We start from the raw sequence: 114,190 nt of genomic DNA, 5'->3' as shown, positions 1-114,190 counted from the left end.
GCGGAGCTGCAGGGCCAGGGCATCGCGCTGCCGGACTACCCCGAGTCCCCGCAGACCGAGGAGGAGAAGGACGTGCGGGCCCGCTACGACTCCGTGAAGGGGTCGGCGGTGAACCCGGTGCTGCGCGAGGGCAACTCGGATCGGCGTGCCCCCGCGGCGGTGAAGAACTTCGCGAAGGCCCACCCGCATCGCATGGGCGAGTGGGCGAAGGATTCGAAGTCCTCTGTCGCAACGATGCAGGCCGATGACTTCCGCGCCAATGAGCAGTCCGTGGTGATGGATGGCGAGGACACCCTCGCGATCGTGCACGTGGGCGAGGACGGCAGCGAGACGGTCCTCAAGGAGACCGTGCCGGTGCTGGCCGGTGAGGTGGTGGACTCCACGATCATGCGCGCTGCGGCACTGCAGGAGTTCCTGCGCGCCCAGGTCGCGGCGGCAAAGGAGAAGGGGGTACTGCTGTCGGTGCACCTCAAGGCCACGATGATGAAGGTCTCGGACCCGATCATCTTCGGGCACGCCGTGCGGGCCTACTTCCCCACCGTGTTCGCACAGTACGGCGAGCAGCTCGAGGCTGCGGGGCTGTCCCCCAACAACGGTCTGGGCGGCATCCTCGCCGGCCTGGAGACCCTGGATCCGCAGGTCCGCGCCGGGGTGGAGGCCGCGATCGAGCAGGACATGGCCGACGGCCCGGACCTGGCGATGGTGAACTCCCACAAGGGCATCACGAACCTGCATGTGCCCAGCGACGTCATCATCGACGCGTCGATGCCGGCGATGATCCGCACCTCCGGGCACATGTGGAACAAGGACGATCAGGAGCAGGACACCCTCGCGGTGATCCCGGACTCCTCCTACGCCGGGGTGTACCAGGCCACGATCGAGGACTGCCAGGAGCACGGCGCCTTCGATCCGACGACGATGGGCACCGTCCCGAACGTGGGGCTCATGGCGCAGAAGGCCGAGGAGTACGGCTCCCACGACAAGACCTTCGAGATCGCCGCGCCGGGCCGCGTGGAGGTCCGCGATGCCTCAGGTCAGGTGCTCATGAGCCATGACGTGGCCGCCGGGGACATCTTCCGCGCCTGCCAGGCCAAGGATGCGCCGATCCGTGACTGGGTGCAGCTGGCGGTGCGCCGCTCGCGCATCTCCGGGATGCCGGCCGTGTTCTGGCTGGATGACTCCCGCGCCCATGACCGCAACCTCATCGCGAAGGTGAAGCAGTACCTGGCGGAGGATGTGGACGGCGAGAGCACCGAGGGCCTGGACATCCGGATCCTCTCCCCCGTGGAGGCCACGAAGCACACACTCGCCCGGGTGCGCCGCGGCGAGGACACCATTTCGGTGACGGGCAATGTGCTGCGCGACTACCTCACCGACCTGTTCCCCATCATGGAGCTGGGCACGAGCGCGAAGATGCTCTCGGTGGTGCCGCTGATGAACGGCGGCGGGCTGTTCGAGACCGGGGCCGGTGGTTCGGCCCCCAAGCACGTGCAGCAGCTGCTGGAGGAGGACTACCTGCGCTGGGATTCGCTCGGCGAGTTCCTGGCGCTCGCGGAGTCTCTGCGGCATCTGGCTCGCACCGCGGACAATGCTCGCGCCGGCGTGCTCGCCGCGGCGCTCGATCGCGCCACGGAGACGCTGCTGAACGAGGGTAAGTCCCCGCAGCGCAAGCTCGGCTCGATCGACAACCGCGGCAGTCACTTCTACCTGGCCCTGTACTGGGCGCAGGAGCTTGCGGCGCAGTCCGAGGATGCTGAGCTCGCGGAGGCCTTCGGGCCGATCGCGGCCAAGCTCGCGGACAGCGAGCAGGTGATCGCCGAGGAGCTGCTGTCCGTGCAGGGCAAGAGCGCGGACATCGGCGGCTACTACCGTCCGGACCCGGAGAAGACGGCGGCGGTCATGCGCCCGTCGGCCACCTTCAACCGGATCCTGGAGGAGATCTCCGCCGCCCTGTGAGGCGGCGACCGCACGGCGGGTCGGGGCGTGGGCCCCGGCCCGCCGTCGTCTATGACAACGCTGACGAGGACAATGGGGTCATGTCTCACCGCGTGTCGTCCCGTGCCGATGGCACCGTGCTGGTCTACGACCGCGCGAGCGCCGGCCCCGCTGCGTCCCCTGATGCCACCCCAGTGCTCCTGCTGCACGGCTCCGTGCTCTCCCGGGCGCTCTGGCGGGGCCTGGGCTATGTGGAGGCGCTGCGGGCCGAGCGCGAGGTGCTGCGGATGGATCTGCGGGGGCACGGCACCTCCGGCAAGCCCGTCGACCCGGCCGCGTATGCGACGGGCGTGCAGGTCGAGGACGTGCTGAGCGTGCTCGATGATGCGGGATTCTCGCGGGCGCATCTGCTGGGCTATTCCCTGGGAGCACGCGTGGCGCTGGCCACGGCGGTCGAGCATCCCGCGCGGGTGGAGCGCCTGGTGCTGCTGGGCGGGAGCGCTGCCGCCCAGCAGGGCGCGCTCGAGCAGCTGTTCTTTCCCGGCGTGATCGAGACGCTGGCCCGGGAGGGGATAGAGGCGTTCGCCGATCGGCAGGGCCTGACCGCGGATCGCACGGATCCTCTGGCGCAGTCCACCCGCTTCGCGTTCCTGCGGGCCGATCCGCAGGCGATGGCGGCGCTGTTCACCGCAACCGATGCTGCCGACGAGATCCCGCCCGAGGTGCTTGCCCAGGTGGCCGCGCCGGCCCTCTGGATGGCCGGGACCGAGGATCACCCCCGCTACGAGCAGTCACAGCAGGCAGCTCAGGCGATGCCGCAGGCCCGGTTCGTCCCGCTCGTGGGCCGCGATCACGGCATCACCCTGGCCCCGGCAGGCCCGGTGCTCGAGCAGGTACTGCCGTTCCTGCGCTGACCCGGTCCACCCAGGAGCGCCGTGCAGCAGACACCGCCGTACAGCCGACACAGCAACGCAGCGCCCGACGCCGTCGGGGATATCTGCTCAACCTATTGGTAGGCAGATAAACCGCGGGCGACTGGAGCGTAAACGGGGCGCGACCCCCTTCCCTGCCGAGCGGTCAGTCTCCCTTGTGACACCCAGACAGCTGTCGCGTACCGCAGAAGACGCCTCGACGCAAGAGCTGGGCGGCGGAACGAGCAATCGTTCCCGTCTCGTGACCGTCGTCAATAGGGTCGGGGCTGTGGCGCGAGCCAGCCGCGGCCCTCGCTGCGGTTTCAGACCCTGGAAGCAGGAAGGACACAGTCATGACCGCTGACAACCTCTCCCCCGCTGATCTGCAGAACGCCAAGGTGGTCGACTCCACCGGTGCGTCGGTGGGCGACGTCAAGCAGCTGTTCGTCACCCAGGACGGCCATGCCCCCTCGTGGGTCACCGTGAACACCGGCCTGTTCGGCACCAAGGAGACCTTCATCCCGCTGGCGGAGGCGAGGGTCGAGTCCGGCACGATCAGCGTCCCCTACGAGAAGTCCTTCATCAAGGACGCTCCGAACGTGGATGAGGATGGCGAGATCACCCCCGAGCAGGAGGATGAGCTCTACCGCTACTACGGCGTGTCCGACTCCGACATCCCGGGTCAGGCGCACGGCAACCACCGCCGCGATGGCGACCTGCACGATGATCGCCGTGACCAGGAGGGCCTGCACGACGATCGTCGCGATGGCACCCTGCGCGACGACCACCGCGACCAGGAGGGCCTGCGCGACGACCGCCGCAATGACGAGCTGGATGATCGCGACCGTGCAACCGCCGGTGCCGCAGGTGCTGCGGGAGCGGCCGGCGCTGGCGCGGGAGCGGGCATGGACCGCGACCGCGACGGTGTGCGCGATGGTGTGCGCGACGGGGACGGCGCCTCCACCACCCTCCACGAGGAGCGCGTGAACGTGGGCACCGAGCGTCGCGAGACCGGCCGTGTGCGCCTGCGCAAGTACGTCGTGACCGACACCGAGCAGGTGGAAGTCCCGGTGGAGCGCGAGGAGGTCGTCCTTGAGCGCACTCCCGCCTCCGGCGAGGCCGACGGCGCCGAGCTCTCCGAGGGCGAGATCGAGGTGGCCCTCCACGAGGAGCGCCCGGTCGTCGACAAGGAGACCGTGGCCACGGAGAACGTCTCGCTGGGCAAGCAGTCGGTCCAGGACACCGAGACCGTCCGCACCGACGTCGCGCGCGAGGAGGTCGAGGTCGACCGCGATGGAGACCGCACCGGCCGCGACGGCCTGCGCGACCAGGATCGCCCCGATACCCAGCGTCACTGACGCTGTGAAGACCACCCCGGGGGCGGGGTGAGCGCAGGGCCCGGATCCGCACGGATCCGGGCCCTGCCATCTGCTGCGAGCCGCTGTGCCAGCCCTCCAGCTGTGCTCAACCCGCCACCGGGCCCGATGGGGTCGATGGGGCTTATAGGGCCGATGGGGCTGATGAGCCCGACGGGCCCGATGGAGTCTGCCGCCGACCAGCTCTCACATCACCTGCCGCACGAGCGCCACCAGCGCGACGAGCACGATGACACCGCGCAGCAGCCACTCAGGCATTCGTTTGGCCAGGTGGGCGCCGAAGTAGCCGCCCAGCAGAGATCCCACCGCGATCGCTGCGGTCGCGCTCCACAGCACAGCAGCTCCCCACCACAGGTGCGCCACGAGGTAGACGAGCGCCGCGGCGACATTGACCACGAGGCTCAGCAGGTTCTTCACGGCATTGACGGACCCCATGGTGCGGCCGGTGAAGATGCCGAGCACCCCCAGATACAGCACCCCCTGCGCAGCGGTGAAGTAGCCGCCGTACACGCTCGCCGCCCCCATCGCGGCCACGAGTCCGCGCTGCCGGTAGGGGGAGAGGTCATGTGAGACGGCCGACGGGACCGTCTTCGCGTCCTCAGCGCCGTCGGCGGCCTCCCCGCCGCGGGCAGCGATCCACGGCCGGTCCTGCCGTCCGCGCAGGGCACGGGTGAGCGGTTTCTGAAACACCACCATCGCCAGCGCCACGACGATCAGCACCGGGACCACCACGTCCAGGGCCCCCGAGGGGGAGACGAGCAGCAGCATCGCTCCTGCGGTGGCGCACAGCGAGGTCGTGATCACCAGCGGCGCCAGCTGCTCCTTCTCCGCTGCGATCTCCCGGCGATAGCCAAAGGAGGAGCCGAGGGTGGAGAACACCATGCCGATGGTGTTGGTCCGCACCGCAGCTCCCGGCGGCACGCCGATCGCCAACAGGACGGGCAGGGTCAGCAGCGATCCTGAGCCGACGGCGGCATTGATCGCCCCTGCCATCACCGCCATGGTGAACAGGACGAGCAGGGAGAGGGGTTCCACAGGGGTCGAGACTATCTGTCCCCCGAGCGGGGTTGAGCGCCGCCGCCCTGTCGCGGCCGTGATCCCGGCTCAGGCCCTGGAGGTGAGGTGGGTGGCGAGCACCCGGGCATGGTTGCGCTCGGGATCACGTGCCGCGTAGACGAGAACCAGGTGATCAGCACCTGCGTTGCGGGCTCGCTCGGCGAGCGCCTCAGCCTCCCCGGAGGCGGTGAGCTCTTCGCGATACTGCGCGGAGAACTGCTCAAAGCTCAGCTCATCGTGGTGGAAGGCTCGACGCAGCTCCGTGCTGGGCGCGACGTCTTTCGTCCACTCGGTCAGGGCCAGGCGGTCCTTGCGCACTCCCCGCGGCCACAAGCGATCCACCAGGGCGCGATGCTCGCCCGGGGCGGGACCGCCGTCGTCCAGCAGATCCCGCACCCGGGCGCAGGAGATGTCCAGGATGCTCATCGAGCACGCACCGCGCAGATGCAGCCGTTCAGGACAGAGCCGCCTTCGCCGCGTCGTAGTCGGGCTCGTCGGCGATCTCCGGGACCTGCTGGGTGTAGATGACCTTGCCGTTCTCATCGGCGATGACCACCGCGCGGGAGAGCAGCCCGGCGAGCGGACCATCGGTCATGGTCACGCCGAAGTCCTCACCGAAGGAGGAGCGGAAGGCGCTCGCGGTGGTGACGTTCTCGATGCCCTCGGCGCCGCAGAAGCGGTCCTGCGCGAACGGCAGATCCTTGGACACGCACACCACGCGGGTGTTCGGCAGCTCCTCGGCGAGCTTGTTGAAGGCTCGCACGGACATGGCGCAGGTGCCGGTGTCCACCGACGGGAAGATGTTCAGCACGAGGCGCTGACCAGCGAGGTCCTCGCTCCGCACGGCGCTGAGGTCAGTGCCCACAAGCTCGAAGGCAGGCAGGCTGCTGCCGGTGGCCGGCAGCTCGCCGATGGTGGTCACGGGGTTGTTCTGAAAGGTGATGGAAGCCATGGCCCCATCCTCACGCGGACTCGCCGCGGGCACAAGGTCCCCCCTGAACCGGCAGGTCCGCGGAAGGATGGCAGCTTCTCGCTCAGGCCATGGTGGCGCGCAGGCGCTCCATCTGCTCGGCCACGTCGAATTCCGCCACGGGCCACTGCGGGTCGATCTCCTCGAGTGCATCCAGCAGCAGCTGCTGGACCGCCAGACGCGCGAACCACTTGCGATCCGCCGGGATCACGTGCCACGGGGTGCCGACGGTGGAGGTGGCCCGCAGCGCGCGGGTGTACGCCTCCATGTAGTCCTCCCAGTGGCTGCGCTCATCGACGTCCCCGGGATTGAACTTCCAGTGCTTGTCCGCCCGCTCGAGGCGTTCCATGAGGCGCTGACCCTGCTCGGCGTGGGAGATGTGCAGCATGACCTTGATAACGGCGATGCCGTCCTTGGCGAGCTCACGCTCGAAGGCGTTGATCGCGGTGTAGCGCTCGCGGATCTCACCGGCGTCGGCCCAGCCGTGGACCCGGTGGATGAGCACGTCCTCGTAGTAGGAGCGGTCGAAGACACCGATGAGGCCGGGCTGCGGCAGACGCTTGCGGATCCGCCACAGGAAGTCGTGCTTCTTCTCCTCCGCGGTGGGGGCCTTGAACGCGGCGATCTCGACGCCCTGCGGATCCACCTGCCCCACCACATGACGCATGATGCCGCCCTTGCCGGAGGTATCCATGCCCTGCACCACGAGCAGCACGGACCGCCCGCCGTCCGCGCCGTGGTGCGCGGCGTACAGGCGCTCCTGCAGCCCGGAGAGCTTCTCGGAGCGCTCGGCGAGCAGCTGCTTGCCCTGCTTCTTGCCGCCGTCGAACCCGGGGGTGGCCCGAGGATCGAATTCGGTGACGTCCCCGGTCCAGCCCGAGGGGATCTCGTAGCCGTGCGGGCGGGCCTTCGCACCGGACTTCTTCGCCTTCGTCTGCTTCGACATCCCCGCAGGGTACCGCGCACCGGGGCCGACGGGCAGAGCATCCGTCGGCCCTGTGGCCCCGCACCCCACCCGTCAGTGCCACCGCATCCGGTGCCTCGCTCAGAAACGCAGCTGCGCGGCGACCAGGTTGTACTGCACACCCAGCAGCACCATCGCCGCAACCGCGAACACCACGAGCACCATCCCGGCCAGACGCCACCAGGAGTGATCCCGCGCCAGGACCGGACTTGACGTCCTGCCCGCCGCCGCACAGGGTCATGCCATGAGCACCCCTGACACCTTTGCCATCACCAACGCCCACGTCGTCCCTATCGAGTCCGAGCCCTTCGACGGCGCCGTCGTGGTCACCGGCGACCGCATCACTGCGCTAGGCCCCGACGCCCCGATCCCCGACGGCGCTGCGGTGATCGATGCAGGCGGGGCGTGGCTGCTGCCCGGGTTCGTCGACGCCCATGTCCACCTGGGGGTCCATGAGGAGGGTGAGGGCTGGGCCGGTGATGACACCAATGAGATGACCGACCCGGTGATGGCCGCGGCCCGCGCGATCGATGCGATCAACCCGATGGAGATCGGGTTCGATGATGCGATTGAGGGCGGGATCACCGCGGTGAACGTCAACCCCGGCTCCGGCAACCCCATCGGCGGTCTGGCCGTGGCGCTGCACACCCACGGCCGGGTGGTCGACGAGATGGTGCTGCGCGAACCCTCGGGCATCAAGGCGGCGCTCGGCGAGAATCCGAAGCGGGTCTACGGCGAGCAGAAGCGCACTCCCGCCACGCGCCTGGGCGTGGCTCTGACGATCCGGCAAGCGTTCGCGAAAGCCCGCGCCTGGGCGGCGAAGCCGGAGGATGAGCGGGATCCGGATCTGGTCTCCGATGCACTCGCGAAGGTGCTGGCGCGGGAGATCCCCTGGCGGCAGCACTCACACCGGGCCGATGACATCGCCACCGCGCTGCGCATCGCGGAGGAGTTCGGCTACGAGCTGGTGCTGGACCATGGCACCGAGTCCTACCTGATCGCCGACCGCATCGCCGCCGCGGGAGTTCCGGTGCTGTACGGGCCGCTGATCGTCTCCCGCTCGAAGGTGGAGGTGCGTGAGCGCACCCCGAAGGCACCGGGGATCCTCACCGCGGCTGGGGTGAAGGTCTCGATCATCACCGACCACCCGGTGGTGCCCATCGAGTTCCTGGTCCATCAGGCGGCGCTCGCGGTCAAGCACGGCATGGATCCGGCCGCTGCGCTGCGGGCGATCACCCTGAATCCCGCCGAGGTGCTGGGGCTCGCGGACCGCATCGGCTCGATCGCTGAGGGCAAGGAGGCGGACCTCGTGCTGTGGGAGGGCGACCCCTTGGACGTGCGCCACCGCACCGAACGGGTGTGGCAGGCGGGCAAGGAGGTCATGCACCGGGACGCCGACGGGAACGCGGTCTTCGCCCCGCGCTGATCACCCGGCAGGCAGCTCCGCGGCCCCGTGTGGGGCTGGCCGCCGCAGGTAGCGCAGCGCCAGCGCGACAGCGGCAGCCAGCAGCACCACGGAGGTGAGCACCATCGGCTCCATCCCGGCGGCATCCAGCACGAGGCCGCCGATGAGGGCGCCCACCGCGATCGACACGTTGAACATGGCGCTGTTCAGCGCGGTGCCTTCCTCGAGGACCTCCGGGGCTTCGGCGGTGATGAACGCCTGCACGCTGACGGACACCGCCCCGACGCACAGCCCCCACAGCGGCATGACGATCATCGCGGCCCCCGGTGAGTGCACCAGCACGAGCACGGCGAGCAACGCTGCGAGGGTCCCGCCGATCACCACCAGCACCGCTCCCGGTGCGCTGCGGCGGATCAGCGGGCCGACGGCGAAGTTTCCGATCAGCCCGGCGATGCCGAACAGCAGCAGAAGCAACCCGAGATCGCGCAGCGGCACCTGGGCGCGCTGGACCAGCAGCGGGCTGACATAGCTGTAGGTGGCGAACTGGCCCACCACGCCGAGGCCCGTGAAGGCCAGCACGTAGCGCACGGCCCGGGTGGTCAGAGCGGTGCGCATCATGGAGAGGGTGACGGCCTGCCGGGAGTGGACCGGCCGGACCAGCAGCAGGATAGCCACGGCGACGAGGGCTGCGACGGCTCCCACCACCGCGAAGGAGGCGCGCCAGCCCACGTGGGAGCCGATCCACGCGGCGGCGGGCACGCCCAGCACGAGCGCACCGCCGGTGCCGCTGAAGGCGAGCGTCAGCGCGGCAGAAACCCGGTGGGGCTCCACCTGGCCCATCGCCACGATCGGGAGGACCGCCCAGTACAGGCCGATGGACACCCCGGCGAACAGTCGTGCCAGCAGCAGCCATCCGAAGCTCGGGGCGACAATGCTGAGAGCGCAGGAGATCACCACGCTGAGCAGAGCGATGATGAGCACCAGGCGCCGGTCCAGCCCCCGGACCAGCAGGGGTGTGGACATCGCCACGAGGGCGGCGAGCACGCCGGGGACGGTCACCGCGAGCCCCGCGACGCCCTCGCTGACCCCCAGATCCGGGGCCATCACCGAGAGCACCCCGATGGGCAGCTCCTCGACGGTGATGAGCACGAAGATCCCCACGGCCAGGGCTGTCACCCCCAGCCACGTGCGCATGCCGTCCACTGCCGCTCCTTGCTGTGCGGCCCGAGCGCCTCCCGAGCCCGGGCCACTGTAGGGCAGGATCCTGTGCCCCGAGCCGCTATTCTGTGCCGAGCCGCGACCGCGGTGCTGCCCGAGGGGAAGAAGGATCCGATGGCCGGTGGACTCGCCGCCCTGCTCGATGATGTCGCTGCGCTCGCGCGCCTGGCCGCGGCGAGCGCTGATGATGTCGCGGCGGCCTCCAGCCGCGCCGGGACGAAGGCGCTCGGTGTGGTGATCGATGACGCGGCGGTCACGCCGCAGTATGTGCAGGGCATCAAGCCCAAGCGGGAGCTGCCGATCATCTGGCGGATCACCAAGGGGTCGCTGCGCAACAAGCTGCTGATCATCCTGCCGATCCTGCTGCTGCTGAGCGTGTTCGCCCCCTGGCTGCTGACACCGCTGCTGATGCTGGGCGGCCTGTACCTCTCCTTCGAGGGCGCGGAAAAGATCATCGAGCTGGTCCGGGGTGTCGAGAAGAAGGCGCCCGCAGCTGCGACGGGCACTGATGCGGAGGACACGGTGGTCAAGGGCGCGGTGCGCACCGACCTGATCCTCTCCGCGGAGATCATGGTGATCTCCATGAACTCGGTGGACACCGACAGCGTGTGGATGCGCGCTGCGGTGCTCGTGGTCATCGCGATCGGCATCACCGCCCTGGTGTACGGGGCGGTGGCGATCCTGGTGAAGATGGACGACATCGGCCTGGCGATGGCCCGTGATGAGGACGCTTCCGCGGCGAAGCGCAGGTTCGGCACCGGCCTGGTGCAGGCGATGCCGACCGTCATGAAGGTCATCAGCTACGTGGGCATGGTCGCGATGCTGTGGGTGGGTGGTCACATCCTGCTGGTGGGCACCCACGATCTGGGGCTCGCTCAGCCCTACGGATTCGTGCACCACCTCGAGGAGCAGGTCCACGGCGTCGCCGGTGTCGGCGCGGCACTCGCGTGGCTGGTCAACACGTTCTTCTCGTTCCTGTTCGGCCTGGTGATCGGCCTGCTCGCGGCCGGGGTCATGCACCTGCTGCCCTTCGGCCACCACGGCGCAGAGGGCGGGCATGACAGCGCCGCTCACACTGAGGGGCACGATGCCGACACCGCTCCCGGCGCCGACAGCGCCCCCGGCGTCGGCTCATCCCCCGCGACGGGTTCGCGCGCGGTCAGCCCGCAGCGCCCCCACCAGGAGTGACCGGCGGCTGCGCCGACCACGGGAAGACGATCCACTCATCGGTGCGGTGCCACACGAAGTCCGGATCCACCACGGAAGCGGACTTCGCGTACAGCACGGCGCTGCGCGCATCCGCGCCCATGTCCCGCAGCAGATCGAGCACCAGCGCGAGGGTGCGCCCGGAGTCCGCGACATCGTCGACCACCAGCAGGCGCTTGCCCTTGATGGATTCGGTGTCCAGCATCGGGGCCAGCAGCACCGGGTCCGGCAGCGTCTCATGGACGTCGGTGTAGAACTCGACGTTGATCGCATCGGAGAGCTTCACACCGAGCGCATAGGAGAGCCCGCCGGCTGGCAGCAGCCCGCCGCGCGCCACCGCGATGATGATCTCCGGGCTGAAGTCGGAGTCCGCGACGGCCTGCGCGAGCTCCCTCGTGGCGGTGCCGAACCGGTCCCAGGTCAGCACCTCCTTGTCCACCAGGTCAGAGGAATCGGCGTGGTAGGCGGGCTGGGCCTCGGTCATCGGGTCGCGTCTCCTGGGGTGCTGGATCCATCGGGTGAGGTGATCGTAGTCGGATCAGCTGAGGAGCGGTGAGCCATGGCCGCCCTCGGCCGACCACCGCGACCGTGCAACCCCAATGGATATAGTTCGAGAGGTGATCCGCACTCCTGCCAGGCACCCTGCACGGGCGCCACTGCCGACGATCTGGCTAGTCCTCACCGTGATCGTCATCCTGGTGATCACCGCGGTGATCGTGCGGGCCGATCCGCCGGAGCGCTCCCGGCCGCTGCAGATCTCGACATCGGAGTGGCTCCCCTACATCTCCCCCGATCTACCCGGAAACGGTCCGGTGGCGGAGCTGCTCACCGAGGTGCTCGGCCGCGCCGGATACACGCCCGTCTTCGTGTTCAGCACCTGGCCGCTGGCCGAGCGAGATGTCATCAACGGTGCGAGCGTCGGGATGGCACCGGTGATCATCTCTGACAGCCGTGCCGAGTTCGCGCTGTATTCGGACCCCCTGCTCGACTTCCGGTACACGCTGTTCGGCAAGTCCGACGACCTCGTCAAATCCCTCCCCGATCGCACCGACCTCACGGGCGTGCGGGTGGCGCGGATATCCGGATACCAGTACTGGGATGAGCTCGACGAATCTGGGGCGACGTTCTCGGATCACCCGTCAGCGCTCGCAGCATTCGACGCCGTTGCCGACGGCGACGCCGACCTCGTGGCCGAGGGATCGCTGGCCGGGTGGACCACGCTCGCGGGGCCCGACTTCTCCGGGGACGTCCGCGATTTCTCCGTGGCCAGCCCCGCCTCACCGCTGACCTCCTCGACCAAGGGACTGCACTTGCTGGTCAAGGACAGCACGGAGGGCAAGCGCCTGCTCAAGGAGTTCAACGAGGCCCTCGCCGATTTCCAGGCCACCGAAGATTATGACCGGCTGCTGGGCCAGCTGAGCCCGTCCACCACGCCGGTGGTCCTGCGCTCCCCCGACGGCTCTTCTGTCGCCGTGCAGAACCCCGACGACGACAGCGTGAGCAGCACCCCCTCCGGAACGTCGGCGGTCGTCCTGTCGTGGCCCGAGGGGGAGCTGACCGCACAGTCCCCGATCGAGGTGAAGATCATCGAGGGCCCGCTGCGCGGTCAGGTGCGCCTCGTCCGCCTCGGCGACGTGGAGATCTCTCATGCATGAATTCCGTTTCCTGGCACCGATCCGGGTGGGTTTCACCACGCTCCCGGGCGCCCTCGATCGAGACGCCGAACGCTGCCAGAGCCTCTGGGAGCAGATCGAGACCGACATCGCCCGGCGCAAAGGGTGGACATTGCACCGCACGTCTCGTCGGACCCCGGTGCTCGGCTGGTCCCGGTCCTCTGGTGATGTCCTGCGCCGTCCGCTCGAGGTCGCCTCTGCGCAGGTTCCGGTGGAGAGCATTCCGGCGGTCGGCACGCGCCTCGAGGTCGACGAGCTCGGCTGGACGCTGTACGACCACAACGTGCTCCTCGTCCACGGCGTCCTGCGGACCACGGAACATGTGAGCACCGATGAGTTCGATGACGTCGATCTGTGGGAAGCGGAGGTGCAGCGGGTCGGTGAGCAACTTGCGCGCCGTTGCGTCGACACGGATATCACCCATCTACTGCAGCGGATCCGACGGATCCCCGAGGCATCGGACCTGGTCCGCATCGAGGAGCTGCCGACCTCGCAGCCGCTGTGGGTCACGCGCGCTCTCGTCCATGATCCGCAGCGCGGGGATGAGGGGTTCGCCCGCCGCTGGGTGGCCCGGATCGACGCCGAGCATCAGCGCATGATTGAGCAGCTCCTGGACGGGGAGAGACCATTCGTCGCCCAGTGGCTCAATCACGTGCATCTGTCCACCGAGACCGAGGCAGTCTCCTGGCACTGGCACGCTCTGCGGATCGCCCAGTTCCTCTGGGCCGCGATGCACTACATCGATGACGAGCTGCGGCAGATCCTGGCCTGGTCCATGGCAGATCTGCACACTGTGTCCGTGAGCGATCTGCGCCGCGAGCTGCGAGCCATGGTGAATCAGGCGCAGGATCTGCTGATGCTGCGCGCCGAGGTGTTTCAGCACCTCTCGCGCTCGAGCCTGGCCGAGGTGCAACGGGTGCTCAACGTCTGGGGGTACACGCAGCTGCTCGAGGACCCGGTCCGTGCGAAGCTCAGCATCTGCGGCGACCGCCTGACCGCCCTTGCCGAGGACCGGGCGGCACGGTCGGCGATGTTCACGGACATCATCCTGATGAGCATCGGTGTGACCTCCGTTCTGGCCACCGCGATCGCCCTGGTGCAGTTCGGTCGCGATGCCGGGCAGGATCCCTCCCAGTCCGTGTTCGACCTCGGCGGCGGCTCGATCACCTCCTGGCTCTCCTCGCAATCCATGGACGCGATCTTGATCCTCAGCCTGCTCGCCTCGGTGATACTCGTCGTGATCTTCATCTGGAAACGTCGCCAGAGCATCTCGTGACCCGCGCACGCTCGAGGCCGTGGGGCCCCTTGACCCGGCTGCTCGGCGTCCGGGTCCTGCTCGATGTCCAGTTCTGGTTCCCGACGTGGATGATCTTCCTGCTGGAACGGGGATTCACCCCGTTGCAGGCAGCACTCATCGACGCCATCTTCAACGGCGCGGTGGTCCTCGCGGAAGTGCCGATGGGGGCCGTGGTGGATCGGATAGGTCGCAAGCGAGCTCTGCTCATCAGCTGCGCTCTGACCACCGTCGTGTTCCTCGGGATCGGCGTCGTCTCCTCGTTCTGGCTCATGGCGCTGGTGTGGGTGCTGTGGGGCCTGCTCTGGGCGCTGAGCTCCGGGCTGGATTCCACCTACTCCTGGGAACTCGCCGAGGAGCACCCGCAGGCCCCATCCCCGTCCCGGTATCTCGGGCGCTCTCGGCTCGCGAGCGGCGTGGCAGGCGTCCTGTCCCTTCTGAGCGCCGGCTTCCTGCTGGAGATCTGGGCACCGCTGCCCTACCTGCTCACCGCTGTGCTCGGCCTGCTGGCCCTGCTGCTGGCTGCCACCCTTCCTGATGTGCACGGGCACGCACGGCTCGCATCGGCCACGACTTTCACCGACGCGATGCAGCGGCCCCGTGTGCGGACAGGCATCCTGCTGGCCGCCATCGTGCTTACCGTTGGGGTCTCCATCAGGATTCAGTTCCAGCCGCTGGGAACCGAGGTAGGGCTCACACCGTCCATGATCGGTGTGGTCTACAGCATCATCGCGGTGACGGTAGCGCTGGGTGGCTGGCTGGCCACCCGGGTGCCGCACCGCGGCCACGGGATGTGGATCGTCGGCTCCATCGCCGTGATGGCCCTCAGCTACCTCGCGGTCGCCCTCGGCGCCCAGCATCAGCTGACCTGGGTGACGATGCTGCTGCTGATCCCGGCGGGCACGGCCGCGTTCGGCGTCGCGAAGACTCTGACGGATGTCTGGCTGCTGGAGGCGGTCGGCAGTCGCTGGCGCCAGACGGTGCTCGCCCTGGCCTCAGCGACCAATGGTCTCGTGATGATCGGATTCCGGCCGTTCCTGGTGCAGATCGGGGACACGCAGGGGAACGCGACGGCCTTCCTCATCTGGGCTGCGATCAGCGGTGTCGCCGCCTGCGGAGCCCTGTTCCTCGTCCGTGGGCCCGGTCGGAAGGTCTTAGACGCACGCTGAGCGGCCCACTGCGGAACCCGGCATACTCACCCCATGGACTCTCCCCCGCTGGGCCGCATGACCCCCTATGGCCTCGAGCACTGGTGCATGCTGACGCTCATCGTGGTGGCCTCGGTGGCGCTGGTGCTGTGGGCGCGGCGGACGCCCGGCGAGCGCGTGGATCGGGCACTGCGCATTTCCGGCTGGCTGCTGCTGGGAAACTCTGTGTTCTGGACGGCGTGGGGCTTCATGCCGTGGGCGTGGAACATCGATGAGTCCCTGCCGCTGCATTACTCCGACGCGCTGCGGTTCGTGCTGCCGGTGGCGATGATCACGCAGGCGCGCTGGGCGATCGTGGTCGCCTACTACTGGGGGCTCACGCTGAACCTGCAGTCGGTGCTGACCCCGGATGTGAACTACTTCGTGTGGGTGCCGCTGGAGTTCTTCCAGTACTGGATCGCGCACGGGGCCGGGATCGTGGTGCCCGTGGTGCTGGTGTGGGGGCTGGGGTATCGGCCGACGTGGCGCGGTTTCGCGGTGGCCTACGTGATCACCCTGGGCTGGGCGGTGATGGCATTCACCGGCAACCTGCTCACGGGAGCCAACTACGGGTACCTGAACCGGGCGCCGGCGGGCCCGTCGATCCTGGATCTGCTGGGCCCCTGGCCGCAGTACCTCCTGGTGGAGGCCCTGCTGATCGCCGCCGTGTGGGCGCTGGTGATGACCTGGCCGTGGGTGCTGCGCGACCGTCGGTATGGCACGGCGCTCGATGGGAAGCATGGCCTCGTGCGGCGAGCGCACCCGCCGCACGAGGGCCCCGGCCGATCAGCGGCAGTGGAGTCTCAGGCCAGCAGCTCCACCTGAGCCAGCCGCAACGGCCCCTGCGCGGTGGTGACCACCAGGCGGTGGCGGGTGCACTCGCGCGGCGTGGCGATCTCGAAGGGCCGGGTCTGCCGCCGCCAGGGGAAGGTCTGCCCGGAGCGTTCATCGAGCACCTCCCACGTCTGGCCGTCGGCGCTGCCCTCGAGCCGCCAGGCGATCGGGTCCCCGCCCTCTTCCGTCCCGGAGGTGAGGGTGAGGAAACGGGCGCGTCCTGGCTGCGCCAGCTCCGGCAGGTCGATGGTCACCGCTGCGGTCTCGAAGGTGCGCTCGGTGGTGGAGTCATCATCGAGCAGGGGGTTTGTCGCATCGCGCTCGAGCAGGTCCACGAGCGGTGCGGGCCGTTCCCCGGGGGCGATGGGCGAGGGCGGCACCTCGCCCCATGCCCCTGCCTCCCTGCCCAGGCGCAGGTGGATCTGCCCCTGCAGGTCCTCATGGTCGATCCAGGCCCCTGAATGCTCCGCCCCGCGGATGCTCGCACCGGTGATGCACACCGCGTCGGTTCCCGGGTCCCCGTCGGTGGTGATCGTGAAGGCGGGGCCGCCCAGCGGCGTGACGTCGACGCGGTCGAACAGCGGCGCCACCAGGTGGTAGCGCGGCGTGCCCAGCTGCAGCGGGTAGATACCCAGCGCCGTCAGCAGCCACCAGGCGCTCATCTCCCCGTTGTCCTCATCGCCCGGGTAGCCCTGCCCGATCTGCTCGCCGACGAACAGACGGCGCTGCACCTCGCGGACCACGCGCGATGCCTGCTCGGGGGCCGCGGCGTGGTGGTAGAGGAAGGGGATGTGGTGACTGGGCTGGTTGGAGACCCCGAACTGGCCCATTCGCACCGCGCGGGCCTCGTCCATCTCGTGGATGACATGCCCGTAGCTGCCCTTCTTCTGCGCCCGCTCAGGGGTGGTGAAGAAGGCGTCGAGCTTCGCCCGCAGCCCCTCGCGTCCGCCGTAGAGGGCCGCCAGACCCTCTCCATCGTGCGGGACGTGGAAGGCGAAGTTCCAACCATCGGTCTCCGTGAAGTCTCCGCCCCAGCTCTCCGGATCGAACTCCTCGGGGGTCGTGGCGAACTGGCCGTCACGGCGGCGGCCCTGGAAGAAATCGATCGCCTCATCGAACAGCAGCGGATAGTTCTGGGCGCGGGCAGCGAGGTAGCGCGACTCCTCCCCGAGGCGCTCGGCGAGCTCCGTCTGACCGTCCGCGGCGGCGCGGGCAGCGAGCAGACGCGCCTGCTCCGCGAGCCCCACATCATTGATGTGCGCCTCGAGCGCCCAAGAGACGGACTCATCGGTGTCGGTGTCCACGTAGCCGGTGAAGACGGCGCGCTCATTGCCCTTGCGACCCACCCGCGGATGCTCCGGCGCCACCGTGGCATTGCGCAGGCCCGAGGTGTACGCAGCCATCGCATCGGGCAGCGGCACCCCCTTGACCTGGAGATCGGCGAAGGAGATATCGCTCGAGGTGCCGGTCATGCAGTCGGCGTAGCCGGGAGAGGACCAGCGGGCGATCCAGCCGCCCTCGCGGTGCTGCTGGATGAAGCCGTCCGCGAGCTCCGCGGCGAGCTCCGGGTACAGCAGCGCGTAGGCCGGCCAGGCGGTGCGGTAGGTGTCCCAGAATCCGTGGTTGACGTACATCCGCCCCGGGACCACCTGGGCATCGGTCCGACTGTCGGTGGCCTCGCCCTTCGGCGGCAGCACGGGGCTGGCATGGACCGGTTCGCGGCGCTCCCCACTGCCGGCATCCTCCCAGTGGGAGTTCGGGTACAGGTTCAGTCGGTAGAGGTTCCCCAGCAGGGTGCGGCGCTGCGGCGGCGTGGCCGATGGCGCATCGATCACGCCCAGGCGCTCGGCCCAGGCGGCATGGGCGGCCTCGCGCACCTGCTCGACGCTGCGGCCGTCGAGCTCCCGGGCAAAGGTGCGCCGCGCCTGCTCCTGGGAGATGAAGCTCGTGACCAGGCGCACGGTGACCGTGGTGGTGCCGGGAGCGAAGGTCAGCACACTGCCGTCGCTGTCCCCGCGCGCTGCGGTGGCCGCGATCGGGGCGGGATCCAGCTGGGCATGGATGAACATGCGGGTGGCGCCGTCGGCGCGCTCATCCGCGGGCGCATCCACCCAGGCCTGCACCTGCCCGTCGAACACCGCACCAGCCGCATCCACGCGAGAGGCGCCGTCGTGGCCCTCGAGCAGCAAGTGCACGCCGTCGGCCGTCTCGGGCAGCGTGATCTCGGTGATCGCGCCATGGTCGGTGGGCGCCAGACGCAGGCCGATGCCACCGTCGAGCGTCACCGCGTACAGGTCGGGGCGCGCGGTCTCCCCGGCGTGGTCGAAGCCGCGGGCGCGCGCCGCGGGGCTCGCGTCGGGGCTCTGTCCCAGCAGCGGCATGAGGAAGAACTGCAGGCGGTCACCCATCCACGGGCTCGGGGCGTGGGAGATCGCGAGGGCCTGCAAGCGCGGCCGGTTGTCCTCCCCGTTGCGGCGGTGGTACTCGTACACCCAGCGGCGGCTGCGCGCATCGGTGGCCGGGGTGAACATCGCAAAGCCGTTGGGCCAGGCCGTCAGCGGCAGGGTGTTGCCGCGCGAGAAGTCCCCGGAGGCATAGGTGCCGCGTCGGGTGTCCACCCATGCGACCGGGTCGTCGACATCCGGGTCCGCGGGGAGCGCCCCCACGTAGGGACCGTCGATCCAGCCGCCCAACTCCTCGTCCGCGTCCCCGTCGGCGGGATCGCTCTCGCGCGCGGGAACGTCGACGCTGATCAGCACGTCCTGGATGCTGCGGCCGACGACCGCGCTGAGGTCCACCTGCACGTCGTTCCACTGATCGGCGTACAGGATCTTCCCATCGCCGAGCCCGGCGGCGGTGGCGACGGTGCCGTACTGATCCTTCGGCGCGTGGTCGCTGAGGTGGGTGCCGTCATCGAGCAGCAGATCGATGCTCACATAGGTGGCGCCCCAGGTCTGCGCGTCCTCATCAAGCACGGGAAAGACGTAATAGCGCAGCGAGTCCCCCGCGGCGATGGTACGTCCGCGCACATCCTCCACCCCGTCCACGACCGGCAGCGCAGACTGCTCGCGCTCGCCCGCCCGGGTGGTGTAGCGCACGGCTGCAGGGCCCAGGAACCCCGCTGCGTCCTTGCTGGTGGGAGATCCGATGGGCCCTGAATCCGCAGTGACGATCATGTGCTTCAGCGTATCGAGTCGGTGACGGGCCGTGCACGAGTGCTCACCGTGCGCGATACTCGAGCCGGAACCACGAGCAGCAGGGGGAGTCATGATCTACGCACAGCCGCAGCCGGCCGGCCCGAGCGGGCCCCCTCCGGGCGGAAAGAAGATCGGCGGGCGGCCGATGTGGCACTGGCTCGTGCTGGGCGGCATCGCCCTGGTGGGCCTGCTGCTGGTCAGCGTCGTGGGCCTGATCCTCCTGCTGAACATCCTGGGCCGAGGCAACCCGCAGGACACTCTTGAGGACTTCTACAGCTCGATGGAGAACAGCGACTGCGAGCTGTACATGGACTCCACCACGGAGGAGTTCCGCCGGGCCCTCGAGACCACCTCCTGCACGGCCTTCGACCAGACGCTGGGCACCGTCTCGGCGGTCGACTACACGGTCAACGACCGGGTGAATCGCCAGGGGTACGCGATCTTCGAGGTCACCGAGAACATCGTCAATGCGGATGGCGGGACGGAAGAGGTGCACCTGCGGTACTTCATCCTCCGCACCGACGGGCAGTGGGACCTCGATGGCATCCAGCTCGTGGATGAGGACACCGAGCCGATCGGGTGAGCACCCCAGCACACCGTCGGCCCTCTCCGCTCGGTGGGCGTCGCCCCACCCGGGCCGATCTCGAGGCCGTCTCCACCACGGACCCCGACAGCATCGATGATGTGCTGCCGGCCGATGGGGCGCCTCTGAAACTGCTCATCGTGGGGATCAACCCGGGGCTGTGGACCGCCGCGGTCAACGCCCCGTTCGCTCGTCCCGGCAACCGCTTCTGGCCCTCTCTGCACCGCGCCGGGCTCACCTCGCGGGCGGTCGATGCCGCGGCCGGGCTCGCGCAGGTCGATGCTCAGGACCTGATCGATCACGGGATCGGCCTGACGAACCTGGTGGGTCGCGCGACCGCGCGCGCCGACCAGCTCTCAGCCCGTGAACTGCGCGAGGGCGGGGCCCACATGGTGCAGCGGATCCGCCAGCTGCGCCCGCGCGTGGTCGCGATCGCCGGGATCACCGCCTTTCGCACGGCCTATCATCTGCCGCGCGCCCAGCTGGGCAGGCAGGATCCTGCGACCGTGGAGGACTGGCCCGAGGACGTCGTGCTGTGGGTGGTCCCGCAGCCCAGTGGCCTGAACGCCCACGCCACCATCGACTCCCTTGCCGCGACGTGGCGCGAAGTCGCGACTGAGGCGGAGATCCCCACCGCAAACGACGGCTGACCTCCGCGTGAACACGACGGGTCCAGGTGCCGTACACGGCCCGTCGACCCGCGCACAGCGCATCCTCTCGCATACCGTGCACCTAGCGGACCTTTGGGAGGAGAATGTCCATGGATAGTGAACGTCGGCCGGATCACCCCGACGACCACCGCCGCTTCTCGCTCGGCGAGGACTGGATCGCCACGATCGTGGGGCTGGCCCTGTTCGGGCTGTGCATGGCCGGTGCGATCTCCCCGGCGCTGATCCCGTGAGCGCGACAGATCGCGCGGCGCCTCGCACGTCGCCTGCAGCACGCAGCGCCGAGAAGAGCTCGCCCGCGGGGCCGGGCCACGGCTGGACGGCGCTGGGGCTGGTCATCGTGGTAGGGCTGGCCGCTGCGGGGCGGCAGCTGAGCGAGTCGATGCCTGCCCTCGCCGCGGGCACGCCACTGAGCGGCGTCGTCGCGGCGATCGAATACCCGGTGTACGCCATTGCCCTGGGCTTTGCGGGCAACGCGGTGCTGAGCCTCGCCCGGGTGCGCGAGCGGATGGCCGCGGCGTTCCGCACCGAATTCTTCATCAAGATCGGTCTGGTGCTGCTGGGCGCCACCGTGAGCTTCGCCGTGCTCGTGCGCGCGGCGGGTCCCGCCGTGGTCCAGGCGATCGTGCTCATCACCGTCGTCTTCGGCGCCACCTGGTGGTTCGCCGGAGCGCTGGGGCTGGATGATCGGCTGCGCGCACTGCTGGCCTCCGCCCTGGCGATCTGCGGGGTCTCCGCGGCGGTCGCGGCAGCGGGGGCGGTGCAGGCCCGCAAAGAGCAGCTGGCGTACACCGCGGCACTGGTCATCACCTTCGCTGTGCCCTCAATCTTCCTGCTGCCATGGCTCGCTGATCTGATGGAGCTCTCACCGGCGGTCACCGGAGCGTGGATCGGCGGCAACATCGACACCACGGCCGCGGTGACGGCGGCCGGGGAGGTCGCAGGCGAGCAGCCGCTGCAGATCGCCTCGATCGTCAAGGTGACGCAGAACGCCCTGTTGGGGGTGGTGGCAGTGCTGCTGACGATCTGGTTCTCACTGCGCACCGCTCAGGATGGGGGCAGCGCGGCAGAGGGACAGCGCGGCGGCAGGGCATCACTCGCTCTGATCTGGGATCGGTTCCCGAAGTTCGTGCTGGGCTTTCTGATCACCTCGGCGATCGCGACTGTCTCCGTGGAGACGATTCCTGCCGAAGTGCTCGAGCCGCGGCTCGATGCGGCGAAGGAGCTTCAAACCTGGGCGCTCACCCTCGCGTTCGTCTCCATCGGCCTGGAGTTCAACGCGAGCTCCATCCGTGAGGCCGGTGTCCGGCCGATCCTCGTCTTCTTCGTCGCAACCGTCGTCAACCTCGTGGTGGGCCTGCTGCTGGCGCTCGTGCTGTTCCAGGGATTCACGTTCTGATCCCTGGACTCCGTCGCGGCGGCCGGCGGTCTGGCGCTGGGCTTCCTCGCCGCGATGATCGTGGTGCCCTTCATGCTCTGACCCTGCTCGGGGCGCCTCCTTTCGTGGAGCGCACCACGGCCGCTTCGCCGCCCAGCGCCTGCTGTGTACAGTGGGCGCTGGCAACGGGGGAGTATCCGTCACCCTGCGCACGTCATCACGAGGGCCGCCGTCGGCTCTCCGGGCGCAGAGGCCGGCCGCAGCAGCAGCCGGTGGAGAGACCCGGGTCCATGACGCGACCCTGGAAAGCGAGCTCCCGTGACTGTCTCCCCTCTGGTCTGGATCCTGACGATCGTCGGGGTCGCCGCACTGCTGGCCTTCGACTACATCTTCCACGTGCGCAAGGCTCACATCCCCACCATGCGCGAGGCCGCCGTCTGGTCGGCCATCTACGTGGGCATCGCTGTGCTGTTCGGCGTGGGGGTGCTGGTCTTCGGCGGCATAGACATGGGCGGGGAATACTTCGCCGGGTACATCACCGAAAAAGCCCTCTCGGTGGACAACCTGTTCGTGTTCCTCGTGATCATCGGCGCGTTCTCCGTGCCCCGCGAGGACCAGCAGAAGGTCCTGCTGTTCGGCATCACCTTCGCGATCATCGCCCGCTCCGGCATGATTGCGATCGGCGCCGCCGCGATCGAGCACCTGTCCTTCGCCTTCTACATCTTCGGCGCGATCCTGCTGTACACCGCCATCAAGATGGTGATCGAGGAGGTCAAGGGCGAAGACGACGAGGATGAGCAGGCCGACGGGATCTTCGTGCGCCTGGTGAAGAAGGTGCTGCCGGCCACCGATGAGTACGACGGCGACAAGCTGTTCACCATCGAGAACGGCAAGCGGGTGCTGACCCCGATGCTGCTGGTGATGATCGCGATCGGCGCGACCGATCTGCTGTTCGCCCTGGACTCGATCCCCGCGATCTTCGGCCTGACCCAGAACACCTACATCGTGTTCACCGCCACGGTGTTCTCCCTGCTGGGCCTGCGTCAGCTGTACTTCCTCATCGACGGGTTGCTGGATCGCCTGGTCTACCTCGGCTGGGGACTGTCCCTCATCCTCGCCTTCATCGGCGTGAAGCTGATCGTCCACGCGCTGCACGAGAACGAGCTCGGCTTCATCAACGGCGGCCAGCCGGTGCACGCTATCCCTGAGGTCACCACCGGCTTCTCCCTCACGGTCATCATCAGCGTGCTGACCATCACGATCCTCACCTCCCTGCTGTCCCCCAAGGGCCGGGCACAGGCCGCGGTGAACAATGCCCACCGCGAGGCGAAGACCTACATCGAGATGACCTACGAGGCCTTCGAGACTCACCGCGATGCGCTCTACCAGAAGATGCTCGAGCATGAGCAGATCGTGGAGAACCTGCCGGAGAAGTACCACGACATGATCGTGGCCGAGCGCAATGTGCGCGAGCTGCTGGCCGATGCGCACCGCATCCACGACCGGCGCCAGGCCTACAACGACCGTGGCGAGCGCAGCGATGAGCAGCCTGAGGGCCTCGTCGTGACCCGGGAGGACGGGACCGTCGCGACCGATTCGAGCGGCAATGTCATCACCGTCGCCGAAGAGCAGGCGCTCGAGGAGAAGAAGGCGGCCAAGCGGGCCGAGCGCGAGCGGCACCGCGAGGAGCACGCCGCGGCCAAGCGCCGCTGATCCGGCACGGCACGCACCACCAAGGGCCGACGGGGACTGCCCCGTCGGCCCTTTCGTGATCCAAGGAACAGCGCTGCACAAGAGATCACAAAATCGTCACGGCCTACGCGCTACACCACGTTCTACCTGGTCAGGGCGCCGCAGGATGGTTTTCTCCCCTTCACGCCCGGTTCTTGATCGGGTCAAGACTCCGCCGGAACGGCGCTGCGGCCTTGCAGCCCCTCCCCCGTCGGCCCCTATGTTCGTCGCCGTCCGTCACCGCGGAACATCTCCGATCCAAGCGAAAGGACGGTAACCATGCCCGCTCATTCCACTCACGCCCTGCGTCCCGCCTCCGCCGGCCGACTGCGCCGCGGACTGGGTCGCACCGCCGCGAGCCTCGCCGGAGGCGCGATCGTCGCCGCCGGCATGCTGGCCACCGGAACCTCCGCGCAGGCCGCCAGCGGCTGGGACGAGGTCGCCGCCTGCGAGTCCGGCGGCGACTGGTCGATCAACACCGGCAACGGCTACTACGGCGGCCTGCAGTTCTCGCAGTCCTCCTGGGAGGCCGCGGGAGGCCTGCAGTATGCGCCCCGTGCGGACCTCGCCTCGAAGTCTCAGCAGATCGCCACCGCTGAGGTGCTGCTGTCGATGCAGGGCCCGGGCGCCTGGCCGGTGTGCGGTGTGGCCCTCTCCGGCGGCGCTGACACCTCCGGCGGCGGGGCACAGGACGATTCCGCTCCCGCCGAGCAGGCCCCCGCCCAGGAGCAGGAGCCGCAGGAGCAGCAGGCTCCTCAGCAGCAGGAGTCCTCCGAGCCGCAGGGCGACTGGAGCTGCGATGGCGATGGCATTCCGAACAACTGCGATGAGAACGGCTTCACCAAGCCCACCGAGGAGGCTCCGCAGCAGGAGCAGGAGGAGCAGGCTCCGGCGCAGGAGAGCTCCGCGCCTGAGCCCGGACCGAAGGCCACCGGTGATCTCAGCGTGGCCGGCACCCTCGAGGTGGACGGGAAGATGGGCCCCAAGACCATCACCGCCCTGCAGGATTGGCTGAACGTCGAGCAGACCGGCGAGATGGACGAGCAGACCACCCTCGCCCTGCAGGCCTGGGCCAAGACCGAGCAGGACGGCGAGATCGGCCCGAAGACGGTGGCCGGCCTGCAGCATGAGGTCGGCGCCCAGCAGAACGGTGCCGACGAGATCGATGAGGACACGGTGAAGGTCCTGCAGACCTTCCTGAACCTCTACTGAGACCTGTCGCCGTTCCCCTGCGGCGACAGCGCACGGCAGCCGCCGTGCCCCTCCAGGACGGCCGGGCCCCGCACGGGCCCGGCCGTTCCCTTTGCTGTGGGGGCTCCGTGTGCTCACGGGCGGCACGTGCGCAGGGGGCTGCGGGTCACCCCGCCGCCATGAAACGGCGGGACCGGGAGGCGCGCGGCCCCCTGATTCCAGGACCTTTGTCCCGCGGCAACCAACGGCAATTCCAAGGGTGTGGAAGTGTCGTTTAAGACGCGGCCGACATCCGCTGCACCGCCGACCATCCGTATAACCGCAGGACATCTAGCCCTTTTCCCCTCACGCTCACTTCTTGGCAGTGTCCATAGATCTGCAACCGGCGGCAACCCAGGCTGGACGGACAGGGTGCTCAGCAGAATTCTCGACATCCCCTCCGCCCACCATCGGACCGTTCTCGAAACTCCCGCGGACCCGGGGATCGAGCCGCCGCCGCCTCGTGCGTGCCGCCGCTCCGCCACTCGAAGACGAGCCTGAAGGAGCCCGACGATGAGCACCACCGCAGCACCCGCCCCCGCCCTGGCTAGGCCGACGAAACGGCCCTTCAGCTGGCGCGACAAGATCGGCTACATGTTCGGCGACTGGGGGAACGACTTCACGTTCATCCTGCAGTCGGCGTTCTTCTTGATCTTCTACACCAACGTCATGGGCATCAACGCCGCGCATGTCGGCACCCTCCTGTTCGGCGCGCGCATCCTCGACGCCTTCACCGACGTCAGCGCCGGCCGTCTGGTGGACACCCTCTCGCCGTCCCGCTCCGGCCGCTTCAAGCCGTGGCTGCTGCGGATCTGCATCCCTGTCTCCGTGGCCTGCGTGCTCATGTTCACCCCGCTGCTGGCCGATGCCGACTACGGGGCGCGTCTGGCCTGGATGATCGTCACGTACATCCTGTGGGGCTCTGTGTTCTACACCCTCATCAACATCCCCTACGGCTCCATGGCCTCCGTGATCTCCTCGGATCCCGACCACCGCGCCTCCCTATCGGTGTTCCGCTCCCTTGGCGCGACGCTTGCCAACCTCGGCATCTCCGTGGTCGTCCCGCTCTTCGTCTACATCCAGGTGGATGGGGATTCGCAGCTCTCCGGCAACCGCATGTTCTTCGCGGCGGTGATCTGTGCCGTGCTCGCGGTCATGTGCTACCTCCTGTGCTTCGTGAACGTCGAGGAGCGCGTGCAGACCTCGCCCAAGCCCAAGGACGAGCGCATGGGCTTCGGCGCAATGTTCGGTTCCCTGCTCAAGAACCGGGCGCTGACCGGGCTGATCTTCTCCTCGCTGTTCATGCTCATCGGCATGATGCTGCTGGCCTCGGTCCTGCCATACGTGTTCAACGAGTACTTCAACAACGGCCAGATGCTCTCGACCGCGAACCTGGTGGGCCTGCTGCCCACGCTCGCCTTCGTGCCGATCGGCGCCTGGCTCACCCGGACCGTGGGCAAGCGCGAGGTGGGCATCGCGGGGCTGAGCATCGGAGCGCTGTCCGGCCTGGCGCTGTTCATCCTGCGCACCGACAGCGCGGTCACCTACATCATCGGCTACACGATCCTCATGACGGGTCTGGCCGCGCTGAACGTGCTGATCTGGGCCTTCATCACCGATGCAATCGACTACCAAGAGATCCGCACCGGCGAGCGCAATGACGCCACCGTCTACTCCCTGTACTCCTGGGCACGGAAGCTGGGCCAGGCCGTCGCCGGCGGGCTGTCCGGATGGGCGCTGGGCTGGATCGGCTACCAGTCCGGTGGCGTGACCCAGAGCGATGCGGTGCTCAATGGCATCTACACCCTCTCCACCCTCGTCCCCGCGGTGCTGCTGGCGATCTCCGCGGCTGGCCTGATCTTCTGGTACCCGCTGTCCAAGGAACGCGTGGAGCAGAACGTCGCGATCCTCGATGAGCGCCGCGCCGAGCGCGGAGAGCTCACCAGCGAGGACGTGCAGAGCTGATCTGGTTGCCTCGGTCTGCCCCGCCGCGGGCGGGCCGAGGCGTCCTCGCCCTCGCCCAGCACCCCGGAATGGGCATAGGGTCGTGAGGACGGCCACATGCTGTCGGCGGCACCATCCCCACTCCCCCACGGCAGTCGTCGGACAACGTCGGCCCCACGACTCCCGATCTCGACCATCTTGACCACCTTGATCACCTTGATCACCTTGATCGCCTCGACGAAGGAGACACCATGAGCGAGAAGACCGTCCGCCTCGGCATCATCGGCCTGGGAGCCCAGGGCGGCATGTACGCCGGCCTCATCAGCGAGGGCCGTGTGCCCGGGATGAGCCTCGGCGCGATCGCCGACATCGACCCGGCCAAGCGTGAGCAGGCCGCCGCCGACTATGCGGATGTCCCGTTCTACGACGATTACGTGGCGATGCTCGATTCCGGGGATGTGGACGCCGTGGTCACCACAGTCCCTCATTACCTGCATCCCGAGATGACGATCGCCGCGATCGGCAAGGGAATCCACACCCTCACCGAGAAGCCGGCCGGGGTGTACGTGAAGCAGGTCGAGGAGATGAACGCCTTCGCGAAGGAGCACCCCGAGACCACCTTCGCGATCATGTTCAACCAGCGCACCAACCCCGTGTACACGGACCTCAAGCAGCTCATCACCTCCGGGGAGCTGGGGAAGCTGCGCCACACCTCCTGGATCATCACCACCTGGTGGCGCCCGCAGGCCTACTACGACCAGTCCGACTGGCGAGCCACCTGGGGCGGCGAGGGCGGCGGCGTGCTCGTCAACCAGGCACCCCACCAGCTGGACCTGTGGCAGTGGCTGGCCGGGACCCCACAGAAGGTGTTCGCCAAGCTCGCCTTCGGCTTCCAACGCGACATCGCCACCGAAGATGAGGTCAATGCCCTGGTGGACTTCGGCGACGGCGCCACCGGACACTTCATGACCTCCACGAACGACATCATCGGCACCGACCGCCTCGAGATGCTCTTCGACAAGGGCAAGGTGGTGGTGGACGACTCGAAGAAGGTCACCATCACCCGGCTGACACAGGATGAACGCTCGCTGTCCGACTCCATGGAGCCCGAGGACGTCAAGCGTCTGTTCATGGGGCAGATCAACACCGATGACCTGTTCACGACGGAGGTCAAGGAGTACGAGTCGGCCTGGGGCCAGCAGCACATCGATGTGCTCACCAACTTCGCCGCCCACCTGCTGGAGGGCACGGAGCTGATCGCCGATGGCGCCGAGGGCATCAACGGTGTGCGTCTCGCCTCAGGTATGCAGCTGTCGGCCTGGACCGGCCGGGAGATCGACCTCGTGAACTACCCCGGAGAGGAGTACCTCACCGAGCTGAACCGCCGCATCGAGCAGGAGGGCAAGTACCCCACCCGCTCTTGAGTGGAACCGGCCCGTCCCCGTCCCGCGGGGACGGGCCCTCTCTAAACACGTCGCACTACCCGCAATGACCTCGCAGAAGGAGAAGACCATGCCCGTCATCGGACTGCAGCTGATGATGCTCAAGGACCAGATCACCGAGAAGGGGATGTTCGCCGTGCTGCGCCAGGTGCGCGAGCTGGACATCGCCGCCGTTGAGGTCTCCCAGGTGGAGATGACCGACGAGATCATCGCGGACCTGGTACGCGGCCGTGAGGAACTGGGCGTGCAGACCGCTGCGATGAGCGCCTCGATCGAGCCGGGCGGCAACGGTTTCGCCCTGTCCACCGAGTTCGACCGGGCCGTGGAGGCCTGCCACACCACGGGGGCGCGATTCCTGCGCATCGGCATGATGCCGTTTGAGGCGATGACCTCGAAGCAGGCGTGCGAGGAATGGGCGGCCTCGGTGGAGCCGTACGCGGCCCGTCTGGCCGAACACGGCGTAACGCTGTGCTATCACAACCACCACGTGGACCTGATCCAGTTCGAGGGCGAGCGGATCTTCGACATCGTCCGCCGGGTCGCGCCGTCACTGCTGTTCGAGGTGGACCTGCACTGGGTGCAGCGCGGCGGCATGGCACCGCTGGACATGCTCGAGCTGTACTCCGGCGCCTGCAAGCTGATCCATGTCAAGGACTTCCGGGTGGCGCCGCTGCCGCAGGAGGCGGTGGCGAAGATGCAGGCCGGCGAGATGGACATGCAGGAGTTCTTCGGGATCTTCGTGGGCCTGGCGCAGTTCGCCGAGGTGGGTCAGGGCAATATGAACTGGCCGGCCCTGCTGCCGGCGGCTGAGAAGGCCGGGGCGGAGTACTTCCTCATCGAGCAGGACGACACCTACGGCCGCGACCCCATCGACTGCATCCGCGAATCCCGCGAGTATCTGCGGTCGATCGGGTACTAAGTCAGCCGAGCTGGCATCCTGGAATGCACCCCGCCGTCGATCCGGAAGGCCCCGCGATGATCCTCATCAATGTCAAGTTCCCCGTGAAGCCCGAGCACGCCGATGCGTGGCCGGAGATCTCCCGCGAATTCACTGAGGCGAGCCGGGCCGAGCCCGGCAACCTGTGGTTCGAGTGGTCCCGCAGCGTCGAGGACCCGAACACGTACGTGCTCATCGAGGCGTTCACCGACGAGGGCGCTGAGCCGCATGTGAAGTCTGAGCATTTCCGCACCATGCAGGAGGAGTTCCCGCAGTACCTCACCGCGACCCCGCAGATCGTCTCCCACCAGGTGGAGGGGGATGGCTGGGGGCCGATGAGCGAGCTGGCGGTGGACTGAGCGCTCAGCTGCGCACGCGCCCGTCTCCTGCTCGGCAGGAGGCGGGCGCCGTCTTATCTGGCACTCGGCCCCTCTCCGGTGTCGGCGGCTCCGTCGCCCGGTCCTGATGCTCAGGTCGAGGCTGGCCGGTCACATCACTGCGCAGGCATCTTGCCGCCGGAGCCGCTTCCTCCTAGGGTGCGGAAGGTTGCGCACATCGGCCCGGCGCACCGATCCCCACGACAGGAGGCGTATCCACGGTGAGCGAGGCACGCGATGAGACCGCTGGAGATCCAGACTCCTCGCCCCTGACCGTGGATCCGAACATCGTCCTGGCCGTGCTGGTCTCTGGGGCGTTCGTGGTCATCCTGAACCAGACCTTGCTGAACACGGCACTGCCGGCGTTCATGGGTGACTTCGGGATCACAGCGAACTCCGCGCAGTGGGTGACGACGGTGTTCATGCTGGTCAACGGGATCATGATCCCGGTGACGGCGTACCTGATCCAACGCTTCTCCACGCGTTCCCTCTACTTCGCGGCGATGGGCCTGTTCACCGCCGGGACGGTGCTGTGCGCACTGGCGCCGGTGTACCCGATGCTGCTGCTGGGCCGCGTGGTGCAGGCCGCCGGCGGCGGCATCATCCTGCCCCTGATGCAGACGATCCTGTTCGCCGTGTTCCCGCGGGACCGGCGCGGCCGCGCCATGGGCATGTTCGGCCTCGTGATCAGCTTCGCCCCCGCCATCGGCCCCAGCCTCTCCGGCTGGATCGTGGACCATCTGCCGTGGCAGGTCCTGTTCTGGATGATGGTGCCCATCGCGGTGCTCGTGATGGCGGTGGCGTGGTTCATCCTCAAGAACATCTCCGAATCCCGGCCCCATCACCTCGATGTGCTCTCCGTGGTGTTGTCCACCCTGGCCTTCGGCGGCATGCTGTTCGGCTTCGGCAATGCCGGCAACACCGGCTGGAGCAGTCCCGAGGTGCTCGTCCCGCTGATCATCGGCGGCATCGCCCTGGTGCTGTTCATCCACCGCCAGCTGACCCTGCCGGACCCGGTGCTGGAGCTGCGGGTGCTGCGCCATGTCACCTTCACGCTCGGCACCGTGCTGGGCATGCTGGTGTTCGTGGCAATGATCGGCGGGATGATGATGATCCCGCTGTATGTGCAGAACATGACCGACCATTCGGCGATGCAGTCCGGGTTGGTGCTGCTGCCCGGCGCGATCGTGATGGGGCTGATGTCCCCGCTGACCGGGCGGGCCTTCGACTGCTACGGGGCGCGCTGGCTGTGCGTGATCGGCTTCGCGCTCGTCGCAGTCAGCACCGTGCCGCTGTCGATGCTGCGGGCGGACACCTCGCTGCTGCTCATCGCCGCGGCCAATGCGGTGCGGATGCTCGGCACGGCGATGGTGATCATGCCGGTGACCACCGCCGCGCTGAACCACCTGCCCAGCTCCCTGATCCCGCACGGCACCGCCGTGAACAACACGCTGCGGCAGATCGCCGCAAGCGTGGGCACGGCCGTGCTGATCACCGTGATGACGGCGAGCGCTCTGGATCCGGCGACGCATGGTGCGCAGGGCCCGATCCACGGCGTGAATGTGGCGTTCCTGGTCTCCGGGGTGGTGGCGCTGCTGGGGATGGTCGGCGGGTTCTTCCTCGTGGGCACGCGGCCGATGCCGGAAGCGGCGCGCACGGGGCGGAGCTGACGCCACGGCGGGCTGGCTCCGACGCGCCGCGCCCGTCAGGTAGCTGCGCCGGAGGTCGTCGTCGGCGCCGTCGAGGTGCCGCCGCCGGTTCCATCCTGGCGCCGCCGCCGTAGTAGCTGCACCACCACGATGGCGGCGGCTATAGCCATTCCCAGCAGCGAGATGGGAATCGACGGGTAGACCATGAGGATGCCCGCGATGATCAGCAGCACCTGCTCCACCCTGGTGGTGTCCGCAAAGAGGTAGCCGGCCAGCGCGGAGGCGATCGCGATCATGCCGAGCACCACGGTGAGCAGCGCCGGGGCGAGCTCGAGCATCGACCCCTCTAGCAGCAGGGATGGTTCCAGCACGAACACGTAGGGGATGAGGAACCCGGCGATCGCCAGGCGCAGCGCGGTCACGCCGGTCTTCATCGGGTTCGAGCCGGCGATGCCGGATCCCGCATATGCCGCCAGGCACACCGGTGGGGTGACGTCGGCGAGGATGCCGAAGAAGAACACGAACATGTGCGCCGCGATCACGGGTACGTCGAAGTTGTTAATGAGGATCGGGGCGGCGACGGTGGCGGTGACCACGTAGTTCGCGGTGGTGGGCAGGCCCATCCCCAGGATCAGGCACACGATCATGGTCATCACCAGCACCAGCAGGAAGTTGCCCTGGGCGATGTCGATGATCCCGCGGCCCAGCCGGCCGCCCAGACCTGTGCTGGTCACGGTGCCGGCCACGATCCCGGCGGTCGCACAGGCTGCGATCACGGGCAGGGCAGTGCGGGCACCCGCCTCGAGGGTCTTGAGGATCCCGGTGAAGGACAGGCGGGTGGACTTGCGCAGGAAGCTCAAGGCGAAGGCCACGCCGATGCCCCACAGCGCTGCGCGGGCCGGAGAGAAGCCGGAGAGCATCATCGTCACGATGATGACCAGCGGCGCCAGCAGATCAAGACGTGTGAGGATCGACTTCCAGCCCGGCAGTTTGTCCTGGGGAATGCCGGCGATGCGCATGTGTTTGGCCTCGAAGTGCACCGAGAGGAACACGCCCAGGAAGTACAGCGCTGCCGGAATGATCGCGATGATGATGATCTGGCTGTAGGGGATGCCGGTGTACTCGGCCATGATGAACGCTGCGGCGCCCATGATCGGCGGCATCAGCTGTCCGCCGGTGGAGGCAGTGGCCTCGGTGGCGCCCGCGAAGTGGGGCTTGAAGCCTGAGCGCTTCATCAACGGGATGGTGAAGGAGCCGGAGGCCACGGTGTTGGCGACCGATGAGCCGGAGATCATGCCCTGCAGACCGGAGGCGGCCACGGCCGCCTTCGCCGGGCCGCCGGTGAAACGTCCGGTGAGACGGAAGGCCAGGTCGTTGAATAGCGCCCCGATGTTCGTGCGGATCAGCACCACCGCGAACAGCAGGAACAGGAAAATGAAGGTGGAGGACACCTGGATGGGAGTGCCGAAGATGCCGCTGCGGCCGGTGAAGAACGTGCTGACCACGTAGTTGCTCCAGGACAGTCCGGCCCCGAAGATCGAGTACGCGATCGCGCCGAGGGCGATCAGCACGATCGGCAGGCCCACGCAGCGGCGGGTGGCCTCCAGAGTCAGCACGATGCCCAGGGTCGCCACCACGTAGTCGATCGTGTCGTACCCCATGATCTGCACCAGATTGCTGGTCAGGTAGGAGTAGCGCACCACGATGTAGAGGTTCGCGCCCAGTCCCAGCAGTGCCAGCAGAACGTCCCACCAGGGCACGCCGATCTTGCCCCGGGGACGCCCCACCCGGCGCCCGGCCGGGTACAGCAGGAAGATCAGCGAAGTCGCGCCCCCGAGGTGGATCGCGCCCTGCACCAGCGGGATACGGGAGCCGGTGAGCCCCGTGTACAGGTGGAACAGGGTCAGGGCGATGGACAGTCCCCCCACCACCCAGGCCCAGAATCCCAGCCGGGTGCGGAATCGGCTGGATGTGTCGTGCTCGCGCAGCACCTCCTCGGCGTGTGCCTCTGCCTCGTGCTGCGCGTTCTCGTCGACCTCGAGCGCCGAGACCTGCGGAGGGTTCTCGTGGTCCTTACCGTTCATGTCAGAGGAGTCCCTCTTCCTCGTAGTACTTCTGCGCACCCGGGTGCAGCGGCACCTCACCCTGACCGGACAGGGCGAAGTCGTGACTGATCAGCTTGCCCTGGGCGAGGGTGATCTCATCGGCGTGTTCGAAGGTCGCCTTGGTGATCTCATACCCCAACTCCGGGCTGACCTGGGTGGTGGAGGCGATCAGCGCTGCGGCCACGGACAGGGTGGTCACGGGCTCATCGAGGAAGTCGTAGGCGTCCGGCTCGATGGTGTAGACATCGAACAGGCTCTCCCCCGCCACCTCATCGGCCTTGTCCTGGTCCAGGGAGACGAGCCTTACGTCGTTGGTGGCGGCGAGATCCCCGAGCGACCCGGTGGGGGTGCCGACGACGAAGATGGACGCGTCGATGTTGCCGTCTCGCAGCAGGTCCAGAGAGCTGCCGAAGTCCGCCTCGGAGGGCGTGTACTTGTCCTCGGTGATGCCGTAGGCGGCCAGGATCGCATCGGACACCGCGCGGGTGCCGGAGCCGACGTCGCCCACGGCCACCTTCTTGCCCTCGAGGTCGGCGACGGTCTCGATGCCGTTATCAGCCAGGGTGACGATATGCGCGGCCTCCGGGTACAGGCCCGCGATCCACCCGATGTTGTCGACCTGCGCGCCCTCGAACTCGCCGGCGCCAGTGACAGCGGAGTTCGCGGTGTCGGACTGGGAGATGCCCAGCTGCCACTCACCTTGGAAGATCTTGCCGATGTTCTCCACCGAGGCGCCGGAGTCCGTGTAGGTCACGGAGATCCCGTCGATGTTGTCCTCGTAGATGGCCGAGTACTCGCCGCCCAGCGGGTAGTACACGCCCGAGGTGCCACCGGTGCCGAAGGTCAGATCGGTGACGAAGTCGCCCTCGCCACCCCCGCCTTTGCCGCCGGAGCCGCCCTTATCGTTGCAGGCCGCGAGCAGGCCCAGAGCCGCCAGGGGGCCCAGGGTCGTGAGAGTCCGTCGTGCGATGCGCATGGATGCACCTCTTCCTCGAGGGTCGTTGGTCGTGTCCGCCGCGCGGGACGGAGGTCGCCCGCGCCGATGGTGAGGACATCACAGCACATGGCGGGGGCGGATCCGGCGCAGGCAGCGGAGCGTTAGGCAATGGTGACATGTCGGTCAGGCGGATTGTGCCACTATCGGCCGCTGCAGCCCAGTTCATCCACGATGCATGCCATACCGTGAGCTCATGATCCGGCCCCTCATCGCCCGCGCGTTCTGGCTGCTGAGCCCCTGGAGGCTGCGCACCCAACCGGCACCGGACCGCCCCGCGGTGTTCATCGGCGCCCCACACACCTCGAACTGGGATTTCGTGCTCATGCTCGCAATCGCCTGGCAGCAGCGCATCCGGCTGCGCTGGCTGGGCAAGCACACGCTGTTCACCGGCTGGCGGGGGCCGATCATGCGCGCCTTGGGTGGGCTCCCGGTGGACCGCCGCTCCCCCGCTGGGCTGGTCGATGAGGTGGTGGCGCGGATCCGGGCCGGGGATGTGTTCGGCCTGGTGATCACGCCCGACGGGACGCGCGGGCCGCATGAGCACTGGAAGAGCGGGTTCTATCGGATCGCTCGGGCCACCGGCTTGCCGCTGGTGCTGGGGTATGTGGATCGCACGACGATGACCACCGGACTCGGGCCGCTGGTGGAGCTGACCGGGCGGGTGCGCGAGGATATGGATCTCATCCGTGCCTTCTATCGCGACAAATCGGGCTTCCACCCGCATCTGCGGGTCGAGCCGCGACTGCGGGAGGAACCGGAGGTCGAGGGCGGCCGCGCGCTCTGACGCGGGCCCGGGCCGCCTGTCCTCACGGTGCGAGCACCCGCGGGACCCTAGCGTGGCCATATGACGCAGCGCACCCGCCCGACGCCGCGCTTGCGCCTGACCCGACGAGGACGTCTAGTGCGCACGGTCCTTGTGCTGCAGCAGTCGATGGATCTGGACGGCTGCGCTCCCAACGCCTGGCCATCGCTCGAGCAGGACGGCTCATCAGCGCCCCGGACCATTGCGGCGCAGCAGGGGCACCACGAGCCCTCCGAGCGTCAGGGCCAGCAGCCCCAGGATCGCCAGGGTGCTCCACAGGATCAGTCGCTCCAGCGTCGGCGGCTGTTCGAACACGACCATCAGCCTCCAGATCGCCAGCGGCACCAGGATGAACGCCGCACCGATCGCACCGCCGACGAGCAGGCAGTTCTCGGTGGGCCACGCCGCCAGCAGGGCGCTGCCCCAGGAATACACCGCCAGCACCACCACGGTGGTCTGCAGCAACGCCACCGGATCCCCCAGCACCATCGCGAGCGACCCTCGCCCACCCATCAGCCAAGACCACAGCAGCATCGCGAGCATCTGCACGAGCACCGCCCAGAAGGTGGACAGCAGCAGCAACGGGGCCACGCCGTCGCGGCGCATTCCGAGATCAGCACGTTCCGACTCCACGGCACCGACTGCGAGCATCACCGGAGACAGCGCCACCAGGATGGCCGCCAATACAGGGTCCAGATCCACCTCGTGGCCACCGTCGGTCACGAGCCATCCCGCCGCAGCCAGGACGATCAGCAGCGTGGTCAGACCCACGCAGGCGACGGCGTTCACCATGAGGCGGCGCAGGTCCTGCCCCCACGACGGCACTGCGGCCTCCTGCCGTTCCCGCTCGTGGCGCTCCGGATCATACGGAGGGAACGCGGAGGCGGACGCGTGCGGTTCGCTCATCGCGGGACCGCGATCCGACGGGGTTTGCCGGGGATCAGGCGCGATCACGGCGGCGGGCGCAACGCCTCGACAGCAGGCGCGGGCGACTGAGTCGGCTGCCGCGGGCAGGAGCAGACTCGACCTGCACCCCGTGGTCCTCGGCGATCTCGGTCATATGCGCATCCAGCACACGACTGCGCAGCGCATCGATGCGTCGGCGCAGCTTCTTGTGGTCCTTGGTGGTGGCACCGGGGGCGGTGAGCAGGTGAGCGGCCTTTTCGTACCCGTCCAGCTGCTTCTGCCACTCCTCCGCGCGGCGCACCTCACCGGCGTTGTCGGCGGACGCCGCGAGTTCCCGCACCTGGGAGCGCAGCACCTCGATCGTGGCCAGCATGTCCTGGGCGGTGGGTTTCTCGCTGGCGACGAGCTTCGCGGCCACCTCCTGGATCTGGGCACGCAGCCGCGGATCCTGCCACATCTTGAGGACCACCGGCACCACGACGGGGGCGAAGCGGCGGACGACCTTGATGACAGCGCTCAGGTTCACGGGATCTCCTCTCGGCGCGTGCGCTCCGACTGTAACCGGAGGTGAAGCTGACATGGCAGCTGCTCCGACCCGGCGGCCGGCCCTCCCGGGTGGCACACGCTGCGGGACACCCCGCGGCAATCGCCCTTGACTCCCCCGCGCTATTCCGCTTCTTCGCAGGTCAGGTAAGGCTTCCCTCGCATGCGATGCGCCGCCGGATGGGCGAGGATGATGTCATGTCGAAGCTCATGGACGCGGTCCGGACCTACCCTCTCGTGGCGACCACGCTGCTCGTGGGTGTCGTCGGCCTGCTGCTTCTGGCCACCCCGTGGGCGGCGGCCGCACCGTGGATCGTCGGCGTGTATGCGCTGGCGATCGCGGCCTGGGAGGCCGTGGGCATGGTGCGCCAGCTGCTGCAGGGCAACGCTGGTCTGGACATCCTCGCGGTCACCGCGATCACCGCGGCAGTGCTGGTGGGTGAGCCGTGGGCGGCGCTCGTGGTGGTGCTCATGCTCACCGGCGGTGAGGCTCTCGAGGACTATGCGGAGAACCGCTCGCAGCGGGAGCTGACCGCGTTGCTGCGCCGCTCCCCGCAGACTGCGACCCGCCTCGTGGACGCCCGGGTGGGTGCCGGGGCGCCGGCGGCGACGGACGACGCTGATGATGCTGCGGACGCCCGGACCGAGGACGTGCCGGTGGAGGACGTTGAGGTGGGGGATCTGCTGCTGGTGCGGCCCGGGGCGCAGGTGCCGGTGGATGCCGAACTGGTCTCTGAGGCTGCGGAGTTCGATGAGTCCTCGCTAACCGGAGAGAGTCTGCCGGTGGAGCGGGTAACCGGAGAACGGATCGCCTCCGGTGCGATCAACGGGCAGCGCGCGGTGACGATGCGGGCGATCGCGCTCGCCGCAGACTCGGAGTACCAGCAGATCGTGCGGCTGGTGGAGGAAGCCTCTGCCTCGAAGGCGTCGGTCGTGCGTCTGGCGGACCGGTATGCCCTGCCGTTCACGGTCGTGTCCCTGGCGATCGCCGGGATCGCGTGGGTGCTCAGCGGGGATCCGGTGCGCTTCGCCGAGGTGCTCGTGGTTGCCACGCCGTGCCCGCTGCTGATCGCGGCACCGGTGGCGTTCCTGGGCGGTATGAGCCGCTCGGCCCGGTTCGGTCTGATCGTCAAGGGCGGTGGCACCCTCGAGCAGCTCTCGCGGGCCAGGTCTGTGGCGCTGGACAAGACCGGGACCGTCACCACCGGGGAGCCGACCCTGGAGCGGCTGCTACCGACCGCGGATGTCACGGACGATCGTCTGCTGGGTCTGGCAGCCTCGGCGGAGGTGTATTCCTCGCATGTGCTGGCGCGGTCGGTGGTCGCCGCCGCCCGGCGCCGCCAGCTGCCTCTGCGTGAGGCGCTGGAGGCCGAGGAGGTCGCCACCAACGGTGTGCAGGCGCTCATCGCCGAGCGGGACGGTGAGGATGCGCGGATGATCCGCGTGGGCAAGCTCGCCTGGATCCGCTCGTTCGCGGATGCCCCGGAGCAGGTGCCGGTCAGCTCCGGGGAGCTGGGGATCCATGTCGCCGCCGGGGACCGCTATCTCGGGGCGATCATCATGCGCGACCAGGTACGGCCCGATGCACCGGAGGCCATGGACGGGCTGCGCGAGCTCGGGATCCAGCGGATGCTCATGGTCACCGGTGACGTGGCGGAGACGGCGGAGCCGATCGCCGAGCAGCTCGGCATCGAGGAGGTGCACTCCCAGTGCCGCCCGGCGGACAAGGTGCAGATCGTCCGCGACGTGCAGCCCCGTCCGCTGATCATGGTGGGCGATGGTCTGAATGATGCGCCAGTGCTGGCTTCGGCCGATATCGGCTTCGCGATGGGGGCGCGCGGCGCCACCGCCGCCAGTGAATCGGCCGATGTGGTCAATCGCTTCGACCATCTCGGCTCCCTACCCAAGGCGGTGCAGATCGGCCAGGACACGGTGCGGATCGCCCTGCAGGCGATCTGGGCGGGAATCCTCATCAGCGTGGGGCTGATGCTCGTGGCCGCTGCTGGATTCCTGCCCGCGATCGTCGGCGCTTGGATGCAGGAGATCGTGGACCTCGTGGCGATCCTGTGGGCCCTGCGCGCCCTGGGCCCCCGGTCGGAGCGGCAGGGCTGAGGCGCTGCGCGGAGACAGTCGCACAGCCTTGCCACAACGACTTCAGGCACCACGCACTGGTCCCTGAGCGGCGCGATCACGCCCGATAGCCTGGATGTATCTGTGTGGTCCGGCGCGAACCGGACGGCAACGACAACGATGCAGCTGCTGCGCGATGCAGCGTGCAGATGACGGAGGGTTTCTCATGGCAGTGCTCGAGGGCAAGGTTGCGATCATCACCGGTGCGGCGTCCGGATTCGGGCGCGCCACCGCCGAGCTGTTCGCCACCGAGGGTGCGAAGATTGTCGCAGTGGACTACGCGGCCGATGCGGTCACCGAGGTGGTCAAGGGCATCACGGAGCAGGGCGGCGAGGCTGTCGCCGTGCGCGCGGATGTCTCGCAGGAGGCGGATGTCGAAGCTGCGGTGAAGACGGCGGTGGACACCTACTGCCAGGTGGACGTGCTGTTCAACAACGCCGGGATCTACCTGCCGGGCGCGGCCGATGAGGTCTCCGCCGCAGACTGGGAGCGCACCGTGGCCGTGAACCTCACCGGCGCGTTCCTGGGCACCAAGCATGCGATCGGCGAGCTGAAGAAGACCAAGGGCACCATCATCAACACCGCCTCCGCGGCAGCGCTGATCGGCTTCCCCTCCGCGGTAGCCTACGCGGCTTCCAAGGGCGGTGTGCAGGCGATGACCACGGCCTGCGCGGTTGACTTCGCGCAGGATGGGGTGCGCGTGAACTGCATCTGCCCCGGCACCGGTGAGACAGGTCTGACCAAGGAGGTGCTGGCGAACCCCGAGCTGGCAGAGGCTTTCCTGGGGCCGATCCCGCTCAAGCGCTTCGCCCAGCCGGCCGATGTGGCGCATGCGGCGCTGTACCTGGCAAGCCCCGGCGCGGGGTATGTCACGGGCGTCTCGCTGCCGGTGGACGGCGGCTGGACGATCTCCTGACCTCAGTCCTGGCGCGGTCTCAGCCCCGGCGCGGCTCGCTCAGCTGGATCTGCTCGGAGATCAGCCCGTCGGCGCGCAGCTGGTGCATCCGCGCCAGGACCCGGTCTCGCAGGGACCACGGGCCGATGGTGTTGACGTAGATCTTGGTGGCACCCTCGAATCCGGCGAAGGTGGAGATCCGCCACTTCAGCAGCACGCGCCACGGGACGTGCAGGTCTATCCCGGCGGGCCGGGTGTGCCATTCCTCGTTGCAGGGCACGTCCGGCCCGGTCGCCGCATGGGCGGCATGCACGAGGTCGGCGACGCTGTCTCGCTCGGCCTCGCTCATGGCCCACGGGTCGCTGGCTGCCGCGAGGGAGTGGATCTCGAGCGTCGGGTATCGGTGTCCGAAGCCCGCGAACAGCACAGCGTGCTCGGTGCGGGCGATCACCAGCTGCTCCCGCTCGGCATAGGCCACGCCGTCGCGATGGAGAGCCGCGGGGTCGTGGGCCAGGCGGTCCAGCACGGCCTCGTTCTCGGCACCGAGCTCGTCGATGGCCACGAGCTGCTTGTGGAGGTGGTCGAAGCTGGCTCCGGCGGGCTTCAGCCAGTTCTGGAACACGGAGACGTAGCGGGCCTGCGGGATTGCGGCATACAGGTCCTGCGCACCCTGCGCGGTGAACGCGATGTAGGCGCGATGCTCGGCAGGGGTGAGGGTGCCGGAGCTGGCGAGCTGGTGATCAGTCCGGGCGTCCGCGGTGAAGTGCCGGTGGGCGATGATGACGTCGTGGCCGGAGCCGAAGAAGCTCTCCGCTCCAGCGAGATGCTCCCCCGCCGGGATCACAGCGAGGTCATCCACGCCCATCCCGCTGGCACGGCGCTTGGCATCGAGCACAGCCTGGACGTGCTCGCGCCCGGCCTGGTTCGCAAGGTATTCCTCCTGCCAGGTGCGGGCCTCCGCGGAGAGCTGCTGACCGTAATTGCGGCGCCAGTAGTCCACCTCGAGGATCGCGAAGAGGTTCGCCACGCGGCGAAAGGTGGGAGCGGTGTCCTGCAGGGCGTCGGCGGGCACGTGGCGGAGGATCCGATGGGTGCCGTCGGGCTCGAGGACAACACGGTCCTTCTCCGGTGGGGTCTCGAGCATCCGGGAGGCACAGAAAGCGCAGCGGGCAGCGTGATCAGCCGGCCCGATCGGTTGCGGCTCCGGCCGCGTGATGCCCAGGGGGCGGTTCGCCCGGCCCGGCACGGTCCACACCTCGGTTCCGGTCACGGGGTTGCGCTGCTTGATGGTGCCATCGGCCATGGTGCGCAGGTGGTCACGGGGCGCTCCAGAGTCCACAGTCAACGCAGCTCCTCCTCCGACATGACAAGTGCGGCAGACAGCAGCGGGTGCTGTCCGGTGGCATGGAACGCTACAGCGAGCAGCACCGGTATTCACCGATGATGCCGCGCTGTGGAGAGCATCGCGTCAGGTGCAGTAACGGAACGCGGAGATGTACAGCTGCTGGTAGGAGGTCTTCTCCACTTCGCCGGAGCTCTGGCGACCACCGCCGCGGTCATCGCCGTGGAGTTCACCCCGTGGAGCGCAGCTGGTCCCGTCGGGGTCACCGCTCGATCGGCTCGTCCAGGCGGTCCTCTGCGTGCGCGACCGGCGGGTGAGTGAGGGAGAGCAGCCCGCCTACGGCGAAGGTGACGATCACGCCCAGCAGCGGATACCACTGCCAGGCCACCCACACCTCGCCGGTCACATACTTCTCCATGACGAAGAAGAACGTCGTGGTCGCCACGGCCAGCACGAAGGCGATGTTCGCATCGCGTGCGCTAGCCCGGCGGTTCACGATGCCGAACAGGAACGCGCCGAGCAAGCCGCCGTAGGTGATCCCGGCGATGCCCAGGGCGAGCACCACGATGTTGCCCTCGTCGGAGCGGAAGAACGTCGCGGGGATGATGAAGGCGAGCCCCCAGGCGATGGTGGCCCAGCGCCCCACCCGCAGGCCCTCCCGGGCCTCCAGGGGGCGACCGCGCAGCTTCTCGACCACGTCGGTGACCGTCGAGGAGGACAGCGCCGAGAGCGAGGAGGACAGCGTGGACATCGCTGCGGCGAGGATCCCGGCCAGCAGCAGACCGGAGATACCGGCGGGCAGTCCCTCGATGATGAACTTCGGGAACACCTCGTCATCTCGGGTCAGGCCCAGCTCCTGCGGGGAGGATCCGTCGAAGTAGCCCCACAGCGCCAGGCCCACAGCAAGGAAGATCGCGAACTGGACTACGACGATCACGCCGGACCAGATCAGCGCCTTCTGCGCCTCAACCTTGGAGCGGCAGGTCAGCAGGCGCTGCACCACCAGTTGGTCGGATCCGTGAGAGGCCATGGCGAACACGGTGCCGCCCAGCAGGGAGGGGATCAGGGAGTCGGCGCCGCTGATCGGGTTGCCCTCGAGGACCACCAGCTGCGTCTTGCCAGCGGCGATGGCCTCGCCGAGCCAGCCGCCGCCGATCGCGGAGGTGATCACCACGAGACTCAGCAGCCCACCCAGGACGTACAGCAGCATCTGGGCCACGTCCACCCACACCACAGCGGTGATGCCGCCGATGAACGTGTAGAGGATCGTCACCACGGCCAGGACCACGATGATCACGAAGTACGAGGTGTGCAGGCCCAGGCCGTCAAGGATGACCTTCAGGGGGATCGCGGCGGCCAGCACCCGGACCCCGTCGGCCATCAGCCGGGTGAACAGGAAGGTGATCCCGGCGGTGGTCTGGGTGCTGGGGCCGAAGCGTCGGCCCAGGTAGGCGTAGGCGGTGACCATTTCGCCGTCGTAGTACCGCGGCAGCATCAGGTACGCCACGATGACGCGGCCCAGGATGTAGCCGACCCCCAGCTGCAGGTAGGAGATGTTGCCCAGGTAGCTCATCACCGGGATGCCGATGACGGTCAGGGCGCTGGTCTCCGTGGCGACCACGGACAGGCTCACCGCCCACCACGGAAGGTCACGTCCGCCCAGGAAATAGTCCTTGACGGTGGACTGTTTGCCGCTCAGGCGCAGACCGAGCCAAGCAGTCGCGATCAGGTAAGCGCCGATGACGGCAAGATCGAGGATCTGCATGTCCAAGACTCTCCTCAGGTAGGGGCGGGGTGGGAGCTTAGACGACGATGCGCAGGCCCCGGGGAGCTGCGGTGAGCGGGGGCGGCAGCTGCAAAGGCTCCGCTCCAGGGCTGAGGCGGCCGGTGATTGTCGCCGTCGCGGCACCGGTGGCCGACGGGATCGTGCCCGGCAGGCCGTGCCGGCTCAGCCAGCCCAGCAGCGCCATCAGGCACGCCTCCTTCGCGCCCTCTGGCAGGTTCAGCGCCGCGTCGGTGGTGGTGAGTTCCGTGTCCTCTCCCAGCTCGGCGCGCAGCTGATCCATGAGCACGGGATTGCGGGTGCCGCCGCCAGAGGCGATCACGCGCCGCACCCCGTGGTCGCGGCAGGCGTCTGCGACGGTGCGGGCGGTCAGCGCGGTCAGCGTCGCCATGACGTCCGCTCCGGCCACCCCGGGATGCGTGCGCAGCTGCTCATCCAGGTAGGCGGCATGAAAATGCTCCTTGCCGGTGGATTTCGGGGCAGGCCGCGCGTAGTAGGGATCCTCGAGCAAGGCCGCGAGGAGCCCGGGATCCACGGTGCCGCGGGCCGCGAGCGCCCCGTCGTGGTCGTGGTCGGCACGACCGTCGGTGAGACGCGCGGCCATGAGGTCGATCAGTGCGTTGGCGGGTCCGGTGTCGAAGGCGAGGGGGTCCTGCCCGGGCGCCACCACGGTGATGTTCGCGATCCCGCCCAGGTTCAGCAGCGCCGTCGGCTCCTCGGCGTCAGCCAGCAGCAGCTGGTCCAGGAAGCCGACCAGCGGAGCCCCCTGCCCGCCGGCGGCAACATCCCGGGCCCGCACGTCGCTGAGGACGGGAATCCCGGTAGCCTCGGCGATCCAGGCGGGCTGGCCGATCTGCAGGGTGGAGGTGACGGCGCCGGCATCGACGTCATGTCGCACGGTCTGCCCGTGGGAGACGATCAGCTGGCAGCCTGCCCCGGTTCGAGCCAGCAGCTGCTGGACCGCGTGTGCGCTGAAGCGCCCCAGGCGGCCATCGACGCTGCTGAGCAGCGACAGCGGAACCGGCTCCGGGGAGAGCAGCCGCAGGATGTCGCGGTGCAGATCGTCCCCGAAGGGGATCTCACCGGCGTCGAGCAGGCGCAGCTCGAGCACATCGTCGGCGGTGAGCGCGATGTTCACCAGGGCGATATCGAGGGCGTCGGCGGAGGTGCCGGTCATCAGACCGATGATGTTCATGTCAGCTCCCGGCGTGTGGGGTCGTCGGCAGATGTCCGCTGCATGCGGCGAATCTATCGGCCCCGGCCCGGCACCACCGCACCCCACCGCTCTCTCATCCATCGGACAACCCTCCCATCAGGCGGACAGTTATCCGCTACTCTCGTAGGTCGCGCAGAGCAGCAGGGACCTGAGCGCTGCGCATTCCGACGACGAAGGACCCCGCTCCGTGTCTACACAGACCTCCGGACTCAGCAAGGCCCTCGGGCTACGAACCACGCCGTCGATCTTCTTCGGCTCCGCCGCGATCATCATCGTCTTCACCCTGGCGATGAGCATTTTCCCCGGCCCTGTGCAGGGATTCTTCGGGGTAATCTCCACATTCCTGCGCTATGAGGTGGGGTGGATCTTCACGCTCGCGATCACCCTCATGGTGATCGCCGCGCTCGGCGTCGCGTTCAGCCGGTACGGGCGCGTGAAGATGGGCGATGATGATGCCACCCCCGAGTATTCGGGCCTGGCCTGGTTCGGGATGCTGTTCGCCGCGGGCGTGGGTGCGGTGCTCATGTTCTGGGGCGTCGCCGAGCCGATGAACCATTACGCGAACCCGCCGATGTCCGGCACCGAGCCGTTCAGCGACCTGGCCGCCACGCAGGCGCTGAACATCGCGAACTTCCACTTCGGACTGCACATGTGGGGGATCTTCGTGGTCCCGGGCCTGGCCTTCGGCTACTTCACGTACAAGCGGAAGCTGCCGCCGCGCGTGTCCTCTGCGTTCCAGCCGCTGCTGGGCGATGGCATCCACGGCCCCTGGGGCAAGGCGATCGACATTATGGCGATCGTGGCGACCGTGTTCGGGCTGGGCGTCTCGGTGGGTCTGGGCTCACTGCAGATCAACTCCGGTCTGAACTACGTCTTCGGCATCCCGGTGGCCGGCTGGGTGCAGGCCGCCACCCTCGCGGTGATCACCGGGATCGGGGTGATCAGTGTGCTGGCCGGTATGGACAAGGGCGTCAAGCGCCTGTCCTACGCGAACATTCTGCTGGCGATCTCGCTGCTGATCTTCGTGCTGATGTGCGGGGCGAGCTCCTCGACGATGCGGGCGATCGTGGAGTCCACCGGCTCGTACATCGGCTCCCTGCCGGTGCTGGCCTTCTTCAACGACACCCTGGCCGGGGGCGGCTGGTCCGGGGACTGGACGGTCTTCTACTGGGCGTGGACGGTGACGTGGGCGCCGTTCGTGGGCATGTTCTTCGCGCGGATCTCCAAGGGCCGCACCATCCGTGAGTTCGTGTTGGCCTCCCTGGGGCTGCCCACGGGTTTCGTGATCATCTGGATGGCGATCTACGGCTACAACGGCGTGGTCCAGGACCGCGCCACCGCGCCCGATGCCGAGAGCGGCGGAGCGCTCACGCAGACCATCGTGGAGGAGGGGAACGTCCAGGCTGCGCTGTTCCAGTTCCTCCAGCACTACCCGTTGTACGGCGTCACCGCCGTGGTCGCGACCGTGGTGATCGTCCTGTTCTTCATCACCTCGATCGACTCCGGGGCGCTGGTGATGGATTCGATGGCCAACGGCCACGAAGAGCCGGCCCCCAAGCGTCAGGCTGTGTTCTGGGCGCTGGGGATCGGTGCGGTGTGCGCCGCGATCGTGCTGACCTCCGGTGAGCGCGGGCTCGGCGCCCTGCAGGAGGTCATCATCGTGATCGGCTTCCCGGTGATCCTCATGACGCTGGGACAGATCCTCATGGTGATCCAGGCGCTGCGGGAGGACGCCGGTGCCGCGCAGCCCATCCGCACCCGCCAGTGGAAGCAGGTGCTGCCGCCGGAGGAGTACGACCGTCGCCTCGAGGAGAACACCCTCGATGCCGATGAGTACACCCGCCACCCCGAGTACGAGGTGGGCACAGAGCCGGAGTATGACCTGTACCAGCCGCAGACCCGGGCCTGGCGCGAGACCCAGGAGGGCCGCCCACAGCTGATCATCGGGCTGACCGGCCCGGCGGCCTCGGGCGCATCTCAGGTGGCCTCGATGCTCGGCGAGCATGGCGCGGTGGTGATCGATCTGGACCCGATCGCCCGCGAGGTCCTCACCGATGACGCGGAGGCCCTCGCGGAGGTGCGCGAGGTGTTCGGTGATGATGTGTTCGCGGCCGACGGGACGCTGGACCGCCCGAAGCTCGGCGCGGTGGTGTTCCCGAACTCCACCGCACGCAAGCGCCTGTGGGAGATCGTCCATCCGCGCGTTCAGGAGATCGCGACCGCGCGGGCGAAGGCTGCCGGCGAGGATGCGATCGTGGTGATCGATGCGCCGTTGCTGGTGGAGACCGGGTCCACCTCGCTCGTGGATGTGGTGCTGGCGGTCGAGGCCCCCGCGGAGGCGCGCCGCCTGCGCCTGGAGGATCGCGGCTTCACCACCGCAGAGGCGTGGGATCGGATCGACGCCCGGGCCGATGAGGAGGAGCGCCGCGAGGCCGCTGATGCGGTGATCGAGAACGACGGCGACCTGGAGCATCTGCGGGCGTCCGTGGACGAGTTCTGGGCCGAGCGTGTGGTCGAGAACGAGGACGTGGTATGGGAGGGTGAAGCTCTCGAGGCTCCCTGAGACGCGCGGGAGCACTCCTGTTCGGTTCACCTCGCACACTGGAGAAGACGCCATCGGTACCGCCTGGCGGAGCATGATTCGCCGCGGCCGGTGGGAGTCCGAACCCGACTGAAAGGACGCACCATGGCTGATTACCTGATCATCGGCGGGCATGGGAAGGTCGCTCTGCTGGCCACTCCCCTGCTCACGCAGGCGGGCCACACCGTCACCTCCGTGATCCGCAACCCCGACCACGCGGCGGAGGTCGAGGCCGCGGGCGGCACACCGCTCGTGCTTGATATCGAGCAGGCCACGCAGGATGACCTCGCAAGCGCTCTGAGAGGCAAGGACGCGGTGATCTGGTCCGCAGGCGCCGGCGGCGGCAACCCTGACCGCACCTACGCCGTGGACCGCGACGCTGCGATCCGGTCGATGGACGCGGCCGAGCAGGCCGGTGTGCGCCGCTACGTGATGGTCTCCTACTTCGGCGCCAGGCCTGACCACGGCGTCCCGGAAAGCGACGGCTTCTACGCCTATGCGCAGGCGAAGGCCGCTGCCGACACCCACCTGCGGGGCACCTCGCTGGAGTGGACGATCCTCAGCCCGTCGGCCCTCACCGTCGAGGAACCGTCGGGAAAGATCGATATCGCACCGCTCCCGTCGGACGCCACCATGGAGGTCTCCCGCGGCAACGTCGCGCGCACCATCGTTGCCGCTCTCGAGGAACCCAGCACGGTGGCGAAGACCATCGAGTACATCGACGGCTCCACCGACATTGCCGAGGCGATGCGGGAGGCGTGAACTGCCTCGAGAATGCACACCGGGCGGGCGTTCTCTTCGCGATCGTGATCGGCATGGCTGCCTCCGCCATGGTCCTCGCCGTGAGAGGCCCCTACAGCGTGGACCCCGTGGGCTACATGTACCCGCTGATGCTGCTGGTCAGCGCCTTCCTCGCCATGCGCACAGCGCACCGCGAGAGTCACGTGGCCCGGTAGCGGTCGCCTTCCCGCTGGCGCGCAGCGGGGTTTGCCCGCTGCGGTGACGTGCGCCGCTACACGCCACGGCGATGTCAAGGCGTCGAAGCAACATGGGGATCGCCCCGTCGCAGGCCTCTAGTCCGGTGGTGGCGGAACGGTCTCAATGGCCATCATTTCAATCCTTCTGATTGCGTTCTTCTGGCTGCCGCAGGCAAACGAAGGGTTCATCAGGACCACTGAAGAAGCTGACCGGGCATTGGGCATGACCCCTCACCACACAGCTGATTTCAGAAGCAGCCGAAGAGCGTTCCCTAGTCGATGACGAGGGAACGCTCTTCGCTGACAACGAGCACCTCGGCCCCCTTGAGGGCCTCACCGAGAACGTCGTTGACCGCCCACTCAAGAGAGTCAAGGGCGTCTTCTCCCCCGCTGATGGCCTCAGCCTCGCAGTCGTTCACCCGGATGAGCGCAGCCCCGCCGATTGGCACAACACCCTCGGCATCAGAACCGTGCTCTTCAACAATGCGCGCCCACGCGGAGTCCAGTTCATTCGGCGTTATAATACGCACCCGGACTCGGTATGCCAGGTCTTGGGTTGTGTGCCGATCAAACCAGTCATTAGACACTTTCCACATCGTCATGCTTCAAGTATCAGACCGAGCAGCAGAAACTGCAATGGGTGGGGCACCCGCTCAACGTTGAAGCGGAGCTCAACCGGGTTACGTCACGGAGAACCGCCTGCGGGTTCACCGTCACTCCGAGCGCATCGCGACGGGAACGAAGCGCGGAGCCGGGTCTGATCGCAATCGCCCGTAGGTATCGACATCGATCCTCTCGCCGTCCACCAGGAACTTCTCCCGCTCGGTACCTTCCGGGACGAACCCTGCCCTGATGGCCACAGCACCCGAGGCCGGATTGTTGACGCGATGCCCAAGCTCGAGACGATCCAGCCCGCGTTCTGTCAGCGCCCAGTCCGCGATGGTCGCCGCAGCCCGACTCATCCAGCCACGACCTCGCGCTGACGACGTCATCCAGTACCAGAACCAGCCACTGCGGTTCGCCTCGTCGACGGTGACGCAGACGAGACCGATCACCTCGTCGCATTCGACCAGTGCCCAGGCCTCGTGCGGCGAGTCGTCCGCGATCAGGCGATTCACGTAGTCCTCCGCGGCGGCGAGGGTGGTCACCTCGCCCTGCCGCGCCATGTCCGTATTCGAGGTGAACGCCGCGAGCACAGCCGGAGCATCCGTACCCCGCAGTCGACGCAGCCGCACTGACAGCACAGTGCTCACGCGACCTGCAGCGGGGTGATCGCCGCAACCTTGTCACGCAGCGCCCGACGCTCGAGCCGCAGCTCGTAGTTCGACTGCAGGTTCATCCAGAACTCCTCGGATGTGCCGAAGTAGCGCGCCAGCCGGATCGCCGTATCAGCGGTAATCCCGCGCTTGCCGTGCACGATCTCGTTGATCCGCCGCGGGGGCACCCCGATGGACACGGCGAGCTTGTTCTGCGTGTCCCCGAACCCCTCGATGAAGTCCTCCATGAGGATCTCTCCAGGGTGGATCAGCTCGAGCTTCCGCAGGGTCGCCCGCTGCACCGTCCGGTCGACGCGCTTGACGTACTCCTCATGCCAGATCCGCTCGGTGTCCTTGCTGCCGATCGATCTGATCGCGAGACCAGTCTATGGAGGAGTTCGTCAATAACGCTAGACGTTAAACCGGAACTCCACGACATCCCCGTCGCGCATGACGTAGTCCTTGCCCTCCATGCGGACCCAGCCCTTGGCCTTCGCGGCGGCCATGGACCCGGCCTCGACGAGCTGCTCGAAGGAGACGATCTCGGCCTTGATGAAGCCGCGCTGGAAGTCGGTGTGGATCACGCCGGCGGCTTCTGGCGCGGTGGCGCCCTGCGGGATGGTCCAGGCGCGGGCCTCCTTGGGGCCAGCGGTGAGGTAGGTCTGCAGGCCCAGGGTCGCAAAGCCCACGCGGGCCAGCTGGTCCATGCCGGATTCCTCCTGACCGGTAGACTCCAGCATCTCGGCGGCCTCCTCCGGATCCAGCTCCACGAGCTCAGACTCGAACTTGGCATCCAGGAAGATCGCCTCGGCGGGGGCCACGAGCGCGCGCAGCTGCTCCTGCATCTCGCTGTCCGCGAGGCCTTCCTCATCGGTGTTGAACACGTAGATGAAGGGCTTGGCGGTCATGAGCTGCAGCTCGCGCAGCTGGGTGACGTCGATCCCGGCGCCCTGCGCCCCGCGGTACAGGGTGGTGCCGCTCTCCAGCAGCGTCTGTGCCTTGTCGACGTTTTCCAGCACCGCGGCGTCCAGCAGCCCGCGCTTGGTCTCCTTCTCCAGGCGCTGGCGGGAGTTCTCGATGGTCTGCAGGTCCGCGAGGATCAGCTCGGTGGTGATGGTCTCCATGTCCCCGGCCGCGTCGGTGGATCCCTCCACGCGCGTGACGTCCGGATCGGAGAACGCCCGGGTGACCTGGCAGATTGCGTCGGCCTCACGAATATTGGCGAGGAACTTGTTGCCTAGCCCCTCCCCCTCGGAGGCGCCCTTGACGATCCCGGCGATGTCCACGAAGGACACCGTCGCCGGTAGCTGCCGCTCGCTGTGGAAGATTTCCGCGAGCTGCCCCAGCCGCGGATCCGGCAGCGGCACCACGCCCACATTCGGGTCGATCGTCGCAAACGGGTAGTTCGCGGCGAGCGCCTCGGCGCGGGTCAGAGCGTTGAACAGGGTGGACTTGCCGACGTTGGGCAGCCCCACGATTCCGATAGTAAGAGCCACGGCAAGCAAGTCTACGGGCCCGCCAGCCGGGTTTCAGGCTCTCCACGGGTCAGGTAGTGCACACCCCGGCACGCGGATGGCCGGGCCTCGCTCGTGGCGCGGCCCGGTCGTCGGCGCTAACTCGATCAGGCGTGCTCGTCCGGCTTCTGGGCCGGGGGCTGCACGCTCCAGCTGGGCGGCTCATCCTTGCCGGAGGTCTCATCCAGCTCCGCGATCTCGGCAGTCTGCTGGACGATCCCCGGGGCGTGGTGCACCGGCGCGTACACCGAGTACAGGCGCAGCGGCTCATCACCGGTGTTGATGACGTCATGCCACACCCCGGCAGGCACCTGCACGCTCCATCCGTCCTCGAGATCCTGCTGGTAGTCCAGCTGATCCTCCGCCGGGCCCATCACCGCGCGGCCCTTCCCAGCGTCCACGCGCAGGAACTGGTCGGTGTCGTGGTGGATCTCCAGGCCGATCGACCCACCCACCGGGATCGACATCAGCGTCACCTGCAGGTACTTCCCGGTCCATGCCACGGTGCGGTACGCATCGTTGCTGCGGGTCTCGGTCTCGATATCGAAAGCGTTGGGCTGGGGTCCGTTGTCCGTCACGGCCATGTCAGGCTCCTTCCGTCGTCCTGCCTCCACCGTAGTGAGAGCTGGCTCACCGCGCGAGGGACGATCGGTCGGTTATCTCGTGGCCTGGGACCGACACCGTCGAGCACGCGTGTCGAGAACTCATCTGTCACACCCCCGTGGTGCAGTGGGAGCATGACCACTTCTGTCGCGCTGATGCTGGGCCTTGTCATCGGACTGCTGCTGGGTGCCGTGCTGGCCTGGCTGCTGCTGCGCGATCGTCTGCGCGCCGCCGCGGACACCGCCGCCCAGCAGGAGCAGACCGCGCGCACCCTTGCCCGTCTGGCCGATGAACGCTTCGAGCGCGACACCGCCCTGCGGGACGCCTCGGATCACGAGCGTGAGGCCCGGATGCAGCGCACCCTCGCGCCGATCACCGCGGCCCTAGATCAGATGGAGCGCTCCCTCGCCCGCACCGAGGAGGCCCGCAGCGAGGCCGACGGCTCCCTGCGCGCCCACCTGCAGCATCTTGCGCAGCAGACCCGAGAGCTGGGCACCGGGACCCAGGCCCTGACCTCCGCGCTGCGCGCCCCCACCTCCCGCGGCCGCTGGGGCGAGGTGCAGCTGCGCACCATCGTCGAGGCCGCCGGCATGCTCGAACACGTGGACTTCACTGAGCAGCTCACCGGGAAAAGGGCCGACGGGGAGGGTGCCCAGCGTCCGGACCTGGTCATCCACCTCTCCGGCGGGCGGGCAATCACCCTGGATGCGAAGGCGCCGATGGACGCCTACCTCGATGCGCTCGAGACGACAGATCCCGCCCACGCGGCCAAGCGCCGGGCCGCACATGCGAAGGCGCTGCGCCAGCACGTCGACGTGATCTCCACCAAGGGCTACTGGCGGGCCCTCGGCGACACCCCCGAGTTCACGGTCCTGTTCGTGCCCAGCGACGGGGTGCTCGCCGCCGCTCTCGAGGCCGAGCCGGGTCTGCTGGAGCACGCCTTCGCGCGGGACGTCGTGATCGCCTCACCGTCCACGCTCATGGCGCTGCTGCGCACCGTCGCCCACACCTGGCGCACCGATGCCCTGAATCGCGATGCCCGCACGGTACTGGAGACCGGTCGGGAGCTTCACCATCGCCTGGGCACCATGACCGCTCATCTGGCCCGGCTGGGACGTTCCCTCGATGCCTCCGTCGGGGCGTTCAACGAGACCGTCGGCTCCCTGCAGTCAAGGGTGATGGTCACGGCACGGCGCTTCGAAGACATGGACCTGACGGCCACCGCACTGCCGGAGATCGAGCAGCTCACGCAGCGCTCACGCACCCTGGATGACGCGCAGATCGCCGACCTCGCCACGGGGGATCACCGCGAGGCGACACAGGAGCAGCAGGACCGCCACAGCGCCTGAGCCCGCCCCGTTCGCGCGCGACGCTCAGCCCCGCCCGATCGGCCCCGCCGCCATCAGCGCAGGCGCCGCACCAGCACGACGGCGCCGATCGCGATCCCGGCGAGCGCCACGCCGGCTGCGAGACCGCCGAGCATCACCCACAGCATCGTCGGGATCCCGCCACCATCCTTCGATGCCGGCGGCGCCTCGAGGTCCACGCCCCCATCGGAGGCGACCGGCTCACCCCCGCCGTCGGAGGCCTCCGAGGCCTGTCCAGGGGCAGCGGCGGTCCGGTCCTCCGCAGAGGCCGCCCCCTGCCCAGTCAGCTCCGGGCCCTTCCCGGCCTTGCCCACCGTCTGCAAGTCCAGTACATAGGGCACCTCGAACAGCCGCTGCGCCGTGTAATCGGAGGGCACCATCGCCACCTGCAGGTAGTAGTCACCGGCCAGGAAGGAGCTGCGCGCCTCTGTGCCGCCGCCCTCCCGGTTCTTGAACTGCACGGGCGTGGCCTGGTTCAGCTGCATCACCAGGCCGGGCTTGGCCTTTCCGGAGAAGCCGCGAACGCTCGCATCGGTCACCGGTGGCTGCACCGTGTAGACCCCATCGCGCAACGGGGAGATGAGCTTCGCCTGCAGGCTGAGTTCCATGCCCTTCGGGGCGTCGAACTCGCCCACCCGCAGGGAGGCGCGGACCTGCTGCCCGTACTCCACGGGGATGCGGAAGAACTGCACCTCACCGGGGATGATCGTGCCGCGCATCGGCCTATCCTGCGCCGGAACGGCGGAGGCGAAGGAGAAGCCCGGCTGGATCTGCGCACCGTCCTTCGGGGCCGGCAGCGGATCGTGGGCGCGCACGTGCTGCGCAGCGGGCGGCAGGCCGTCGCGGTCCACCTCTTCCTCGGCGAAGAACTGGATCTCCACCGGCACCGCCTCGTCGATCGACGGGTCGCCGGTGCGCTCGACCTCGAGGATCACCGACCCGTCGGCGTCGGCGCCGAAACAGGTGAGGTTCTCGGTCTGGCCCATCCGCGGGGTGTCGATCGCCGCGGTGATCGGGCCCTCCCCCAGATCCGCCTCCGCCCGCGCCTGCACCTCACCCATCCGGCAGTCCACCCCGTCGGCATTGGACGTGCTGAGCGCAAGCTGCGCCAGCCGGTTGGTCTGCCCATCGCCGCCGGGCAGCACCATCGTGGCGCTCAGGTGGGCGATCTCCCCCGGGGCGAGCTGCAGACGATAGAAGCGGCTGAAGCCCTCGCCATCGTCGATCTGGGGGCTGCCATGCTCAAGGACGTCCAGGTAGGAGCCGGGCACCATGTCCACAGCGTCCTCGGCGCTGGTGCCGCCGGTGATGGGTTGGCCGTTGGTCGCATAGTTCTGGATGGCGCGGGTCATCTTCACCAGCAGCTCATCTCGCAGGGTCTCGGCATCGGAGGCATCGGCGAAGGTGCCGCCGGTCGCCTCGGCGATGCAGGCCAGTTCATCCCGCGCCTCCTGCTCGGCTTTGAAGCCGATGGTGTGGATGCGCAGCTCAGGATGTCTCTTCACGAGGTTTTTCGCGACCTCGCAGGCGGGCGGGCCACCGCACTCGTCGATCCCATCGGAGACCAGCACGATCGAGCGCATTTCCGCTTCCGGCAGCTCCTTCGCGGCCTTCTTCAGGGACAGACCGATGGGGGTGTACCCGGCGGGGGTGACGCCTTCGGTTTCACGAATGAGGGCGTCGCGGTCCAACCCCTCAGGGGCGACCAGCATCTTCACGTCCTTGCAGCCGGCTTCCTGGCTCGCGGCGGTCTGCGGATCGGAGTTGCCGTAGGTCATGAGGCCGACGGTCGCGTCCTCGGGCAGCATCGGCACGAGGGTGGTGATCGCTTCTTTGGCGACGTCCATGCGGCTGCGCCCACCGACGTCCTGGTCGCGCATGGAGCCAGAGGCATCCAGCACGAGCATCGACGGGGCGGTGCGACCGGTGTTGTAGCCCTCGGCGCGCGCTGCGGTGAGCATGCCGGGCACGGCCAGAGACAGGCCGCTCACGAGCAGCACCACGAGCAGCGCGGACAGCGGGCGCAGAAGAAGGCGGGAGCTCACCGGTCCATCATGACGGACGGGACGGCCCGGGCGGGCATCGGTCCGCTACCCATCCGCCCCCGGTCCACTCCCGATCCGCTCACGGAGGGCCGACGGGCCACCGGGGCTGCGGGGTGATCGAGCAGCGGGCCGCCCTGGGCCGCAGCTCAGGACTCGGCGGTGGCGCGGTCTCCGGTGGGCTTGGTGCGGCGGTCAGTCTCTCCGCGGGTCTTCATCTCCTGCCGCAGCTCGCGCGGGAGGGAGAACATGAGGTCCTCGGTCGCGGTGCGCACGGGCTGCACATCCCCATAGCCACGCTCGGCGAGCTCGGCCAGCAGCTGCTGGACCAGGATGTCCGGGACGGAGGCGCCGGAGGTGACACCCACGGTCTGCACACCCTCGAACCACTCGTCACGCAGCTCGGAGACGTTGTCGATGCGGTGGGAAGCCTTCGCTCCCGCTTCCTTGGCCACCTCCATGAGGCGCACCGAGTTCGAGGAGTTCGGGGAGCCGACCACGAGCACGAGATCCGCATCGGGGGCGATCTTCTTGACCGCAACCTGGCGGTTCTGGGTGGCGTAGCAGATGTCATCGCTCGGCGGGGACTGCAGCGTCGGGAAGCGTTCACGCAGCTTGTCGACGGTCTCCATGGTCTCGTCGACGCTGAGGGTGGTCTGCGACAGCCACACCACCTTCTCGGGGTCGCGCACGGTGACCTGGTCGACGTCTTCGGGGCCGTTGACGATCTGGACGTGCTCGGGGGCCTCCCCCGCCGTGCCCTCGACCTCCTCATGGCCCTCATGGCCCACCAGCAGAATGTCGAAGTCCTGGCGAGCGAAGCGCACTGCCTCCTTGTGAACCTTCGTGACCAGCGGACAGGTCGCGTCGATGGTGCGCAGGTTCCGCGCCTGAGCCATCTCGCGGACCTTCGGGGAGATTCCGTGGGCGGAGAAGATCACGAGGGAGCCCTCGGGGATCTCGTCGACCTCCTCGACGAACACGGCGCCCTTCTCCCGCAACCGATCCACCACGAACTTGTTGTGGACGATCTCGTGGCGCACGTAGACAGTCTCGTCGTAGTGCTCCAGGGCGCGTTCGACGGCGACCACGGCACGGTCGACGCCTGCGCAGTATCCGCGGGGCTCGGCAAGAAGAACGGTTCCGGTGCTCACCGCTCCATCGTAGGAGGTGAAGGTGCAGCGGGGCGATGAGGTGGGGCACTCCTCACCGGTCCTCCACAGTGCCCCTCCATCCACAATCCGGGCCGGCGGGGCCGTCTTCGTCGGGGGTGCGTGGAAGAGTGGGGGTCATGCAGAGCACCGCTGATTCCGCTGCCGACGCGCAGCCACCGCCCCGGCGCCCCCTCGCCGCGAAGGCCGCTGAGACCACGGCGGAGAACCCGTGGCCGCTGCGCATGCTCTCGCAGAAGGTCGGCGAGTACATCGCGCGGATGTCCCCGCTGTGGGTGGAGGGCGAGATCGTCCAGCTGAACCGTCGGCCCGGTGCGGGACTGAGCTTCATGACGCTGCGGGACGTCGAGGTGGACATGTCCTTCTCGGTGCCGGTGCGGGAGCATGTGCTGCGCTCCCTGCCGGTCGAGCCGGTGGCTGGGGCGCGCGTGGTGGTCCATGCCCGGCCCACGTTCTGGACCAAGCGCGGATCCCTGCAGCTGGAGGCCGATGACATCCGTCCCGTGGGGCTCGGGGAGCTGCTGGTACAGCTCGAGCAGCTGCGGCGCACCCTCGCCGCAGAAGGGCTGTTCGAGGCGCGGCGCAAGCAGCCGCTGCCGTTCTTACCGCAGGTGGTGGGACTGATCTGCGGGCGAGAATCCGCGGCGGAACGGGATGTGGTGGTCAACGCCCGTCGACGCTGGCCCGCGGTGCGCTTCGAGATCCGCGAGGTCGCCGTGCAGGGGGTGAAGGCGGTGCGGGAGGTGTCCGCGGCGCTGAAGGAGCTCGATGCCCGCGAAGACGTGGAGGTGATCGTCATCGCGCGCGGCGGCGGTTCCCTGGAGGATCTGCTGCCGTTCTCCGATGAGCAGCTGACCCGTCTGGTCGCGGCGGCCCGCACCCCGATCGTCTCCGCGATCGGCCATGAGGTGGACACCCCGCTGATCGACCTCGCGGCCGATGTGCGGGCCTCCACCCCCACCGACGCCGCCAAACGCATCGTCCCCGATATCCAGGCGGAGCTCGAGCAGCTCGAGCTGGCGCGCAGCCGGTTGCGCTCTGCCGTGCGCAGCCGCCTCGAGCGCGAACAATCAGCGCTAGATGCGCTGCGTTCCCGGCCCGTGCTGGAGGACCCCTCGAGCATCCTCGCCGGTCGCGCCGAAGAGATCCGCTCACGGATCGCGCTGGCCCGCACCCTGGTGGGGGCGCGGCTGGATCGCGCGGCCGATGAAGCGGAGCATCTGCATGCCCAGGTGCGCTCCCTCAGTCCGCTCGCGACGATGGAGCGCGGTTACGCCGTAGTGCAGCAGGCCGATGGCGCGATCATCCGCAGCCCCGAGGGCGTGGAGATCGGCCAGGCGCTGTCCATCCGCGTGGCCGGCGGCCGCTTCGGTGCGGAGCGCACCGCCGAGGACCCGTACATCCCACCGACGGCACCCGCCGCATCGGCTGACCCCCACGACCCCACGACCGCTGATTCTTCTGAGGAGACCGCATGAGCCCCCGTTCCCAGAGCACCGATCCCGCGCCCGAAGCCGCTGCCGGGCCCGTCACCCCTGATACCGCCGGGCAGGCCGAGTTGCCCGCGGACATCGCCGACCTCAGCTACGAAGCCGCGCGTGACCAGCTCGTGGAGGTGGTGCGGCGGCTCGAATCCGGACAGGGCGGGCTCGAGGAGTCCATCGCCCTGTGGGAGCGCGGGGAGATGCTGGCCCGGCGCTGCCAGCAGTGGCTGGACGGGGCGCGTGAGCGTCTCGAGGATGCGGTGGCGGCCCGTCGCGAAGCCGAGCAGGAAGACAGCTGAGGGCGGGGGCTCCTGCGTGAGCACAGGGGCTCCGGCGTGAGCGCCAGCGTCAGCGGATCGAGATCAGCAGATCAAACTCAGCGGATCGAGGTCAGGGCAGCGGTCGCCAGCTCCTCGAGCTCCTCGCGCGGGGCCTCACCGTGGACCAGCAGCCCGGTGTCCTCGGCCTGGCAGGTGATGCCGGTGCGTCCGGCTCCCTCACCGCTGCCGGTAAGGACCTGGCAGTCGGCGCCCTCCATCGTCAACTCCTCGCTGACCGTCGCACCCGGCAGCGCCGAGGACAGCAGCGGCGCCCCGATCTCCGCCTCCTGCACCAGGGTCACGAGCGATCCCTGCGGTGAGGAGTAGCGGATGCTCCAGCGGGGCTGCTCGCCATCGGTGAAGCGGGCCGACTGCTCGCTCCACTCCTCCCCCATCTGCGGCACCGCCACCGGGAAGGGCGCGATCTCCTCAGCGCGCTGCGCGCTCTGCGCGACATCGACCTGCGAGTTCGGCAGCGGCGTGCGCTCCAGATCGCTGCCCACCCCGAAGAACGCGATGCCCACGACCACCACGACGGCCACCGTCAGCGAGAGTGCCCAGATCATGTTGCGCAGCACCGTGTTCTTGCGCGAGGGCAGCTCATAGGCGGACTTCGGACGGGGCTGCTGGGCGGGGGCGGCCGGGCCCGCTGCGGGGACCGATCCTGATCCGGGAGTCGGGCTATCGGGGGAGGAATCCTGCATGCCCCCATTGTCCCCGGATTCAGGAGGCGCTGCTTCCGGCCCTGCCGAGCTCCGGTTGCCCGGGCACATCCCGCGCGATGGCGCGAACTGCTCCCCCACCCGGCACCGGCGCGGTCGCAGGCGCTCGCGAAACCTGCGATGATCGACGGGTGACCGCCAGATTCCTCATCACCGGAGAAGCTCTCACCGACATCGTCGTGGATGCCGAGGGGGCCCGCGCCGAGCACCCCGGGGGCTCGCCCATGAACGTGGCCGTGGCGCTGGGACGCCTGGGCCATGAATCCTCTCTGCTGACCCGCGTGGGCAGCGATGCGCGCGGCGACCAGATCCGTGAGCACCTGCAGGCCTCGCACGTCGAGCTCACCCCCGGCAGCTCCGTGGACGCCCCCACCTCCACCGCCACCGCGACCCTCGATGCCACGGGCGCGGCGAGCTACGAGTTCGATCTGACCTGGGAAGTGGACCCCACGGGCCTGCCCGAGCAGGTCGATGCCGTGCACACCTCCTCGATCGCCGCCGTCCTGGACCCGGGCGCGCAGACCGTCGCCGACGTAGTGCGCCGCTACCGCGAGAGCGCCACCATCAGCTACGACCCCAATGCCCGCCCCACCCTCATGGGCGAGCCCGACGACGTGCGCGGACGCATCGAAGCGATGATCGCCCTGTGCGATGTGGTCAAGGCCTCCGATGAGGACGTGGCCTGGCTGTACGGCACCGAAGACGTCGAGGATGTGGTGGGCTCCTGGCGCCGCCTGGGCCCGAGTCTGGCCGTCCTCACCCGCGGCAGCGATGGCGCCGTGGGCTTCGCCGATGCCGGCCGCGTGCAAGTCGCCGGGGTGCCCGTCGAGGCCGTCGACACCGTCGGCGCCGGAGACACCTTCTCCGCCGGCATCCTCGACGCCCTGGCCGCGAAGGACCTGCTGGGCGCGGACCGCCGCGAGCAGATCGCCGGCATGCCCTCCGATGACCTCGCCACCGTGCTGCGCCGCGCTGCAGCACTCGCGGCGATCACCGTGTCCCGGGCCGGGGCCAACCCGCCCTGGAGCCACGAGCTGACCTGACCGATCGGGCCGACGGCGCACAGCACCGTCGGCCCTTCCCCGTGCGCGCACAATGACCGTGCCGCCATTCCCCGTGCCCCGCGCACCCGACCTCCCAGGGAGAACCACTGATGACCCAGACCCCCGCCACCAGCACCGACAGCGAGTTCCGCATCGAGCACGACACGATGGGTGAGGTCCGCGTCCCCGCGGCCGCCCTGTACCGCGCCCAGACCCAGCGCGCGGTGGAGAACTTCCCCATCTCCGGGCAAGGTCTGGAGAGCGCCCACATCCACGCCCTCGCGCAGGTGAAGAAGGCCGCGGCCCGAGCGAACCAGGAGCTCGAAGTGCTGGATGAGGCGATCGCCCGCGCGATCGTCGCCGCGGCCGATGAGGTGATCTCCGGGGCGCATGATGACCAGTTCCCCGTGGACGTCTACCAGACCGGCTCCGGCACCTCCTCGAACATGAACATGAACGAGGTCCTCGCCACGATCGCGACGCGCGCCGGCACCGACGTGCACCCCAACGACCACGTCAACTGCTCGCAGTCCTCCAACGACGTGTTCCCCACCTCCGTGCATGTGGCGGTCACCCAGGCCGTGGTGGAGAAGCTGCTGCCGGCCCTCGCGCATCTGGCGGAGGCGCTGGAGGTGAAGGCGGAGGCGTGGAAGGACGTCGTGAAGTCCGGCCGCACCCACCTGATGGACGCGACTCCGGTGACGCTGGGCCAGGAGTTCGGCGGCTACGCGGCGTCGATCCGCTACGGGATCGAGCGGGTCGAGGCAGCGCTGCCGCGCACCGCGGAGGTCCCGCAGGGCGGCACCGCCGTGGGCACCGGCATCAACACCCCCGCCGGTTTCCCGCAGAAGGTCATCGCGAACCTGTGCGAGCAGACCGGGCTGCCGCTGACCGAGGCGCGCAACCACTTCGAGGCCCAGTCCAACCGCGATGGCCTGGTGGAGATGTCCGGGGCGCTGCGCACCATCGCCGTGTCCGTCACGAAGATCGCCAATGACCTGCGCTGGATGGGCTCGGGCCCGAACACTGGCCTGGGCGAGCTTGCGCTGCCGGATCTGCAGCCCGGCTCCTCGATCATGCCCGGCAAGGTCAACCCGGTGATCCCCGAGGCCGTGCTCATGGTGTGCGCGAAGGTGGTGGGCAACGATGCGGCGATCGCCTGGGGCGGCGCGCAGGGCGCCTTTGAGCTGAACGTCCAGATCCCGCTGATGGGCACGAGCCTGCTGGAGTCCATCCGCCTGCTCGCCAACGCGTCCACCGTGCTGGCCGACAAGACCGTGGATGGCCTGGTCGCCAACGAGGAAAAGGCTCGGTTCTACGCGGAGGCCTCCCCCTCGATCGTCACGCCGCTGAACAAGCTGATCGGCTACGAGAACGCTGCGAAGATCGCCAAGCACGCGGTGGCCGAGCAGATCTCCGTGCGGGAAGCCGCGCTGGCGCTCGGCTTCGTGGAGCGCGGCGAGCTGACTGAACAGCAGCTCGATGACGCGCTGGATGTGCTGTCGATGACCGCGCCGAAGGCCTGAGGCGGGCCTTCCGGGCGGCGGGCGCAACAGCCGTGGGGCAGCCCTGATTCCATAAGACACTCTGGACCTGTCCAGATTCATCCGTTGGACTTAGTCCATGTCTCACGATGCACCGCGGTCATTCTCGCGCCGCCGCTTCGCGCGCGGCGTCGCGTGGACGTTGCCCACCACTGTGCTCGCCACCACAGCTCCCGCGATCGCCGCCTCGGCCTGCCCGTCGAAGTCGGTGCAGCTGATCGATGACGCGTTCCAGGAGGCAAAGAAAAATCTGCAGTGCAATGGCAGGCCCATCACGCTGGAGATCAACTTCTATCAGCCGCTTGCGGCGAATGATTCCTCTGCGACCGATGCCTACGTGAACATCAAGAACCTTTCGAGTTGCACCATGACGTTCTCGAAAGACTTCCCGCTGGAGATCGATATCGCGGTGCGAGCCGCGAAGACTCGGACCGTCACCAACCGGCGAAGCCTCACCGGGGTGCGGACCAGCTGGGGCACGCGAACGCGGGATGACAGCATGCCGGTCACCGGAGCAGAGGGCGAAGTCCATCACAAGATCAGCTGGGGGTTCTTCGGAAAGCTCCCCGGCCAGGGTCTCGGCGATAATGAAGCGGATCTGGTCATCGGCTTCGGCGACGGCGCGACCAGAGTCATCGGCCAGCGCCTGACGAGCTATCTCGAGGTCACTCCCCTGGCGCAGTCCGGTGCACCGTCGTGGTCCTACCTCCAATCTCTCGGGGTGGGAGTCGAGTGTTTCGACTATTACGCGGAACGGCTGTCCGCCTGGGACTCCCCGGTCGAGTGGGTATACAGCGGTCCCCTGTCCAGCGGCCCCCTCTCCGCGGGCACCACGCTCGATTCCCGCGTCAGCGGCAACTATTCGAGCGTCAAGGGCGAACCCTCAACCAATGGGATCTGGTGACCCTCGGTCGGCACGGGCGCGACTCGGCAGGCATCTCGCGCAGCAGGGTCCGCAGCGGTGACCCTCGGCCGGCACGGGCGCGACAGTCTCTGAGCCGCCACAACGTCACCGGCGGGCGCCAGCGCTGCACAGCTGGCACATACACCACCACCGTCCCTCACACGCCACCCCATGACCCCCCACCGCCTTCACCTGACAGGGCAAGGGCAGTGCTTCCCCCACCGCCTCACGCGGCCGGCAGGGCCCGGCGATGCTCGCGGCGGCGCAGGATCTCCTGAAGCATCTGAGTGGTGTTCTCCCAGGTGATGAAGACCTGCTCCCACGTGAGCCGCGTGACGCGGTAACCCCTGGCCGCAAGCGCGAGATCACGTTCACGATCCCGCTGGTACTGCAGAGGGTCGTCATGGAACTGCCTGCTGTCACATTCGATCACCCAGGTGTTCCCCACCAACAAGTCCACGCGCACACCGCGGAGGATCTGGACCTGGCTCCGTACAGGCACGCCCCGCTGCTCAAGCCACCACCGCACCGCCGTCTCGGTGCCGGACTGCGCGTCAGAGCGCACGCGAGACAGCGACTCTCTCAGCCGTCCAGGCAGTGGCTCGAGAACCTGGTGGAGCTCGGCACGCCTCAGAGCGCCTTGTTCCAGTGCGGATTCGATGAGGATTGCGGCATAGACCAGGCTCTGGCAACGCGCTGCATGCTGCAGCGTCATGATGATCCCGGGCACGGGCTCCGAGTCCGGCCACGAACGCAGTCCTGAACCATGCAGCACAGCGGGTTCCGGTGCGCACAGGCGGCCCGTGGCGGCATCCTCTCGGGGGACGAGCTGGCCGCTTCGCGCTTCACGTCGCCGACGGATCGGTGTCAGCGCGAGCCCTGTCACGGTGTCCCCCGTGGCACGCGGCCGGTACACATGCACGCCCTGTGAGGGCGGGACCCACAGTCCGTGCAGCGCCGCGGCATCCAGGCAGGTGGGGCGCAACCCCTGCCCGAGCACGGCCACCAGGTCAGCCGGGGCCTCCGCGGTCACGTACCACTGTCCGACGGGACGAATCACGCCCTGTCGCACAAGAGCCCGCCGCTCGCGTAGCTCCGGCAGGAGCCCAGACAGCTCAGTCTTGAGAATGACGCCGCGTACCTTCATGTCCCCCAGCCCAGCACCGTCTCCGTCGTCAGAGGTGACGATGAGAGCGGCTGTGGATGACGGGGCATTGTGGAGGGTGTTGGACCGGGGCCCGACCGGTCGAGCAGGAGCCGGAGCCGGGGCCCGACCGGTCGAGCAGGAGCCGGAGCCGGGGCCCGACCGGTCGAGCAGGAGCCGGAGCCGGGGCCCGACCGGTCGAGCAGGAGCCGGAGCCGGGGCCCGGCCGGTCGAGCCGGAGCCTGGTCCGCGGCGCGTGCACCGCCGTACTCGGGAGCCACCGTCGCGCGATGGCGCATAGCGGCAGGAGGTGGCATATATGCCAGCTATGTCTGCCAGGCGCCCGTCCGCGATGTGGTCGAACCGGACTGGAACCGCCGTGCTCCACAAGACGCCCGTCCCCGACGCGGCCTGCCCGCCACACCTCCAGCGGCAGGGCAGCCGACGCCGCTTTCCCCGCCCGTTGAGCCTCCCCTTGACCCAGAGCGCACTCCAAGTGATGTGCTCTGCGCATGATCACCCATCTCGCCCTGCTCCCCTTCACCCTCGCAACCGCCATGCAGCTGCTCGCCCTGCTGGCCCTCCGCCAGGGAGCCGCTGAGACCGGTATCGCCGGCGCGCAGCTCGCCCTGCCGACCACGGCCTACATCACCGGGCCCTCGCCTGCGTGGCCTCCCTCGGCCTCGCGATCGCAGTAGCGCGCCAGCCCGCTCCCGGCGATGCCCTCACCGCGCTGGCGCGCACGGCCGGGATCGCCGCCACCGGACTGGTCATCCTCGGTCCGCTGCTGTGGGGCCATGCGATCGGACAGTTCACGATCTCCCACCACCTGGGGCGGGCGCTCCTGCTCGCGCCTGCTCTCGTGCTGTACTGCTGGCATGTCTCTGCTCATCGGTGAGGTCGCCGCGCGCTCGAGCAGGACCTCGCCGAGCGCATGGAGCATCTGCGCGCCGCACAGGGACTGCTGGATGCCCGGACCCGCGAGCTGGACGCCGGGGAGCCCTACAGCGAGGAGCTGCTGGGCTGCTAGCCGGGCCCCGTCGCCGCTCACAGCACCGGCGCATCCAGCACGTCGGTGACCAACTCCGCGACCTTGGACCGCTCGGAGCGCTGCAGGGTGATGTGGGCGAACAGGTCCTTCTCCTTGAGCGCCTCGACCACGGAGGCGATCCCGTCGTAGCGGCCGATGCGCAGGTTGTCGCGCTGGGCCACATCATGGGTGAGGACCACGCGGGAGTTCTGGCCGATGCGCGAGAGCATCGTCAGCAGCACGTTGCGCTCGAGCGACTGCGCCTCATCGACGATCACGAAGGCGTCATGGAGGGAGCGGCCGCGGATGTGGGTCAGCGGCAGCACCTCGAGCATGCCGCGCGAGAGCACTTCGTCGATGACGTTCTGCGAGACCATCGAGCCGAGCGTGTCGAACACGGCCTGCCCCCAGGGCCCCATCTTCTCGCTCTGGTCACCGGGCAGGTAGCCGAGCTCCTGCCCGCCCACCGCGAACAGCGGCCGGAACACCATGATCTTGCGCTGGCTGCGCCGCTCGAGGACCGCCTCGAGCCCCGCGCACAGGGCCAGGGCGCTCTTGCCGGTGCCGGCCCGGCCGCCGAGGGACACGATGCCGATGGATTCGTCCTGCAGCAGGTCGATGGCGATGCGCTGCTCGGCGGATCGACCGGACACCCCGAACACCGTCTGGTCCCCGGGCACCAGGCGCACCCGCTTGTCCTTGGTCAGCCGGCCCAGCGCCGAACCGCGCGGGCTGGTGAGCTTCAGCCCGGTGTGCATCGGCAGGTGCGCGATCTCGGGGACGTCCACGAGCTCCCCGTCGTACAGGTCCTTCATGGCCTGCTCGTCGATCTCGGCGGTGGCCATGCCGTTGTAGCCGCGGTCGCGCGCAAGCTCCGCCCGGTACTCCTCCGCGTGGATGCCGGAGGCGGAGGCTTTGATGCGCATGGGCAGATCCTTCGAGACCAGCACCACGTTCTTGCCCTCGAGCTGCAGGTTCTTCGCGACAGCGAGGATGCGGGTGTCGTTGTCACCCAGGCGGAACCCGTCCGGCAGCGAAGCGACGGACATGTGGTTGAGCTCCACATGCACGTGCCCGCCGTCCTTGCCGATAGGCAGCGGCACGGAGAGGTTGCCGTGCTGGGCGCGCAGGTCATCGAGGATCCGCAGGGCCTGGCGGGCGAAGTAGCCGAGGTCGGGATGGTGGCGCTTGGCCTCCAGCTCGGTGATCACCACGATCGGCAGCACGATGTCATGCTCGGCGAAGCGGTGCAGGGACAGCGGATCGCTGAGCAGCACGGAGGTGTCCAGCACGTAGGTGATCACGCCGGTCTCGAGCTCCGCGAGGACCTGCTGGGCGGTGCCGGGGGCGAGGGAGGGCACGACGGGGGTGCCATCGGGATTCGCGGGGCCGGCTTCGACCACCGTGCCGCTCGGTGCCACAGCTCCGGCCGATGCCATGGTGTCGGCCGCCGCGGCTGTGCTGGCCGACGTGGCTGCGCTGCTGGCCGACGCGGCGGTGCCGACGGGGGCGCTGGGACCTGTCCTCTCCGGTGAGGGTGCGGGGCCGGTGCCGGCGGGCATCGTCTCGCGGGCGGTGATGGTCTCGTCCATGGGAGCCTCCCCGTGATCGTGCGCTTGCATGGACCATAGCGGCGCCGGTCCCCGCGCTCGGGCACGTCGTGGCGGCGCGGTGCGGACGTTCACCCGATCGTCATCGGGAGTTGTGTTCCTCAGGCCCCGTAGCGGCGTTCGCGGTGGCAGTAGTCCCGCAGGGCTCGCAGCAGGTCCACGCGGCGGAAGCCCGGCCAGTTGGTCTCGCAGAACCAGTACTCGGAGTGCACGGACTGCCACAGCAGGAACCCGGAGAGGCGCTGCTCCCCGGAGGTGCGGATGATGAGGTCCGGGTCGGGCTGACCGCGGGTGTACAGGTGTTCGCCGATCCCCTCGGCCGTGATCGCGGCGGCGAGCTGCTCACCCTGCAGACCCTGCGCGGCCAGGTCCGTGACGAGCTCGCGGACAGCGCCGACGATCTCCTCGCGCCCTCCGTAGCCGATGGCGACGTTGACGGCCAGGTGCTTGCGGGGCGCGGCATCCTCCTGGGCGCGGGTGATCGCGGCGCGCACACCCTCCGGGAGGTCCTGCGGGCTGCCGGCCAGGTGCACCCGGTACCCGGCCTCCAGGATGCGGTCCACGGTGTCGGTGATGATCTCGTACAGCGCCACGAGCTCCTCTGGCGGGCGGCGCAGGTTGTCGGTGGAGAGCATCCACACTGTCACCAGTGGGATGTCGAGATCTTCGCACCAGGAGAGGAACTCGACGATCTTCTGCGCACCCCGCCGATGGCCCTGCTCGGTGGTGGCGCCGGTGGCCTTGGCCCAGCGGCGGTTGCCATCCACGATCACGCCCAGATGCTGGGGCAGGTCGAGGGTCTCGAGCTCCTTGGTGAGGCGCCGCTCGTAGACGCGGTAGAGCAGCCCGTCATCGGCCATCGGAACCTCCCTCCCCTGCTGCGCTCTGCCGAGCCGCACTCGCATCACGAGCCCGGTCATCGGCGCCCGGTGATCCTCCGGGTCTGACCCATTATCGGCCACGGCAGGCCACGCGCTGCTCTCTGCGCGGAATCCACACCGGACAGACACAGCCGGCCGTCTCCCGAGCAGCAGACACTCGCAGATCCCGCCGCGAACTCCTCGCCCCCGCGCCGGTCTCGAATCCTGCCGACGGTCTCGTAACCTACGGCCTCGTAGGTTACGGTTGCGCCATGCACACCACGCTGCGCCAGGGCCGCGCCTCCGGCCCCTCCCCCGCCGAGGCGCCCACCACCGCTGGAAGCGCCGCACAGGAGCTCACCGCCGCGGTCGCCGAGAGCGGTGGGACCCTCGAGGTGGCCGATGAGGATCTGCCCACCGCCGAGAAGTTCCCCTTCGCCCCGCGCACCCTGACCCGGGCGATGGCGCGCCGCGCCACCCAGCTGGGACTGCAGCTGCCCAAGCCGCGGCTGCGCGGCATGCTGCACCTGATCGCCTTCCCCACCTCGCTCGTGGCCGGGCTGGTGCTCGTCGCCCTCGGGCAGACCCTTCCCGTGCGGCTCGCGAGCGCCGTGTTCGTTCTCACCGCCGCGATGCTGTTCGGCATCAGCAGCGTCTACCACCGCGGCACGTGGACTCCGCAGCGCGCCGTGATCCTGCGCCGTTTCGATCACGCGAACATCTTCCTCATCATCGCGGGGACCTACACCCCGCTGGCGGTCGCGCTGCTCGAGGGGCGTGCGGCCATCACGCTGCTGGCGATCGTGTGGGGCGGGGCGCTGCTGGGCGTGTGCTTCCGTCTGTTCTGGACCGGTGCGCCGCGCTGGCTGTACGTGCCGGCGTATATGGCGCTCGGCTGGGTGGCCGTGTTCTACATGCCGCAGCTGCACGCCGGGGGCGGCTGGGCGGTGGTGTGGCTGCTGATCGCCGGTGGGGTCGCCTACACGGCGGGCGCGGTCATGTATGCGCTCAAGCGCCCGAACCCCTCATTCGTATGGTTCGGCTTCCACGAGATCTTCCATGCCGGCACCCTGATCGGCTTCGGCTGCCACTTCGCCGCGGTGCTGGTCTCCGTGCTGTGAGCGCGCCGACGCTTCAGCGCCCCGTCGGCTCCGCCCCGGGACCATCCTCCGGCTCGGCCGACGGCTCTCCCTCATGCGGCGGCTCCTCGAGGCCCGAGCGCGGCTCGACCGGCTCCTGCTGCGCGGTGCCCTCCGCCTCCTGCTGCGCAGCGTCCTCCGCGGCGTCATCCTCTGCTCCGCTCACGCCGCCATCACGCTGCGGATCCTGCCCCCGCGCCCGCTGATCGGCCTGCTCCTGGCGGGCCATCCGCTCGGCGACGCGATCCTGCGCCTGGACTCGACGGGTGCGGCGCGTCATATCCACCACGAGCAGCAGCACCAGCAGGGCGAGCACGAACATCGCGAAGAAGCCCGGCAGCCCTGGGGAGACGGTGACGAGGTTGAACTCCTCCCCGTCCGAGGGGCCCGGTGCGGCGTGCAGCAGCGCGGGCAGCAGCCGCAGGTCGCCGCTCATGCCTGGGCCTGCAGCTCGTCGTGGCGCAGCCCCGCGAACAGGTCCGTCTCCGGCAGTCGCACCCCGATGCGGGAGATGTGCAGCTCGTAGTCCTCGGTCCCCCAGGCCTCATGCTCCACATCGTGGGCGATGCGGAAGAAGGGCCCATCGGGATCCACCTGGGTGGCGTGGGCGCGCAGCGCATCATCGCGGATCCCCAGGTATTCACGCACATCGATACGGGTGGTCAGCAGACGGTCGTGGCTCTCGTCGTAGCGCTGCAGCATCGCATCGAGCTCCTCGCTGGGAGTCCCGCGGCCATGCAGGAATCGGGTGATTGCGCTGAAGCGCTGCCGATGGAAAGCATTGATGTAGTACAGCTTCGCCACCGCCCAGGGCTCGCCGAGCTCCGGCGCATAGTCCCGGTCCGCAGCGAGGTCGAAGGCCATGAGGCTCACCCGGTTGACCATGATGTGATCCGGGTGCGGGTAGCCGCCGTTCTCGTCGTACGTGGTCATCACGTGGGGGCGCAGCCGCCGCAGCGCCGCCACCAGGGGGCGGGCGGCCTCCTCGACGGGGAGGGTCGCGAAGCTGCCCTCGGGCAGCGGCGGCAGGGGGTCGCCCTCGGGCAGTCCCGAGTCCTCGAAGCCCAGCCACTCGTGGTCCACGCCCAAGATGTCCCGCGCCGCCTCCATCTCGCGGCGCCGCACCGCGGGCAGAGTCTGGGCGGTCAGCTCCGGGTCATTGCGCAACCGCGGATTGAGCACATCGCCACGCTCCCCACCGGTGCAGGTGATGACAGTCACCTGTACGCCCTCGCGGGCATAGCGCGCGGTGGCGCCGGCGCCCTTGGACGATTCATCGTCCGGGTGGGCGTGGACGGCCACCATGCGCAGGGGCTCGTCGGGGGCGGGACGCTGCACGGTCACGAGGCTCCTCCCAAGTCGTGGGGTGGGGCGGCTGCCCCGCGGGGGTGGTGGCGCCGTCAATGCCGCCCGACGGGGTCGGGGCGGGGCGCTCATCCTCGTGGGATCGTACGCCACCTGTGGGAGAAGCTCATGGTCGCCGCGGTGATCCTCACGATGGGCGAGAATGGCTGCATGCCCGATGTCAGCTCCCGTCTCGCAGACCGCTACGGCGGCCCTCTCGTGTCCGCCTCCACCGCCCGGATCCTCGTGACCCTCGGCGCGGTGGCGTTCCTCGCGGTCGTGGTGGTCGTGGGGATGCGGCTGGCCACGCCGGCGGTGCGCGCCGATGTGATCTCGTATGAGCATCTGGCCGATGACCAGATCGGCGTCGGCTTCGTGGTGACGATGGACCCCGGCACGGAGGCGAGCTGCCGCATCCAGGCGCTGAACAAGGGCCGCGCCCAGGTCGGCTTCGTCGAGGTCGCCGTACCGGCGCAGACGGCCCGACAGTCCACACACCACGTCGAGATCGCCACCCAGGGCGAGGCGGTCTCCGCGGAGATCGTCCGCTGCGACGCCCGCTGACCGCGCAGCGACCACCGCGCCCGGTGACCGTGCAGCGGCGGCCGCAGTCCTCGAATGCGCCACAGCCGACCCGTCGGTCCTCGGGTTTCGCGCGACAGTGTGTAAAATAGCTCGGAACCGGTAGCGTGCCGGTCATCATCACCCGCACACGGGGCGCATGAGGACATGTGCCCCGTGATTCGCGTTCAGGGGCCCTCGTATCGGGCCCCTGCGCCACAGACATCGACAGGAGTGACCCTATGAGCGACCAGCCGAACGGCACCTGGCTCACCCAGGACGCGTACGACCGCCTGGCGAAGGAGCTCGAGGAGCTCGAGGGCCCCGGCCGCACCGAGATCACCGAGCGCATCGCCGCGGCTCGGGACGAGGGCGACCTCAAGGAGAACGGCGGCTACCACGCCGCCCGCGAGGAGCAGGGCAAGATGGAGGCCCGCATCGCGGACCTCAAGCATCTGCTGAAGCACGCCGTGGTGGGCGAGGCGCCCAAGGATGATGGCGTCGTCGAGCCCGGCATGGTCGTGAAGATCTCGATGGCCGGTAAGGAGCGCACGTTCCTGCTGGGCAACCGTGAGATCGCCGACGATGAGGAGAACCTCGAGGTGTTCTCCTCGCAGTCCCCGCTGGGCAGCGCCATCCAGGGCTCGAAGGTGGGTGACACGGTGGAGTACACCGCGCCCAACGGGAAGTCCTTCCCGATCGAGATCCTGCGCGCCAAGCCTTACCGCTCGGCCTGAGCCCCGTCGGCCCGCTGCGGCCGGCCCCGTACACGAGCGCGGCCCCGTCCCGGTGATTCCGGGGAGGGGCCGCGCTCTTCGTCGTCGCGATGCGGGATGCCTGCGCGGCGTCAGCTGTGGCGGCGCCTGCCCGTGAGCTGGGCGAAGTGCTCCTGCAGCGCGACGTCCTCCCCCATATCCGGGTCGGGGTCACGCCCCACCATGTACAGCACCGTGGCGTTGACGAAGGCGATCACCGGGATCGCGAACAGCGCGCCGGGGATCCCGGCGATGATCGCGCCGGTGGCGACCCCGAGGAACACCGCCAGGGGGTGCAGCTCCACGGCCTTGCCCATGAGGAAGGGCTGGAGCACATTGCCCTCCAGCTGCTGCACCGCCAGCACAATCACGAGCATGATGATCGCGCCCACCCAGCTGTTGAGCACGAGCACCAGCAGGACGGCGATCGCTCCGGAGACGACCGCTCCCACCAGCGGGATGAAGCTGAACAGGAACACCAGCAGCCAGATCGGCACGGCGTAGGAGCCGAGCCCCAGCCCCACCATGCCCAGCGCGATACCGGTCGCGTCCACGGCGGCCACGAGGATCTGGGTGCGCATGTAGGCCGACAGCGCCTTCCAGCCGCGGCGGAACGCCTCATGCGTGGGCACCCGAGCCTCCGGCGGCAGCAGACCGATGACCCACCGCCAGATCCCGGTGCCGCTGGAGAGCAGGAAGAACAGTGTGAACAGGCAGATCAGGATGCCGGTGCCGATGTTGCCGAGCACCGCGGCGGTGCTGAGCGCACCGGTGACCAGCTGATCGGCGTTTTTCTGCAGCTGCTCGAGACCCTCGTCGATCGCGGCGTTGACCGTCGGGGTCTTCACCTGGAAGGTGGTGGTCACCCAGTCCACGAGGTTCTGAAAACCGGTGACGGCCTTGTCCTGGATATCCGCCCACTGCGCGAACAGCTGCCGACCGGCCAGGGTGAACATCCCCGCGATCACCAGCAGCAGGCCCAGCAGGGCGATGCCGCTTGCGGCAGCACGCCCCAGGAAGGTGTAGCGGGTCAGGACCCGGACGATCGGCGCCAGCATCGAGGCCAGCAGCACAGCGATCAGCACCGGGATGACGATGGTGGTGATCTTCAGCAGCGCCCACACCACCAGGGCGCCGGCGGCGAGGATCAGCATCAGACGCCAGGACCAGGCGGCCAGGCGCCGGATCCCCAGCGGGATCTCCTCGACCTCGGGCGCAAGGGCCGGTGGCCGGGGCGTGGGGCGAAGCTTGGACATGAGGCTCCTTCCATGAGCCGGACGGCTCAGCGAAATCCTAGTGGGCCCCGCCCACTGCGCCCTCAACCGGCAGGTGGATTGCCGACGAAGGTCGGAGAAACCCTCTCCGAGCGGGGGACCGACGCTATGGCCACAGGGTCTAGCGTGAAGGCATGTCTGAGACGAGCCCGCACTCCCCCACTCCGTTGCCACCCGATGGGTCCGTCCCCGACGCGGCGCCTGGCCGATCCGGATCCGGCGCGTCGGATCTCGGCGCGCCAGCACCTGACGCATCGGACCCCGACACCCCTGCCCCGGCACCGCTGGCCGGCGTGGCAGCCCCGATCGCCGCAGATGCGGCACGCCCCGAGCAGGCCGCCCTGTCCCTGCGCGGACTGCGGAAGTCCTTCGGCAAGACGGAGGTGGTCCACGGCATCTCCCTGGACGTCCCGCGCGGCTCCTTCTACGGGATCGTCGGCCCCAACGGCGCCGGTAAGACCACCACGCTGTCGATGGCCACCGGTCTGCTGCGCCCCGATGCGGGGACCGCACATGTGCTGGGGCACGACATGTGGACCACGCCGCTGGAGGCGAAGGCCCGGCTGGGCGTGCTGGCCGATGGGCTGCGCACCTTCGACCGGCTCACCGGCCGAGAGCTGCTGAGCTACGTCGGTCTGATCCGCGGGATGGAGCCCGACGTCGTGACCGAGCGCAGCGACTCACTGCTGGCCGCCCTGGACCTCGCCGGTGAGGACGGCAAGCTCGTGGTGGACTACTCCGCCGGCATGACCAAGAAGATCCTGCTGGCCTGCGCGCTGCTGCACGCACCGCGCCTGCTGGTGCTCGATGAGCCGCTGGAGGCCGTCGACCCGGTCTCCGGGCAGGTGATCCGCAAGATCCTCACCGCCTATGTCGAGGGCGGCGGCACCGTGGTGCTCTCGAGCCATGTGATGGAACTGGTGGAGGGGCTGTGCAGCCATGTGGCGATCATCTCGGGCGGCGAGCTGCTGGCCGACGGGACGCTGGATGAGGTGCGGCAGGGCGGTTCGCTCGTGCAGACCTTCATCGATCTGGTGGGCGGCGGAGACGTCGCGGAGGGGAGCCTGTCGTGGCTGGAGTCCTGACGCATGAGCACGCTGCGACCGCCGCTGCCCAGGATGTCCACCATGGGCAGGTCAGCCAGAAGGATCTGATCCGGGGACTGGCCCGGCTGCGGTGGACGCTGTGGAAGCGGTCCTACCGCAAGAACATCGGCAAGCTCATCGGCACGATCATCGGAGCGCTGTACGGGATCGGCGCCATGGTGGCCCTGGTGTTCATCTTCCTGGGCACCACGCTGTGGGCCGGTGAGGGAACGGTGTTCCCCGCAATCATCCGCGGGCTCGGCGCGCTGACAGTCCTGCTGTGGGTTCTGGTCCCGCTATTCGCCTTCGGCGTCGATGACACGCTGGATCCCCGGGCCTTCGCCCTATACCCACGCAGCGCCCGCAACCTGCAGCCCGGGATGGCCGTCGCCGCAGCGCTCAGCCTGCCCAGCCTGTTCACCCTCATCGCGATCCTCATCGCCACCGGTTTCGAAGCCCTGTGGCTGGTGCTGTTCGGGCAGGGCATCGGCTGGGTGGTCGCGGCGATGATCGCGCTGCTGCCGGCGAATCTGGCGGGCTTCGTGCTGTGCCTGCTGCTGCTGCGGGCAGTGTTCGCGCACTCCGCCTCCCGCTCCTCCTCCCGCAGCGGTCGGGAGCTCGGCGGGATCGTCGCGTTTTTGGGCATGTTCGTGCTGATCTACGCCGCGTCCCTGCTCATGCAGCGCATCCCGGATGCTGTCGCCGTGGTGGACCTCTCCCTGCTGTCACGCATCGTGGAGGGTCTCGCCTGGACCCCGGTGGGGGCACTGTTCTCGGTGCCGATGGACCTGGCCGAGGGCCGGGCACTCACCGCAGCGCTGCGAGCACTGATCGGCACGGCGACCATCGTGCTCGTATGGCTGTGGTGGCGGCGCTCTATCGACGCCTCGCTCACCTCCGCGCTGGCCGGTGATGCATCCTCGGGCACCACCAGCGTCTCGCCGCTCGTGCCGCGCTTCGTGCCATCCGGGCCGTTCGGCGCGGTGCTGGGCAAGTCGCTGCGGTACTGGCGGCGGGACACCCGCTACCTCGCAGCGCTCGGCATCTACCCGATCGTCGTGGTGTTCCTGGTGGCGATGGGCTTCGTGCTGCCGGAGTCGCGCGCGATGATGCTGGGCATGGTCATCTTCATGCTGGGCATGAGCGGACTCAGCCTCGCCAATGAGATCGGTTTCGATGGCCCCTCCGGCTGGGTGAACATCACCGCATCGCTCCCGGCCCGCGCGAACCTGCTGGGGCGGGTGGCGGCGCAGGCGCTGCTGATGGGCCCGCCGGCCCTGCTCCTGTCGACGCTGATCCCCCTCGTCTTCGACATGCCGGAGATGATCGGCCTGTTCGTCCTCGGCGTGACCGGCGCGATGATCGCCGGCTGGGGAATCTCCATGCTGATCGCGACGCTTATGCCGTATCCGGCGTCCCCGCCCGGCACGAATCCGATGAAGGACAAGTCCGCGAGCTCCGCGAATGCGATGCTCGCCATGACCGTGTCGATGCTGGTGCTGCTCCTCGCCCTGGCACCGGCGATCGGTGTGGGGATCTGGGGAGCCGCCGTCGGCAGCACCGGACTCACGCTGCTGGCTGGGGGCCTGGCGATTCTCGCCGGGGCGATCGTGTTCGTCGTCGGCCTGCTCCTGGCGGAACGGCGGCTCGAGGCGCAGTATCCGGATCTGTTCCAGAAGGTGCGGGATTACGCGTCCTGACCGGGGGTCTTTCCCGCGAGGGTACGCTGCATGACCAGGGCGTCGATGCTGCGGCCGCGCAGGCGGTAGTAGCCGCGGCGCCGCGCAATCTCCTCATACCCGGCCGCGGCGTAGAACGCGCGGGCGCGGGAGTTGTCCTCGCGCACCTCGAGCAGCATGCGCTGCGCTCCCTGGGCGCTGGCCTGCTGCTCGCACCAGGCCAGCAGGGCACGACCGATGCCGCGCCCAGGGTGGAGGGTGCCGATGGTGTGCAGGTCCGCGGTGTCCCCGGCGAGCATGATCCCGGCATAGCCGAGCAGCTCACCGCTCGCATCGGCCCCCGTCGCGGCGATGACGTAGCGGCGGTCGGGGTGCTCGATCTCCGCGGCGAGCTGGAAGACGGTCCAGGCTTCGTCGGGGAACAGCTCGAGCTCCGCGAACGCGATCGCTTCGACATCCTCGAGGGTGACGGGGCGCAGGGCCCACGGCCCCGTGCCCCCGTCGGCTCCGCCTGGGGTGTCGGGCATATCGGGATCGAGCATGTCAGCGCTGCCGCCGGGCATCGGGCAGACCCAGGGCGCTCTTACGAGCGGTGGGCTTCGCGGCATCAGGCTCGCGCAGGTACAGCGGTTCGGTGCTCGCAAGGTCCGCGCCGCGGGCGGTCTGCCGGGCGGCGGCGAGGATGAGGTGCCCGGCGTCGGCGTGGGGCATGTCGGCGGTGGCGGGCAGCAGCTCGGGGTACAGGGCGCAGCCGGAGCCGACGAGGACATCGCAGGCTGTGAGCTCCGCGGCGACCTCGGCGGGGGCGTCCACGGCCGGGTCGGCGATGCGCTCCACGTGCCCGTCGGCGGTGCGGCGGTAGCGGGCGTGGTAGACCTCGCGGCGCCGCGCATCCAGCGCCACACCCACCGTGGTCTGGCCGGTCGAGCGCGCATGCTCAGCCAGCGCCTGGTGCGCGAGAGCATCCAAAGAGCTGAGTCCCACCAGAGGCACCCCGAGCACCGCGGCGATGGTGCGGGCGGTCACCAGGCCCACCCGCAGTCCGGTGAAGGGGCCGGGGCCGCGGCCGACCACGACGCCGGTGAGATCACGGCGCGTGATGCCGGCCTGCGTGAGGGTGTCCTCGATGAGGGCGAGAAGCATCTCGTCGTGGTGGCGGGCACGCGCATCGGTGCGCACGGCGAGGACCTCGGGGGCGGGCCCGTTCAGGGCGCCGCGAGCCACGGCGATGCTCACCGCCCCGGATGTGTCGATCCCCAGCAGCATCAGTGCGTCTCCTCATCCTGGGGGGCGCGGACCAGCCCGTCAGCCCCCGTGATCTGTGCCAACAGGGCCGCGAGGCCCTCCCGGGCGGCGGTGTCCCAGCGGGGCCCGTACCCGGTCATGACCAGGGTGCGGGGTTCATCGGGGTCGCTGGGGTCCTCCACCGCGGCGGGGCGCTCGAGCTCGATGAGCAGCACCGAGTCGGCCAGGTGCTCCACGCGGTCCCGGCCCCACTCGACGACGGTCACGGCCCGATCCAGGTCCGCATCGAGGTCCAGGTCGTCGATCTCTCCCTCTCCGCCGAGGCGATACGCGTCCACGTGCACGAGCGCGGGGCCGCCGACGAGGCTGGGGTGCACCCGTTCGATGACGAAGGTCGGGGAGGCGACGGGGCCGCGGACCTGCAGACCCGCCCCGAGGCCCTGGGTGAAGGTGGTCTTCCCGGCGCCGAGCGGACCGTCCAGGACCAGCAGATCCCCGGCCTTCAGGGCGGCGGCCAGGGTGCGGGCCACGTGGCGGGTGCCCTCGGCGTCGCGGGTGCGCACCGTCAGGCGCGTCATGCGCGCACCTCCCGCGCCACCCGCCCGGAAATCGAGGTGAGGATTTCGTAGGGAAGCGTGCCGGCGGCAACCGCCCAGTCCTCGGCCGAGGGCGCCGAGGGGCTCTCGGGGTCCCCACCGGCGTCGCCAAAGAGGAACACCTCATCGCCGGCCTGTGCGGTGCTGTCCGGCCCCAGGTCGATGACGATCTGGTCCATGGAGATGCGACCCACCTGGGGGGCGAGCTGGTCACCGCCCTCGGCGCGCACCAGGACGTGGCAGCGATCGGAGGCGGCACGGTGCAGCCCGTCGGCGTACCCGAGGGGGACCAGGCCCAGACGGGTGGTGCGCGTGGTGTGGTAGGTGCGGGAATAGCCGATGCTCTGCCCCTCGGGGACCTCCTTGACGAGGGCGAGGCGGCTGGTGAGGGTCATCGCGGGACGCAGTGGCACCTCGGAGGGCACGGGCGGGTAGCCGTACAGGGCGATGCCGGGCCGGACGATGTCACGGTGCAGGTCAGGCCGGGTGAGCGTGAGCGCGGAGTTCGCCAGGTGCTGCAGCGGGATGGGGCCGACGATCTCCTCGAGCAGCGTGCACGCGGAGTCGAAGGTCTCCACCTGCTGATCGGTGGCGGGGTCGTCGGGGTCCTCGGCGCTGGTCATATGGGTCCAGGCGGCGGTCAGGCCCAGGAAGTCGTCCTCCCGGATGGTGATGGCGACCTCGCGCACCTGCCAGGGCATGACGCCGCCGCGCCCCATGCCGGTGTCGATCTTCAGGTGCACGCGAGCGCGGCGCTCCACCTGGTGGGCGGCCTCGGAGACGAGGGCCAGCATCTGCGGGGAGGAGACGGCCACATCGATCCCGGCGCCGATGACATCGGGCAGCACAGCCCGGGCGGTCACCGGTTCGTACAGCCAGGTGAGGATCTGGGCGTCGAGCCCAGCGCGGTGCAGGGCGAGCGCGCTCGCGGGATGGGCGACGCCCAGCCAGGTCGCACCGCCTTCGAGGGCGGCGCGGGCGGCGGTGAGCATGCCGTGGCCGTACCCGTCGGCCTTCACCACGGCCATCAAGGCAGTGTGCTCCTCCAGGAGGGTTCCGAGCGCCCGGGTGTTCTGCGTGATCGCGGAGGGGTCGATCACGGTGCGGCTGGGCAGATGCCGGGGATCCTCGGCGGGCATGGGCAGGCTCATCGGGCTCCTCAGGTCAGGGGGCGCCAGGAATGTTCAGGATAGTCCCGGCGGCTGCAGGCAGGTGGTCGGCGACGTCGAGGGCTACGAGGGGCAGGCGTCCGTCGTGGGAGGCGAGGCGACCGGCCCGCCCGTGCAGCGCCGCCGCGGTCGCCGCCGCCTGCGGTCCGGGGATACCGGCGGCGAGCAGGGCGCCGAGGATCCCGGCGAGGACGTCTCCGGTGCCGGCGGTGGCCAGGCGCGGGGTGCCATCAGCCTGGCTGAGCAGGGGCCCGCCGTCACCGGGGGCGATAAGGGTGATCGCGCCCTTGAGCAGGATGGTCGCGCCGGTGGCCGCGGCAAGAGCGCGGGCCAGCTCGGCGGCGGGCAGGCGCGCATCCAGGTGCAGGCGGCGGGCCAGGCGCTCGGCTTCACCGCGGTGCGGGGTGAGCACCATGTCAGGGTGCAGGCGCGTCGCGGAGTCGAGCACGCTGAGCGCTCCGGCGTCGATGACCCCCGGCATGGACGCGCTGCTGGTGAGCAGGCGCACCCCGGCGAGGGCGCGAGGGTCCTCAGGCGGCAGGCCGGGTCCGATGACGAGCGCGTCGGTGCGGCCGATGGCATCGGCCGAGAGGTCCAGGGTGCGGCCGTCCGCGCCTGGCTCGACCAGGTGGCCGATGATCTCCGGGCGGGCGCCGAGGACCAGGTCCACGACCCGGCGCGGCGCGAGGACGCGGACCATGCCAGCGCCGGTGCGGGCCGCCCCGGAGGCGGCGAGCAGCGCGGCGCCGGGGTACTGCTCGCTGCCGGCGGCAAGCGCAACGACACCCTGCGTGTACTTCGTGGAGGCGGCGGTGGGGCGCGGCAGGTGGGCGGCGAGGTCGACGGTCTCCAGGCGCTGCACGGCAGGGGCCGTCGGCAGATGCGGCTCCAGCCCGATATCCACGAGGTGGAGGTTCCCGGCGAGCTCGGCGGCGCCGGGCAGCAGCAGACCGGTCTTCACCGCACCGACGGTGACGGTCTCCCGCGCGGCGAGTGCGCCGGGGGCGGCGCGACCGGTGGTGGCATCGACGAAGCTCGGCACATCCACAGCGATCACGGGCAGGTCATGCTCCCGCACGGCATCCAGCAGCGGTGCGATGGGGGCGGGGATCTCGGGGCGGCCGCCGATGCCGAGGATCGCATCGAGTACGACGGTGGTGGAGGTGAGGAGCTCGTCGATCTGCCCCGCGGTGAGGTCCGCGAGGCGGTGGATGGCGCCGCCCGCATCCCGCAGGGCCTGCGCGCCTTCGTCATGCAGGCTGGCGCCGGTGGCGAGGGCGTCGGCGGAGATCCGCTCGCGGCGCAGCATCGCCGCGGCGTACAGGCCGTCACCGCCGTTGCTGCCGGGCCCGGCGAGGACCAGGATCCGGTGGTCTCCGAGGTGGTGGGCGGTGAGCTCCGACAGCAGCGCGGCGGTGCGATCGGCCAGGGCGCGAGCGGCGCGGAGCATGAGCGGCTCCCCGGCGGCCAGCAGCGGCTGCTCTGCGGCGCGGACCTGGTCGGCGTCGTATCCACGGATCATCGGGATAGTCCCGCGGGAGCGTCGGTGCCCGTCGGCCCCACCCCGTTTCCTGAGGCGGCCTGGGCCGCAGGACCGCGCTCGGCGATGACGATCGCGGTGGCCACATCCCCGTCGTGGGAAAGGGACAGGTGCAGGTGGGTGACGTTCTGGGCTTCGGCGGCGCGGAGGGTCGCGCCGCGCAGCCGCAGGTAGGGCCGCCGGGTCGCGGTGCGCTCCACGGTGACGTCCTGCCAGGAGAAATCCCCGGGGGCGCCGAGCGCCTTCCCGACGGCTTCCTTCGCAGCCACGCGGGCGGCGCGGGAGGCGTCGGAGAGGTTCCGTTCACTGTCGGTGAGCAGCCGTGCGGCCAGCGCGGGGGTGCGCTCGAACATGCTGGTCAGCCGGGCGATATCCACCACATCCACGCCGACCCCCGCGACGGCGCCGTCCTGCCGTGGGGCGAAGGCGCGTCCGCCGAAGCCCTCGGTGGGGCCGGGTTCGGGCGTCGCGGTGGGAAAAGTGCTCACCTGGGCAGTATCACACCGTTCGCGCACCCGCGGGCGCGCCGGCCGTACCCATCGGCCGCTCGATCCGGGCCGGCGAGCGCCCCCTGCTCATTCCACGGTCACGGACTTGGCGAGGTTGCGCGGCTGGTCGACGTCCAGGCCCTTCACGGTGGCGAGCTCGCAGGCGAAGATCTGCAGCGGGATCACGGTCAGCAGCGGTGCGAACAGGGTGCGGGTGCGGGGCACACGCAGCACCACATCGGAGTACGGGACCACGTCCTCATCCCCCTCTTCGGCGATCACCAGGGTCTTCGCGCCGCGGGCACGGACCTCCTGGATCGTGGAGACCACCTTGGCGTGCAGGGACTCGCGGCCGTGTGGGGAGGGGACGATGACGAACACCGGCTGCCCCTCCTCCACCAGGGCGATCGGGCCGTGCTTGAGCTCCCCGGCAGCGAAGCCCTCGGCGTGGATGTAGGCGATCTCCTTGAGCTTCAAGGCGCCCTCCATCGCGGTCGGATAGCCGACGTGTCGGCCCAGGAACAGCACGCTCGTGGCGTCACGCATAGCGCGGGCCAGCTGCTCCACCTCGTCGGCGCGGTCCAGGACCTGCTGGATCTGGGCGGGGATCTGCTCGAGGTCCTCCATCAGCGCGGCGATCTCATCGGCGAAGAGGTTCCCGCGCACCTGCGCGAGGTACAGGCCCAGCAGGTAGCTGGCGATGATCTGCCCCAGGTAAGCCTTGGTGGAGGCCACCGCGATCTCGGGGCCCACGTGCAGATACAGCGCCGCATCGGACTCGCGTGGGATGGAGGAGCCGCGGGTGTTGCACAACGCCACCACCTTCGCGCCCTGCTCACGGGCGTGCCGCACCGCCATCAGGGTGTCCATGGTCTCGCCCGACTGGGAGATCGCGACCACGAGGGTCTTCTCCGTGACGACGGGGTCGCGGTAGCGGAACTCATGGGCGAGCTCCACCTCGGTGGGGATGCGGCACCAGTGCTCGATCGCGTACTTCGCGACACTGCCGGCATGGGCAGCGGTGCCGCAGGCGATCACGACGATCTTGTCGATGCTGCGCAGCACGGACTCATCCACGCTCATGTCATCCAGCTGCAGCGTCCCGCCCTCGATGCGGCCGCGCAGCGTATCGGCCACGGCGCTGGCCTGCTCGTGGATCTCCTTGGCCATGAAGGAGGCGTAGCCGCCCTTCTGCGCAGCCCTCGCGTCCCAGTCGATCGCGTAGCGCCTGGGGTCGGTGATCTCCTGACCCTCGGCGTCGGTGACGGTGACGGCATCGGCGGTGACGGTGACGACCTGGTCCTGGTCGATCTCGAGCGCCTCCTGGGTGGCGTCCACGAAGGCGGCGACGTCCGAGCCGAGGAAGTTCTCACCCTCGCCGAGCCCCACGACCAGCGGGGAGTTACGGCGCGCGGCGACGACGGTGCCGGGGGCATCGCGATGGATCGCCAGCAGCGTGAAGGCACCCTCGAGGCGGGCGGTCGCAGCACGCATCGCGGCCGTGAGGTCACCGGTGCGCTGCATCTCCCGGGCCACCAGGTGGGCAGCGGCCTCCGAGTCGGTGTCCGAGGTGAAGGTGTACCCGTCGCGCTCGAGCTCGGCGCGCAGGGCGGCGAAGTTCTCGATGATGCCGTTGTGCACGAGCGCCAGCTCGCCGTCGTACCCGCCATGGTGGGGGTGGGCGTTGCCGTCGGTGGGGGCGCCGTGGGTGGCCCAGCGGGTGTGGCCGATGGCGACAGCGCCCGCGGTCACCGGGTTCTCGCCGAGGACCTCCCGGAGGTTCTGGAGCTTCCCGGCACGCTTGGTGACCTGCACTCGCTCGCCCTCGAGGGTGGCCACGCCCGCGGAGTCGTAGCCGCGGTATTCGAGGCGCGCGAGACCTTGGAGGGCCACATCCAGCGGACGGGTGGTGGGCTCAGGATGCTGGGGGCCTGCATAGCCGACGATTCCGCACATGCCGCTCACGCTAACCAGCGACGGCCCGCTCGCCTGCCACAACGGCCGATCCGGGCGAGGTTTCGATCACGTTTCGGAGCGTCTGCGCGCGGGCCTGGTCGAGAGGTGCGCGCAGCGGTCATGAATACGCACCGCCTCCTGTGCGGCGCCCTGGCGAGCATCCCGTGCCGCACTGCGCAGGCGGCGGCCGCCGTCGCGGGCCGACGGATGGAACAATGTCCTGCCATGAAGACCGCGTCGCCCACCCACGCCGTCACCCCGTTCGAGGAGATCTCGCGGGAGAACTGGGCGCGGCTGTCCCAGCAGACCCCGCTGCCGCTCAGCGAAGAGGATGTGCAGCACCTGCGAGGACTGGGGGATCAGGTGGATCTCACCGAGGTCGATGCGGTCTATCGGCCCATCTCCCGGCTACTGAACATCCAGGTCGCAGCCGCGCAAGCCCTGCGGCGGGCCCGCGAGGACTTCCTGAACCAGCATCAGCACCGCACCCCGTACATCATCGGCGTGGCGGGCTCGGTGGCGGTCGGCAAATCCACGACGGCGCGTCTGCTGCGCGAGCTCATGGCGCGCTGGCCGGACACCCCGCGGGTGCAGCTGGTGACCACCGACGGGTTCCTGTTCCCCAATGCGGAGCTGACCGCGCGCGGGATCATGCACCGCAAAGGCTTTCCCGAAAGCTACGACCGACGCGCCCTACTGCGCTTTGTGGCCGATGTGAAGTCCGGGCAGCAGCGGGTGGAAGCGCCGGTGTACTCGCACCTGACCTACGACATCATCCCCGGCGAGCGCATCGTGGTGGAGCAGCCGGATGTGCTGATCGTGGAGGGCCTGAACGTGCTGCAGCCGGCCCGGCCGCGGCGCGATGGACGACTCGGCATGGCCGTCAGCGACTTCTTCGACTTCTCCGTGTACGTAGATGCGCGGGCGGAGGATGTGCAGCGCTGGTACGTGGAGCGCTTCGGGCAGCTGCGGCGCACCGCCTTCTCCGATCCGCGCTCCTACTTCACCCGCTACGCGGATCTCACCGATGAGGAGGCCCGGCAGACCGCCACCCGCATCTGGGAGACGATCAACGGCCCGAACCTGCGCGAGAACGTACTGCCCACACGCGGCCGTGCGGACCTGGTTCTGCGCAAGGACGGGCAGCACCGGGTGCATTCAGTGCTGCTGCGCAAGGTGTGAGGGGGGGCACGCCGCCATGCAGCGCCGAGTGCACCGATCTGTGGCGCTCAGGAGACAGATCGGTGCACTCGGCGGGCGTGTCGCGTCAGGGGGTCCTGAGGCCAGGCGTGCGCACAGAGTCAGGCGTGCTCACGGCCCCGGCTCACAGCGCGAGGCGCTCGCGGACGATGCCCGCCAGGCGCTCGGCGATGGCAGTCGCCTCCTCGTCGGTGGGCGCCTCAACCATGACGCGCACAACCGGCTCGGTGCCGGAGGGGCGCAGCAGCACGCGGCCGGACTCCCCCAGCTCGCGCTCGGCGGCCTCGACGGCGGTGCGCACCTCGTGGTCGATCGTGGCGCGCGCCTTGTCCACGCCGCGCACGTTGATGAGCGCCTGCGGCATGCGCGTCATCACCGAGGCGAGGTCGCGCGCGGTGCGGCCGGTCTGCACCATGCGCTGCAGCAGATGCAGGGCGGTCAGCTCCCCATCGCCGGTGGTGGCATGCTCGGCGATGATGACGTGGCCGGACTGCTCGCCGCCGATGGAGAAGCCGCCCAGCGTCATCTCCTCCAGTACGTAGCGGTCCCCCACGGCCGTCTGCCCCAGGATGATGCCGTGATCGCGCATGGCGAGCTTCAATCCCAGGTTGCTCATCACGGTGACGACGAGCGTGTCCTCATGCAGCTTGCCGCGCTCCTTGAGGTCCAGTGCCAGGATCGCCATGATCTGGTCGCCATCGATCTCGTGGCCCCCAGCATCGACGGCCAGGCAGCGGTCCGCGTCCCCGTCGAAGGCCACGCCGATATCCGCGCCGTGCTCGCGCACCGCGGCCTGCAGCGCCTCCAGGTGGGTGGAGCCCACGCCGTCATTGATGAGCCCGCCGTCGCTGCGGTCACCGATCACGTGCACAGTCGCCCCCGCGCGGCGCAGCGCCTCCGGGCCGGTGATCGCCGCGGCGCCGTTCGCGCAGTCGACCACCACGCTGATGCCCTCGAGAGAGATGTCGAGGGTGCCCACCAGGTGGGTGACGTACTGCTCGATCGCCCCCTCGTACGGGGTGATGGTGCCGACGTCGGTGCCCTGCGGGCGTTCCCACTGCTCGCCCAGCCGCGCCTCGATCGCGTCCTCCACCTCATCGGGGAGCTTGGTGCCGCCGCGAGCAAAGAACTTGATGCCGTTGTCGGGCGCCGGGTTGTGGGAGGCGGAGATCATCACACCCAGATCCGCGCCGGAGGCCTGCACCAGATGGGCGAGGCCCGGGGTGGGGAGGATTCCTGCGTCCAGCACATCCACCCCGGCGGAGGCGAGGCCCGCGGAGACCGCGGCGGAGAGGAAATCGCCCGAGGGGCGGGTGTCGCGGGCGAGGATCGCGCGGGGGCGGGTGCCGCCGAAGGCACCCAGGGTGCCCAGCACGTGGGCGGCTCCCACGGACAGTTCGACCGCGAGCTCCGCGGTGATGTCGTCGTTCGCGCGTCCGCGCACTCCGTCGGTGCCGAAGAGTCTTGCCACACGGGCCTCCTTGGGTGGGGTTCTCGCCGTGAGAGTACCGGGGTCGAGCAGCGGGACGGGCGGGAACCGCCGTCCCGGCCGCGCGGGACCGGTCACGTCCAGGCGGTGGCGCACCGCCGTCGCTGCAGCGGCGTGGGTGCTGCGCGGTACGTTGGATGGATGCCCGATCCCTCGTCTCTGCCCCGGCCGCTGCCCTCGGCGATCAGTCTGCTCGTGGGTGATCGCACGGCCTCGCGGGGCCTCGCGGCAGCCCGCGCCGGCCGGGTCGACGACCTGGCCTGGGATGCGGCGGAGCAGACCGTGCGCGGGACCGTCACCGATGAGGAGGGTGCCGCGCACCGCCCATCGGCCGTTCTCGTGGAGTACGACGAGGATGCGGTGAGTCGCCGTTTCCAGCCCGCGGGGCCGGGCGGTCTGTGGCGACCGACGGTCTCGCGCTGCGACTGTCCGGCCCAGGAGGCATGCCAGCATGTGGCGGCTCTGCTGTATCACCTGGGCGAGGTCGCCGCGCAGGCGGTGCTCGAGCAGCCGGTGGCGGAGTGGCGCAGTGTGCTGCGGCCCGTGCTGTCCTCTGCGGCGCGACCCACCGGCACTGCGGCGCCGAAGCCGCTGGCCCTGCGGGTGGATCTGCAGGCCGCGCCCGCGGCGGGTGCCTCGCGTCGGCGGCGCGTCCCGGCCACGGCGGGTCTGGTGCGCGAGGGCGCGGAGCTGTGGGTGGGGCTGCGGCCGATGACCCGCGGCAGCCGCGGCACCTGGGTGAAGGGGCAGCTGTCCTGGCGGACCTTCGAGCAGCGGGCCGCGCGGCGGGATCTGGATGAGACGCAGGCCGAGGCGCTCGCGCGGCTGTTCGCGGCCGCGGGGGTGGAGCGGTCCTATGCGGCCGGCAGCATCGAGCATCTGTGGCTGGGCACGATCACCTCCCCGCTGCTGTGGCAGGCCCTCGCGCAGGCCCGCTCGCACGGCGTGGAGCTGCTGCCCGGTGACGGCCTCGCGTCGGTGGAGCTGCTGGGGCGGGCGGAGGCGGGCCTGGATCTGCGCGCAGATGAGCATGGCGACCTGCAGCTGCGCCCCCTCATCGACGTGGAGGGCGAGGCCGCTGAGCGGGGCCGTCTGCTGGGCGGGGCCGGGGTGCTCGATGTGCTGATCGACGAGGAGGACGCGCTCCACGCGCGGATCGCGCCGCTGGCCCGCGCCGTGCCGCGCGAGCTGCGGACCCTCCTGCAGCGCCGGAAGCCGCTCGCCGTGCCCACCGCGGAGCGGGAAGCGTTCCTCGAGCTCGCCTACCCGCAGCTGCGCACTCTCACCGCCATCACCAGCAGCGATGACAGCGTTGAACTGCCCGCAGCGCGCCGCCCCACCCTGCTGCTGCAGGCCGCCTACGCCTCCGGGGATCGGCTCACGCTGCGCTGGTCCTGGCGCTACCACGAGCCGGAGCTGAGCTTCCCGATCGACCAGCGCCACGGCGCGCATCGGGATCTCGCCCATGAGGATGCCGTGATCGCCGCGGCGATGAGCGTATGGCCTACGGTGATCGACGACTCCGTCGAGCTGCTCTCCGGCCCGGACACCGCCCGCTTCAGCGAGCATGCCCTGGATGCGCTCGCGGCGCTGGAGCATGTGGACGTGCAGATCACCGGGACCCGCCACGCCTACCGGGAGCTCGACGGCGCACCGCAGGTGCGGATCACCCAGCATGAGAGCCCCGGGAAGAACGACTGGTTCGACCTCGGTTTCGACATCACGATCGAGGGGCGCCAGATCCCCTTCCCCACCCTGTTCGTGGCCCTCGCGCAGGGGCGCAGCCGCCTGCTGCTGCCGGACAAGACGTACTTCGCCCTGGACCATCCGGCCTTCGACGCGCTGCGGGAGCTGATCGCCGAGGGTGAGGCGCTCGCGGAATGGGAACCGGAGACCCAGCGCATCTCCCGCTACCAGGTGGATCTGTGGGATGACCTCGCGGAGGTGGCGCAGCAGGCCACCGCGAGCGCCGCCTGGGAGCGCGGCATCGCCGGGGTGCTCGCCGGAGATCCGCCGCCTGCTCCCCCGCTGCCGACGCACCTCACCGCCGAACTGCGGGACTACCAGCAGGAGGGCTTCGCCTGGCTCGCGATGCTGTTCGCGCATGAGCTGGGCGGGATCCTCGCCGATGACATGGGGCTCGGCAAGACGGTGCAGACCCTCGCGCTGATCGCGCACGCCCGCGAACGCGTCCCGTCGGCCCCTCCGTTCCTGGTGGTGGCCCCCGCCTCGGTGCTGCCGGTGTGGCGGCGCGAGGCCGAACGTTTCACCCCGGGGCTCACGGTGCGGGTGCTGGATGCCACCGCCGCCGCGCGCGGCACCGAGGTTCCCGCGGCGATCGATGGCGCGGATCTGGTGGTCACGAGCTACACGGTGCTGCGGATCGACCAGGAGGCCTTCGCCGCGGCAGGACCGTTTCAGGGGCTCGTGCTCGATGAGGCGCAGTTCGTGAAGAACCCCCGCTCGCGCACGCACCTCGCGGCCGCGGGGATCCGGGCGCGGATGCGGCTGGCGATCACGGGCACGCCGATGGAGAACTCCCTGGCGGACCTGTGGGCGATCGCGGATCTCGTGGCCCCGGGCCTGCTGGGCACCGCGATCGGATTTCGGCAGCGCTTCACCCTGCCCATCGGCTCCGGGGAGCACCCGGAGCGCCTAGCCCTGCTGCGCCGACGGATCCGCCCGTTCCTGCTGCGCCGCACCAAGGAGCAGGTAGCCGCCGAGCTGCCCGCGAAGCACCAAGAGGTCATCACGGTGCCGCTCAGCCCGGAGCATCGGGAGGTCTACGACTCGGTGCTACAGCGGGAGCGCAAGAAGGTGCTGGGGCTCATCGAGTCCGATGTGGAGCGCGCCCGGTTCATCATGTTCCGCTCGCTGACCCTGCTGCGGATGCTGGCGCTGGATCCCGCGCTCGTGGACGCCGAGGCGTACGCGGATGTGCCCGGCAGCAAGCTCGAGGCGCTGCTGGATCGGCTCGCGGAGGTGATCGGGGATGGGCACCGGGTGCTGCTGTTCAGCCAGTTCACGAGCTACTTGGACCTGATCGGGGAGCGCCTGGCGCGTGAGGGCATCGCGCATGAGCGCCTGGACGGTTCCACACGGGACCGCGATCTGGTGGTCACAGCGTTCCGTGAGGGGCAGGCGCCGGTGTTCCTCATCTCGCTGAAGGCCGGTGGTTTCGGGCTCACCCTCACCGAGGCGGATTACGTGTTCCTACTGGATCCGTGGTGGAACCCGGCGGCGGAGAACCAGGCGATCGACCGCACCCACCGCATCGGCCAGGACCGCCCGGTGATGGTGTACCGGATGATCGCCGAGGACACGATCGAGCAGAAGGTCCTCGCGCTGCAGCAGAAGAAGGCCGAGCTGTTCGACGCCCTGACCGACGGCGGCGAGGCGTTCCGCGCCGCGATCACCGCAGAGGATCTGCGGGAGCTGCTGGGCTGAGTCGGCGCGCGATCAGACCGCCCAGCGCGGCGGGGACGCCCCAGAGGGGCCGACGGGGCGCTCGAGGGTCGCGCCGTCCCCGCGCCGCGGAGGCGGAACCGCCTCGAGCATCCCCGTCCCCGCGCCGCCACGGCGATGCCGCCTCCCTGCGCCTCAGTCGGGGACCGCTCCGTGGCGCTCCCGCAGCACGTCACGGGCCTGCGCCATGAGGCCCAGCACCCGCTCCGCCTCGCGCGCGTCGTCGATGGGGTTGTCGGCGAAGGTCGCGAAACCACAGTCGGTGGACAGCAGCACCCGTTCGGGCCCGAAAACGGCGATGGCCTTCTCCGCCCGCTCCAGGACGTCCTCGACTGTGTCGGCCTCGCTGTCCTTCTGGTTCACCACGCCCACGCACACCCGCTGATCCTCGCGGATGCCGCGCAGCGCGGAGAGCTCTCCGGCACGCGGGGTGCACAGCTCGAGCACGAGCGTGCCCACGTTCGCGGCCCGGAACAGCGGCACCAGCGGCCCGTAGTCCCCGGCGAGCGCCGCGGATTCATCCCGCGTCCAGTTGCCGCGGCACACATGCAGCGCGAGCCGCTCGGCGGGGAAGCCGTCGGTGACCCGGGTGATGAGCTCCTGGGCGAAGGCGAGTTCGGCGATGGTGTCACCGCGATCGCCCAGCGCGCCGCACATGAAGGTGCGACCGCCCTCGCCCACCTGCCCGTACAGCACTTCGGTGAGGACCGGCTCATCGATCTGCACCAGCGGCGCCCCGGCGGCCAGGAGGTCGGCGATCTCCTCGCGCAGCACCCGCACGATGTCTTCGGCGAGCTGTTCACGGTCGTCGTAGGCGCGGTCGGAGATGCACTCCATCCACATGGTGCGCGTCAGCAGGTAGGGGCCGGGCAGGCACACCTTGACCGGGCGGGAGCTGATCTCCGCGGCGGCTTCGTACTCGTGGCGTACCAGGGGCTTGTCCCGGCCCAGCGGCCCGAACACGGCCGGGTGGCGCACCTCTCCGGCGGGCACATCGAGGGCGTCCAGCTCGCGGCGGAACTCCTCGGGGTCATCGACGTAGGGCAGCAGGTCGGTGATGGGGATCAGCTGGCAGTTCTGCAGCAGACCGCCCACGAAGGAGGAGTAGTTGTCGCGGCGCTGCTCTCCGTCGGTCACCAGGTCCACCCCGGCCCGCTCCTGCGCGGCGATCGCCAGGCGCACCGCATCCTCGGCATCGGCCGCGAACTGGGCCTCATCCGCACGGCCCTCGAGGTGCTCATGCAGGGTGCGCAGCATCCAGCGCGGCCGCGGCCACGACCCCATGGTGAGCACCGACAGCGGGGCGATCGCGGGGGCCGGGGCCGGCTCGGGCAGGGCGTCGGGGATGTGCGGGGTCACCACCTCCTGGGTGATGGCCATCTGCTCCTTCGCCAGGCGCTTGCGCTGCTTCTTACGGCGCGGGGCAGGCTGAGCGGCCTCATCATTCTGTGCTGCAGCAGGAGTGGCTGGGGCTGCATCGGCGGTCGTGGTAGCCGGTGTCTCCGGCGTGGCCGCGGCGTCCGACGGTTCCTCCCCCTCTGGCGGAGTGAACGGTCCCTTGGAGACCAGGAAGCGCCAGATCTTCTCCTCCCCGTCCTCGACGTACCAGTGGACCAGGTCGTTCTTGGTCAGGCGGCACCAGGAGGGCAGATCCACCTCCACGGTGGAGTCCCGCGAGAGGATCTCCAGCAGCTGCCCGGGCTCCAGCGGATCGATGTGCTGGCGGATCATCAGCAGCAGGCCGTTGCCGCAGTCGAGGTGGCCACCGTCGAAACCGGCGGTGGGCGGGTACGGATGAGCGGTGGTGGACACGCGGGGACCTTTCGCAGCAGGGGCACGACGGCCCCCGTCAGAGCCCCGGAACAGGGCCGACGGGGACCGTCGTGGCAGGGTTCAGGGGATCAGTAGGAGACGGACGGGGTGCCGCCGGCGAGGAACTCGACGAGCTTCGCGCCGCCCACGACGGTGGCGCCCTCGACGAGGTTCTCGGTGTCGATGCCACGCTTCTTCACGCAGGGGGCGCACACATAGATGGTGCCGCCGGCCTTGACGAAGTTGCTCATGAGCTCGTTGAGTGGGGCGAAGCCCTCCTCGTGGATGTCATCGGCGTAGCCCTTCTCCGCCAGGCGCGCGCCCTCGGTGGAGAGGAACACCATGGTCTCCTGGTCGGAGCCGACGGCGGCGTTGGCGATGACGAAGCCGACGGTCGCCTTGTCGGTGTCGTTCTTGGCGTTGTTGATGATGACGTTGAACTTGCTGCTCATGCGCGCTCCTCGGGTGCGTCGGCGGTAGGGGCTGGACCTTTGCGGATGAAGAACAACGGGGGTTCAGCGTGGACCAGCTCATTGCCGGTCAGCCCGCACCAGGCGGGCATATCCCACTGCAGACCCTCGTCGGTGCCGTGGAGGCGGATGATCTCCCCTGCAGTCATCTCGTCGCGCAGCTTCAGCTTCAGCAGCACCACGAGCTCACCGCAGCCCAGGTCACCGGCATCCCACTCGTGGGTGTAGGCGGGTTGGGTCATCGGGGGTGTCTCCTCGGCGAGTGCTTCATCCGGCATTAGTGCCGGTGACCTGCAGAAACAATAACACTCCAGCACATCTGCCGGGAGTCCGAGGTCCCGCGGCGAGGCAGAACAGCAGAAGGCCCCCGACCGGGCTGGTCGGGGGCCGCCTGACAGGCTGCGGCTCAGGCCGGTTCCACCACCGTGGGGGCGGTGCCGGTCTCCGCGGCGAGCACAGCGTTGTCGAGCCCGCCGGTGACGAGGTTCTGCACCGCGGTGTCGGTGTAGAACGCCACGTGCGGGGTCATGAGCACATCCTCACGGCCCAGCAGCTCCTCGAGCACCGCATCACCGAGGTCCTTTCCGGTCCAGTCGTAGCGGTAGTAGGGGGCTTCGTTCTCGTAGGTGTCCAGCGCCGCTCCGGACAGGTGCCCGGAGTTCAGCGCCTCCAGCAGCGCTGCGGTGTCCAGCAGGCCACCGCGGCCCGCGTTGATGACCACCGCACCGGGGGCGAGCCGCGCGAGCACCGCCTCATCGATGATGTGGTGGTTACTGGCCAACAGCGGCATGTGCAGGGTGAGCACATCCGCCCCCTCGACCGCCTCCTCGAGGGTGGGGGCGTACTGGCCCACCTCCCCGAAGTCCGGTCGCGGGTAGGGGTCATAGCCCACCACCTCGGCGCCCAGGGCATGGAACAGCCGGGCGGCCCGCAGACCGATCGACCCGGTGCCCAGCACGGCCACCCGCAGCGTGGCGAGCTCCCGGCCGATCAGACCCGCGAAGCGGAAATCGCGCTGGGAGTTCTTGCGCTCGATCTGCGCAAAGCGCCGCGTGAGGTACAGCGTCGAGGCGAGCACGAACTCGGCGATCGCATTGGGCGAGTACACCGGGACGTTGGTGACCACGATTCCGTGCTGCTTCGCGAGCGCCAGGTCCAGCATGTCCACACCGGCGGTGCGGCTGGACAGCTGGCGGATCCCCGCCTCGGCGAGCGCCGAGTACACCTCCGGCTCGGGGCTGATGACCTGCTGCAGGCACACGGCCTGAACGCCCTTGAGCAGCGGAAGCGTGGCGGCGGTGAGGATCTCCTCGCGGGCCACCACCTCATGCTCGGGGTGCTCGCGCTGCCAGGCCTCCAGGGCCGGGCGCTCGTCCTCACGGATTCCCAGGAACAGGATCTTCATCGTGCATCTCCTTCCGCATCCGCGCTCACGGATGCCGGTGTCTGCGCGGTCTCGCGGTCCGCAGCGGTCTGAGGGGTGTCGGGGGTCTGCGGGGCGGTCGTCGCGGTGCCGTCCAGGGCGTCGCGGTCCTCGCGGGCGACGGATTCGAGCGGCTCATCGGCCTGTCCCTCGCTCACCGGTGCGCCCTGCGGGGTGAAGGCGAAGATCGAGGGCGAGTAGATGCCGGTGCGCACGCACAGAGCGTGGAACGCGAAGGCCAGGATGATCGGGGCGACGAAATACACGAGCACGACGATCCCGAGGGTCGCGATCGGCGAGGCGTCCAGGTCCTTCGCCGCCGCGATCGGGCCCACCAGACCGGACTGGCCGAAGCCCGCGGTCTCCGCGGTGCCGGTGATGTTCAGCAGGCCGCCCACCAGTCCCGTCAGGCCGCCCACCACCATGAGCGGCAGCGCCATGATCGGGTACTTCAGGAGGTTGCCCATCATCATCTTCATGGCGCCCAGGAACGTGGACCAGGTGACGCCAGCGTTGTTGACACGCAGGCTGCCGGCCAGCAGCACCGCGGCGGCGGCGCCGATGCCGACGCTGGCCGCACCGGCGGCCGGGCCGCTGATGCCAATCGCGAGGCAGACGCCGACGGTGGAGATGGGCGAGACGATCATGACCGAGAAGATCATGGCGATCAGCACGAAGGCGATCAGTCCCAGGCCCTCCTGCACGGCGATGGCGTTGACGAGCGCGCCGATGCCGGTGGTGATGTAGCGGACGTATGGCAGTAGCAGGATGCCCACCAGGCCCGCGATGCCACCGCCGATGATCGGCAGGAACAGCACGGTGAGGCTGCCCAGGCGGTTGCCCATCCAGGCCAGGATGAGCACGGCCACGGAGGCGGTGATCATGGTGTTGATGAGGTCACCGATGCCCACGAGCATCACCCCGTCGGGGCTGAAGCTCATCGCACCGGAGCCCACGAAGGTGGCGGTGCCGATGATGACCGTCTGCACGGCGGTCATGGCGAACTGCATGCCGATCAGCACGCCCACGATCACCGGGACGGTGAACTGCAGGCCGATGACGACTTGCGAGAGGGTCGTGAACAGGTCGATGGAGGGGAAAGTGCGGGCGAGGAACTTGAACAGCTCGCCCGTAATGGCGTTGGGGATCAGACCCACCACGATGCCCACGGCCGCGCCGTTGAGGACGCGGTCAAGGAACAGTTTGGGGGTCATGGGAGTGTCGAACACGAACGGTCCCTTCGGTTGGGGTCCCGTGATCGACGGGACCGGAGGAAGGTCCCCGCGGGCGCCTGATGGGCAGCCGCGCAGGCTCGGCGAGGGGTGGGATGGTGCCCCCGCACCAGGGCCCACGCTAACGCTCAAGCGATTAAGGCCGCAGGCTGTTCGTCCCGGGGTATGCGAACGGCCCCCGACCGTGGTGGTCGGGGGCCGTTCGCTGTAGCCGTTGAGCAGGCGCGATGCGTGCCCGGCGGGCCGAATGTGATCTCAGCGCGCGGGGCGCGGGATCAGCGCTTGGAGTACTGCGGCGCCTTGCGGGCCTTCTTCAGACCCGCCTTCTTGCGCTCGATGACGCGGGCGTCGCGCTTGAGGAAGCCGGCCTTCTTCAGGGTGGGCCGGTTGTTCTCCACATCGATCTGGTTCAGCGCGCGGGCCACACCCAGGCGCACCGCACCGGCCTGGCCGGAGGGGCCGCCGCCGGTCAGGCGGACGAACACATCGAAACGACCCTGCAGGTCCAGGATGGTCAGCGGGTCGTTCACCTCCTGCTGGTGCAGCTTGTTCGGGAAGTAGTTCTCGAGCGAGCGGCCGTTGATGGTCCACTGGCCGGAGCCGGGGACCAGGCGGACGCGGGCGATCGCACGCTTGCGGCGGCCGGTGCCGTAGCCGGGAGCGGTCGCGGACTGGCCGGTCCCCACAGTGCCCTCAGCGGCGGTGGACTCGGTGGTGTAGTTGCCCGAGGCGATCTCGTCGGTCTCGACCTCGTGGGAGTCGTTGGTGGTCTCGGTCACGGTTCTCCTTGGTTCTTCCGTGCGGCAGGGCGAGTGGCGGGAGCCCCCGCTTACTGCGCCACCTGGTCGAAGGTGTACGGGACGGGCTGCTGAGCGGCATGGGGGTGCTCAGGGCCCGCGTAGATCTTGAGGTGCTTGAGCTGCTGCACAGCCAGCTTGTTCTTCGGGAGCATGCCCTTGATCGCCTTCTCCACGGCGCGCTCGGGGTGCTTCTCGAGCAGCTCGGAGTAGGGGATGTCGCGCAGGCCGCCGGGGTAGCCGGAGTGGCGGTAGGCCTTCTTGGCCTCCCGCTTGTTGCCGGTCAGGGCGACCTTCTCAGCGTTGATGATGATCACGAAGTCGCCTGCATCCACGTGGGGTGCGAAGACCGGCTTGTGCTTGCCCCGCAGCAGCTGAGCAGCTTGGGAAGCGAGCCGGCCGAGGACGACATCCGTTGCGTCGATGACGTACCAGGAACGCTCGACATCGCCGGGCTTCGGGGTGAACGTACGCACTCGTGCCTTCTTCTCTCGTCAGTGGTGCCCGCGCGGCGGCGCCGCCCGGGCACGGTTCGATGGACCGTGGGCACGCTTCCTTCGGTCAAAGCATGGCCCCTATGGCTGCACCCGTCCCGTTCCGCATACGATGCGACGACGGTCCTGGATGTGGGTGAGACCCCTCCTCGCGCCGGAAGTGAGAGTTCGGCTGCGGAGTCGGGCACACATCAAGGCACAACGACGCTCAACTGTAGTGGTGGCCGCGATGGAGCGTCAACGCGCAGACCCGCTCAGACGATGTGATCTGCGCCGAGCTCCGACGGGTCCGCGGCGCCGGGGCCGCGCCAGGTGCGCGAGCGCTCCGCCTGCGCGGCCAGATCAGGATCGGCCGGGTAGGCGACATGTTCGAGCGTGAGACCTTGCGGCGGCGCAAGCGGCGCGGCGCCCGGCGCGTTCCGACGGGCAGCCTCGCGGGTGCGGGCCTGAAGCACACGCTGCGGCCAGTCCTCGTCGCGCCGGCCCTCCCCCACCGGCAACAGCACGCCCACGAGTGAGCGGACCATGTGGTGGCAGAAGGCATCGGCCACAACCGTCGCGACGACAAGCCCTTCGTCCGCCCTTCCCGGCGCGGGGCGTTCCCAGGTGAGTTCGCGCAGCTCCCGCACGGTGCTCGCCCCCTTTCGCGGTTTGCAGAAGGACAGGAAGTCGTGCTCGCCCAGCAGCGCCCGGCTCGCGCGGGCCATCGCCTCCTCATCCAGCGCGGCGCGGTGGCGCAGCACATCCGTGCGCAGCGGGTCGTGGACGGCGGGAGCATCGGAGATGCGGTAGCGGTAGCGGCGCCACAGCGCCCCGAACCGGGCATCGAAATCCGCGGGCACCTGGCGGGCGGACCGGATCACGAGGTCCGCCGGGAGGAACCCGTTCAGTCGGGTGAGCAGCGCCGCGGCGGGGCTGCGGTCCGAGCGGCCGGGGAGGGTGGCGGCCACCGGGCGGGGCAGGTCCAGATGGCAGACCTGGCCGCGAGCGTGCACGCCGGTGTCGGTGCGGCCCGCGACGGTGACCTGCACGGGAATGCGGGCGATGCGGGAGAGCGCCTGCTCGAGCTCCCCCTGGACGGTGCGCAGACCCGGTTGGGCGGCCCAGCCGTGGAAGCCGGAGCCGTCGTAGGCGAGGTCCAGGCGCAGGCGGATGGTGGGTCGGGCGGGAGGCTCGCCGGGTGCCCGGTCGGCGGTACGGTCGAGGGGCTGCGAGGACATGCCTGCGATCGTAGTCAGAGCCTGCGGCGCGGGCGGCCGGGCACCTGCCCCGGGCAGCTCGGTACCCTGGCGGGCGTGAAGATCCTCGTCATCGGCTCCGGGGGTCGCGAGCATGCGATCTGCCGCCGCCTGTCCCATGATTCCCCTGTCCCCGAGCTCCATGCCGCCCCCGGCAATCCCGGGATCGCGCAGCTGGCCACCTGCCATGACGTGGCGGTGAGCGATCTGGATGGCCAGGTGCGCCTGGCCCGCGAGCTCGCGGTCGACCTCGTGGTCGTCGGCCCGGAGGCGCCGTTGGTCGCGGGGGCGGCGGATCGTCTGCGCGAGGCGGGCTTCGCGGTGTTCGGGCCGTCGGCGGCGGCGGCGCGTCTGGAGGGCTCGAAGTCCTGGGCGAAGGAGATCATGCAGGCCGCCGGGGTGCCCACGGCCGCATCGGTCACCGTGACTGATCCTGCCGAGCTCGAGGCGGGGCTGGACCGCGTGAACCCGCTGGGGGATGTGCCGTATGTGACCAAGGCCGATGGGCTCGCCGCCGGCAAGGGTGTGGTGGTCACCGCCGAGCGGGCCGAGGCTCTCGCGCATGCGGCATCGGTGCTCGCCGCGGGTGGGACCGTGGTGCTCGAGGAGTACCTGGATGGCCCGGAGGTGTCGCTGTTCTGCGTGTGCGATGGCGAGCACGTGGTGCCGCTCGCACCCGCGCAGGACTTCAAGCGCGCGCTGGATGGCGATGAGGGCCCGAACACGGGCGGCATGGGGGCGTACTCGCCGCTGCCGTGGGTGCCGGAGGGCCTGGTCGAGGAGGTGATGGAGACGGTGGCACGGCCGACGGTGGCCGAGCTCGCCGCGCGCGACATCCCCTTCGTCGGCATTCTGTACTGCGGGCTGGCGCTCACCTCCCGCGGGGTGCGGGTGGTGGAGTTCAATGCCCGCTTCGGCGACCCGGAGACGCAGGTGGTGCTCGAACGGCTCGTCAGCCCGCTCGGACCGCTGCTGCTCGCGGCGGCGCGGGGTGAACTGGTTGAGGAGCCGCTCGCCTGGAGCGAGGATGCGGTGGTGAATGTGGTCATCGCTGCTGAGGGCTACCCGGCATCGGCCCGCACGGGCGATCCGATCACCGGGATCGCAGAGGCGGAGGCGCGCGGCGCCCATGTCATCCACGCCGGCACGGCGCTGCGCGACGGGGAGCTGGTCAGCGCCGGCGGGCGTGTGCTGTCGGTCGTGGGGCGCGGGGCGGATCTCGCCGCGGCACGGCAGACGGCGCTCGCGGCGGCCGAGCTCATCGGCCTGGAGGGCTCGCATCACCGCACGGATATCGCGGTGCGCGGCGCCCAGGGCCTGCCCTCGCTGAACCCGACCGCGAACATCGAGGACGATGCCGAGGAATCCGCTGATGCCCAAAGCAGTGGCACCGGGGCCGATGGGCAGGTGCGTGCATGAGCGCCCCGCTGACCTGTGCCCCCGAGCTGCCGGGCTGGGACCATGCCGTGACCGGCAAGGTTCGCGAGCTGTATGTGCCGGCCGGGCAGGATGCCGCATCGGCCACCGAGGTGCTGGTGGTGGCGACCGACCGCATCAGCGCCTTCGACCACACCCTGCAGCCGGGCATCCCGGACAAGGGGCGGCTGCTGACCGGTATCAGCCTGTTCTGGTTCGAGCAGCTCGCCGATCTGGTGCCCCACCATGTGCTCTCCGCGACCGATGTGCCCGCGGCAGTCAGAGGGCGGGCGCTGCGCTGCCGGGGCCTGTCCATGGTGCCGCTGGAGTGCATCGCCCGCGGGTACCTCACCGGCTCGGGACTCGCCGACTACCGGGCGGGCGGGGCCGTCGGCGGGCATGTGCTGCCCACCGGGCTCGGGGAGGCCTCGCGGCTGGACCCCGCGATCTTCACCCCCTCCACCAAGGCCGAGCAGGGCGATCACGATGAGAACATCACCGTCGCCGAGGCCCGCGACCGCCTCGGCGCCGAGCTCGTCGACCAGCTCGAGGAGCTGACGCTCGCGGTGTACGAGCGGGCGCGCACCATCGCCGCCGAGCGGGGGATCCTGCTGGCGGATACCAAGCTCGAGTTCGGGCACTCGCGGACCGACGGGGCGCTGACCCTGGGCGATGAGGTGCTCACCCCCGATTCCTCGCGTTTCTGGTCCGCCGACCAGTACGAACAGGGCCGCACCCCGCCGAGCCTGGACAAGCAGTACGTGCGCGACTGGCTGACCTCCGCGGCCTCCGGCTGGGACAAGGGCTCGGCAGCCGCGCCGCCCGAACTGCCCGCCGAGGTCGTCGAGCAGACCCGGCAGCGGTACGTCGAAGCCTACGAGCGGCTCACCGGCCAGGAGTTCTGAGGCGCGAGCTCAGTGGCAGTTCCCCACGCGCGACATGCCCGCCGAAGCCGCCACCCCTCCCGCGACACGCCCGCCGAAATCGCCACCCTCCCCTGCGACACGCCCGCCGAGTTCACCGATATGAGGCGAACCTGCCACGAATCGGTGTACTCGAGGAGCTGGGGCGGCGTGGCGCGCGAGGTATCAGGCAGGGTAGCGCTGGCCGGGCGTGACAGACGGGGCGCGGCGCGCGAGAGCGATCAGGCCGTCAGGCAGTGAGCAGCAGCACCGCGATCACGCATGCGACCACGCTGATCACCAGCACTGCGTCACCCCAGCCCAGCGCGACCGGTCGCCACACGGTGCGCTCTCCCTCTCCGAGACCACGGGACTCGAGCGCGAAAGCCAGATGGCTGGCGCTGCGCACAGCGTCCACCAGCACAGCGAACGCACAGCGCAGAAGCGTGCGCACTCCCGCCCGCGGCACCGTGCCGTCATCATGCAGCGGCAGGCGCACCCGATGCGCTCGAGTAATGGTGGCCCACCGGGCAGGCAGATCATCGAGCAGTCGTCGGCCAGCCAGCAGGGCGTAGGCGTAACGGGCCGGCAGCCGGGCATGCTGCTGCAGGCTGACCATCGTCTCCCGGGGATCGGTGGCACGGGTGACGGCGTACGCCCCGAGCCCGATGAGCAGGGCGCGCAGGGCGAGCGCCGTGCCCAGCACCGCCCCCTCGCGCGTGATCCGCACCGGAAGGTCCGGCCACAGCACCTCCCCGGGCCGCGAGAGCAGGTTGACCATCAGTACCCCGGCGGCGAACAGCGAAAACGGCACCTGAGCGCGCAGCAGGGCACGGGGTCCGATCCGGCAGCCCAGCATCGTGCCGGCCGCAGCGAGGAGGTACAGCACGGCCAGCGGCAGCGGATCCGTCAGCAGGATCGCCACCGCGCTGAGGGCAGTGAGCAGGCCCAGCAGAACCGTGGGGTTGCGGCGCGCCAGGACGCCGCGCCGGGGGTGGCCGGACCGTGGATCCGGTGTCGAGCCAGGGCGGGCATCGGCTGCGGGCCGATGCTCGGGATCCGTAGCATCGCGCAGCCCTGCCCGGCGCAGAAGAACGGTATCGGCCAGCAGCCGACTCGGCGGCATCGGGCCGTGCAGCGTGCCGTCGGCGAGAACCACCACCTCATCGGCCGACTGCACCAGATGCAGGTCGTGGGTGGACAGCGCCACGGCCCGGCCCTCGCGCGCTGCGGCGCACAGCAGGTCCGCGACGGTCCGGGCGGCGGCGCGGTCCAGGCCGAAGCCCGGCTCATCGGCCAGCAGCACGGGACGCTCGGTGAGCAGCATCGCCCCGACGGACAGGCGTCGCTGCTGCCCGCCGGAGAGCCGGTGTGGGCTCTGCTCCGCCTGCTCGACCAGGTCCAGGGTGCGCAGCATCTGCTCTACGTGCTCATCGTCCGCTCCCGAGGCAGCGAGCTCCTCCCGGACGGTGTCGGCCACGAACTGCGCGGAGGGACGCTGAAAGACCAGCCCCGCGGCGCCGCCCTCGATCAGTCCGGCCGTGGGCGCATCCAACCGTGACAGCGCTCCCAGTAGCGTGGACTTCCCTGCGCCGTTGCGTCCCACCACGGCGAGGACGCGACCCGCATGCACGTCGAGGTCCACGTTCTCCAGCACGGGCACCGCCCCGCGGGACAGCGTCGCGTCGCGCATCGTGAGCACGGGATCCTCCGGGCTCGCGGGCGGCTCTGGTGCCGGTCCGGAGGAAGGTCGGGCATGGTCGTGCTCGAACTGCTGGGGCAGCCAGCATCCAGCCTCGCGCAGCGCCTCGGCGTGCTCGTCCAGCACCTGTCCCGTCGGCCCGTCGGCGATCACGTGGCCCGATCGGTCTAGCGCGATGGTCCGGCCGGGCAGCCCCTCCAGGCCCTGCTCCCCCGCCCACTCATCGAGGCGGTGCTCGACGAGGATCATGGCCGGCCTGGTCGTGGCCAGAGCAGTCTCGACGGCGCTGCGCACAGCCCGGATCGCGGGGGCGTCCAGCATCGCAGTGGGCTCGTCGAGCAGCAGCAGCGAAGGGCCGGAGACCTGGGCGGCAGCGAGCGCTACGCGCTGCAGCTCCCCGCCCGAGAGGGTCGAGGAAGCTCGCTCGGCGAGCTGCTCACCGTGCACGGCGGCGAGTGCGGCCTCGACCCGCGGGCCGATGCACCGAGCGTCGACCGCACTGTTCTCGAGCGGCAGTGCCACATCCTCATCCACCCGCGGCAGACACACCCCGGCGGAGGGATCCTGACCGAGGTAGCCCACGCGCCCGGCGACGGCGAGCACGCCGCCGGACACGGGATCGATACCGTCCACCTGCACCGTCCCCCTGACCCATCCGCGCTGGTGGGAGGGGATCGCACCGGCCAGCGTGCGCAGCAGCGTCGACTTCCCGCTGCCGCTGGGGCCCAGCAGGAGCACCTGCTCGCCGGCGCGGATCTCAGCGGACCAGGGCCCCACGCCATGGCCGTCAGGAAGGACCACCTCGAGCTCCTCGGCGCGGACGATCAGACGGTCCGCCTCCCGCTGAGCCGGGGATCCGACGGGGAACGGCTCAGTGGACACGACGCCGCGGGGTCGCATCCGCGGGCGACCGGGCTCCGACGGGGAAGTCGGAGACCACCCCGGTGCGCTCCAGGCCGCGCACGAGCACCTTGGCCAGCAGCCCGCCGAGCACGAGCCCGGAGATCACCTGCATCACCAGGCGCAGCACGAGGATGTCCTGGCCGTACCAGCCCATCCGGAACGCGGTCCAGAAGAACACCAGACCCGCGCCGAGCGCGCCGGAAGCGGCGAAGACTCCCCAGGTGAAGCGTCGGTATCCGGTCAGCGCGAAGGGTATCTCGCTGCCCAGGCCCTGCAGAGTCGCGGAGATCAGCAGCATCGGCCCCACCGGGCTGCCGAGGAACACGACCTCGACCACAGCGGCGAGGATCTCCGCCAGGATGCCCACGCCCGGGCGGCGCAGGACCGCCAGCGCCACCGGTGCCACCAGCAGCCAGCTGCCGGACAGGACATGCTGAGCGAGGTCCCCGGCCGGTCCCATCGCGATCGCGAGCAGGTTCCAGGCCTGGACGAATACCCAGTACAGGAAGCCGAAGACGACGCCGAGGACCACGATCAGCACGATCTCGCGCAGTGTGATCCGGCCCTGCGCGCGGTCGTCGGCGTGCGGGGTGGCGGAGGAGGCGGGGGTGCTCATCGGTCGGTCTCCCCGGTGCGGCGTCGGTCATGCGAGGGGCTGTTCAGCGAGATCGTGAGGTGGCTGGTGACGTGCTGGACGCTGCGCCCGACGAGGACCCAGCCGGCCAGGGCCGTCGCGATCACCTCGCCCACGTCTCCTTCCAGGCGGGTGACGAAGTGCTGCGATTCGCGGAAGGTGCCCAGCTCCTTCGCATGATCGATCGCGGCGTAGATGTCGCGCATATGGTCCGGCTCCTCACCGTCGGAGAGAGCCTGGTCCGCGAGGGGGTACAGCGCCCATTCAGCCGATGCCCAGCGCCCGGTGCGTCGCACCGGCGGCATGTCGACGCTGCGCGGACCGGCTCCGCCGGGCAGCTCGCACTCCACTTCCCCGGGACATCCGCGGGACAGCAGGATCTGCAGGGAGGCGTGGTGCTCCGTGGCCGCGAGATCCGCGGCCAGGTCGACGAGCCAGCGCTGGAGGTTCGCTTCGTGCCCGCCGGCGTAGGTGGAGACATCACCGGTCTCGAGCGTCAGCCCCGTGGTGTCCAGTCGGCTGAGCACGTCCACCAGGATGCGGGAATAGTCGTCGGCCATGACCGCGGCGGTGACGCGGGCACCCACGCCGAAGCCGAGCGGCGTGGCGGTGAGTTCCGCGCGCGTGGCGGCATCATGGTCGGTCGGGAAGGTGGCAGGGCTAGTCGTGCTGGTCACGGTCCGTGCCTTTCGATCGGCGGCACGGACTCGCGACGACCATCGCCGCGAGGAGCTCCCTGCGCCGGCATGATCCGGATCAGGTTCTACGGTCGGCGTTCACAACGCCCTCTCAGCCCGGTTCACCGGACTCCCGTGCACGCAATCGACCCTACCGCGAGAAGCGACTCAGTCCCCACTTGCGGTCCTCACCCGGTCCGGTCGTCGGCCCGGCCACATGCGCGTGCCCGCGCTCCTCCCCGCGACACGCCCGCCGAAGTCGTCACCTTCCCCGCGACACGCCCGCCGAAATCGCCACCTTCCCCCGCGACACGCCCGCCGAGTGCACCGATATGAGGCGAACCTGCCACGAATCGGTGCACTCGACGAGCTGCGGCGGCGTGTTGAGCGGGGCCGGGGAACTGAGCCGGGGACGAGCCGAGAGGGCGCTGGCAAGGCCGGGGCGGCGTGTCAGGCGGGGGCGGGAAGCCGCAGCCGCGTGTGAGGCCGGGCCGGAGAAGCTACGGGGACGTGTCAAGCGGGGCTGCGCGGCTGAGCCGGGCATCTCGCGCTCCCGCCCCGGCGTTCACACCTCGACGACACGCTCCCCGTCCGGCCCGGCCCGGCGCTCACACCTCGACGACACGCTCGCCGCCGGGCCAGTCCCTCACCTCGGTACCCTCAGGGGCGAGGGCGGTGGACTGCCGCAGGTAGATCGCTCGCCCGCCGGGGCTGGCCACCGCATCGTGCACCGGCAGCGCCAGGCGCGGCCCCACGGCGCGCAGGAAGTCGATGGTCTCGGACATCTTCGACCATGGCGCGGTGACGGCGAAGGCCAGCACGTCGATGCCGTGGAACTCCTCGACGGGCTCGAGCGAGTCACCGGTGATGCCCAGACGCGGCCCGTCCCCGGCGCTCAGCACGAGGCCGGTGTTGCCCACCCGCGGGATGTCCGGGTGGATGATCGCGTGGCGGCCGCCGACGGCGCGGATCTCAAGCGCCGCCTCCTCCCCTACGGCCGACAGCTCATGGCGCTCCCCGGCGGCAAGCGGCACCAGCCGCTCCCGCGGCACGGCACCTGCCGACCCGTCGGCCGAGGTGGTGCCGGACCCCGCGGCGGTGCCGGACGCCGGGGCACCCCCGTCGGCCTCCTCCTGACTGAGCAGCTGGGCCGCGGCCTCCGGTTCGGCGAGCACGACAGCGTCGGGGCTTGCGGCGAGCACGTCCCCCAGCAGCTCGGGGTCCACGTGATCGGGGTGCTGATGCGTGATGAGGACTGCATCCAGTCCGGCCAGGACCTCCTGCGGCAGGGCCCGCACGGCCTCGCCGGAGAAGGATCCGGGGTCTACGAGCAGACGTCGGCCCGCCATCTCGATGAGCAGGCAGGAATGGACGAGGTGACGGATCTTCATCGGAGCCTCCAGCTCTACGGCGTGCGCGCCGCTCGGTGACGGGTGCGACGCAGCGTCAGGTGCATCTGAGGGACAGGCGCATCTGAGAGGACACGCACATCTCGTGACGGGTGCATCTCGAACCTACCCCCGTCGGCCCGCGGGCTGCAGCCCATGGCCGTGCGCCCGGTACGATGAGGCGGTCGCTGCTGACCGGCCCGCGCCGGTCCCATCGGCCCCTCCCGCGCCGCACACCCGCGGCCGGAGACTGCAGCCCGTCCCCCGCCGCCCCGGCGGCCCCTCGCTCTCAGGAGAGTGCCCATGCCACGCGTCGTGGTCCACGTGATGCCGAAGCCCGAGATCCTCGACCCGCAGGGCAAGGCGGTCGCCGCCGCGCTGCCGCGGCTCGGCTTCGAGGGGATCTCCTCGGTGCGGCAGGGCAAGCGGTTCGAGCTCGAGGTGGACGGCAAGGTGACCGACGAGGTCCTCGCCCAGCTGCGCGAGGCCGCGACCACGCTGCTATCCAACCCCGTGATCGAGGACGTCGTGGCGATCGACGTCGAGGAGAACTGATGCGCATCGGCGTGGTGACCTTCCCCGGCACCCTGGATGACCGCGATGCGCTGCGCGCCGTGCGTCTGGCGGGCGGGGAAGCCGTGACCCTGTGGCACGGCGATGATGACCTGCGCGACGTCCAGGCCGTGGTGCTGCCCGGCGGCTTCTCCTACGGTGATTACCTGCGCGCCGGCGCGATCAGCCGCTTCGCGCCCGTGATGGACAAGGTGGTCGACGCCGCAAAGGGCGGCATGCCGGTGCTGGGCATCTGCAACGGCTTCCAGATCCTGTGCGAGACGCACCTGCTGCCCGGCGCGATGATCAAGAACGCGCATCGCTCCTTCATCTGCCGCGACCAGCCGCTACGGGTGGAGAACACGCGCACCGCCTGGACCACGGAGTACACCGACGGGCAGGTCATCCGCGTGCCGCTGAAGAACCAGGACGGCCAGTACGTGGCCGATGAGCGCACCCTCGCCGAGCTCGAGGCCGAGGGCCGCATCGTGTTCCGCTACGTGGCCGGGGCTACGCACGGCCCGGCGGGCTTCGAGGTAAACCCCAACGGCTCGCGCCATGACATCGCGGGCATCACCAACGCCGCGGGCAATGTCGTAGGGCTCATGCCGCACCCCGAGCATGCGGTCGAGACCGGCTTCGGCCCCGATCAGCCCGGGGAGGGCACCCGCACCGGCGTGGACGGCCTGGGCATGTTCACCTCGGTGCTGCGCGCCATGGCGAGCTGAGCGCGCGGGCAGGCGGGGTGCCCAGCACACCTTGCGCCGCGCCGCGGGCCGACGCGCCGCTCAGACGTCGGGGCCCGCGGCGATCTGGCGCAGAGCCTCGACGTGGTCCCGCCAGCGGCGCAGCCCGTCCTTGGTCAGCGAGAGGGTGGTGCGCGGGCGCTTGCCCACAAAGCCCTTGGAGACCTGCACGAAGCCGGCCTTCTCCAGCTCACTGATCTGCTTGGACAGCACCGAGTCGGAGACCTCGACCGCATCGCGCAGGTCGGCGAAGGCCAGGTTCTCCACCGCGGCGAGCGCGGCGACGATCGAGAAGCGGACGTGGTGGGCGAGCTCGGGGGCGAGGTCGAAGCGGGGGTGGGCCTTCTGCTCAGCGGTCATCGCGGCGGAACACGAGAATTGCCGCGATCCCTGCGAAGACCCAGCCCAGACCCATCAGGCCGACGAACAGCTGCGGGGCGAAGTCCTCACTCGGGGCGATGCGGGAGGCCAGGTGCATGCCGAGCACGGTGAAGGTGCCGGCCACGCAGAGGATCGTGTAGAGGACGAACACAGAAGGCAAGGCACTGGGCAGCTGGCTGCGGCGGGCGTCCGCCTCGGCGAGCAGACGGCGGGCATCGGCGACGGTGGGCGCATCACCTACGGCGGCGCTGGGCGCATCACCTGCGGCGGCGCTAGGCGCGTCCGCTGCGACGCTGCGGGCATCAGCCGGTGCGGCGCCGGCGCCAGCTCCCTGCGGGGCGGCGGCGTGGTCGGTACGGGGTTCGGTCATGTCGGGTTCTCTTCCTGAGCGGGGCCCGGGGTGGGCCGGTCGTCGTGACACCCCACGTGCCGCAAGTACTTTTCAATTTGGCAACTACTTTCGTCGATGTGCGCCCCGACGCTCGTCGACACCTCCCCGGAGGCCACCCAGCAGGATTGACGTGCCGCTACCTACGTGCCGTACTTAGATACATGAACACCTCCACCGGCACCTCCACGGATACCTTCGCGGACGCCTCCGCCCCCGAGACCTCTCAGGCCGGCGCCGTGTCGTCCGGCGCCGGGGAGCCGACGCCTCCGTCGGCACCGGTATATCCGCCCGGATGGGTCCGGGCGCTGCTGCCGCTCGGCATTCTCTGCACGCTCGAGGAGACCGGACGTCACGGCTACGCGATCGCCCACAGCCTCGGCACGCTGGGCTTCGGCATTCCGCGCGGTGGATCGCTCTACCCGGCGCTCACCCGTCTCGAGGAATCCGGGGAGATCACCGCCCGCTGGGCACCTGGCCCATCGGGCCCGGCACGCAAGGTGTACGACCTGACCGACCGCGGCCGGGAGCGCCTGCGCACAGAGCGCGCCCTGCTGCAGCGACTGCGGGAGGAGCTCGGAGCATGAGCCACGCAGACAGCACCGGACATGAACGCCCCACCGACACGGACCCGGACTACCTGCGGAAGACCTTCACCGCCGCCCGCGGGGTCCCGGCCGATGGCATCTGGGCTGAGCTGGCCCTGACCCGCCTGGTCTTCGCCGATGTGCGGATCGACCTGGCCAAGACCTTCGTGGGCACCCTCGCGGCCGATGTGGCCGCCGCGGGTGAGAGCCCTGAGGAGCTCTTCGGCCCTGCCGAGGAGTGGGCGGCGCAGACCGTCACCGCCCTACGGGAGGACGGCGTGGACGTCTTCGACGATCCGCTGCGCATGTCCTTGCGCGATGCCGTGGGAACCGCGTTCTTGGTCGCGACGGGGATCGCCGTGCTCTTCGCCGTGGTGGCCGTGGCCCGCTGGCTGCTCGGGGGTGAGCCGCTGGCGCTGTCCGCCTCGATGGCGGTCGCCCCCGGCCTGCTGGGGGCTCTGCTCACCGGCCTCGCCGCCGGCTGGGGGCATCTGCGCTCCCGGCTCGCATTCCCCGTGCTCGCGGGGCTCGGGGTGCTCACGGTGATCATCGGCGCCCTGGGCATCGCCCTGCTCTTTCAGGCACTGAACCCCCTCGGGGATATCGCACCCTGGTGGGGGCTGGGCCTGATGGTCCTCGGCTACGGCACCGCGGCAGCGGCCGTGTCGGCACTCCCCTCCCGGAAAAAGCCGCCGGTCAGCACTGCGCAGCTGCCGACGAACCCGTCGCCGCTGAGCGATGAGCAGTGGCTCGAGCAGGCCCGCGCCGGGCTGCGAGAGCGGGCGGATCTGCCCGAGTCGCGGGTGCGTGAGCATCTCGAGGAGGCACGTGCCCTCGCGCAGGAAAATGCCCGCTCTCTGGACGAGGAGTTCGGCAACCCGCGCGCCTTCGCCCGCTCCCTATCCGGCGATCCGGGGCTCGCTCCCCGACGCACTGCGGTGCTGTATGCCGTGGTTGCGGTCGCCTGGGCGGTGCTGGGCAGCGCCGGGATCCTCGAGCGAGGCGGCACGGCCTGGATGGACCTCATCTACCTGGCCCTCACGGTGCTGTGCGCCTGGACGGCATGGGAGAACCTGCGGAAGGTCAGGGCCGCACGGCGCTCAGCACGGTGAAGCGGCGGTCCCGGGCACGCTCGCGCACCTGCGTGAACCGGGCCTCGAGCTGGCCGCGGTAGCGCAGATGCGAGTTGTGCACGAACCACAGCTGTCCGCCCGGAGCGAGCACCCGGGCGGCAGCATCCAGGAGGTGCTGCACGAGCGTTGCGTCGATTCCGGTGCCGTCGTGGAACGGCGGGTTCAGCAGCAGCAGGTCTGTGGACGTATCGGGCTCCCCAGCGAGCGCATCATCCCAGGTGATCCGCACGTTCGGGCGTTCGAGGTGGTTCGCGGCGAGGGTCGCGCGCGTGGAGCGGACCGCATCGGCGTCATCATCGCTGCCGAGCACCAGGGCCTCCGGGAATGCGGCGGCAAGGTAGGCGGTGAGCACCCCGTTGCCGCTCCCCAGGTCCACTGCACGCGTCGCCGTGACCTCTCCGGCGGTGACAGCGCGGTCCAGGTGGGTGAGCAGCAGGAGGCTGCCGGCATCGGCCTTCGCACCGCCGAACACCCCGCCACCGCCCTGCAGTACCAGCTCGCGCTGTGTCCCTGCAATGGTCACGGGGATGGGGCCGACGGGGTCCTGCGCGGCGGGGCCCTCGGCGCGGGGGCTGCTCGCCACGAGCGCGCGGGACTTGCCGACGCCGCGGGTGGCGCGGACCTCGTCGAAGCAGGTGGCTAGCGCCGCGTTCTGAGAGCGGCTCATGTGCTTGACCCGGTCGCCGAGGATCACCTCAAGATCCGTGCGGTCCGCAGCCTGTGCGTACGCGACGAGCTCCCGGGCGAGGGTCTCCAGGGCCGCGAGCCCCTTGGGGAGCCGGCCGATGACGAGGTGCGCATCGGCGCCGGCGAGGAACGCCTTCAGCGGCACCGGGTCGGGCCCGGCCGGAAGGGTGAGGCGCTGGGCGGCGACGTCGGCGGGGAACTGCGCGGCGAGCGCGGTCGCGCGGGCCCGGGAGCGGGTCCAGGACCAGACGCGGCCGCCCTCACCCCCGGTCCAGTCCAGGGCCGTGGCGGTGAGGGTGCCGGTCGCATCGCCGATGACGATCACGTCGCAGGGGCAGCCGGGGCCGGTCTCCTCGGCGGCGGCGAGGATGGCCCGCTCGGTCTGGTCCGGGCCGCTCACGGTGGTGGGCTGGGCGTTCATCGGCGCATCCCTCGGCGGCCGCGGGAGCGCAGGCGTCCGTTCGGCAGCGCCGGGGCGGGCAGCGCAGCCGGGGTGTGCGCGGCGAAGGGACCGAACTGCTCATTGCCTGTTGCCAGGTGCCCGCGTTCGCGGACGATCGCGGCGATCGGCACGTCAGCGAGGGTGCCTTCGGCGCCGATCTCCGCCTGGTAGCGGGCGCGGAACTGCTCGATCTCCTCATGGGTGCGGCCGATGAAGTTCCACCACATGATGATCTCCTCCCCCAGCGGCTCCCCGCCCAGCAGCATGACCCGCAGCGGTTCCGCGCCCTCCGCGGTCACGTCCAGGGTGCGCGTACCGTCGGGCAGCACGATGATCTCGCTGCGCTGCGCGGTGATCTGCTGCTCCCCGGTGCGTAGATGCGCGGTGCCGCGGTCCACGAGGATACCGTGCTCGAACCCGGGGTTGAGGTCCAGGTGAAGCGTCGCCCCGGCGGTGAGGTCCAGCTGCGCCATGAGCAGGTCGGTATCGGTCTGGACCGGGATCTGATCCGTCAGCACGGTGCCGCGGGAATCGGTGGCGTGCAGGGAGCCGAGGCCTACGCGAGCCTGGGCGAGGTCGGTGGTCTGCGTGCTCGGGGTGTGGACGGTGAACTCCTGGGCGCGGAACCGGGTGCGGTCCGGCAGGGCGTACCACAGCTGCACGCCATGCAGCACCGTGGTGTCCAGGGTGGAGAACTCGGAGTGGGTGATGCCGGAGCCGGCGACCATGAGGTCCACGTCCCCGGGGCGGACCAGGGTGTGGGAACCGATGGAGTCGCGGTGCGTGATCGCGCCCTCGAACAGCCAGGAGACGGTTGCGAGCCCGGTGTGCGGGTGGCGGGCCACGCGCATCCCACCACCGGCGGTGACATCGTCGGGCCCGAAGTGGTCCACGAAGCACCAGGCGCCGATGAGGGAGGTCTGCCGCGCCGGCAGGGCGCGCCGTACCGTCATCCCGCGCGGGCCGCCGAGCGGCACATCACGAGGCTCCAGGCGAAGGAACTCCTCGAGAAGGCTCATGGAGCGAGTCTACGAACGCGCCTACCCTGGCTCCATGCCCCGCTGTTTCCTCATCGACTGCGACACCGGGATCGATGACGCCATCGCCCTTGCCTATCTTGCCGCGCACCCCGCTGCCCGGATCGCGGGCATCGTCTCGACCGGCGGGAATGTGCGGACGGACCTGGTGCATCGCAACAACCGGGGGCTCGCTGAGCTGCTGGGTATCACTGCGCCGGTGGCGCGCGGCGCGGACGTCCCGCTGGTGGAGCCGCCGATGTACGCCGATGACACGCACGGCCCGGGCGGGCTGGGGCATGCCACGCTCCCGGAGTCCGCTGCCGCCGGGGATCCGCGCTGCGGCGCACAGCTGTGGGTGGACCTCGCCCGCGAGCACCCCGGGGAGCTGACCGGCCTGGTGCTGGGCCCGCACACGAATCTCGCGCTCGCCCTCGAGATCGAGCCGGAGCTGCCGCGCCTGCTCGCGGGCCTTCACATCATGGGTGGGGCGATCAACCATCGCGGCAACACGGGAGCGACCAGCGAATGGAACATCGCGGTGGACCCTGAGGCCGCCCAGCAGGTCCTCGCCGCCTTCGCCGCTGCGCCGCGCCGCCCGGTGATGGGGGCGCTGCAGGCCACCGAGCAGGTGCGGTTCACTCAGCGCGAGCTGGATGCGTTCACCGGCCTCGCGCAGGCCACGGGGCATCCGGTGGCGCAGATTCTGGTGGATGCGCTGCGGTTCTACTTTGCGTTCCATGAGGCCGACGGGTTCGGCTGGAGCGCGCATGTGCACGATCCGCTGGTCGCCGCGCACGCGCTGACCGGTGATTTCGCGAGCACCCGGCCGCTGCCGGTGGATGTGGAGCTGATGGGCACCCTGACCCGGGGACAGACCGTGGCCGATGAGCTGGGCCGCTGGGGCCGGGAGCCGAATGTTGACGTGCTCACCAATGTGTGCGCGGACGATTTCATCGCGCATCTGCTGGACACGCTCCGGTCAGCGTGGGCGGCGCCGCCGCGTCCCTGAACCGGACGATCGCAGCGCTGTTCAGCTGCCCCCGCGCAGCACCCGCACCCGAGCCTGATGCCCGCCGGAATCGAGCTTGGCGTCGCTCGTGACCAGCTCGGCACCAAGTGCCTCGGCGAGCGCGATATACGCAGCGTCATAGGCGGTGTACTGATGCCGCAGCTCCCAGATGCGCTCGGCGAGCGGTGCCGCTTCATGGCGATGGATGGTGAGCTGCGCGAAGAGGTCCCGCGCTCGATCCACCTGTGAGAGAGCGACATGACCACTCCGTGCCAAGCCGCGCAGGGCGGAGAGCACCTCGATGTCCAGCAGATGCGGTGCATGGATCTCCCCGGCGAGGAGATCGAGCAATTCCATGGGCGCGTCCCTGCCCACCAGCGCCGTGACCGCGGCGCTGGTGTCCAGGACGATCACCGTCGACCCTCGTCCCGTGCGGCGATGATCTGCTCATGAGTGGCACCACTTTCCGTGGGGCGGTCCCGCAGGCGCGCGACGATCTGCTCGTTGGTGGGCCGACGCGCGGTGAGCGTGAGCTCCTGGACCAGGTAGGCGGACAGCGACTGCCCGCGCGCGGCCGCGCGCTCCTTGAGCGTCACGGTGACGTCCGCGGGCACGTCACGGATGTAGAGCGTGGACATGCCGCCATGCTAGCAGCCTGCTAGCGGACTGGACAGTGTCCTTCCCCCTCACCCCAGCGCGCTGACCTCCACCTCGAAGCAGCGCCTGGCGGGTTTCTCGCCGCGGCCGGGCCGCCAGCCCACACAGCGCACCTCCCCCGCACCGGCGTCCTCGAACACGACGAGCACGGTGGAGGGCAGCAGCACCGGGGCGTCGAAGGTGACGTCCCAGCGCAGCGGCCGCGAGAGGTCCACGCGCGCTTCGGTGAAGGCGCGCGAGGCGGTGTACATGCCGTGGGCGATCGCGCGCGGGAACCCGAAGGCCTTCGCGGTCAGGGCCGTGAGGTGAATGGGATTCACGTCCCCGGAGACCGCGGCATAGCGCCGCCCGGTGTCAGCGCCCAGGCGCCACCGGCCCGTCGGCCGCGTAGGAGCGAACCGTTCCCGACGGCTGCCGGACTCGCCGTCCTGCGTCTGCTGTGTCTTCTCCGCCGCGTCCCCAGTCCCCGCGCCCTTGGCGAGGTAGGTGGAAACGTCGGTGGCGATGATCTGCCCGTCCTGGCCGAGGATCGTGGCGACAGCTTCGAAGGTGCGGCCCTTGCGGTGGGGCCTGAGGTCCCGCACTCGGCACTCCACGTCCACGAGCTCCCCGACCTTCACCGGCCGATGCTGAAGCACCTGGTTTCGCAGATGCACCACGCCCAGCAGTGGGAAGGGGAAGTCGCGGCGGGCCATGAGCGCAAGCGCCACGGGAAAGGCGAGCACATGCAGCACTCCGGGGTGGACGAGGTCCGTCGCGGCCCCGCCCATGAGATGGTCGAAGTCCCGAGCCCGTTCGGCGTCGATCCGCACCTTCCGCACGCGGTAGGCGATGCTCGGCAGGCGCGGCTCGCGCCCTCCCCCGCCCCGCTTCGTCCGCGGGTCGAGCGCGGCCGCGTAGATCGCGGGGAACGAGGGGACGTCGGAGAGGTCCTTGATCCGCTCCTCGCCGCTGCGGGAGGCGTCGTGGCGGTTCATCCCACTCACCGCCCCACCATGTTCTGGCCGCACACCCGCAGCGTGGTGCCGCGGATGCCGCCGGCCTCCGATGACGCCAGGAAGCTCACCGCTTCGGCGACGTCCACCGGCAGTCCGCCCTGCTGCAGGGAGTTCACCCGCCGGGCGACCTCGCGGGTGAGGGCGGGCATGCGGGCGGTCATCTCGGTCTCGATGAAGCCGGGGGCGACGGCGTTGGCCGTGCCACCCAGCGGGTCGAGCTGCGCGGCGAGCGCCTCGACAAAAGCCATCACCCCGGCCTTGGAGGCGGCGTAGTTGGTCTGGCCGCGGTTGCCGGCGATGCCGCTGGTGGAGGCGAGCGAGACCACGCGCGGATGTGAGCCGAGCACCTCCCGCTGCTCGAGCAGATTCTGCATCATCGCGATCTGGCTGGTGATGTTCACGGCCAGCACGCTGTCCCAGCGCGCGGCATCCATATTGGCGAACATCTTGTCGCGCGTGATGCCGGCGTTCAGCACGATCACATCGAGCACCTTCCCGCGCTCACGCAGGAAGGAGACCAGGCGCTGCCCGGCGTCATCCGCGGTGACATCAAGCTGCAGCGGGGTGGCGCGCAGCTCATTGGCGAGCCGGGCGAGCTCGGTGCCGGCCGCGGGGACGTCGAGAACCACGAGGTCCGCGCCGTCCTTCGCGAGTGTGCGGGCGATCGCCGCGCCGATGCCGCGGGCCGCGCCGGTGACCAGGGCGGTGCGGCCGGCGAGCGGCCGGGACAGGTCCTCGGCGGCATGTCCGTCGGCCGTGGCGACAGTGATGAACTGCCCGGCGATGAAGGCGCTGCGGGCCGAGAGCAGGAACCGCAGCGCGCCCACGACGGACGGCGAATCGAGATCGACCCCGTCGGCCACGAGGATGCCGTTGGCCGTGCCGCCACCGCGCATCTCATGGGCGAGGGAGCGCAGGAATCCCTCGACGCCGCCGCGGGCGGCATCCCGCGCGGGGTCCTCGCCGGTGGCGGGCCGGGAGATCGTGACCACGCGCGCGCCCGGGGCGAGGGAGCGCATGGCGCCAGCGAGCGGCAGCACCAGCTCGCCGAGGTCGCTGGGGGCGGTGATCTCATCGGCGACGATCACGACGGTGCCGACGCTGCGCAGCTCCTCGAAGCGGCGCCGCACATCCACGCCCTGCTTCAGCAGCAGGTGAGCGATGGTGTCAGCACCATTGGAGGCGCCGAGCACGACGGCGGGGCCCAGCAGCGCCTCGGGGCGGTCCTCACGGCGCGGCAGGCGGGCGGGGCGCGGCAGGCCCAGCTGCTTGGCGAGGGCCTTGCCGGGTCCGGTGCGGACCAGACGGGTGTAGGTGTCGGTCATGGTCTCTCCTGGAGGGCTCGGCGGGGCGGTCAGGCGGTCGCGGATTCGAGCAGCAGCACGGTGCCCTGCCCGGCGGCGGCGCACACCGAGATGAGGCCGCGCTGAGTGCGTCCGGTCTCCTGGGCGCGCTGATGCAGGAGCTTGGCGAGGGTTGCGACGAGGCGCCCGCCGGTGGCGGCGAAGGGATGCCCGGCGGCGAGCGAGGAACCGGTGACGTTCAGCTTCTCCCGGTCGATCGTCCCGAGCGCCTGCTCGCGGCCCAGCTTCTCGCGGCAGAATTCCTCGGATTCCCAGGCCGCAAGGGTGGACAGCACGGTGGAGGCGAAGGCTTCGTGGATCTCCACGAGGTCCAGGTCCTGCAGGGTGAGGCCGTTTGCGTCCAGCAGCTCCGGCACCGCGTAGGCGGGAGCCATGAGCAGGCCCTCCTTGCCGTGCACGAAGTCCACGGCGGCGCTGCGGGAGTCGACCACACGGGCCAGCGGCGTGAGGCCCTTGCTGGCCGCGTATTCGGCGGTGCCAAGCAGCACGGCGGAAGCACCATCGGACAGCGGGGTGGAGTTCCCGGCGGTCATCGTGGGTTCGGCCACCTCGGGGCTCTTCACGCCGAAGACGGGCTTCAGGGAGGCGAGCTTCTCAAGGCTCGAGTCGGGGCGGAGGTTCTGGTCCTTCCCCAGGCCCCGGTACCCGGTGATGAGGTCATCGAAGAACCCGGCGTCATACGCGGCGGCGAGCTTCTGGTGGCTGGCGAGCGCGAGCTCGTCCTGCGCCTGGCGGCTGATGCCCCACTGGGCGCCGGTGAGGGCCTGGTGCTCGCCCATCGACAGGCCCGTACGGGGCTCGGAGTTACGCGGGGCCGACGGGGCGAGGTCCGCGGGGCGAATCGCCGACAGGGCCTTGACGCGCTGCAGCGCGGTCTTGGCCGAGAACGCGCGGTGGAGGATGCGGCGCAGGCGCGGGGTCACCTCGATGGGGGCGTCGGAAGCGGAGTCCACGCCGCAGGCGATGCCGGAGGTGAAGCGGCCTAGGCGGATCCCGTCGGCCACGTGCACGGTGGTCTCCAGGCCCGTCGCGCAGGCCTTGGACATGTCCACGGCGGGGGTGCGGGGATCCAGCGGCGTGCCCAGCGCGCTCTCGCGGGTGAGGTTGAGGTCTGCGGCGAGCTTCAGCACGGCGCCTCCGGCGATGGTGCCGAGCTTCTCGCCCTGCAGGCCGAAACGGGCCACGAGCCCCTCGAGGGCGGCGGTGAGCAGGTCCTTCTCGGAGATTCCGGCGTAGGGGCCGCCGGAGCGGGCGAACGGAATACGGTTGCCGCCCAGGATCAGGGCGTCGCGCGGGGTCTCGGTCACGGTGGGGCACCTCTTCGTGGTCGGCGTGGTCGTGATCTGCGTGGTCGTGGTCGGTGTGATGGTGGTCAGTGCGGTCGCGGTCGGAGTGCGTCCCTGGGCCGCGGGGGACGGCACTGCCCGTCGGGGGTGCAGCGGCCCTCGAACCCGCCGCAGCGGGTCATATCCCGTCGGATCCCGTCGGACACTTTACATAGAACCGGGAGTACTTGATACCGTAGGTCGCGTGAATGCGACGACGCAAGCCCCCGTGGACGGCCGCTCCGCCCGCTGGGCCCAGCACCGTGAGGAGCGGCGGGCCGCACTGCTGGATGTGGCCCGCCACCTGATCCATGAGCGCGGACCGGACGTGACAATGGAAGACATCGCCAGCGCCTCCGGCACCTCGAAGTCCATCGTCTACCGCTACTTCGAGGACAAGGCGCATCTGCAGCGCGAGCTGGGCCGGGCGATCCTGGCCTCGATGCACCGCAAGCTCATCGCGCAGCTCGCGGACCTCGAACAGCAGCTGGGGCGCGAGCCCGAACCGGCCGAGCGCATCCACGCCATGATCTTCGCCTACGTCGAGACCGCCCGCCGCTCCCCCGGCGTGTACCGCTTCATCACCCGGCCCAGCGACGGGCTGAACCATTTCCTGGAGTCGATCTCGCGCCTGGTCGCCTCCTTCCTGCCCGATGGGACGCCCGCCCCGCAGGTGTGGGCGCACGGGGCCGTCGGCTTCGTGGAGAGCGCCGTGGACACCTGGATGACAGCGGATGAGGAGTCCTCCCGCCGGCCCGACCCCGCTACCGCC

106 protein-coding genes and 1 riboswitch (1 of these 107 cut by a window edge) are annotated in these 114,190 nt (G+C 69.7%); of the genes, 49 read left to right on the top strand and 57 right to left on the bottom strand.

Annotation, left to right across the window (positions count from 1 at the left end):
- The 3 genes from MU407_RS00530 to MU407_RS00520 form a co-directional block, all read left to right on the top strand.
- Positions 1-1,956, top strand: partial view of an NADP-dependent isocitrate dehydrogenase gene (locus MU407_RS00530; protein ID WP_246954595.1) — the 3' portion only. Its footprint begins 285 nt before the window's first position; only the last 1,956 of its 2,241 coding nucleotides appear in the window; its start codon lies off the left edge, out of view; the stop codon is at positions 1,954-1,956.
- A gap of 80 nt (positions 1,957-2,036) precedes the next feature.
- A complete protein-coding gene (locus MU407_RS00525; protein ID WP_246954593.1) occupies positions 2,037-2,849 on the top strand; it encodes an alpha/beta fold hydrolase in 813 nt (270 codons plus the stop codon).
- Positions 2,850-3,199: 350 nt separating this feature from the next.
- Positions 3,200-4,204, top strand: coding sequence for a PRC and DUF2382 domain-containing protein (locus MU407_RS00520; protein WP_246954591.1), 1,005 nt, complete (start codon positions 3,200-3,202; stop codon positions 4,202-4,204).
- A 204-nt stretch (positions 4,205-4,408) separates the two neighbouring features.
- Here the strand turns inward: MU407_RS00520 and MU407_RS00515 are convergent, their stop codons facing one another.
- The 4 genes from MU407_RS00515 to MU407_RS00500 all read right to left on the bottom strand — a co-directional run bounded on the left by MU407_RS00515 (position 4,409) and on the right by MU407_RS00500 (position 7,194).
- Entirely contained in the window at positions 4,409-5,257 is an 849-nt protein-coding gene (locus MU407_RS00515; RefSeq protein WP_246954588.1) for a sulfite exporter TauE/SafE family protein, read from the bottom strand.
- Positions 5,258-5,326: 69 nt separating this feature from the next.
- On the bottom strand, positions 5,327-5,704 hold the full coding sequence (locus tag MU407_RS00510; protein WP_246954586.1) for a DUF488 family protein: 378 nt from the start codon (positions 5,702-5,704) through the stop codon (positions 5,327-5,329).
- Positions 5,705-5,732: 28 nt separating this feature from the next.
- Complete coding sequence (tpx, locus tag MU407_RS00505; protein WP_102236990.1) at positions 5,733-6,230, bottom strand: thiol peroxidase; 498 nt, start codon at positions 6,228-6,230, stop codon at positions 5,733-5,735.
- A gap of 82 nt (positions 6,231-6,312) precedes the next feature.
- Positions 6,313-7,194: a PPK2 family polyphosphate kinase gene (locus tag MU407_RS00500; RefSeq protein WP_246954584.1), complete on the bottom strand. Its 882-nt coding sequence runs from the start codon at positions 7,192-7,194 to the stop codon at positions 6,313-6,315.
- Between the two features lie 262 nt (positions 7,195-7,456).
- Between MU407_RS00500 and MU407_RS00495 the strand changes: the two genes are divergently transcribed.
- Positions 7,457-8,638, top strand: coding sequence for an amidohydrolase (locus tag MU407_RS00495; RefSeq protein ID WP_246954582.1), 1,182 nt, complete (start codon positions 7,457-7,459; stop codon positions 8,636-8,638).
- On the opposite strand, the gene MU407_RS00490 is transcribed toward MU407_RS00495, so the two are convergent.
- Positions 8,639-9,811: an MFS transporter gene (locus MU407_RS00490; RefSeq protein WP_246954580.1), complete on the bottom strand. Its 1,173-nt coding sequence runs from the start codon at positions 9,809-9,811 to the stop codon at positions 8,639-8,641.
- 138 nt (positions 9,812-9,949) lie between these two features.
- Here MU407_RS00490 and MU407_RS00485 point away from each other — a divergent pair, with 138 nt between their 5' ends.
- On the top strand, positions 9,950-11,023 hold the full coding sequence (locus MU407_RS00485) for a DUF808 domain-containing protein (RefSeq protein WP_246954677.1): 1,074 nt from the start codon (positions 9,950-9,952) through the stop codon (positions 11,021-11,023).
- Here the strand turns inward: MU407_RS00485 and MU407_RS00480 are convergent.
- Positions 10,995-11,525, bottom strand: coding sequence for a phosphoribosyltransferase (locus MU407_RS00480; RefSeq protein WP_246954578.1), 531 nt, complete (start codon positions 11,523-11,525; stop codon positions 10,995-10,997). The genes MU407_RS00485 and MU407_RS00480 overlap by 29 nt on opposite strands.
- A gap of 133 nt (positions 11,526-11,658) precedes the next feature.
- On the opposite strand from MU407_RS00480, the gene MU407_RS00475 reads away from it, so the two are divergent.
- The 4 genes from MU407_RS00475 to MU407_RS00460 are packed head-to-tail and all read left to right on the top strand — an operon-like array spanning position 11,659 to position 16,020.
- Positions 11,659-12,696, top strand: coding sequence for a transporter substrate-binding domain-containing protein (locus tag MU407_RS00475; protein WP_246954576.1), 1,038 nt, complete (start codon positions 11,659-11,661; stop codon positions 12,694-12,696).
- Positions 12,689-13,990: a hypothetical protein gene (locus MU407_RS00470; protein WP_246954573.1), complete on the top strand. Its 1,302-nt coding sequence runs from the start codon at positions 12,689-12,691 to the stop codon at positions 13,988-13,990. Before MU407_RS00475 ends, MU407_RS00470 begins: the two co-directional genes overlap by 8 nt.
- Entirely contained in the window at positions 13,987-15,177 is a 1,191-nt protein-coding gene (locus MU407_RS00465; RefSeq protein ID WP_246954570.1) for an MFS transporter, read from the top strand. Before MU407_RS00470 ends, MU407_RS00465 begins: the two co-directional genes overlap by 4 nt.
- A 33-nt stretch (positions 15,178-15,210) precedes the next feature.
- A complete protein-coding gene (locus MU407_RS00460; protein ID WP_246954566.1) occupies positions 15,211-16,020 on the top strand; it encodes a TIGR02206 family membrane protein in 810 nt (269 codons plus the stop codon).
- On the opposite strand, the gene MU407_RS00455 is transcribed toward MU407_RS00460, so the two are convergent.
- Positions 15,999-19,205 (bottom strand): GH92 family glycosyl hydrolase, encoded by a 3,207-nt coding sequence (locus tag MU407_RS00455; protein ID WP_246954564.1) that lies wholly within the window; start codon positions 19,203-19,205, stop codon positions 15,999-16,001. The genes MU407_RS00460 and MU407_RS00455 overlap by 22 nt on opposite strands.
- Before the next feature lie 91 nt (positions 19,206-19,296).
- Between MU407_RS00455 and MU407_RS00450 the strand changes: the two genes are divergently transcribed.
- From MU407_RS00450 to MU407_RS00400, 11 genes are all read left to right on the top strand, one after another.
- Complete coding sequence (locus tag MU407_RS00450; protein WP_246954561.1) at positions 19,297-19,809, top strand: hypothetical protein; 513 nt, start codon at positions 19,297-19,299, stop codon at positions 19,807-19,809.
- Positions 19,806-20,459, top strand: coding sequence for a mismatch-specific DNA-glycosylase (locus MU407_RS00445; protein ID WP_246954558.1), 654 nt, complete (start codon positions 19,806-19,808; stop codon positions 20,457-20,459). Before MU407_RS00450 ends, MU407_RS00445 begins: the two co-directional genes overlap by 4 nt.
- Positions 20,460-20,569: 110 nt before the next feature.
- Entirely contained in the window at positions 20,570-20,710 is a 141-nt protein-coding gene (locus tag MU407_RS00440) for a hypothetical protein (RefSeq protein ID WP_199173926.1), read from the top strand.
- Positions 20,707-21,876, top strand: a complete 1,170-nt coding sequence (locus MU407_RS00435) for a putative sulfate exporter family transporter (protein WP_246954555.1) — start codon at positions 20,707-20,709, stop codon at positions 21,874-21,876. Before MU407_RS00440 ends, MU407_RS00435 begins: the two co-directional genes overlap by 4 nt.
- 297 nt (positions 21,877-22,173) lie before the next feature.
- Positions 22,174-23,568 (top strand): TerC family protein, encoded by a 1,395-nt coding sequence (locus MU407_RS00430; protein WP_246954552.1) that lies wholly within the window; start codon positions 22,174-22,176, stop codon positions 23,566-23,568.
- Between the two features lie 297 nt (positions 23,569-23,865).
- Complete coding sequence (locus MU407_RS00425) at positions 23,866-24,798, top strand: transglycosylase family protein (protein ID WP_102236978.1); 933 nt, start codon at positions 23,866-23,868, stop codon at positions 24,796-24,798.
- A gap of 531 nt (positions 24,799-25,329) precedes the next feature.
- Complete coding sequence (locus tag MU407_RS00420; RefSeq protein ID WP_246954549.1) at positions 25,330-26,781, top strand: glycoside-pentoside-hexuronide (GPH):cation symporter; 1,452 nt, start codon at positions 25,330-25,332, stop codon at positions 26,779-26,781.
- Positions 26,782-27,011: 230 nt separating this feature from the next.
- Complete coding sequence (locus MU407_RS00415; RefSeq protein WP_102236976.1) at positions 27,012-28,184, top strand: Gfo/Idh/MocA family oxidoreductase; 1,173 nt, start codon at positions 27,012-27,014, stop codon at positions 28,182-28,184.
- Positions 28,185-28,248: 64 nt separating this feature from the next.
- The gene (locus MU407_RS00410; RefSeq protein WP_233190903.1) at positions 28,249-29,121 is read left to right on the top strand and encodes a TIM barrel protein; all 873 of its coding nucleotides are present in this window, start codon (positions 28,249-28,251) and stop codon (positions 29,119-29,121) included.
- A gap of 56 nt (positions 29,122-29,177) precedes the next feature.
- Entirely contained in the window at positions 29,178-29,498 is a 321-nt protein-coding gene (locus MU407_RS00405) for a putative quinol monooxygenase (protein ID WP_102237032.1), read from the top strand.
- A gap of 239 nt (positions 29,499-29,737) precedes the next feature.
- Entirely contained in the window at positions 29,738-31,186 is a 1,449-nt protein-coding gene (locus MU407_RS00400) for an MDR family MFS transporter (RefSeq protein WP_348647986.1), read from the top strand.
- Positions 31,187-31,221: 35 nt separating this feature from the next.
- On the opposite strand, the gene MU407_RS00395 is transcribed toward MU407_RS00400, so the two are convergent.
- Together MU407_RS00395 and MU407_RS00390 are read right to left on the bottom strand one after the other, a co-directional pair.
- A complete protein-coding gene (locus tag MU407_RS00395; protein WP_246954546.1) occupies positions 31,222-33,249 on the bottom strand; it encodes a TRAP transporter permease in 2,028 nt (675 codons plus the stop codon).
- Position 33,250: 1 nt separating this feature from the next.
- Positions 33,251-34,246: a TAXI family TRAP transporter solute-binding subunit gene (locus MU407_RS00390; RefSeq protein WP_246954543.1), complete on the bottom strand. Its 996-nt coding sequence runs from the start codon at positions 34,244-34,246 to the stop codon at positions 33,251-33,253.
- A 214-nt stretch (positions 34,247-34,460) separates the two neighbouring features.
- Here MU407_RS00390 and MU407_RS00385 point away from each other — a divergent pair, with 214 nt between their 5' ends.
- The gene (locus MU407_RS00385; RefSeq protein ID WP_102237031.1) at positions 34,461-35,051 is read left to right on the top strand and encodes a 1-acyl-sn-glycerol-3-phosphate acyltransferase; all 591 of its coding nucleotides are present in this window, start codon (positions 34,461-34,463) and stop codon (positions 35,049-35,051) included.
- 204 nt (positions 35,052-35,255) lie between these two features.
- Here the strand turns inward: MU407_RS00385 and MU407_RS00380 are convergent, their stop codons facing one another.
- Positions 35,256-35,975 carry a hypothetical protein gene (locus MU407_RS00380; protein ID WP_102236972.1) on the bottom strand — a complete coding sequence of 240 codons (720 nt, stop codon included), beginning with the start codon at positions 35,973-35,975 and terminating at the stop codon, positions 35,256-35,258.
- A 34-nt stretch (positions 35,976-36,009) separates the two neighbouring features.
- Positions 36,010-36,501, bottom strand: a complete 492-nt coding sequence (locus MU407_RS00375; protein WP_102236971.1) for a hypothetical protein — start codon at positions 36,499-36,501, stop codon at positions 36,010-36,012.
- A gap of 215 nt (positions 36,502-36,716) precedes the next feature.
- Between MU407_RS00375 and MU407_RS00370 the strand changes: the two genes are divergently transcribed.
- Positions 36,717-38,630 (top strand): heavy metal translocating P-type ATPase, encoded by a 1,914-nt coding sequence (locus MU407_RS00370; RefSeq protein ID WP_102237030.1) that lies wholly within the window; start codon positions 36,717-36,719, stop codon positions 38,628-38,630.
- Positions 38,631-38,814: 184 nt separating this feature from the next.
- Positions 38,815-39,564, top strand: a complete 750-nt coding sequence (locus MU407_RS00365) for an SDR family NAD(P)-dependent oxidoreductase (protein ID WP_246954540.1) — start codon at positions 38,815-38,817, stop codon at positions 39,562-39,564.
- 19 nt (positions 39,565-39,583) lie between these two features.
- On the opposite strand, the gene MU407_RS00360 is transcribed toward MU407_RS00365, so the two are convergent.
- The 3 genes from MU407_RS00360 to MU407_RS00350 all read right to left on the bottom strand — a co-directional run bounded on the left by MU407_RS00360 (position 39,584) and on the right by MU407_RS00350 (position 43,863).
- On the bottom strand, positions 39,584-40,882 hold the full coding sequence (locus tag MU407_RS00360) for a DUF4921 family protein (RefSeq protein ID WP_246954674.1): 1,299 nt from the start codon (positions 40,880-40,882) through the stop codon (positions 39,584-39,586).
- Between the two features lie 265 nt (positions 40,883-41,147).
- Positions 41,148-42,650: a sodium:solute symporter gene (locus MU407_RS00355; protein WP_246954537.1), complete on the bottom strand. Its 1,503-nt coding sequence runs from the start codon at positions 42,648-42,650 to the stop codon at positions 41,148-41,150.
- Positions 42,651-42,687: 37 nt separating this feature from the next.
- Positions 42,688-43,863: an anhydro-N-acetylmuramic acid kinase gene (locus MU407_RS00350; protein ID WP_246954534.1), complete on the bottom strand. Its 1,176-nt coding sequence runs from the start codon at positions 43,861-43,863 to the stop codon at positions 42,688-42,690.
- Positions 43,864-44,071: 208 nt separating this feature from the next.
- Between MU407_RS00350 and coaE the strand changes: the two genes are divergently transcribed.
- From coaE to MU407_RS00335, 3 genes are all read left to right on the top strand, one after another.
- Positions 44,072-46,447 (top strand): dephospho-CoA kinase, encoded by a 2,376-nt coding sequence (coaE, locus tag MU407_RS00345; RefSeq protein ID WP_246954532.1) that lies wholly within the window; start codon positions 44,072-44,074, stop codon positions 46,445-46,447.
- A 123-nt stretch (positions 46,448-46,570) separates the two neighbouring features.
- Complete coding sequence (locus tag MU407_RS00340; protein ID WP_246954530.1) at positions 46,571-47,227, top strand: SDR family oxidoreductase; 657 nt, start codon at positions 46,571-46,573, stop codon at positions 47,225-47,227.
- A 53-nt stretch (positions 47,228-47,280) separates the two neighbouring features.
- On the top strand, positions 47,281-47,421 hold the full coding sequence (locus MU407_RS00335) for a hypothetical protein (RefSeq protein ID WP_246954528.1): 141 nt from the start codon (positions 47,281-47,283) through the stop codon (positions 47,419-47,421).
- 293 nt (positions 47,422-47,714) lie between these two features.
- Here MU407_RS00335 and MU407_RS00330 read toward each other — a convergent pair whose 3' ends face one another.
- The 5 genes from MU407_RS00330 to MU407_RS00310 form a co-directional block, all read right to left on the bottom strand.
- Positions 47,715-48,044 (bottom strand): XRE family transcriptional regulator, encoded by a 330-nt coding sequence (locus MU407_RS00330; RefSeq protein WP_246954527.1) that lies wholly within the window; start codon positions 48,042-48,044, stop codon positions 47,715-47,717.
- A gap of 111 nt (positions 48,045-48,155) precedes the next feature.
- Entirely contained in the window at positions 48,156-48,677 is a 522-nt protein-coding gene (locus MU407_RS00325) for a GNAT family protein (protein WP_348647987.1), read from the bottom strand.
- Positions 48,678-48,691: 14 nt separating this feature from the next.
- The gene (locus MU407_RS00320; RefSeq protein ID WP_348647985.1) at positions 48,692-49,000 is read right to left on the bottom strand and encodes a HigA family addiction module antitoxin; all 309 of its coding nucleotides are present in this window, start codon (positions 48,998-49,000) and stop codon (positions 48,692-48,694) included.
- A gap of 108 nt (positions 49,001-49,108) precedes the next feature.
- Positions 49,109-50,194, bottom strand: coding sequence for a redox-regulated ATPase YchF (ychF, locus tag MU407_RS00315; protein ID WP_102235537.1), 1,086 nt, complete (start codon positions 50,192-50,194; stop codon positions 49,109-49,111).
- 125 nt (positions 50,195-50,319) lie between these two features.
- Entirely contained in the window at positions 50,320-50,796 is a 477-nt protein-coding gene (locus MU407_RS00310; RefSeq protein ID WP_102235293.1) for a cupin domain-containing protein, read from the bottom strand.
- A gap of 153 nt (positions 50,797-50,949) precedes the next feature.
- On the opposite strand from MU407_RS00310, the gene MU407_RS00305 reads away from it, so the two are divergent.
- Complete coding sequence (locus MU407_RS00305; RefSeq protein ID WP_246954523.1) at positions 50,950-52,164, top strand: DNA recombination protein RmuC; 1,215 nt, start codon at positions 50,950-50,952, stop codon at positions 52,162-52,164.
- A 53-nt stretch (positions 52,165-52,217) separates the two neighbouring features.
- Here MU407_RS00305 and MU407_RS00300 read toward each other — a convergent pair whose 3' ends face one another.
- Together MU407_RS00300 and MU407_RS00295 are read right to left on the bottom strand one after the other, a co-directional pair.
- A complete protein-coding gene (locus MU407_RS00300; protein WP_246954521.1) occupies positions 52,218-54,227 on the bottom strand; it encodes a VWA domain-containing protein in 2,010 nt (669 codons plus the stop codon).
- A 146-nt stretch (positions 54,228-54,373) separates the two neighbouring features.
- Positions 54,374-55,378: a 4-hydroxy-3-methylbut-2-enyl diphosphate reductase gene (locus MU407_RS00295; protein ID WP_246954518.1), complete on the bottom strand. Its 1,005-nt coding sequence runs from the start codon at positions 55,376-55,378 to the stop codon at positions 54,374-54,376.
- 137 nt (positions 55,379-55,515) lie between these two features.
- Between MU407_RS00295 and xseA the strand changes: the two genes are divergently transcribed.
- The gene (gene xseA / locus MU407_RS00290) at positions 55,516-56,874 is read left to right on the top strand and encodes an exodeoxyribonuclease VII large subunit (protein WP_102235296.1); all 1,359 of its coding nucleotides are present in this window, start codon (positions 55,516-55,518) and stop codon (positions 56,872-56,874) included.
- On the top strand, positions 56,871-57,179 hold the full coding sequence (locus MU407_RS00285; protein WP_246954516.1) for an exodeoxyribonuclease VII small subunit: 309 nt from the start codon (positions 56,871-56,873) through the stop codon (positions 57,177-57,179). Before xseA ends, MU407_RS00285 begins: the two co-directional genes overlap by 4 nt.
- A 77-nt stretch (positions 57,180-57,256) precedes the next feature.
- Here MU407_RS00285 and MU407_RS00280 read toward each other — a convergent pair whose 3' ends face one another.
- Entirely contained in the window at positions 57,257-57,904 is a 648-nt protein-coding gene (locus MU407_RS00280; RefSeq protein ID WP_246954515.1) for a DUF4245 family protein, read from the bottom strand.
- Positions 57,905-58,053: 149 nt separating this feature from the next.
- Between MU407_RS00280 and MU407_RS00275 the strand changes: the two genes are divergently transcribed.
- The 3 genes from MU407_RS00275 to MU407_RS00265 all read left to right on the top strand — a co-directional run bounded on the left by MU407_RS00275 (position 58,054) and on the right by MU407_RS00265 (position 61,413).
- Positions 58,054-58,965 carry a carbohydrate kinase gene (locus MU407_RS00275; protein ID WP_246954513.1) on the top strand — a complete coding sequence of 304 codons (912 nt, stop codon included), beginning with the start codon at positions 58,054-58,056 and terminating at the stop codon, positions 58,963-58,965.
- A gap of 110 nt (positions 58,966-59,075) precedes the next feature.
- Positions 59,076-60,491, top strand: a complete 1,416-nt coding sequence (locus tag MU407_RS00270) for a class II fumarate hydratase (protein WP_246954511.1) — start codon at positions 59,076-59,078, stop codon at positions 60,489-60,491.
- A 97-nt stretch (positions 60,492-60,588) separates the two neighbouring features.
- Positions 60,589-61,413 (top strand): hypothetical protein, encoded by an 825-nt coding sequence (locus MU407_RS00265; RefSeq protein ID WP_246954508.1) that lies wholly within the window; start codon positions 60,589-60,591, stop codon positions 61,411-61,413.
- A gap of 226 nt (positions 61,414-61,639) precedes the next feature.
- Here MU407_RS00265 and MU407_RS00260 read toward each other — a convergent pair whose 3' ends face one another.
- Positions 61,640-62,128 carry a DUF559 domain-containing protein gene (locus tag MU407_RS00260; protein ID WP_246954506.1) on the bottom strand — a complete coding sequence of 163 codons (489 nt, stop codon included), beginning with the start codon at positions 62,126-62,128 and terminating at the stop codon, positions 61,640-61,642.
- Between the two features lie 941 nt (positions 62,129-63,069).
- Here MU407_RS00260 and MU407_RS00255 point away from each other — a divergent pair.
- Together MU407_RS00255 and MU407_RS00250 are read left to right on the top strand one after the other, a co-directional pair.
- Positions 63,070-63,255 (top strand): hypothetical protein, encoded by a 186-nt coding sequence (locus tag MU407_RS00255; protein ID WP_102235302.1) that lies wholly within the window; start codon positions 63,070-63,072, stop codon positions 63,253-63,255.
- Positions 63,225-63,455 (top strand): hypothetical protein, encoded by a 231-nt coding sequence (locus MU407_RS00250; RefSeq protein WP_102235303.1) that lies wholly within the window; start codon positions 63,225-63,227, stop codon positions 63,453-63,455. The genes MU407_RS00255 and MU407_RS00250 overlap by 31 nt, the downstream gene beginning before the upstream one ends.
- Positions 63,456-63,604: 149 nt before the next feature.
- Here MU407_RS00250 and MU407_RS00245 read toward each other — a convergent pair whose 3' ends face one another.
- Both MU407_RS00245 and uppS read right to left on the bottom strand, forming a co-directional pair.
- Entirely contained in the window at positions 63,605-65,179 is a 1,575-nt protein-coding gene (locus MU407_RS00245; RefSeq protein WP_246954504.1) for a PhoH family protein, read from the bottom strand.
- Between the two features lie 119 nt (positions 65,180-65,298).
- Complete coding sequence (uppS, locus tag MU407_RS00240; protein WP_246954669.1) at positions 65,299-66,057, bottom strand: polyprenyl diphosphate synthase; 759 nt, start codon at positions 66,055-66,057, stop codon at positions 65,299-65,301.
- Between the two features lie 272 nt (positions 66,058-66,329).
- On the opposite strand from uppS, the gene MU407_RS00235 reads away from it, so the two are divergent.
- Positions 66,330-67,178 carry a hemolysin III family protein gene (locus MU407_RS00235; RefSeq protein ID WP_246954501.1) on the top strand — a complete coding sequence of 283 codons (849 nt, stop codon included), beginning with the start codon at positions 66,330-66,332 and terminating at the stop codon, positions 67,176-67,178.
- Positions 67,179-67,191: 13 nt separating this feature from the next.
- On the opposite strand, the gene MU407_RS00230 is transcribed toward MU407_RS00235, so the two are convergent.
- Both MU407_RS00230 and mca read right to left on the bottom strand, forming a co-directional pair.
- A complete protein-coding gene (locus MU407_RS00230) occupies positions 67,192-67,632 on the bottom strand; it encodes a hypothetical protein (RefSeq protein WP_246954498.1) in 441 nt (146 codons plus the stop codon).
- On the bottom strand, positions 67,629-68,540 hold the full coding sequence (gene mca, locus MU407_RS00225; protein WP_102235306.1) for a mycothiol conjugate amidase Mca: 912 nt from the start codon (positions 68,538-68,540) through the stop codon (positions 67,629-67,631). Before mca ends, MU407_RS00230 begins: the two co-directional genes overlap by 4 nt.
- A gap of 171 nt (positions 68,541-68,711) precedes the next feature.
- On the opposite strand from mca, the gene MU407_RS00220 reads away from it, so the two are divergent.
- Positions 68,712-69,104, top strand: a complete 393-nt coding sequence (locus MU407_RS00220) for a DUF4307 domain-containing protein (RefSeq protein WP_102235541.1) — start codon at positions 68,712-68,714, stop codon at positions 69,102-69,104.
- Between the two features lie 239 nt (positions 69,105-69,343).
- Entirely contained in the window at positions 69,344-69,838 is a 495-nt protein-coding gene (gene greA / locus MU407_RS00215; protein WP_102235307.1) for a transcription elongation factor GreA, read from the top strand.
- 110 nt (positions 69,839-69,948) lie between these two features.
- Here greA and MU407_RS00210 read toward each other — a convergent pair whose 3' ends face one another.
- On the bottom strand, positions 69,949-71,112 hold the full coding sequence (locus MU407_RS00210) for an AI-2E family transporter (protein WP_102235308.1): 1,164 nt from the start codon (positions 71,110-71,112) through the stop codon (positions 69,949-69,951).
- A gap of 152 nt (positions 71,113-71,264) precedes the next feature.
- On the opposite strand from MU407_RS00210, the gene MU407_RS00205 reads away from it, so the two are divergent.
- Entirely contained in the window at positions 71,265-72,215 is a 951-nt protein-coding gene (locus MU407_RS00205) for an ABC transporter ATP-binding protein (protein ID WP_102235309.1), read from the top strand.
- Positions 72,200-73,915: a hypothetical protein gene (locus tag MU407_RS00200; protein WP_246954496.1), complete on the top strand. Its 1,716-nt coding sequence runs from the start codon at positions 72,200-72,202 to the stop codon at positions 73,913-73,915. Before MU407_RS00205 ends, MU407_RS00200 begins: the two co-directional genes overlap by 16 nt.
- Here MU407_RS00200 and MU407_RS00195 read toward each other — a convergent pair.
- The 7 genes from MU407_RS00195 to glmS form a co-directional block, all read right to left on the bottom strand.
- The gene (locus tag MU407_RS00195; RefSeq protein WP_246954494.1) at positions 73,903-74,421 is read right to left on the bottom strand and encodes a GNAT family N-acetyltransferase; all 519 of its coding nucleotides are present in this window, start codon (positions 74,419-74,421) and stop codon (positions 73,903-73,905) included. The genes MU407_RS00200 and MU407_RS00195 overlap by 13 nt on opposite strands.
- A 16-nt stretch (positions 74,422-74,437) precedes the next feature.
- Positions 74,438-75,160, bottom strand: coding sequence for a tRNA (adenosine(37)-N6)-threonylcarbamoyltransferase complex dimerization subunit type 1 TsaB (tsaB, locus tag MU407_RS00190; RefSeq protein ID WP_246954492.1), 723 nt, complete (start codon positions 75,158-75,160; stop codon positions 74,438-74,440).
- On the bottom strand, positions 75,160-75,717 hold the full coding sequence (gene tsaE / locus MU407_RS00185; RefSeq protein WP_246954490.1) for a tRNA (adenosine(37)-N6)-threonylcarbamoyltransferase complex ATPase subunit type 1 TsaE: 558 nt from the start codon (positions 75,715-75,717) through the stop codon (positions 75,160-75,162). The genes tsaB and tsaE overlap by 1 nt, the downstream gene beginning before the upstream one ends.
- On the bottom strand, positions 75,714-76,886 hold the full coding sequence (alr, locus tag MU407_RS00180; protein ID WP_102235313.1) for an alanine racemase: 1,173 nt from the start codon (positions 76,884-76,886) through the stop codon (positions 75,714-75,716). The genes tsaE and alr overlap by 4 nt, the downstream gene beginning before the upstream one ends.
- Before the next feature lie 13 nt (positions 76,887-76,899).
- Complete coding sequence (locus tag MU407_RS00175) at positions 76,900-78,426, bottom strand: NAD(P)H-hydrate dehydratase (protein ID WP_246954489.1); 1,527 nt, start codon at positions 78,424-78,426, stop codon at positions 76,900-76,902.
- Positions 78,423-78,932 carry a holo-ACP synthase gene (locus MU407_RS00170; RefSeq protein WP_246954487.1) on the bottom strand — a complete coding sequence of 170 codons (510 nt, stop codon included), beginning with the start codon at positions 78,930-78,932 and terminating at the stop codon, positions 78,423-78,425. Before MU407_RS00170 ends, MU407_RS00175 begins: the two co-directional genes overlap by 4 nt.
- A gap of 87 nt (positions 78,933-79,019) precedes the next feature.
- Positions 79,020-80,888 carry a glutamine--fructose-6-phosphate transaminase (isomerizing) gene (gene glmS, locus MU407_RS00165; RefSeq protein ID WP_246954484.1) on the bottom strand — a complete coding sequence of 623 codons (1,869 nt, stop codon included), beginning with the start codon at positions 80,886-80,888 and terminating at the stop codon, positions 79,020-79,022.
- A 225-nt stretch (positions 80,889-81,113) separates the two neighbouring features.
- Here glmS and coaA point away from each other — a divergent pair, with 225 nt between their 5' ends.
- A complete protein-coding gene (coaA, locus tag MU407_RS00160; RefSeq protein WP_233190626.1) occupies positions 81,114-82,070 on the top strand; it encodes a type I pantothenate kinase in 957 nt (318 codons plus the stop codon).
- Positions 82,071-82,212: 142 nt separating this feature from the next.
- On the opposite strand, the gene glmM is transcribed toward coaA, so the two are convergent.
- Positions 82,213-83,559, bottom strand: coding sequence for a phosphoglucosamine mutase (gene glmM / locus MU407_RS00155; protein WP_246954482.1), 1,347 nt, complete (start codon positions 83,557-83,559; stop codon positions 82,213-82,215).
- Between the two features lie 159 nt (positions 83,560-83,718).
- Between glmM and MU407_RS00150 the strand changes: the two genes are divergently transcribed.
- On the top strand, positions 83,719-87,024 hold the full coding sequence (locus MU407_RS00150; protein WP_246954479.1) for a DEAD/DEAH box helicase: 3,306 nt from the start codon (positions 83,719-83,721) through the stop codon (positions 87,022-87,024).
- A 153-nt stretch (positions 87,025-87,177) separates the two neighbouring features.
- Here MU407_RS00150 and MU407_RS00145 read toward each other — a convergent pair whose 3' ends face one another.
- From MU407_RS00145 to truA, 8 genes are all read right to left on the bottom strand, one after another.
- Positions 87,178-88,854, bottom strand: a complete 1,677-nt coding sequence (locus MU407_RS00145; protein ID WP_246954476.1) for a sulfurtransferase TusA family protein — start codon at positions 88,852-88,854, stop codon at positions 87,178-87,180.
- An 89-nt stretch (positions 88,855-88,943) separates the two neighbouring features.
- Positions 88,944-89,306 carry a DsrE family protein gene (locus MU407_RS00140; RefSeq protein ID WP_246954474.1) on the bottom strand — a complete coding sequence of 121 codons (363 nt, stop codon included), beginning with the start codon at positions 89,304-89,306 and terminating at the stop codon, positions 88,944-88,946.
- A complete protein-coding gene (locus MU407_RS00135; protein WP_246954472.1) occupies positions 89,303-89,566 on the bottom strand; it encodes a sulfurtransferase TusA family protein in 264 nt (87 codons plus the stop codon). Before MU407_RS00135 ends, MU407_RS00140 begins: the two co-directional genes overlap by 4 nt.
- A gap of 164 nt (positions 89,567-89,730) precedes the next feature.
- The gene (locus MU407_RS00130) at positions 89,731-90,729 is read right to left on the bottom strand and encodes a D-2-hydroxyacid dehydrogenase (protein WP_246954470.1); all 999 of its coding nucleotides are present in this window, start codon (positions 90,727-90,729) and stop codon (positions 89,731-89,733) included.
- On the bottom strand, positions 90,726-91,961 hold the full coding sequence (locus MU407_RS00125) for a PTS sugar transporter subunit IIC (protein WP_102235546.1): 1,236 nt from the start codon (positions 91,959-91,961) through the stop codon (positions 90,726-90,728). The genes MU407_RS00130 and MU407_RS00125 overlap by 4 nt, the downstream gene beginning before the upstream one ends.
- Before the next feature lie 293 nt (positions 91,962-92,254).
- Positions 92,255-92,758, bottom strand: a complete 504-nt coding sequence (gene rpsI, locus MU407_RS00120; RefSeq protein ID WP_102235321.1) for a 30S ribosomal protein S9 — start codon at positions 92,756-92,758, stop codon at positions 92,255-92,257.
- Positions 92,759-92,808: 50 nt separating this feature from the next.
- A complete protein-coding gene (rplM, locus tag MU407_RS00115; RefSeq protein WP_102235322.1) occupies positions 92,809-93,252 on the bottom strand; it encodes a 50S ribosomal protein L13 in 444 nt (147 codons plus the stop codon).
- A 272-nt stretch (positions 93,253-93,524) separates the two neighbouring features.
- Positions 93,525-94,490 (bottom strand): tRNA pseudouridine(38-40) synthase TruA, encoded by a 966-nt coding sequence (gene truA / locus MU407_RS00110; protein ID WP_246954468.1) that lies wholly within the window; start codon positions 94,488-94,490, stop codon positions 93,525-93,527.
- Positions 94,491-94,565: 75 nt separating this feature from the next.
- Here truA and purD point away from each other — a divergent pair, with 75 nt between their 5' ends.
- Positions 94,566-95,927: a phosphoribosylamine--glycine ligase gene (gene purD, locus MU407_RS00105; protein ID WP_246954466.1), complete on the top strand. Its 1,362-nt coding sequence runs from the start codon at positions 94,566-94,568 to the stop codon at positions 95,925-95,927.
- A complete protein-coding gene (locus MU407_RS00100) occupies positions 95,924-96,829 on the top strand; it encodes a phosphoribosylaminoimidazolesuccinocarboxamide synthase (protein WP_246954463.1) in 906 nt (301 codons plus the stop codon). Before purD ends, MU407_RS00100 begins: the two co-directional genes overlap by 4 nt.
- 247 nt (positions 96,830-97,076) lie before the next feature.
- Here the strand turns inward: MU407_RS00100 and MU407_RS00095 are convergent, their stop codons facing one another.
- The 4 genes from MU407_RS00095 to MU407_RS00080 all read right to left on the bottom strand — a co-directional run bounded on the left by MU407_RS00095 (position 97,077) and on the right by MU407_RS00080 (position 102,133).
- The gene (locus MU407_RS00095; RefSeq protein WP_246954461.1) at positions 97,077-99,410 is read right to left on the bottom strand and encodes an ATP-binding cassette domain-containing protein; all 2,334 of its coding nucleotides are present in this window, start codon (positions 99,408-99,410) and stop codon (positions 97,077-97,079) included.
- Complete coding sequence (locus MU407_RS00090; protein WP_246954458.1) at positions 99,400-100,047, bottom strand: ECF transporter S component; 648 nt, start codon at positions 100,045-100,047, stop codon at positions 99,400-99,402. The genes MU407_RS00095 and MU407_RS00090 overlap by 11 nt, the downstream gene beginning before the upstream one ends.
- Positions 100,044-100,742: a Ykof family thiamine-binding protein gene (locus MU407_RS14420; RefSeq protein ID WP_246954455.1), complete on the bottom strand. Its 699-nt coding sequence runs from the start codon at positions 100,740-100,742 to the stop codon at positions 100,044-100,046. Before MU407_RS14420 ends, MU407_RS00090 begins: the two co-directional genes overlap by 4 nt.
- Positions 100,743-100,781: 39 nt before the next feature.
- A riboswitch (TPP riboswitch) is annotated at positions 100,782-100,889 on the bottom strand.
- Positions 100,890-101,350: 461 nt separating this feature from the next.
- Entirely contained in the window at positions 101,351-102,133 is a 783-nt protein-coding gene (locus MU407_RS00080) for an MBL fold metallo-hydrolase (RefSeq protein ID WP_246954452.1), read from the bottom strand.
- A 300-nt stretch (positions 102,134-102,433) separates the two neighbouring features.
- Here MU407_RS00080 and purS point away from each other — a divergent pair, with 300 nt between their 5' ends.
- Both purS and purQ read left to right on the top strand, forming a co-directional pair.
- Positions 102,434-102,685, top strand: a complete 252-nt coding sequence (gene purS, locus MU407_RS00075; RefSeq protein WP_246954449.1) for a phosphoribosylformylglycinamidine synthase subunit PurS — start codon at positions 102,434-102,436, stop codon at positions 102,683-102,685.
- Complete coding sequence (purQ, locus tag MU407_RS00070; RefSeq protein ID WP_246954447.1) at positions 102,685-103,410, top strand: phosphoribosylformylglycinamidine synthase subunit PurQ; 726 nt, start codon at positions 102,685-102,687, stop codon at positions 103,408-103,410. Before purS ends, purQ begins: the two co-directional genes overlap by 1 nt.
- A gap of 60 nt (positions 103,411-103,470) precedes the next feature.
- On the opposite strand, the gene MU407_RS00065 is transcribed toward purQ, so the two are convergent.
- Positions 103,471-103,788, bottom strand: a complete 318-nt coding sequence (locus tag MU407_RS00065; RefSeq protein ID WP_246954443.1) for a transcriptional regulator — start codon at positions 103,786-103,788, stop codon at positions 103,471-103,473.
- Positions 103,778-104,179, bottom strand: coding sequence for a hypothetical protein (locus MU407_RS00060; protein WP_246954441.1), 402 nt, complete (start codon positions 104,177-104,179; stop codon positions 103,778-103,780). Before MU407_RS00060 ends, MU407_RS00065 begins: the two co-directional genes overlap by 11 nt.
- A gap of 182 nt (positions 104,180-104,361) precedes the next feature.
- Between MU407_RS00060 and MU407_RS00055 the strand changes: the two genes are divergently transcribed.
- The gene (locus MU407_RS00055; RefSeq protein ID WP_246954439.1) at positions 104,362-104,784 is read left to right on the top strand and encodes a PadR family transcriptional regulator; all 423 of its coding nucleotides are present in this window, start codon (positions 104,362-104,364) and stop codon (positions 104,782-104,784) included.
- The gene (locus MU407_RS00050) at positions 104,781-105,896 is read left to right on the top strand and encodes a hypothetical protein (RefSeq protein ID WP_246954437.1); all 1,116 of its coding nucleotides are present in this window, start codon (positions 104,781-104,783) and stop codon (positions 105,894-105,896) included. Before MU407_RS00055 ends, MU407_RS00050 begins: the two co-directional genes overlap by 4 nt.
- Here MU407_RS00050 and MU407_RS00045 read toward each other — a convergent pair.
- Both MU407_RS00045 and MU407_RS00040 read right to left on the bottom strand, forming a co-directional pair.
- Entirely contained in the window at positions 105,868-107,025 is a 1,158-nt protein-coding gene (locus tag MU407_RS00045; protein WP_246954435.1) for a methyltransferase, read from the bottom strand. The genes MU407_RS00050 and MU407_RS00045 overlap by 29 nt on opposite strands.
- Entirely contained in the window at positions 107,022-108,065 is a 1,044-nt protein-coding gene (locus MU407_RS00040) for a pirin family protein (RefSeq protein ID WP_246954433.1), read from the bottom strand. The genes MU407_RS00045 and MU407_RS00040 overlap by 4 nt, the downstream gene beginning before the upstream one ends.
- Before the next feature lie 34 nt (positions 108,066-108,099).
- Between MU407_RS00040 and MU407_RS00035 the strand changes: the two genes are divergently transcribed.
- Positions 108,100-109,074, top strand: a complete 975-nt coding sequence (locus tag MU407_RS00035) for a nucleoside hydrolase (protein WP_102235547.1) — start codon at positions 108,100-108,102, stop codon at positions 109,072-109,074.
- A 21-nt stretch (positions 109,075-109,095) separates the two neighbouring features.
- Here MU407_RS00035 and MU407_RS00030 read toward each other — a convergent pair whose 3' ends face one another.
- The 5 genes from MU407_RS00030 to MU407_RS00010 are packed head-to-tail and all read right to left on the bottom strand — an operon-like array spanning position 109,096 to position 113,400.
- Positions 109,096-109,488: a type II toxin-antitoxin system VapC family toxin gene (locus MU407_RS00030; RefSeq protein WP_102235338.1), complete on the bottom strand. Its 393-nt coding sequence runs from the start codon at positions 109,486-109,488 to the stop codon at positions 109,096-109,098.
- The gene (locus MU407_RS00025) at positions 109,485-109,712 is read right to left on the bottom strand and encodes an antitoxin (protein WP_102235339.1); all 228 of its coding nucleotides are present in this window, start codon (positions 109,710-109,712) and stop codon (positions 109,485-109,487) included. Before MU407_RS00025 ends, MU407_RS00030 begins: the two co-directional genes overlap by 4 nt.
- Positions 109,713-109,760: 48 nt before the next feature.
- Positions 109,761-110,708, bottom strand: a complete 948-nt coding sequence (locus tag MU407_RS00020; RefSeq protein ID WP_246954431.1) for a MaoC/PaaZ C-terminal domain-containing protein — start codon at positions 110,706-110,708, stop codon at positions 109,761-109,763.
- Positions 110,709-110,713: 5 nt separating this feature from the next.
- Positions 110,714-112,054 carry a 3-oxoacyl-ACP reductase gene (locus tag MU407_RS00015; protein WP_102235341.1) on the bottom strand — a complete coding sequence of 447 codons (1,341 nt, stop codon included), beginning with the start codon at positions 112,052-112,054 and terminating at the stop codon, positions 110,714-110,716.
- 29 nt (positions 112,055-112,083) lie between these two features.
- A complete protein-coding gene (locus MU407_RS00010) occupies positions 112,084-113,400 on the bottom strand; it encodes an acetyl-CoA C-acetyltransferase (RefSeq protein ID WP_246954429.1) in 1,317 nt (438 codons plus the stop codon).
- Positions 113,401-113,623: 223 nt separating this feature from the next.
- On the opposite strand from MU407_RS00010, the gene MU407_RS00005 reads away from it, so the two are divergent.
- The coding region (locus MU407_RS00005; protein ID WP_246954426.1) for a TetR family transcriptional regulator at positions 113,624-114,190 on the top strand (567 nt) is incomplete at its 3' end.

The sequence above is a fragment of the Brachybacterium sp. Marseille-Q7125 genome (assembly GCF_023062615.1).
Lineage (GTDB): Bacteria > Actinomycetota > Actinomycetes > Actinomycetales > Dermabacteraceae > Brachybacterium.
The sequence above is the reverse complement of the archived record's forward strand: the minus strand, read 5'-3'. Positions and strand labels throughout refer to the sequence as shown.

Bases quoted from the DNA above. Each gene is read 5' to 3' on its own strand.
- purS (WP_246954449.1), top strand. From the start codon at position 102,434: ATGCCACGCGTCGTGGTCCACGTGATGCCGAAGCCCGAGATCCTCGAC.
- MU407_RS00420 (WP_246954549.1), top strand. From the start codon at position 25,330: ATGAGCACCACCGCAGCACCCGCCCCCGCCCTGGCTAGGCCGACGAAA.
- MU407_RS00460 (WP_246954566.1), top strand. From the start codon at position 15,211: ATGGACTCTCCCCCGCTGGGCCGCATGACCCCCTATGGCCTCGAGCAC.
- MU407_RS00045 (WP_246954435.1), bottom strand. From the start codon at position 107,025: ATGAACGCCCAGCCCACCACCGTGAGCGGCCCGGACCAGACCGAGCGG.
- MU407_RS00175 (WP_246954489.1), bottom strand. From the start codon at position 78,426: ATGATCCGTGGATACGACGCCGACCAGGTCCGCGCCGCAGAGCAGCCG.
- MU407_RS00230 (WP_246954498.1), bottom strand. From the start codon at position 67,632: ATGAGCGGCGACCTGCGGCTGCTGCCCGCGCTGCTGCACGCCGCACCG.
- MU407_RS00425 (WP_102236978.1), top strand. From the start codon at position 23,866: ATGCCCGCTCATTCCACTCACGCCCTGCGTCCCGCCTCCGCCGGCCGA.
- MU407_RS00265 (WP_246954508.1), top strand. From the start codon at position 60,589: ATGTCTCACGATGCACCGCGGTCATTCTCGCGCCGCCGCTTCGCGCGC.
- MU407_RS00510 (WP_246954586.1), bottom strand. From the start codon at position 5,704: ATGAGCATCCTGGACATCTCCTGCGCCCGGGTGCGGGATCTGCTGGAC.
- tsaE (WP_246954490.1), bottom strand. From the start codon at position 75,717: ATGACGCGCCTGACGGTGCGCACCCGCGACGCCGAGGGCACCCGCCAC.
- MU407_RS00050 (WP_246954437.1), top strand. From the start codon at position 104,781: ATGAGCCACGCAGACAGCACCGGACATGAACGCCCCACCGACACGGAC.
- MU407_RS00330 (WP_246954527.1), bottom strand. From the start codon at position 48,044: ATGACGATGTGGAAAGTGTCTAATGACTGGTTTGATCGGCACACAACC.
- MU407_RS00065 (WP_246954443.1), bottom strand. From the start codon at position 103,788: ATGACCGCTGAGCAGAAGGCCCACCCCCGCTTCGACCTCGCCCCCGAG.
- MU407_RS00235 (WP_246954501.1), top strand. From the start codon at position 66,330: ATGCACACCACGCTGCGCCAGGGCCGCGCCTCCGGCCCCTCCCCCGCC.
- MU407_RS00060 (WP_246954441.1), bottom strand. From the start codon at position 104,179: ATGACCGAACCCCGTACCGACCACGCCGCCGCCCCGCAGGGAGCTGGC.
- MU407_RS00035 (WP_102235547.1), top strand. From the start codon at position 108,100: ATGCCCCGCTGTTTCCTCATCGACTGCGACACCGGGATCGATGACGCC.
- MU407_RS00490 (WP_246954580.1), bottom strand. From the start codon at position 9,811: ATGCGCACGTGGCTGGGGGTGACAGCCCTGGCCGTGGGGATCTTCGTG.
- MU407_RS00285 (WP_246954516.1), top strand. From the start codon at position 56,871: ATGAGCCCCCGTTCCCAGAGCACCGATCCCGCGCCCGAAGCCGCTGCC.
- MU407_RS00525 (WP_246954593.1), top strand. From the start codon at position 2,037: ATGTCTCACCGCGTGTCGTCCCGTGCCGATGGCACCGTGCTGGTCTAC.
- MU407_RS00370 (WP_102237030.1), top strand. From the start codon at position 36,717: ATGTCGAAGCTCATGGACGCGGTCCGGACCTACCCTCTCGTGGCGACC.
- MU407_RS00340 (WP_246954530.1), top strand. From the start codon at position 46,571: ATGGCTGATTACCTGATCATCGGCGGGCATGGGAAGGTCGCTCTGCTG.
- MU407_RS00090 (WP_246954458.1), bottom strand. From the start codon at position 100,047: ATGAGCACCCCCGCCTCCTCCGCCACCCCGCACGCCGACGACCGCGCG.
- MU407_RS00055 (WP_246954439.1), top strand. From the start codon at position 104,362: ATGAACACCTCCACCGGCACCTCCACGGATACCTTCGCGGACGCCTCC.
- MU407_RS00020 (WP_246954431.1), bottom strand. From the start codon at position 110,708: ATGAACCGCCACGACGCCTCCCGCAGCGGCGAGGAGCGGATCAAGGAC.
- alr (WP_102235313.1), bottom strand. From the start codon at position 76,886: ATGAGCCTGCCCATGCCCGCCGAGGATCCCCGGCATCTGCCCAGCCGC.
- MU407_RS00220 (WP_102235541.1), top strand. From the start codon at position 68,712: ATGCCCGATGTCAGCTCCCGTCTCGCAGACCGCTACGGCGGCCCTCTC.
- MU407_RS00195 (WP_246954494.1), bottom strand. From the start codon at position 74,421: ATGCCCGACACCCCAGGCGGAGCCGACGGGGGCACGGGGCCGTGGGCC.
- MU407_RS00140 (WP_246954474.1), bottom strand. From the start codon at position 89,306: ATGAGCAGCAAGTTCAACGTCATCATCAACAACGCCAAGAACGACACC.
- MU407_RS00495 (WP_246954582.1), top strand. From the start codon at position 7,457: ATGAGCACCCCTGACACCTTTGCCATCACCAACGCCCACGTCGTCCCT.
- MU407_RS00245 (WP_246954504.1), bottom strand. From the start codon at position 65,179: ATGGACGAGACCATCACCGCCCGCGAGACGATGCCCGCCGGCACCGGC.
- MU407_RS00395 (WP_246954546.1), bottom strand. From the start codon at position 33,249: ATGAACGGTAAGGACCACGAGAACCCTCCGCAGGTCTCGGCGCTCGAG.
- xseA (WP_102235296.1), top strand. From the start codon at position 55,516: ATGCAGAGCACCGCTGATTCCGCTGCCGACGCGCAGCCACCGCCCCGG.
- tsaB (WP_246954492.1), bottom strand. From the start codon at position 75,160: ATGCTGCTGGGGATCGACACATCCGGGGCGGTGAGCATCGCCGTGGCT.
- MU407_RS00335 (WP_246954528.1), top strand. From the start codon at position 47,281: ATGGCTGCCTCCGCCATGGTCCTCGCCGTGAGAGGCCCCTACAGCGTG.
- glmS (WP_246954484.1), bottom strand. From the start codon at position 80,888: ATGTGCGGAATCGTCGGCTATGCAGGCCCCCAGCATCCTGAGCCCACC.
- MU407_RS00305 (WP_246954523.1), top strand. From the start codon at position 50,950: ATGACCACTTCTGTCGCGCTGATGCTGGGCCTTGTCATCGGACTGCTG.
- coaA (WP_233190626.1), top strand. From the start codon at position 81,114: ATGAAGACCGCGTCGCCCACCCACGCCGTCACCCCGTTCGAGGAGATC.
- MU407_RS00040 (WP_246954433.1), bottom strand. From the start codon at position 108,065: ATGAGCCTTCTCGAGGAGTTCCTTCGCCTGGAGCCTCGTGATGTGCCG.
- MU407_RS00385 (WP_102237031.1), top strand. From the start codon at position 34,461: ATGATCCGGCCCCTCATCGCCCGCGCGTTCTGGCTGCTGAGCCCCTGG.
- MU407_RS00125 (WP_102235546.1), bottom strand. From the start codon at position 91,961: ATGACCCCCAAACTGTTCCTTGACCGCGTCCTCAACGGCGCGGCCGTG.
- MU407_RS00410 (WP_233190903.1), top strand. From the start codon at position 28,249: ATGACCTCGCAGAAGGAGAAGACCATGCCCGTCATCGGACTGCAGCTG.
- MU407_RS00450 (WP_246954561.1), top strand. From the start codon at position 19,297: ATGATCTACGCACAGCCGCAGCCGGCCGGCCCGAGCGGGCCCCCTCCG.
- MU407_RS00280 (WP_246954515.1), bottom strand. From the start codon at position 57,904: ATGCAGGATTCCTCCCCCGATAGCCCGACTCCCGGATCAGGATCGGTC.
- MU407_RS00470 (WP_246954573.1), top strand. From the start codon at position 12,689: ATGCATGAATTCCGTTTCCTGGCACCGATCCGGGTGGGTTTCACCACG.
- MU407_RS00480 (WP_246954578.1), bottom strand. From the start codon at position 11,525: ATGACCGAGGCCCAGCCCGCCTACCACGCCGATTCCTCTGACCTGGTG.
- MU407_RS00455 (WP_246954564.1), bottom strand. From the start codon at position 19,205: ATGATCGTCACTGCGGATTCAGGGCCCATCGGATCTCCCACCAGCAAG.
- MU407_RS00210 (WP_102235308.1), bottom strand. From the start codon at position 71,112: ATGTCCAAGCTTCGCCCCACGCCCCGGCCACCGGCCCTTGCGCCCGAG.
- MU407_RS00255 (WP_102235302.1), top strand. From the start codon at position 63,070: ATGATCACCCATCTCGCCCTGCTCCCCTTCACCCTCGCAACCGCCATG.
- purQ (WP_246954447.1), top strand. From the start codon at position 102,685: ATGCGCATCGGCGTGGTGACCTTCCCCGGCACCCTGGATGACCGCGAT.
- MU407_RS00365 (WP_246954540.1), top strand. From the start codon at position 38,815: ATGGCAGTGCTCGAGGGCAAGGTTGCGATCATCACCGGTGCGGCGTCC.
- truA (WP_246954468.1), bottom strand. From the start codon at position 94,490: ATGTCCTCGCAGCCCCTCGACCGTACCGCCGACCGGGCACCCGGCGAG.
- MU407_RS00015 (WP_102235341.1), bottom strand. From the start codon at position 112,054: ATGACCGACACCTACACCCGTCTGGTCCGCACCGGACCCGGCAAGGCC.
- greA (WP_102235307.1), top strand. From the start codon at position 69,344: ATGAGCGACCAGCCGAACGGCACCTGGCTCACCCAGGACGCGTACGAC.
- MU407_RS00260 (WP_246954506.1), bottom strand. From the start codon at position 62,128: ATGACGCTGCAGCATGCAGCGCGTTGCCAGAGCCTGGTCTATGCCGCA.
- MU407_RS00310 (WP_102235293.1), bottom strand. From the start codon at position 50,796: ATGGCCGTGACGGACAACGGACCCCAGCCCAACGCTTTCGATATCGAG.
- MU407_RS00135 (WP_246954472.1), bottom strand. From the start codon at position 89,566: ATGACCCAACCCGCCTACACCCACGAGTGGGATGCCGGTGACCTGGGC.
- MU407_RS00390 (WP_246954543.1), bottom strand. From the start codon at position 34,246: ATGCGCATCGCACGACGGACTCTCACGACCCTGGGCCCCCTGGCGGCT.
- MU407_RS00355 (WP_246954537.1), bottom strand. From the start codon at position 42,650: ATGCAGATCCTCGATCTTGCCGTCATCGGCGCTTACCTGATCGCGACT.
- MU407_RS00380 (WP_102236972.1), bottom strand. From the start codon at position 35,975: ATGAGCGAACCGCACGCGTCCGCCTCCGCGTTCCCTCCGTATGATCCG.
- MU407_RS00520 (WP_246954591.1), top strand. From the start codon at position 3,200: ATGACCGCTGACAACCTCTCCCCCGCTGATCTGCAGAACGCCAAGGTG.
- MU407_RS00485 (WP_246954677.1), top strand. From the start codon at position 9,950: ATGGCCGGTGGACTCGCCGCCCTGCTCGATGATGTCGCTGCGCTCGCG.
- MU407_RS00130 (WP_246954470.1), bottom strand. From the start codon at position 90,729: ATGAAGATCCTGTTCCTGGGAATCCGTGAGGACGAGCGCCCGGCCCTG.
- MU407_RS00350 (WP_246954534.1), bottom strand. From the start codon at position 43,863: ATGAACATCATCGGTCTGATGACCGGCACCTCCGCCGACGCCCTCGAT.
- MU407_RS00270 (WP_246954511.1), top strand. From the start codon at position 59,076: ATGACCCAGACCCCCGCCACCAGCACCGACAGCGAGTTCCGCATCGAG.
- MU407_RS00100 (WP_246954463.1), top strand. From the start codon at position 95,924: ATGAGCGCCCCGCTGACCTGTGCCCCCGAGCTGCCGGGCTGGGACCAT.
- tpx (WP_102236990.1), bottom strand. From the start codon at position 6,230: ATGGCTTCCATCACCTTTCAGAACAACCCCGTGACCACCATCGGCGAG.
- MU407_RS00405 (WP_102237032.1), top strand. From the start codon at position 29,178: ATGATCCTCATCAATGTCAAGTTCCCCGTGAAGCCCGAGCACGCCGAT.
- MU407_RS00415 (WP_102236976.1), top strand. From the start codon at position 27,012: ATGAGCGAGAAGACCGTCCGCCTCGGCATCATCGGCCTGGGAGCCCAG.
- MU407_RS00150 (WP_246954479.1), top strand. From the start codon at position 83,719: ATGCCCGATCCCTCGTCTCTGCCCCGGCCGCTGCCCTCGGCGATCAGT.
- MU407_RS00500 (WP_246954584.1), bottom strand. From the start codon at position 7,194: ATGTCGAAGCAGACGAAGGCGAAGAAGTCCGGTGCGAAGGCCCGCCCG.
- uppS (WP_246954669.1), bottom strand. From the start codon at position 66,057: ATGGCCGATGACGGGCTGCTCTACCGCGTCTACGAGCGGCGCCTCACC.
- MU407_RS00440 (WP_199173926.1), top strand. From the start codon at position 20,570: ATGGATAGTGAACGTCGGCCGGATCACCCCGACGACCACCGCCGCTTC.
- MU407_RS00025 (WP_102235339.1), bottom strand. From the start codon at position 109,712: ATGTCCACGCTCTACATCCGTGACGTGCCCGCGGACGTCACCGTGACG.
- MU407_RS00205 (WP_102235309.1), top strand. From the start codon at position 71,265: ATGTCTGAGACGAGCCCGCACTCCCCCACTCCGTTGCCACCCGATGGG.
- MU407_RS00080 (WP_246954452.1), bottom strand. From the start codon at position 102,133: ATGAAGATCCGTCACCTCGTCCATTCCTGCCTGCTCATCGAGATGGCG.